Source organism: Solibacillus sp. FSL R5-0449 (assembly GCF_037975215.1).
Classification (GTDB): domain Bacteria; phylum Bacillota; class Bacilli; order Bacillales_A; family Planococcaceae; genus Solibacillus.
In genome coordinates this window covers 410,001-525,343 of the sequence record NZ_CP150239.1, presented here as the reverse complement: position 1 = coordinate 525,343, position 115,343 = coordinate 410,001, and the positions used below count along the sequence as shown (strand labels likewise).

Below are 115,343 nucleotides of genomic sequence, written 5' to 3'. Positions count from 1 at the left end.
CCATTGAACCGACCCAGAATAAATATTCCATTTCTTCGCCAGATTTTTTCAATTCTTTTACTGTTGGAACGTGAACTGTTTCATCAAGCTCTCTCCAGTTTTCTTTTTCTTTACGGTTTAAGCCCCATGGATTCCCTTGTCGTTCAATGTTTGTCATTGCACGTTGAGCATCCGGATTTACTTTACCTTCTGTCATCGTTAAATAACGACGTAAATCGATAATTTTATCAACATGTTCGTTCATTACCGGACATTGATCTTCACAGTTACGGCATGTTGTACAAGCCCAAATTTCTTCTTCTGTGATCACATCGCCGATTAATGACGGGCTGTAAATATCTTCAATTACTGCACCTTCAGCACCAGCAGCCATTGCCAGTTGGTTACCTTGTGTATTATTGAAGAATGAAAATGGCACCCAAGGCTTTTTCTTGAGCTCAACAGCACCAGTAAATGTTAGATGATCACGCAGTTTTACGATCAGGTCCATCGGTGACAGCATTTTCCCTGTACCTGTTGCCGGACACATATTCGTACAACGCCCACACTCTACGCAAGCATACAGATCAAGCATTTGCTTTTGCGTGAAATCATGGATTTTCCCGACTCCAAGCGGTGGCATACTTTCCTCATCTTCCGCTTCTTCCAATGCGGCAAAATCGATTGGGCGTAATGTACCAATACGATCTTGACGGTTGTAATAAACGTTGAAAATCGATGTAATTAAGTGGAAGTGCTTACCTTGCGGGATATAAACAAGGAATGCTAATAACGCCAGCAAGTGTGCCCACCACATAACGAAGAACATAACAGCAGCAATCGTCGGATTCATCCATTGGAATACCCAGGCAACTGCAGAAGCTACCGGCTCTGATCCTGTTAAACCGTGGTCGTGCCAAATTAAGTAAAAGCCATTTCCGAATAATGTAGCAAACATTAAAATAGCTAAGAACATATAAACTAAACCATTTTTAAAACCTTGCTTTAAACGTGCAAGTTTCTCCATATAACGACGGTAAAATGCAACCGCTACCGCGATTAAAATCGTTAATACTACAAGCTCCTGTGTAAAAGTAAATACCGGGTACAGACCACCTAACGGAAGATGTGATCCCGGTGCGAGCCCTTTCCAGATTAAATCGATAGCCCCAAACTGAACCATTAAAAATCCGTAGAAAAACAGAACGTGGACAAGTCCCATCTTCTTATCTTTTAATAGTTTTGACTGACCAAATACTTTCTCAACGATATCTTCTATACGTTCAGAAAACTTATGATTGAACTCTTCTTTACGACCCAATTGAATATAGTCATAACGTGTTTTTAATAAATATGCGAATAACCCCAGCGCATAAAGTAACACGGCGATGAATGCAATCCAGTTAATAATTAAAAATGTATTCATTGTTTTCCCCCCTGGAATACGAAGTTTTTACCCCTTTGTTTATCCAATTCACCCCGATAAACTATATGAATCTATAAACCCATTGTAGTTATGAATGAGCATTCAGTCAACAGATTTCGTCACTAATTCTGAAAATTAAATCAAAATAAAAAAATGCTAGTTAGACAATTTTATCGTCTTAACTAGCATTTTTCGTTTATTTGAACACGTCACCACTGCGAATGTATTCGACATCCTGGATCGATAATCGGTAGTTTACAACACGTGCTGCAGCAAATAAATAATCTGATAATCGGTTTAAATATTTCTGAACAACCGGTGAAACATCTTCAATTTCTTTCATTAAAGAAACTGTTTCACGTTCCGCGCGACGGGCAACCGTGCGGGCGATATGCAAAGTCGCAGCTGCCGGCGATCCGCCTGGTAAAATGAAACGTTTTAATGGCGGTGCCTCTTCGGAAAGTGCATCGATACGCTTTTCCAAAACAGCGATCGGTTCTTCCGTAAGTTTGTAATGACGTTCTTTCATGACATTTGCCAAGTCCCCGCCGCCATCAAACAATTCATGTTGAATCGCAGTTAAATCTTCAATCAGATCCTTGAACTTTTCCTGGTCCAATTCACTGACAGCTTTCCCGATAAATGAATTCAGCTCATCAATTGTCCCATATGCTTCAACGCGCAGATGGTCTTTATCAACACGTCCTCCAATAATACTTGTCTTCCCTGTATCGCCTGATTTTGTATATAATTTCATCAATCATCAACCTTTCGATTTAATATAATTTCTAGGCTTTTTGAAAATTCCCTTTAGACTTATTTCTTCAGCCAATTTTACTTATTATAATGCTGCTTATATTTTTTTATTGCTTCGATCGTTACTTCGAACACAGCCCGGCCGATCAGTTTGCCGATTTCGGTAATAGGTCCGGCATACGGCATTTCATCCCCTTGCTGGGTAGCGGCAATCAGTAGACTGTCGGTTGCGGTACTTGTTGCAATTGTATTTGTCACGGAATCTTTAATTTGCTGATCTGCCATTGCTTTCGTTTTGGCTTCAGTAGCCGTAATCATCGCCTGAATAAACGCTTCATCTGTCAGTTTACCATTAATGATGACCCATGTATTAATCGTACCGATATGCGGCTCATCTTCCCGTAAATATGTTTTCGTAACATCAACACTGTTACCTACCCCTGCCGTTACCATGACTAGAATTTCTACATTATTTTTCGAGAAATGCCGAATAACTGCGCAGCTTGTTTCCACTGCAGTCAGCATAACGACCGTGTTTGTTGGAGAAAATTTACGCTCTTTTAAAAATTGCTCCGTTTCCTCTTTCACATTATAAATATCGTATTCTGGATCAATGGAACGATTGAGTATTGTGTCATACCAGCCTATGCCGGCATTATGCACAGCAGAAGAGATTACTTTCAGCGGTGCCTGTGCCTGATATTCGATATAGTCTTCCGTTATTTGAAACTGGTCCATTTGGATTGTCGCTGCTTTTCGTTCCATTTCATTCGTTGGCAGCATCGTAATTTGCGGTTTCGGCAGCTCGGGGTGAGGATATGTTGCAATCCGTGCCTGATACACATCGGCAATCTGTTCTTGCAACACTACTTCATGCGGCTCGCCAAATGCCCGTACTTCACCATTTTCCAACAGCAGGAGTTCATCACAATAAAGCGAGGCCAGGTTAATATCATGGAAAATCGAGACAACCGTCAGCCCTTGCATCTCAACTTGCATACGAATCATATCAAGTATCTGCTTTTGATGGGCAATATCCAAATGGTTTGTCGGTTCATCCAGTAGAAGCAGCTCCGAATTTTGTGCAAGTGCCTGGGCGATAAATACCCGTTGCTGCTCGCCTCCCGATAAAAATTCCAAGTACTGATTTTTATACTGCGACACACCTGTACTTTCCATTGCCCGCTGGACTGTCTTTTCGTCCTCTTCGGTCCAGGAAGAAAAGAAACCGCTTTGGTGGGGGTAACGGCCTAATGAAACCGCATCATATACACTGTTTGTAAATGCACTTGCATTTAATTGAGGCAGAACGGCCATCTTTTTCGCCAATTGCTTGTTATCATAGCTTTTAAGCGGTTTTTCTTCGATGAAAATTTCACCTGTTTGAGGCTTCATTACACCGCTGATCATTTTTAGTAATGTCGATTTACCGCTGCCGTTCGGACCAAGAATCCCGAGAATTCTCCCTTTTTCCACGTGAAACGTCACATTTTTTATAATCGTTTTGCCGTCGTAACCACCAGATAAATTATTTACTTTTAACATTATGCAACAACCTTTCTACGTTGTTTGAAGAAAATATAAGCGAAGACAGGCGCGCCAATAAAGGAAGTAATAACACCAATCGGCAGTTCGATCGGAGCAATAATTGTACGCGATACTAGGTCACAAATGACGAGCAGGCTTGCACCGTTCAAAAACGACAATGTCAATAAATGTCGATGGTCTGCTCCAATCAGCAGTCGAATCATATGCGGTACGACTAACCCGACAAACCCGATTGTTCCGGATGCTGCAACTGCTGCTCCTGTTAAAATGGAACCGCCCGCCAAAATCATATATTTGCTGCGCTTCACATTTACACCTAAATACTGGGCACGCTCTTCTCCGTAAATCATCGCATTCAGTTCACGGCGAGTCAGCCAAATTAGCGCCGTACCGATCAACATAAACGGCAGCACCATCTGGACATATGGCCATCCCCGCATCGAAACACTGCCTAAAAGCCAGCCGATGATTTCCCGAAGCTGTTCACCAGTAAGTGCGACCATTAAGGAAATGCAGGAACCTAAAAATGAGCTGAAAATAATCCCCGTTAAAATCAGTGTTTCCATTTTCATCGAACGGTCAACTAATCTTGCAAACGTCAGGACAATGATCATCGTACACGCGGCTCCAGCCATACTGAATACAGGCAATGTAAAAACACCGAGCACTGGTATGGAAATCCCTAAAAAGATGGTCATAACCGCACCTACCGAGGCACCAGAGGAAATCCCCAATGTATACGGATCTGCCAAAGGGTTTTTAAGTAACCCTTGAAATGCGGCTCCGGCTATTGCTAATGATGCTCCGATTAATGCGGCTAAAATGACACGGGGCATTCGGATTTTCCACAAAATACTGTATGCAACCGGATCAGTCGTTTTATCCCAAAGTGTTGAAAACGGGATATTTACCGATCCGAATGAAATGCCGATCCATATACTGCTTAAAAGCAATCCAATCGATAGTACATAGGCGATTGAATATTTTTTATTCATTAAATACCTCTGGATAAATCGCCGCACCTATCGATTCAATGCCTTCAACAATACGAGGACCTTGTCGGCTTGTCGTATCGCCATCGACTAACTTCACATTGCCGTTTTTCACTGCATCCATTTCGGCATACGCATCATTTTTCTCGATTGCCGCCATATCGCTTTCATACGTAACTAAAATGACATCCGGATTGCTGTTTACAAATTGTTCAGAGCTGTACATCGGCCATCCTAGTTCCGGGACAGCATTTTCTACGTTTAACACGTCCAGCATTTCACTGATGAATGTCTCTTCACCTGCTGCATAAAGATCAGGGTCTGTTCCAACTACGATGAACACAGATTTTTCTTCCAGCTGTGCTACTTTCACTTCAATTTCTTCGATTCCTTCTTTAATGGAGGCAATCATTTCTTTTGCTTCTTGTTCTTTATTTGTCAGCTGCCCGATTTGTTCAATCGTTTCGTACGTTTCTTCAAATGTTTTTGCATCTTTTACAACATATACAGGAATACCTACTGATTCAAGCTGCGCAATTGCCTGTTCATTGAAGCTGTACATTCCGGATTCATGTGCTAAGACTAAATCCGGTTGCAGACCGATTATTTGTTCTAAATTGAACTCCATGCCGCCAACCGATTCTTTTGTCAATGCTTCTTCAGGATATGTATCATTGTCATTTACAGCGATAATTTCATCATTTAATCCTAAGCCGAATAAAATTTCTGTATTCGATGGTGTTAATGTAATGATGCGTTCCGGTGCTTTTTCAAGTGTAATTTCTTTGTCCAAAGCATCTGTTAACGTTACCGGGAATTGTGCTTTTTCTGTTACTTCCGCCATATCGTTTGCCGGTTGTTCATCTGTTGCTTTTTCCGAATTACATGCAGTCAATGTTAATGTCAGTAATGCTGCGGAAGAAAGCAGTTGCCATTTTTTCAAAATAAAAACCTCCTGAGATCTCGTTTTATAATTTTCTACAAAAATAAAAAGCTCCCTACTAGAAACGAAGGAAGCTTTACGCATGCAAATAAAATTCAACAAAAAGAATTTATCCGCCACATCCTATCCTCGTAGGTTTAATCTAGGGCATTATAAAGGCAGGTCTCCTGGCTTATGCATAAACGTTGAAGAGCGCCTTCCCGAAAGTTTTTCAGTGGCATATTGCTCTCAACTAGCAATTACAGTGGCGGGACCGCATCGGATTTGAACCGATTTCCCTTTTACTCCTTACTCAATTCATTATCGAGTAAGAACCTTTATCGTCCATATATAATTAATAGCTCTATTATAGCGGATATTCGAAAAAAAGTATGCTCATTCGCTAAAATTTCAGATAATTTATCTAAATTTGTAGAAATCACGAATAAAAGAACTGTTTATTTTCTCTCTTTCAAGTTTCTTTCAATTGCCGTTTCAGCTAAGCGTTTAATTGTAATATCATCCATTGGCGGATTGTGCAAACCTGCACGTACATCACGGTAATAGCGTTGAAGCGGGTTGGATCTTTGCAGGCTTTTCGCCCCAACTAGACGCATCGCCTTATCAACCACTTCGGTTGCTGTATTTGTCACTACATGTTTCGCAATATTGATTTCATTCACTAATGTCGCCTTTTTAATCGGATCATTATAAAGCCTTGCGACACCGTAAATTGTAAAGCGTGCTTTCGTCAACGCCAAATCCATTTCCCCAATCAGTGATTGCACATTTGGCAGCTGCGCAATTGTTCCTTGAATACTGTTCGGAGAGTGACTGTTCGCAAAGTCTACCGCGTAATCGCGTGCTGCCTGCGCAATCCCTAAATAAGTCGCCGGGATAAGCAGCAGCCAGCCGTTCAGCTTAAAGCCGGTTGAATAGTTCGGGATTTCCACCAAGTTTGTTTGATCAACACGTACATTATCGAGCACTAAATCATCGCTTCCCGTACCGCGCATTGATGCTACATCCCATGTATTTTCGACCGATACCCCTTCAGCCGTTTTCGGAACAAGGAAAAATCCTAACTGGCCTTCATCTTCAATCCATGCCGATACTAAAAAATAATCGAGATCTGGTGCACCGCTCGTATAGTTTTTACGTCCATTAATTACATAGGAATCACCATCTCGTTTTGCGGAAGTCCCCGGACGTCCTCCTCGCACAGGGCTTCCCATCGCAAACTCACTTACCGCACGATTAACTGTCGCGCCATTTGCGATCTGTTCGCCAAACCAGTCGAGCTTTTGTTTATCCCAGTAACGATTTTCAAAAATCTCGCCCACATTTTGAATTGTCCATGAAACAGCCAGCCCCGTGCTTCCGCAATAGCTCGCCAAAGTTTCCTGCAGTAGCAGCGCATCATACACTGTGAAGCCATCTCCGCCATATTCCTGTGGCAATGTTATTTTTGTATAGCCGATTTCTCTCAGCTTCCGGAAATTTTCAAATGGAAATGTCGCTTGTTCATCTGTTTGCCGAGCATGTTCTTTCACGCTCTCTGATATAGTTTCAAGCTTTTTCAGCCATTGTTGCTGCTTGTCGGTTTGTATAAATAGTTCCTTGCTCATGAAAAGCACCACCTCATATTTATTGTCCTGTATTGTAGAAGTTAAATTTAATAGTACGTTTCGTAAAATTACAAGTCAATAGATATCCCCAGTTCCTTTATAGGGATTAGATACAATTTACTGTTTTAGAAAATGAATGATTGGCGTTGGGAAAGTGGAAGGTTTGCGGTAGAAAGAAGAACATTTTTACAGCAATGTAGAATGTTACGATATTAAAGGAGAACTTTCACCCCCGCAAGTAGAACAAATTGCTCGTAAAGTGGAAATATCCCATTCAAAAAAGCACCCTATACGAAATAGAGTGCTTGAAATAGTATATTACATTTTTTCTGGTGCGCTTACGCCGATTAGTTTCAGTGCATTCGCTAATGTTGTTTTTACTGCTGTGATTAATGCTAAACGAGCTTCTGTCAGTTCTTTGTTATCCGGGTTCAATACTTTTTCTGCATTGTAGAAACTATGGAATGCAGCTGCCAAGTCTTGAATATAGTTTGCGATACGGTGTGGTGTGCGGTGTTTCGCTGCATCTGCCACGATTTGCGGGAATGCGCCTACTTTTTTAAGCACATCTTCTTCTTTTTCTGCTACTAACAAGTTCAGGTTTTCCAATGATGCTTCGAACCCTTGCTCGTTTGCAGCACGTAAAATTGATGAAATACGTGCATGTGCATACTGTGCGTAATAAACCGGGTTTTCGTTCGATTGTGATACCGCTAAGTCTAAATCGAAGTCCATATGTGAATCCCCTGCTGTTTTAACGAAGAAATAACGTACAGCATCCAAGCCTACTTCTTCCACTAATTCACGCATCGTTACAGCATTACCTGTACGTTTACTCATCTTAAATTTCTCGCCGTTTTTATAAAGCTGAACCATTTGGATAATATCTACTTCCAATGTACCGCGGTCATAGCCAAGTGCTTCGATCGCCGCTTTCATACGTGGAATATAGCCGTGGTGGTCAGCACCCCAAATATTGATCAGCTTATCAAAGCCACGACGTAGTTTATCTTCATGGTAAGCAATATCCGGAGTTAAATATGTGTAAGAACCATCGTTTTTAATTAATACGCGGTCTTTATCATCACCGAATGTTGTTGAACGGAACCAAGTCGCGCCTTCTTCATCGAATACATGACCATTTGCTTTTAATTTGTCTAACGCTACATCAATTTTGCCGTTTTCATATAAAGATGTTTCTGAATACCAAACATCAAATTCAACACGGAAGTTTTTAAGGTCATTTTGCAGTTTTGCCAATTCCAGTTTCAAGCCGTGCTCACGGAAAAATTTAAAGCGTTCTTCATCAGACTTATCCAAAATTGTAGCACCGAATTCTTCAGCCAGCTTACTTGCGATACCGATAATATCAGGACCGTGGTATCCGTCTTCCGGCATTTCCGCATCCATTCCTAATGCTTGCTTATAGCGTGCTTCCAAAGAATACGCCAAGTTATTGATTTGGTTACCGGCATCATTAATATAGTATTCACGTGATACGTCAAAACCAGCAAAATCCAATACATTACATAATGAATCACCTACAGATGCACCGCGCGCATGGCCTAAATGCAAGTCGCCAGTCGGGTTAGCTGAAACGAACTCGACCTGTACTTTTTCTCCTGCACCTGCAGTTGAACGACCATAGTTTTCACCTTGTTCAAAAGTCGCTGTAACAACACTTGCCAGGAAGTCTTTACGAACTGTAATATTCATGAAACCTGGTCCGGCAATTTCGATTTTTTCGATGTCTGTGCCTTCAGTCGTTAAATGCTCTAAAATCGATTCTGCAATTGCACGTGGCGGTTTCTTTGCCAGTTTAGTTAATTGCATCGCGATATTTGTTGCGAAGTCACCGTTTGCTTTATCTTTTGGTGTTTCTAAATGAATGTTGATTTCTGTGCCCGCTTCTACTAGGCCTGCTTGATCGATTGCCGCTTTTAACGCCGTTTTAATCGACTGCTGTAATTGTTCTACTGCGTTCATAGTTATACCTCCGTAAATTCAATGTCTAATTTGTAATGGCCAACAGAATTGCCACTTATGATAAGGTCATATTGCGTTTTAAATTGCCCTGACACTTTTTCGCTTTGTACTACTTCAATGGCTAACTGGTGTGTATCTGTAACAAGAGGTAATGAGCCGAATTGACTTTCATAATGTCCATTCTCGCGTAAATCCGGATTTAAAGGCAAACGCATATTCACTCCGCCTTTTCGCATAATAAACGAATTTGATTTATTAAGCTTGATCGTCGTTTGAATTTGCATATCCTCTTGAACTTCCTCATAGCGCAAATAATGACTGTTCCCTTTTTCTATACAACTGCCTTCAAGCCACATTTCATATTGTTCAAGCTCGCCCTCGGTTGGAATGATGGAGGAAACTAGTTTGATTTTGACTGTTTTCCCGCTCTCGTTCGCCATAGCAGTCAGCTCCTATACATATATTTCTATAACCTTTTTATTATAGGATAAGTAACTATCTTTAAGCAACAATGAACTTAACTTTGCGCTTACTCGTTCAATCAACTTGATTTGAACGATTTTTATTTGATTCCCCTATTTTTATAGTAATTTTCGTTCAAAACTGTAATGATTAGTGGATAAAGGAGCTTATTATGTTAATCGAAATATTATCTTACTTCTCTATATTATTTACGTTTACACTTTTAATTTATTGGCCATTTATCAACCATTTTAAACAAACGCCGTTCATCCATCGTACACGTCCTTATGTGATTGGAATAAAATTTGGTATAACCGGCCTTATATTGACATTCTCGGCTGTTCAGCTTACGAATGATTTCATGATGTACATTCAATATATTCCGGTGTTATACAGTGGCTTATTGGGCGGGGCATTTGCTATTTTAATCAGTGGTCTAATTATAGGAATCGGACTTTTTTTCCTTCCATATTTGGCGTTGGTACCGATGATTCTGAATATTAATTTCCTTGTTGTTGTTGTGACGTTATTCTTCGTCACAAGAAAATATGAAATGACGAATAAGAATATATTTTTATTTTTCTGGGCATGTTTTATCGAAACATTTGTCGCATTATTTCTTGGGCTTTGCTTCCAGACAAAAAGCTTTGAATACTTATTGCTCTACGGTATATTTACGATTTTTTCATTTTATTTCATCTATATTGTCATTCGCCAAATAAAGCGTGCCAATGATACGGTAAAACAGACGACTCATTTGAAAAGGATCGATTTTTTGACGCAGTTGCCGAACAATAATGAAAATGAAAAACATATACAATACTTGATAAAAAAGAAATCCCTTTTCAATTTATTGCTCGTGGACATTCGTGATTTTAAAACGCTTAATTTACAGTATGGTTTTTCTACAGGTGATCTTGTCATTAAACAACTTGCCCAACACTTGATGGAATATGCGAAAAAAATGAGGCTTATGTCGGCCGAATCGGCGGTGAGGAATTTCTTATCGTTTTAAAGGATGTACCTCCTGCTGTTGCAATTGTAGAGGCGAATAATTTAATTACTATGATTGCCCAACAGCCGTTCGAAGTATCCGCAGATTTATCCATACATATTTCCGTCACGGTAGGAATAAGTTCCTATCCACATAACGGACAAACATCTTCGGAGCTTCTTGAAAATTTAGTGATAGCAAAACAACAGGCAAAAACAAAACTATCTTCTTATTTCCATATAAATAATCTAAAATAATGGGTAATAATAATTACGAAGGTGGGTGATGCCATGTTTTTTTGAGCTGACAATCAACTTTTCGATTTTATTTTGCTTCACAATTCTAATTTTCTGGCCTTTCATTCAATATGAAGATAATCCTTTTATCCATAAATATAAGTCGATCATTGTTGGTGTGACTTTCGGGTTCGCTGCCTTTATCTTGACTGCATTGGCTACTCCGTATGCTCACGGCATGTTAATAAACAACCGGATTATTTTTGTGCTTTTCAGTGGTTTGCTTGGGGGACCTGTTGCCATTGTCATTACAGGCTTTTTCATTGCAATGAGTCGGTTTGTTTTATTGTACACAACAATATTATCATTCGTAATAATGCTGAATACTTTACTCGTGACATTAATTGCGTCCTTTATAGCGTTTAAACGTCCGATAACGTATCAAAATATCCCTATCTATTTTTTTATCATAACGATCGAACACCTCATCATTCTTATTATTTTTGACCGTTTTGCAGTAAATGGACTGTCTTATTTAATTCTTTATTTCATCGTTTCGGTTCTCACTTTTTATGCTGTCCGAAAAATCTTAATGCAGCTTGAAGATAAAAATAAACAAATTAAACAAATCTATGCATTAAGAAAAACGGATTTGCTCACACAGCTGCCGAATAATATAGCGATTGAGCAAAAATTATTTTCCTATGTAAACGCAAAAATACCTTTTGAGCTGCTTCATATTGATATTCGTCAGTTTCGTGAATTGAATTATATGTATCACTATAAAGCCGGCGATGAAGTGCTCGTACAAATTTCAAAAATGCTGAAAGACCAGCTGTCGGAAAATGCGCATATTGGGCGTATTGATAGTGATGAGTTTTACGTAGTACTGCCAGAAATGGCTCCTGCAGAAGCAATTACTTTAGCCTATTCAATTAATAAATCTGTACAGCAGCTCACTTTTGAAGACTACCCTTCCAATCAACTGACTCTTGCGATTGGCATTTGCTCCTATCCGCAAAATGGACAGACCGTCAAAGAACTTTACCGCTTATCAAATGAAGCTTTATTGAATGCAAAACAGCAGACAAATATTCAAATTTGCCATTATAACCAAATTAAGCATCGAAAATGAAATGGTGTGTTAAAAGTCAAAAGCTTATAACACACTGTTTTCTCCATTCAAAAACCTAATATTTCCTCTTTATAAAATGATTTGCATTTCTTCTATGATTTCAGAAACCACATGAACCCTTAATATCCGTGATTTACCTTTTATTTAACAATTACATATCTTTACTGTTACATTCCACTACTTACATGAAAGAAGGGTATATAATAACAGCATATTTTTTTTAGAGGTGTTTATTGATGAAAAAACGGATAACGTGGGTGGATATTACGAAAGGATTCTTAATGATCCTTGTCGTTATCGGACATTATCCAGGAGAGCTTGAATTTCCACTTGCGAAATATATTTACTGGTTCCATATGCCAGCATTTTTCATATTAAGCGGTTTATTCTTTAAGCCGGTTTTAGAAAAAAAGGATATAAAGCTGACGGTTTACAAACGGTTCATGCAATTAATTTTCCCTTACCTATTTTTCCTTACGAGTATTACACTGGTCCGTTATGGAATGGAGATTTCTTCAGGCAATTTAGATATACAATGGTATCTTAATGACTTATGGACAATTGCCGTGGGGGGGCGTTTTATTCGTGGAGCATATGGTGTTTTCTGGTTTGTAACGACATTGTTCTTCACATATTTATTATTCATGTGGTTGACGACCTACTTCAGCCGGATGAAACAGTTTATTGTTTTAGGACTCTTTTATGTTCTAGCACATTTTGAGAGTATCATCGCAATGGACGTTATTAGCGGCAAGCCATCCGAAGCGGCGCAATCGATTCCAATGATTTGGAACATCGATGTGGCACTGATGGCAATCGTCTATTTTGCAATCGGGTATTATTTTAAAGAATTGTGGATGGATGTTTCCAAAAGATTGTTGGGTACTGCCATGTTCGTGAGTGCGACAGCGGTATTACTCGAAAACTTCAATATTATCGAGTATCGACTGAGCATGAAGTTCTTACGTTATGACCATTTGATATTGGATTTAATCATTCCTATATCTTTTACAATTGTCTTAATAGGATGCTTCCAGTTGCTCGCGGAAAGACTGTCGCTCAACTGGCTGCAGAAAATAGAGACCCACTCGCTTACCATTATGTATCTGCATATTTTTGCGGATATTATTTTAAATGATTATTTCACTTACGGGCTGATCGGATACACATTGATTGGGATATTCATTCCTATCATGGTTTCAATTTTAATAAAAAAATGGATTCCGTACGGGACAATTTTGCTTGGCGGGTTTTCAATCAAGAAAAAAAGGAATCCAATATCGACGTAAAAAGAGGTTGGGACATAACCCAAAAATGCTATTTTTCTCTGAGAGAAAAATAGCATTTTTTTGCTGAGCGTTAAAATTGATTTCCATTCCGGGACGCTTTCCGCGGGCGTGGCCTGAGCCTGTAGTCTCAGGCGTCACGCTATTCCCCGCAGGAGTCGCCCTCCATTCCAATCAATTTTGCAATATATCCATTTCTTAATAAAGGCTTTCCTTTTATTTAGCAATAATTATACTTATGTCCCAGCCTCTTTTATTACCCCTTTTATTTCGAGCGAAGCTGATTGACCCAAACTTTATACCCTTTCCCATTTACATGGAGCCCGTCTTCTGTATATTGCTTATCCAGTTGTCCGTTTTTATCAACGAAACTTGAGTGCAGATCGATATACTCAATTCCTTTATCTTCTGCGATCCGTTGTAGAATAACATTAAACCGCTTCACTTGATCATTTGTCACTTCATTTCCGAACAACCCGTTATTCACAGGCAGAATTGATTGTATCGCGAGTTTTGTATCTTTTCCTTTAAACGAATCCACAATTTTCTCGACATTACGTTTATATACATCGTCTTCTGTTTTGTAGCGGAGATCATTGACACCGATCATTAAATAAGCCTCTTTTGGGTTGCGGTCCACCACTTCCTGAATCCGGTTTAATACCCCTCCTGTCCAATCATTCCGGATTCCTCGATTGAGTACAACTTCATTGGGAAAGTATTCCTGGAATTCTCCGTAATCGGTAATACTGTCACCAATAAACACTTTATCTGCATTACTAATGGATGAATTTTCAAAGACGCTTTTTTTCGTAAAGTAATAAGCAGAATCCGTTTTAGGAGAAGGCGTTGACTGCATTTTTGCTTTTACAAACTCAATTCCTCCGATATTTTTCAATACATAACCTCCTGTTCCTAATAGCACTACATTGAATAACAATGAAATAATTAATAAAATATTACCCTTTCCCAACATAAACACTCCTATTTCTAACTTGCCCCTTGATTCAAATCTATGTAATAGTCTCCGTTTATTTAAAGCGATGATGCTTCCTTATTAGGGCATGCTTCGAAATCCACAAATCGACCAATTCATTTGTCACAGCAGCATATTTTTCTTTACCCCATTAAATTTAAGCTGTAACATGGTGTATTTTCGAACTTATGTATTTATTTACCTCTACTACATCAAATAAAAAAGGCACTCAGTCGAGTACCTTTTCTTAAACATTAACGGATATCCCCTAATGTCTTACTATATTTAATCCTGCTACTTCACCCAGCCTAAAATCATTTCGCGAATTAATTTTGCAGCAGTATTTACTGTTATTTCTGAGTGATCATAAATTGGTGCAACTTCAACCAGGTCAAAGCCGACAACATTTACTTCAGAGCGTGCGATTTCATGAATTGATGCCAATAGTTCCTTCGGTGTAATACCGCCAGCATCGACAGTGCCTGTCCCAGGTGCATGTGCAGGATCCAATACATCAATGTCGATTGTTACATAGACATTGCGTCCTTTTAATTTAGGCAGCACTTGCTTTAACGGCTCGAATACTTCAAACAATGAAATATGCATACCGTTTTCTTTTGCCCATTGCAGCTCTTCTTTTAAGCCTGAACGAATTCCGAATGAATAAACATTTTCCGGTCCGATTGTATCCGCAATTTTACGAATTGGTGTGGCATGTGAGTACTGCTCTCCTTCGTAATCCGTACGTAAATCTGTATGTGCATCAAAGTGGATGATTGCTAAATCTTCGTACTTTTCATAGACTGCTTCCATTACCGGCAGTGATACTAAGTGCTCTCCGCCCATTCCTACAGGTACTTTATCGTCAGCCAGTACTTGTTGGACAAACGTCTTAATTTCTGCTAATGATTTTTCCGGATTACCGAATGGCAACGGAATATCCCCTGCATCAAAAAACGGTACATCTGCCAGCTCACGGTCCAAGTAAAAACTGTATTCCTCCAGACCAACTGATACTTCACGGATTCGGGCCGGACCAAAACGTTGACCAGGACGGTAGCTTACTGTCCAGTCCATTGGCATGCCATATAAAACAGCTTTACTTTCTTCATAGTTTTGGTGGCTTTTAATAAACATATTACCTGCGTAAGTTTCATCAAATCTCATTTACAGTCACCTATACCTTTCTCTATTTTAAATTAAATATTATAAATCGATTTCTTAATTTAGAATGCATAGCGATAGAAGAAGTTGCTCATACTAAATCTAACATATGAAACTTTTGTTTCGCTATTTTCGTATAATTAAGTGCAACTGACATAATTCGACATTATTGATTGCTTTAGTAATAGCTGCATATACGACTAAATTCGTAATACGCGCTACGAAAAAGTATAGTTGTTTTCATTAAAAGTGCAATAGAATTTTCATTACTTTTTGTAATTGTTCCGATTTATTTTGCGCTCTATTAAATAAGAAATGAGGTGGAAAAACTTGAAAAGACAGCAATATAAAAAACGAAAAAAACGGAAAAATTTCGTCAAAAAAATCGGACTCTTTATGATTGCCCTTTTATGTTTTTTCGCTGTTATGTTCCTTTCATTGCGTATATATGCACAAGTTGCCGGAGCACCGCCACTTACCGTTCCGAAAGCTTCCATTTTTTTAGATAGCAACCATAATCAGATTGGTGACTATTTTACAAAGGAGCGTCGTTATTGGACAGACCTTGATGAAATTTCACCTTACTTACTCGATGCTACTGTTGCGGTAGAGGATAAAGATTTCTTCGAGCATAGCGGTTTTGACTTTTCCCGGATTGCAGGTGCCGTATTGGCGGATATAAAAGCCGGAAGTAAAGTGCAAGGTGCCAGTACGCTGACACAGCAATATGCACGAAACCTTTATTTAACCCATGAGAAAACATGGAGCCGGAAATTAAACGAAGCCCTTTTTGCATATCGGTTGGAGTTATTTTACTCAAAAGAGGAAATTTTAGAAGGCTATTTAAATACAGTTTATTACGGACATGGCATGTACGGTGCCGAAGCAGCAAGCCGTTACTTCTACGGTAAATCCGCGAAGGACCTGACATTGGCTGAAGCTTCGATGCTTGCGGGCGTCCCAAAAGGACCGACGTATTATTCGCCGCTTAATAACTTGGAAAAGGCAACAAATCGCCAGCAAGTAATTTTACGGTTAATGAAAGATCAAGGGAAAATTACAGAGGATGAAAAAACTCGTGCCACTTCAGAACAGGTTGCCCTAAAAAGTGATGAATGGATTGCGACAAAATCAATTGCTCCCTATTTCCTGGATGTTGTCTGGGAAGAAGCAAGCGATATTTTAGAAGAGAAAAACCTGAGTATTAGCGAAGGTGGCTGGACGATTCAAACAACACTCAACCAGGCACATCAACGCGCAGCAGAAAATGCAATCAAGACGAATATGCCGAACAATGATTTACAAGTTGGTTTTGTTAGCATGGAAGCTGATACTGGCTTTGTAACAGCACTTGTCGGCGGGCGTGATTACGGTGTAAGTTCATTTAACCGTGTTGCATTAGGTAACCGTCAGCCGGGTTCTGCCATTAAGCCGATACTGTATGCGGCTGCACTGGAAAAGGACTTTAATCCAATGTCCTTCCTGGATGTGAGTGAAACAACCTTTACGTATGATAATGGACGAGCAACTTATACACCGCAAAACGTCAATAAAAAATATGCTGATCATGAGCTTTCGATGGCGCAGGCATTGGCGATTTCCGACAACATTTATGCGGTAAAAGCACTCGAAAACATCGGCTACCGGTCTTTCCGCGATGTTCAGAAACGTTTCGGGCTCAACTATTCCGAAAAAGATGTACCGTCCATTGCACTCGGAACTGCAGAAAACTCGCTGTATGATTTAACAAACGCCTACAATATCATTGCTGCAGGCGGAGAAAAACGACAGCCGACAACTGTATTATCCATTACCGATGCCAAAGGAAAAGTCGTTTACAAATATAAGCCACCTGAAAAAGAACAAGTCATTTCCAAACAGGATGCATTCATTCTAACGCAAATGATGACAGGTATGTTCGACCCTGTATTCAGTGATTATTCTCCGGCAACCGGATTATCATTGCGTGCACGTATGAGTCACACATATGCAGCCAAATCAGGAACGACAAACAGTGACCAATGGATGATTGGCTTCACACCAAGCTTAACAGCAGGTGTATGGAATGGCTATGACCAAGGTAAAACACTATCTGTCCAGGCAGATATGGCCGCATCCAAGCAAGTATGGATTGATTTCATGGAAACAGCACTTGATGGTAAGGCGAATGAAACATTCACAATGCCAAGTGGTGTAGAACCAGTAACTGTCGACATCCGTACAGGTAAACTGGCTCACGAGTCATGTTCTACCCAGCGCGTTGTTTATATGAAAACCGAAGATGTACCAAAAGAATCTTGTGCATCATTTGATCTGTTCAATCAGGATTCATGGGGCAATTTCTTTGAATCATTACCGTTTGAAGCATTACGTAACTTCTGGGAATAAATTTAATTAAAAAAGCTCTTTCGTATCCGGTTCAAGTCCGTGACACGAAAGAGCTTTTTTATTGTGGTCATGAAAGGTTGAGAACCATGGGGCATTCGGCTTGGGAAAGTTCAAATGCCGCATACTGCTCAACCTGTTTCATATCCCACATGTCCTAGCCTACTATTTCGCAAGCTTTAAATTCAGTTTACTTTCTTTTAGAACCAGTTTCAACCACGGATTTTTGTAGTTTTTGAAATGTCACATATTGTTCACTGAATTGTGTAATATTTCTTATAAAATATAGATTCCGTTAAAGAACCCAGTATTATGCTAAATCCTGTCTTAATTTTTCTTCACTGTTGTTCCACATTTCTTCATTGTGGCTTTTCAGGAAGTCGGCCAATATTTTCTTTGAAGCTTCATCCATATGGTCGACAATAATGTGGCGCTTCATCGATTTATCCATTTTGTTCACATGGTCTGCCAAAATTTTATAGCCACGGCGTTTCTCACGGTTTACGACCATTTCACATGCCGTTACACCGGCAAAATAGGCACCGGATTCTTTATGGTCAATTGTTACCCAAACAAGCCAGTAATCTTTTCCGCCTGCTGAGTCTTCACGGTTCATCGTAAACTTAATGCCGCGCTCTACTTCACTTTTCGCATGCATTGCTCCGATATCGACAACTGCTGTTCCTTCCGCGACATCGACAATGACCGGCGAAACGTTTTCCAATGAAAGTGAACCAATACCGAATCCTTTATGCCCATCGGTAGGATCATTTTTTATTATCGTAAAACCTATTTTTGGTTTCGATTTTTCTTCATTTGCCATTGTAAATCCCTCCAAATACGCTAATATAAATACTATACACTATATTTTAACTAGGAGGCGACTATATGCCAATCGTTACAATTAAAATGGTTGAAGGCCGTACAGATGAACAAAAACGTGCACTCGTTGAAGAAGTGACACAAGCTGTTTCTAAAACAGTAGACGCACCAGTAGAAAATGTATCAATCATTATTGAAGAAATGTCTAAAAACCACTTTGCAAAAGGTGGCGTACGCTACAGCGACCAGTAATGGTTGGGCAGCGCTGAATTTCAGTTACTAAATAAATACGAAACACCTCACTTTTCTCCAGGGATAAGTGAGGTGTTTTTTTGAAGTTGATGCTGTAATTAATCGGAGTTTTCCCGCCTATTTCCCCAAGGGGTCTCCTGCTCATATTAAATTTCATCAATCAGCTGCTTAATTTCGTTGCGCAATTCGACTGGAATCCGCTCGTCTGTAAATAGCTCTTCGGGATAATACACTTTATGGTCCACTTTGATGCGACCGGCAATTGCTTCAACGATTTGGCTTTCCTCCGATAGTTCACGCTGCTTTCCGTCCTGCATTAGCAGATAAATCGGCTTTTTCGTCCCTTCAATGCCCGGACGGTAAAAGTCATACGGTAAATCTGATGTGGAATCATGCACCAAATAATATTCCGGATTGATGCCCGCCTGTAAAAATAAACGTTGCAGCTCTGCATATACTTCCGGCTGCTTGTAAGGATTCAAATTCGTATATTGGAACAGTTTCCGGTTGACGAATCTCTTACATAAATCCCGTAAAATCTCATCGTCCTCTTCCATCCAAAACTGGAAATAAGCCATCATGATATTTTCATCAAGTGCAATATAGTCTTCCAATGTGATATTCCCTTTGAAAAAAGATATAAAAGGTGTCGGCTCGATTTTAAATGGATAATCATTTTTGCACAGCACTTTCACACGTTTTAAAATATGGTTCAGCACGACTTCCGCGCTTCTCGATACCGGGTGGAAATATATTTGCAAATACATTTGGTAGCGACTCATGATGTAGTGCTCGACTGCATGCATTCCGCTTTCTTTTATTACGACGCCATTATCGCGCGGACGCATAACACGCATGATGCGTTCCATATCAAAATGACCGTAGCTGACACCTGTATAATACGCATCGCGCTGCAGATAATCCATACGGTCAGCATCGATCTGACTGGAAATCAGGCTAACAACCAATTCATTTGGATACGTTTTTTCAATTACTTGCGCCACTTTTTCAGGAAAGTCATCTGCCACTCGGCGGAGTACGGTATTTACCTCTGTATTCCCAAGCAGAATCTGGCGTGTAAAATATTCATGATCTGTTTCAAATACATTTTCAAACGCATGCGAGAACGGTCCATGCCCCAAATCATGCAGTAATGCGGCACATAATACGAGTAACCGCTCGGAATCATCCCATTCTTTTCTTCCTTTAAAAACATCATCCACAATACGACGGACAATTTCATAAACTCCTAATGAGTGATTGAATCGGCTATGTTCAGCTCCGTGGAACACTAAATACGTCGTACCAAGCTGCTTGATACGGCGCAGTCTTTGAAATTCTCTTGTTTTGACCAAATCCCAAATGACTTGATCCCGAACGTGAATATAGCGATGGACAGGGTCTTTAAAAACTTTTTCCTCTTGCAGTTTTGTTTTTGCATATGTCATCACATAGCCCACCTCCTTATCTCTTAACATCATTATAAGTGAGATACCATTGAAATAGAAATGAATCCGCCGAAAACGCAAAAAGGACGTGTTCTGAAATATTTCAGAACGCGTCCTTTTTACGCTGTTACTTTTTCAATTTGTCGAGTACCTTTACCATTAACTCCTCTTCAGTTAATGCGGCAACTGGACGATTATTTACAAATGTAAATGTTTTTTTGCGGCCCGGGCCACAGTATGAATGACAGCCAATTTCAATCGTTGCTTCTGAATCAATTTCCTTTAATTTTGGAATTAACGTCTTTAAATTAACGGCCTGACATTCATCGCAAACGTGGAATAAGTTTGCCATAGTGTCAACACCTCTCTATGAGCTATTTTCGCTGTTTTAACCTATTTGCTATTGTATCTCATTTTACTTATTTCATTCAAGCATTATCCTAGCAATTCCGGCCAAAGTTCTGCTAGGAACATATTTCTCATTATTCTAGCAACATTTTACGATATATTGAATAAATGTTTTCCCCTTTGGACATGATAGATTTACAACAACAAAACTATTATTAATTCAGGGGGAGTTTTTGATGACAAAAACAAGACAAGATGCATGGGTGAAAGAGAATGATGAGCTGTTAGCAGAGGCTGTTTTACGCCATGTAAAAGAAGGAAGTACTCAATTAAATGCTTTTGAAGAAGCCGGAGATTTACTGAACCGAACTGCAGCAGCATGCGGTTTTCGCTGGAATGCCGTAGTACGACGCATTTATGAAGAAGAGTTGGCACAAGCGAAAAAGGAACGTAAAGAACGTATGCGCATGATGAACACAGCTACAAAACGCAGAACAACACCCGTATACTTACTGCCGTCAAATGAAAATCAGCCAACATCGATTCCATTATCGGCCTTATCACTCGATATCGTCATTGCATACTTAGTACAACTGCAGCATACGAATTCAAATGAACAGGACTTACTGAAATGGCGCAAATTAACATCACTGTTAACAGAACAGAAAAACCAACTTGAACAACAACTGGCAGCACTGCAAAAAGAGAATAAAGCGATTAAAGAAGATTACGAGCAGTTTGTTTCGATTATGAACCGCGCAAGACGACTAGTAGCATTAGAAACAGATACTGAAGCCACGCCAACATTCAAAATGGAGCGTAATGGCAACTTGATTTCCCAAACATCGTTAAATGATTCAGGCGAAGCGCTATATTAGCACCTCGCCTTCTTTTTATTTATTTACTTAGCATTGATTCATTGCGCTTGAACACACGGTCCAAATAGTAATTGTACAATTCCATTTCCTCTTGCTGTAATGGCAGTTCGAACAGCTGGCCATTCTTTTCGCTCAATAGATTGCGCAGTCTTTCATTCACTTCGAATACTGTCACGTTTTGTCCAGTAAGTTCTTGAAGTGACGCCATGACTCCCGGCTTGATGACCGGATACTCGAATTTCGTCTGCTCACCTTGCAGACCCTTTTCATAAAAACGTTTGATCAGTTCCGCACGCTCACTGCCACTGCCTTCTACGCATAAATAAATTTGGACAGCAATACCGTTTTTCATGCGGCGCTGCGAAATACCAGCAAACTTTTGCCCGCCAATACTTAAATCATATGAACCTGGACAATAAGAACCAACAATTTCATATGCTTCTATTTTCGTTGCAATTTCAGGAAATAATTGCCGTATTAATGTGACCATCATTTCAAACGCATTATTAATACTTAGTGGCTTTTCCTCATTTACTACAATTGAAATATTTAAAACTCCCGCATCCAATACGACAGCCAGTCCTCCTGAATTACGGACAATCGGTTCATAACCACTGTTCTTCAATGTTTCCATCCCTTGCTCGATATAAGGCAACCGGTGATCTTGGATTCCGAGTACGACTGCGTCATGATGAACCCATGTACGTATTGTCGAATTGGTCATTTTCTGACCGACAAGATGACATAGTGTATCATCCATTGCAAAGGACTCTAATGGCGAGCGTTTATTCGCGCTGATTGACTGATCGATAAAACGCCATATTGTTTGCTGCAAAAAATCATTCATATTTTATACTCCTAGCCTAATTTTTCCTCACTTTAGCATACCGTATTTTAAAGTCATGTCAAATTGGTGAATTGACAGTTTTTACAGTTGTGAAATGATATTTTTTCCTGAAACTATGCTACACTAATCGTGAATCATTTTCATTTACAAGGAGTGTTTGAACAGATGAATGAAGCAGCAATTACATTAGACGGCTGGTACGCACTACATGATTTCCGCTCAATGGACTGGGCATCATGGAAATTGGTTTCGGCTGAAGAACGCGAAGCCGCTACAAAAGAATTTATCGCATTTTTAGAAGACTTAAATAAAGATACAGGTTCGAATGCTTTTTACTCAATTATTGGCCAAAAAGCAGATTTCATGATTATGACTTTACGTGAAACACCTGAAGAACTAAATGAAATCGAAACAAAATTCGCGAAATTGGCGATTGCCGATTTTACAATTCCAACGTATTCTTACGTATCTGTAGTCGAATTATCGAACTATTTAGCAGGTAAATCAGATGAAGATCCATATCAAAACCCGCATGTTCGTGCGCGTTTATATCCTGAACTGCCTAAATCAAAATACGTATGCTTCTATCCAATGGATAAAAAACGTGAAGGCAATGACAACTGGTACATGCTTTCAATGGAAGACCGTAAAAAATTGATGTATGACCACGGTTTAATCGGCCGCAGCTATGCAGGTAAAATCAAACAAATCATTACAGGTTCTGTTGGTTTAGATGATCATGAGTGGGGCGTTACATTATTCTCTGATGATATGCTTCAATTCAAGAAAATCGTTTATGAAATGCGTTTTGATGAAGTTTCAGCACGCTACGGCGAATTCGGCGAGTTCCTGGTCGGAAACTTGCTGGACAATGAAAAACTGGAAAAACTGTTAGCGATTTAATGACTTATAAACCCGTTCTGCCTTGTATCTTCAAGGTTGAACGGGTTTATTTTTTCCCGGAAACGTAAAAAGATGAGTCGATTGATTACTACTCATCTTTTACCGTATGATCATCCTGCATTTTTAAAATTATTATGATTGTATTAATGAATAAACCGATGACGATTAGAAGAACGAATAAATACCAATGTATCGGCTGTTCGTAAAAAATTGCGACCGCAAAGGACAATAATGCGCTAATGATTATGCCTAACCAAATCCCTATTTTCATGATGTTCCACTCCCGCGCTTTTCGTCAACACCGGCAACAATCTCTCATTTATTTACTTATCTTTACCCATTCCATTGAAACTTATTACATATAACCGAACTAATTATCCTATTGTATGTTGGTTGGGCAAAAAACAACACTGTTTTGGTGTTCATTTTTTTTATTGATGCATATACTAAATCGAAAAAGGAGGTCACATCGAACGCCTAAACTTCGAATAAAAGGTTTACATGCCGCCCTTCTTTCTCGGATACGGTGCGGCAAAAGGTGATGCAAGTGCCCTGCTTAGTGTGAAAACAAAGAAACAGCAGCTATATCTTCGTTTACTGTTTCTTGCACCGACGACTGCAGTCTATTAAATTTCTTTATGAAAGGATGCAAAATTGACTTATTATTGGACGTCTCCAATGCAACAGATGAATCCTGCGACGGTTCCGATGCCTACAACGATGCAAGGTATGCAAGGAGTAGGCATGCCACGTGAGGAATCCTATATCGAGAATATTTTACGGTTAAACAGAGGGAAACCAGGTACGTTTTATTTTTCATTTGATAATGCGGTAGCTGGCAGTAATACGCGGGCGGTTCGTGGAGTTGTGGAAGCAGCCGGTCGTGACCATGTAATTTTACGCGATTTGAAAAATAACCATCGCTTCCTGTTCCCGATGATTTACTTCGATTATGCGGAGTTCGATGAAGAATTAAGTTACTTTACACAGCAACCATAAAAAGTAAGGCGCCCTAATCAAGCGCCTTTTTTTGTTGCCTAATAACGCTTATAAGATGAATTGAGGGGCCGTGAAATGATTTTATTAGAACAATTGAGGGGTTTATTAGAACATTCGAGCGTGATATTAGAAGAAGTTAGCGGGTTATTAGAAGAACGGGAACGGATATTAGAAGTTCGCAGAAATAACAGTGTACTGGAGCAAGAGTTGACTGAGATTGATGTACCAAAAAGCCTTGCCTTGATTTTATTAGAACAAATGAACAGCTTATTAGAACAAAATGGTGCGATATTAGAAGATTGAGCCCCGATATTTGAACATTTTAAATTGATATTAGAACAACTGCACGATATATTAGAAAATCGCAATTTTATTAGAACAAATCAATTTATATTAGAAGAAAAAATTTTTTATTAGAAGAAGCACCCTTTCACTATAATGTAATCCCCTTCACCTTATACGGAATGTTGCCCAAGAACAGCAAAAACGGCACCTTTATCAGGTACCGTTTTGAAGATCATACTTTAAACTGCTGAATTTCCTGTTGGAGTGTTTGTGCATTGTCGCTTAGCGATACGGCTACTGCATTTACTTGTTGCATTGTAGCGGTCTGTTCCTCTACCGCTGCCGCAATCATCTCCAAGTTACCGCTTGATTCATTTGAGCTGTGGGCAATTTCATTAACCGATGCCGTTACCTGTTCCGCACTTGCAGAAAGCTCTTCGGAAGTAGCTGAAATTTCCTGGATTTGCATCGACATTTGCGTTACTGCATCTACGATTGTTGTAAACGATTCGCCGGCATGTGAAATAATCTTTACGCCATCTTCCACAGAAACTAATGAATCCGATACGGCACGTTCAACGTTTTCTGTATCTGCTTTAATTTCAAGCGTTAAGTTAACGATTGAATTGGCGGATGATTTCGATTGCTCAGCCAGTTTCCTTACTTCATCTGCTACAACAGCGAAGCCTTTGCCATGTTCCCCGGCGCGCGCTGCTTCAATCGCTGCATTCAATGCCAGTAAATTCGTTTGATCCGTAATCGATGTAATTAATCGCGAAATATTATTAATTTCTTCTGTTTGTTGTGCCAGCTTTTGCACTAAAGCATTCACAGAGTTTGTCGATGAGCTGATAATGCTCATTTGTTGTTGGGCATCATAAATAATCTGCCCACCATCTTTAGCAGTCTGTGTTGCATCAACCGAATTCCCAAGCAATTTTTGAGTTGATTCTGCAATTCGTTGGACACCTGCAGCTGTTTCTTCCATTGCACGGGCACTTTCATTTGATGCATGTGCAGATATTTGTGCTCTTTCAGCTGTATCATTTATGCGCACCGTTACATCTTCCGTCGTCGCTGATATTTCTTCGGTACTTGCCGAAAGTTCCTGTGCTGCCGCATTTACTTGCTCTGAGTTAACCTGAATGTTTTTAATCAGGTTGGATAAGTTATTTTTCATTGAATTGAACGCATTGCCTAACTGGCCAATTTCGTCCTTTGATTTCACTATAATATCTTGCTGCGATAAATCTCCTGCTGCAATAACATTCGCTTCATTCACAATACCATTTAATGGCGAAATAATTGTTTTACGTATGTATACCATAACAAGTATGCCAATAAGAACACTGATAGCTAAAGCGATACCGGCAACTAAAACAGAAAAGGCGATTGAATCATCTGCTTTCTTGTTGATCTCATCGAGCATTTTTTCCTGGTATTCGACCATCTGAGCTGTTGCATCGAACATTCCGTCATTCGCCGCGCGCAGCTTTGTATTAATAAAACCGTTTGCGAGTCTTTGTTCTCCCCGTTCGAAAGCATCCATCATATCAAGATAACCGTAATTGAAGTCATCCCGGTTTTTAACGACTTGTTCCATCAGCTCTTTCATCGTACCGCTTGATACGAGTTTATTTAAATTATCAATCTCCTGATCCAATAATTCATTGTATTGTTTAAAGCTATCGACAGATTCTTCTTTGCCGTCAAAAACAATTGCACGCACATACATTCCTTGCATTGCGACATTAAAACGGATTTTATCCACGGAACGAATTTGCTCTACCCGGTAATCGATTGCTTCATCCATATTTCCCTGTATATTTTTTAAACTTATAAAGTTAAGCACTACTGTAATGAAAATTAATATGATCATTATAATTAGTGCAGCATTTAACTTTTTCCCTACACTCATGCTGATTCCTCTTCTCGTTGTTCATTTAGTAAAAATTGCAATGTTGCCTGTCCTAAAACTTTCGCAGCGATAAGCATTGCCCGTTCATCAAAATCAAAGCGCGCATGATGATGCGGGTATACCGCTTCCCACTCCGGATTCTTTGCCCCTGTAAAGAAGAAAGTCCCTGGAACATGCTGCATATAGTAGCCGTAATCTTCCCCTATCATAAATGGAGGACAAACCGTAACTTTTTCAACACCTGGTGTTTCGTTTGCTATTTGTGCAACAAATTGTGTTTCAGCTGCATGGTTGATTACAGGCGGATACCCATCGAAATACTCGAAACGATAGTCAGCATGCATCCCTAAACATGTTGCCTTCAATAATAATTCGATTTCCTCTTTCATTTGTTTTCGCACTTGTTCATCAAAGGCACGTACAGTCCCTTGAATTTTTACTGTATCCGCGATGACATTAAACGGATTGACCGCTTCAAATTGCCCGACCGTCACTACACCCGACTCAAGTGGTGCAACACGTCGCGAAACGATGGTCTGCAACTGCGTGACAAAGTGTGCACCGACGACGATTGCGTCAACCGAGTGCTGTGGTTCTGCACCATGTCCGCCCTTGCCTTGGATTACAATTTCAAATCGGTCTGCCGCAGCCATAATGGCGCCTTCTCGTACAAGCACTTCTCCTAAAGGGGTCGGTGCCCATAAATGTGTTCCAAAAATTACGTCCACACCGTCTAAACAGCCATCCTCAATCATTGCTTTTGCCCCGCCTGGAGCGAGCTCTTCAGCATGCTGATGGATGAACACAATATTGCCGGACAGTTGATCCCGCATTTCTGTCAAAACTTTAGCCAAAACGAGTAATGTTGCGGTATGACCATCGTGTCCGCATGCATGCATTACTCCATCATTTTTTGATTTATATGGAAAATCATTTAGCTCTTGAATTGCCAATGCATCAAAATCCGCACGTAAAGCAACGGTCTTTCCTTGTTTTGCCCCTTTTAATGTGGCTACAACTCCGCGCCCTCCAACAAATTCTCGTACTTCCAAACCTAGTTCACGGTGGAAATTGGCAATGTATGCAGGTGTATGTACTTCGTGATGGGATGGTTCCGGATGCTCATGTAAATAGCGTCGGATTATTACCATCTCTTCAAAATTCTCTTCTAACTTTAATAATAATTGGTCCATTTTCCTTACCCCTTTACTCTCTTACTTTATAACTATACAATAAATTCAAATAATTTAGATAAAAGATTTGATTTTCCTAACAAAATAATAAAAAAAGCATATACTTCCATTTCAAGAAGTATATGCTACGAGTTTTATTGAGTCTTTTTTACTACTGCTGTAATAACCATAATCCAGCCCACTAAAAAGAATACCCCACCGATAGGAGTAATGGCACCAAGTATACCGATTCCTGTTAAGGCTAATACCATTAAGCTTCCCGCGAAGATTATAATACCTGCATTAAAGCAGAACATCGCAATTTTCAACTGCTTCACTTCACCGAAAACCGCTTTTGACATTAAAATACCGACTAAAATAAGTGCTGTTGCATGAAACATTTGATACTGGATTGCTGTATCCCAAATCCCGGCACTGTAATCATCGAGTATATCTTCCAGTGCATGTGCTGCAAAGGCACCTAATGCTACTGCCAAAAATCCGTGGATTGCGCCAGATATAATTGAACCTTTCATTTCTTTTACCTCTTTCTTTATCTAATACTGATTTCTTTGTTAAAAATCAAACAAGGAGTCGCCGTTTGCATCGTCTTCTTCAAGCTTTTGTGCTGGAATTGCGACCGGTTGCGAGTATACAGGTGACGAGATTGTTGTACTCATGCTATTTATGGAAGCAGGTTTTGGCGAACTGATTTTTTCGTCTAAAACGACATCACATAGCGCACGAATTGCTGCAAGCTTTTCACGGGTTTGTTGTTCTGTTGCCGCCTGTGCTGCTTCTGATGTCAATTTTTCAATTTGCTTAACAATCGATTCATACGTAATCATCGCTTTTGCCCACCTTCTCTATTTTTCGGTACAAATTTTAAGCAGTCCATTCCCGAAGACTGTTTAACAACGAGAGATGGCAGCTGCTTCGTTTTAAAGCCATATGCTGTGCAACCGCGCGGATTAGACTGGTCCCATGTTACACGGAAGTGCTGGCATTTAAAGCAATCTACTTTCATGTGCCGTTCCCTCTCTTTCTATCAATACTTTACCATTCTTTTGTGCAAAAGTTTAGCTTGTTTCCATATTTCTTCGATAGGCACCAGTCAATCGGCTGTTGTCCTAATGACAGGAGTGCTTCGTTTGCTTTTGAATACGGTTTGCTTCCGAAAAAACCGCGATGTGCGCTTAACGGACTTGGATGTGGCGATTGGAAAATAATATGGTTGCTTGAAATTCGTTCAATTAAATTTCGTTTACTTTGGGCCGGTTTTCCCCATAATAAAAATACAATCGGCTGCTCACGTTTTGCGAGGTTTTCAATTATCGTATCCGTAAACCGTTCCCAGCCTTGCCCTTTATGTGAATTGGCTTTTCCTGCTTGTACAGTTAAAACGGTGTTCAGTAATAATACGCCCTGCTTTGCCCACGATGTTAAGTCTCCATGCTCCGGGATTTCGCAGCCAATATCCTGCTGCAGTTCCTTCATCATATTTTTTAGACTAGGAGGCAACTTTTGCCCTTTTTCAACTGAAAAGCTCAATCCATGGGCCTGATTCGGACCATGATACGGATCTTGTCCTAATATGACTACTTTTACTTGATTGTAGTCCGTTAACTGGAGGGCACTGAAAATATTCTCCTTCTTCGGATACACTGTTTCTTCCATATATTGCTGCTCTAAAAATGTTACAAGCTGTTTATAATATGGCCGCTCCACTTCTTGAGCCAATAAATCTTTCCATCTATTCGTCAACTGTTTCATCATAATTTCCACCTCATTTTAAACGCTATTGAATATGACGTAAAAGTGCAAGCATCTTTTCTGGCATTATAGATTTTTCGTTTTCTGGCTATTTTTATATAGTCAGCTAAACGTTATACTTAAATTAATTATAATTCGAATATTCACTTTAAGGAGATATGCTTTATGACACTAAAAAAAACTTTAACGATTGCCGGTTCTGATACTTCTGCAGGCGCAGGAATGCAGGCCGATTTAAAAGCCTTCCAGGAACATGGCACATATGGAATGGTCGCATTGACAGTTGTTGTGACAATGGATCCTAAAACTTGGAGCCACTCAGTTACACCACTGCCGACAGAATTATTGCAAAAACAAATCGATACAGCCCTTTCAACAGGTGTCGATGCCATTAAGACAGGCATGCTTTCAACTGAAGAAATTATTCAAATGGCATCAAAAGCAATTCAGGCTTCCGGTACAGATAAAATTGTCATCGATCCTGTAATGGTTTGCAAAGGCGAAGATGAAGTATTGAACCCTGGCAATACGACAGCCATGATTAAATATTTATTACCCTATGCAACAGTTGTCACACCTAACCTATTCGAAGCAGGACAGCTGGCAGGTACAACAACGCCGAAAACTATCGAGCAAATGCAAGCTGCAGCAGTGAAAATTCATGAGCTGGGCGCAAAAAATGTTGTAATTAAAGGTGGAAAAGCCTTAGTACATGATAAAGCCGTTGATTTGTTCTATAATGGAGTAGAATTTAAATTATTAGAAACTGAAAAAGTTTCTTCTACTTATAATCATGGGGCAGGCTGTACTTTTGCAGCGAGTATTTGTGCAAACTTAGCAAACGGTCTTTCTGTTGAGGAATCGGTTATTGAAGCGAAAGAATTCGTTTCAGCGGCGATTAAACACGGATGGGCTTTAAATGAACATGTTGGACCAGTAATGCACGGAGCAAAACCACGTTTCGGTGCACCTGAAGTTACTGTTACAACAATTCCAAATTATGTTAAAGCGTAATGCATAAAGTCAACTGCGTCACACAGGAACTCATTTCTTGTGTGACTTTTTCGTTTCCCAGTCGAATATATTTTGACTATACTATTAATAGAAAGATTCGAAAGGAGTTAATAAGAGTGATGAAGGAAGTAAATACTAACGAGCTCCAGGAGTTAATTAATTCTTTTGCGAACAAAGACGTTTTTATTCATCTAGAAACTACAAACGGCTCTTATGCAACACATTACAATGAAGGCTTTTTCAATGCAGGCGCATTTATCCGCAATGTACAAATACGCTATGAATTAGGAAAAGTGGTAGGAGATGCCCCGCACCGTGTTGGACTTAAAATGCCGCATGGCTGGGTCTACGCGCAAGGAATTACACATTTCGAACTGGACGATGAGGGCCGTTTACTAATGGCTGGTTTAGATAATACTGGAAAGCTGGCGGTTGCATTAGAAATCAGCGAAACGCCATTTGCTTATTAAGGAGGTCGCTAATATGACATTACAAGAAGAACGTCACGTTTTAGTCGTTTATCCGCACCCGGATGATGAAGCCTTTTCAGTTGCAGGTACATTACGCTTATTCCACAACATGGGAGTTCCTGTTACATATGCTTGTTTAACATTGGGCGAAATGGGACGAAACTTAGGAAATCCTCCATTTGCAACACGCGAATCATTGCCGGAAATTCGCCGGAAAGAGCTGATGAAAGCATGTGAAGCAATGGGTATCAGTGATTTGCGTATGATGGGTTTACGTGATAAAACAGTCGAATTTGAAGATGATGAAAAAATGGTCAAGCTCGTGAATGATTTGATTGTCGAGCTGAATCCATCATTAATCTTCACATTTTTACCTGGTTTTGCTGTCCATCCCGATCATGAAGCAACTGGACGCGCGGTTGTCGAAGCGGTACGTCGTATCGATAAACAGTACCGACCTCGAATTTTAGCTTGTGCATTTGCGAATGACACAGTTGAGAAAAACGGTGAGCCGGATGTTACAATCGATATCGAGTCCGTCAAAGCAGATAAGTTAAAAGCTTTAAAGGCACATGCTTCTCAAACAGCCTGGATGATTCAAGACGCGGAAAAACGGGTAGATACTGGTGACGTCTCACTGGATAACTGGTTAACTAATGAAAGATTTTATACTGTCACTTTTAATGAGTAATGTATATTTATAATTTTAAGGACGTTTGCATATTTTTCGATTTGCAGACGTCTTTTTTTCCCTTATTCATCTTTTGCATTTTTATTCGGATCGTTTTTAGCTTATTTCTTCAAAAATATGATGTTTATTGCATATAAACTTTTCGTTGGCCTAATTATATTCATTTTTTAATCAGTATAGTTTTCAGAAATATTAATCTTTATGTAAAACAGTAGACAAATGAATAATCACGTTTTATAGTGTATAAATATTCAAACTAACAATCAAAGAGGTTATCATATATGAAAACAAAATTTTCTACGTATACTTGGTTTCTGTTTATTGCCCTTTCTGCTCTTGGTGTATTTCTGTTTATCACACCGATTAATACAGAAGACGGCATAAAAGTACCGATTGCGATCCTGGCAAACTTTTTGGCAGGTAAAGTAGAGCCATTCATTCACTGGTTCGCATTCATTGTATTTATTGTTGCGGCGGCAGGATCTGTCGTAATGCAATTTATTCCGAAAAAAACAGAACAGCGTACACTCGTTGATTCATTATTCCGTGTGAACTGGTTCTGGACAATCATGCGTGTGCTTGCAGTTATATTTGCAAGTATGTATGTTTTCCAAATCGGGCCTGAAAGTTTAACAAGTGATGTGACAACAGGCGTGTTACTTGATCCGGCGGCAGGTCTTGTAACTTTCATGTTTGTACTGTTTTTATTTGCCGGTTTATTGTTGCCTTTATTAACAGACTTCGGTTTACTTGAATTTTTCGGGTCGATGATGGTAAAAATTATGCGTCCCCTATTCAAAATTCCAGGACGCTCTGCTATTGACTGCCTTGCTTCTTGGGTGGGCGATGGAACGATCGGCGTATTGCTTACAAGCAAGCAATATGAAGAAAAAAATTATACAGCTCGTGAAGCCGCAACAATCGCGACTACATTCTCAGTTGTATCGATCACTTTCTGTTTAGTTGTCGTTGAAACTATCGGTATCGGTGATTACTTCATCGAGTTTTATGCTTCTGTTATTATTTGCGGGTTAATTTTAGCATTCATTATGCCTCGTATCTATCCGTTAAAACAAAAAGCAGATACATTAATTGATGGCTCACAAGTACCTGCAAACCGTGAAGATGTACAAGATGGGTATAATGTATTTTCTTTTGGTTTGCACAATGCTTTATCGAAAGCCGATTCTAACCGTAACTTAGGAAAAATGATCAAAAACGGATTTATTAATGTTCTGGAAATGTGGTTTGCGGTTACACCAATTATTATGGCATTCGCAACAATCGCATTAGTGTTAGCCGAGTTTACAAGTTTCTTCCGTATTTTAGGGATGCCTTTTGAGCCGATTTTAGCGCTTCTGCAAATTCCTGAAGCCGGTGAAGCTGCACAAACGATGATTGTCGGTTTTGCGGACATGCTATTACCTTCTGTTTTAGGTGCAGGCATTGAATCTGAAATGACACGCTTCTTCATTGCGACAGTATCGGTTACACAATTAATTTACATGTCGGAAGTCGGCGGACTGATTTTAGGTACGAAGCTTCCATTAAAGCTTTGGGATCTATTCATGATTTTCTTAATCCGTACAATTATTTCGATTCCGATTATCGCAGCAATTGCGCATTTATTATTTTAATTAGACAATAAAGGGCTGCCGGAAAGTCAGATTTTCTACTGACTTTCCGGGCAGCCCTTTTACTATTTACTTCGTGCTCGTGAAGCCGCCGTCAATACGGATAACTTCCCCATTAATATACTCTGCTTTTGAAGTCAGCAGGAACGTTACAAGCTCTGCCACTTCTTCTGGTGTACCTAAACGTTTTTGCGGGATTCCCCCTGTAGCATTTTCCTTCATTTGCGGGTTTGCTTCATAAAAGGCTTTTACCATTGGTGTTTCAGTAGGACCTGGAGCGATTGCATTTACGCGCAGCCCGTCTTTCGCGTATTCCGCTACCATACTTCTTGTTAACCCGACAATCCCGTGTTTCGTTGCCGAATAGGTAACAACGGAATCCTGTCCAATTACACCGGCACTTGATGCCGTATTCACGATGGAACCGCCACCGTTTTTCAGCATTACATCCGCTACATAGCGCACACCATAAAGTGCCCCAAGCAAGTTGATGCCGACAATTTGTTCGATTTCTTCAATCGTAGTTTCTAAATAGTATTTCCCGCTGCCGGAAATCCCTGCATTGTTAAAAAAGTAATCAATTGAACCGAAATGCTTCATTGTTTCATCAACATAGTTTTTTACTTCTTCCGCTTTTGATACATCCGCTTTAATGAAAATAGCGTCTACACCATGTGCTTTTACTTGTTCAACCGTTTCATTTCCGCCTTTTTCACTGACATCCACTACCGCAATATTAATACCTTCCTGAGCCATACGGATAGCTGTTGCCTGTCCTAATCCGCTGCCTCCACCTGTAATAATCGCTGTTTTAGTCATCGTGTTACCTCCTGAAATAAGTTTTTGGATGTTGCCGATAATTTTTCTTTATACGAAAAATTGCCTTGCCGCAATAATTCATTTTTCCCCTTTGTTTTTCAAATAAACATTGGCAGGTGATTTAAGACTTGTTTCATACATAAGCTTTTCCTGTTCCGATCATGGATATGCACTTCAACGAGATTTAGAGCCGCGTTTCAAATTAAAGGAAATCTTGTCTGAATCAATGCTCAATTTCTCTATTAAACCGCTTTCATTATGGCATATTGATGAATTTTCATAATTTACAGAATTTTTACGCCATTACGACATAAATTTATGATAGAATAATATAATCTTTAATCAGATGACGGAGGTTACATGGAAATGGGAGTTACTCAACCGAATACGATTGCAGTCGAAAACGTATTAATCGCACATCATTTTTTAAAAGATGTTGTTGTACATACACCCCTGCAATTAAACGACTATTTATCAGAAAAGTATGGGGCAAAAATTTACTTTAAGCGTGAAGATTTGCAGCATGTTCGTTCATTTAAATTACGTGGTGCCTATTATAAAATCAAAAAAATCGAAACAGAGGCCCGTGCATCAGGTGTCGTCTGTGCAAGTGCCGGTAACCATGCACAAGGTGTTGCCTATGCGTGCGCAAAGCTGGAAATTAAAGCGACAATCTTTATGCCGAAAACAACACCGAAACAAAAGATCGATCAAGTGCGGATGTTCGGCAGAAGCTTTGTGGAAATTGTGCTGGCAGGAGATACTTTTGATGACTCTGCGGAAAGCGCACTTGCCTATTGTGAACAGGAGAACCGCATTTTTATCCATCCGTTCGATGATGCAGATGTGATGGCTGGCCAAGGTACAGTGGCGGTCGAAATTATGAATGATATCGAAGAACCGATCGATTATGTATTTGGCAGTATCGGCGGTGGCGGCTTAATGTCAGGTGTCTCTTCATACATTAAAAACTTATCACCTTCGAGTAAAGTTATCGGTGTTGAGCCTGCAGGTGCAGCCAGCATGAAATCTGCTTTCCAACATGGCGAAGTAGTTTCACTGGATACGATCGATAAATTTGTTGATGGGGCTGCTGTTAAATGTGTTGGGCATGATACGTATGAAGTATGCCGTCACTATTTGGATGATATTATCGCTGTTCCGGAAGGTAAAGTATGTACGACTATTTTAGATCTTTATAATAAGCATGCGATTATCGCCGAGCCTGCTGGAGCATTGTCGGTTGCTGCACTCGATTTTTACGCTGAGCAGATTCGCGGGAAATCGGTTGTCATCATTATTTCGGGAGGAAACAACGATATCGGACGCATGCAGGAAATTAAAGAGCGTTCGCTGATTTATGAAGGGCTGCTGCACTACTTCATCGTAAGTTTCCCGCAGCGTTCAGGAGCATTACGTCAATTTTTAACGGAAGTGCTTGGTCCGAATGATGATATTACAACATTTGAATATACGAAGAAGAACAATAAGGAAAGTGGTCCGGCACTGGTCGGCATTGAGCTTGCACATCGCGAAGACCACGCTGGATTAATTGAACGTATGTGCGCAAACGGTTTTGAGTATAAAGAAGTGAATAACGACAGTACACTGTTTGCATTACTTGTATAAATAATATTGTTAAAAAATTTAAAGACTCAATTTTCTTCAAGAGAAAATTGAGTCTTTTGCTTCTAAAATTGATTTCTGTTACGGGGGCGTAGCCGGCAGCTCGTGTTTTAGCAGTGCGAAAGATGAAACCGTCAGCACGAACACTCGCCCCTTCACTCCAATCAATTAATTAAGTTTTAATTCAAGCTATTGCTTACTCGTTAAAAGAAGCTCGAAATCTGTCTGGAACTTCTCATTTAGCCTAATAACGCGCGGTCTGAATTCATTTTTTCGCCGCGGATTTGTTCGAACTCGTGCATTAAATCCGGAATCGTCAAGTCCTGTTTACGGTCTTCACCGACTTCCAAAATGATTTGCCCTTTATCCATCATAATGAGGCGGTTCCCCAAATCGAGCGCCTGCTGCATATTATGCGTGACCATCAATGTCGTCAGCCGGCTTTCCTCGACAAGCTCTTTTGTCAGCTTTGTAATAAGTTCAGCCCGTGACGGATCAAGTGCTGCTGTATGTTCATCAAGCAGTAAAATCGCAGGCTTCGTAAATGTCGCCATTAATAAACTTAATGCCTGGCGTTCCCCTCCTGATAATAATCCGACTTTTGCCGATAAACGGTTTTCCAAATTTAAATGCAGTTTTTCCAATGACGTTTTGAAAAACTCACGACGCTTTTTATCAACACCGAAGCGCAATGAACGCTTCGTGTTACGAGAATAGGCAATCGCCAAGTTCTCTTCGATTGTCATTGTTGGTGCTGTACCTGCCATCGGATCTTGGAAAACACGGCCGATATGGACAGCACGCTTATATTCCGGCAGGCGGGTTAAATCATTGCCGTTAATTTCGACAGAGCCGAAATCTGGTGTTAATGCACCTGAAATCATATTCATCATTGTCGATTTCCCGGCACCATTACTGCCGATAATTGTAACGAAATCACCTGGTGCCAAATGCAAGTTAATATTGTCCAGCGCAATTTTCTCATCGGGTGTTCCTTCGTTAAATACTTTATTAATGCCATCTAATTTAAGCAAGGCTCTTCCCTCCCTGCTCAATATCTACTTTTGCCTGCTGTAACGCGAGACGCTCTTCCAAACGTTTTGCTTTTCTCTTTTTCTCTTTATATTTCCCTACGATTTGCGGGATTACCAGCGCTAAAATAACGATAACCGCCGTAATTAATTTCATATCCCCTGAGTCCAGCCATTTTACGCGTAACGCCAATGCGTAAATCATTCGGTAAATTATTGCCCCGGCAATAACCGCAAATGTGACACGAACAATCGACTTCGTTCCGAAAATGGCTTCACCGATAATTACAGATGCCAGACCGACAACAATCATACCAATACCTAATCCGACATCGGCAAACTTTGTATACTGGGCAATTAATGCACCTGATAATGCCACCATCCCGTTTGAAATTCCGAGTCCTAAAATGACTAATGAATCGGTATTTGCGGAAAAGCTGCGAATCATTCGTTTATTGTCGCCTGTTGCGCGGATTGCAAGACCGATTTCTGTTTTTAAGAACCAGTCTACTACTAGTTTAATAATTGTCGTCACAACAAGCATTAATATTAAAACACCCCAAGTTGTTGGAACAGAAGCTAAGCCCATTGATTTCAATACGTTTGTAATCGCGGAATCAATGCCTAAATTCGACCAGAAAGAACCGAACGTCGAAAAAACTGTTTCTGAATTTAATAGTGGAATATTTGGTCGTGTTACACCGGTATCTGAGCTTAATCCCATAATTCGAAGATTAATCGAATAGAGAGCGATCATCATTAAAATCCCTGCAAGCAGCGGATTGATTTTCCCTTTCGTGTGTAAAATTCCTGTCATACATCCAGCAATAAATCCAGCAACTGTTGCGACCAATGTGGCAAGAATCGGGTTATAGCCAAGCACGATCATCATCGCTGCCGTACCTGCTCCCGTTACAAAGCTTCCATCAACCGTTAAATCCGGAAAATCCAGCACGCGGAATGTTAAGTAAACCCCAAGTGCCATAATTGCATAGATGATCCCTTGCTCCACTGACCCAAACATAGCTGTAAACATCTCGAATCATCTCCTGACTTTTTAAAAGTTTTAAGCAAGTCAGCCTAAACATTTTATACCTGTTTAGGCTGACTTGCTTTTTTGTATAAATGTGAATTATTGTACTTCTGCTTCCCATTCAGGCTTAATTTCCAACCCTAAGTTTTCTGCAGTAGCTTTATTGATTACTAGTTTTAAGTTAGCCGGATATGCAGCCGGAACTTCTGAAGGTGCTTTGCCTTCCAATAAAATTTGTGCTGCCATTTGCCCTGCTTCATAGCCGATATCATAGTATTCGAAACCGTATGCAGCTAAACCGCCGCGCTCTACTGAATCAAGCTCACCGACAATAAGCGGTAATTTGTTTGCATCTGCTACTTCGATTACAGATTCTAGTGCCGAAACGACCGTATTATCAGTAATAATATAGAATGCATCTACTTTTCCTACTAAAGATTCTGCTGCCTGACGAACTTCAGATGAAGCAGATACTGCCGCTTCAACAATTGTTACGCCTTCTTTTGCTGCAATTTCTTTTACTGCCGCGATTTGTGCCACTGAGTTTTGCTCACCCGCGTTATATACCATCCCTACATTTGTTGCCCCTAATTCTTTAAGGAAGGCAACTGTTTTCGGCATTGTTTCCGGATGTAAATCAATCGTACCTGTTACGTTAGCACCAGGTGTTGCCATTGACTCGATCAATTCCGCCCCTACTGCATCCGTTACCGATGTAAAGATAACCGGAATATCAGAAGTTGCACTTTTTGCCGCCTGTGCTGAAGGTGTTGAGTTCGCGAAAATCAGATCTACATTTTCCCCGACTAACTGCTGGGCGATCGTCATGTTCGCACTGTTATCGTTGTTTGCAGATTTGTCTACGTATTCTGCTTTAATCCCTGCATCTTCAATTGCTTTTTTAAATCCTTCTTTTGCTGCATCTAATGATGGATGCTCAACAATTTGTGTTGTTCCGATTTTAAACGTTTTATCGCTATCAGCTTTAGCTGTATCCACTGCTTCGCCATTGGACGTCTCATTCGAAGATGTCTCGCTCTCTTCCCCGCCACAAGCAGCTAATAATAAAAGAAGCCCGAATAACAAAAAGGACAGCTTCATTAAATTTTTTCTCATCTTATTTCCCCCTAATTACTTTATCGATTTAAAGCACCGAACTTCATTTGGATGAAGTGTTGAAATAATATTACCGCGTCATTTTTAGATAGTCAATAACATTTAGAATGTTCTGAATTTATTCTAGGTAATGTGCCTCATTTCGGAATTTTGACAATACTCTTTAAACCGCTAAGCGACGCGGTTTGTTGAACTTTCTACTCTGTAAAATTTTTTGAAAAAAAAGTCCTATAAATCTTTACTTTTATTTTCAATATTGCTATGATTGCAGTTGCTTTGCGTGGTTCGTAACCATCCCACGTTAAAAAACTAGGAGGAATTTCATATGAAGGTAAAGTTTATTGCAGCGAGTGCCATTATTGCAGCATTATATATTGCTGTTACAATGCTTGTTGCGCCAATTAGCTTTGGGCAAGTACAGTTCCGTATTGCCGAAATTTTTAACCATTTAGTCGCATTTAACCCGCGCTATATGTTGGGTGTAGTTTTAGGTGTATTTATTTCCAATTTCCTGATGTCTTCAATCGGTCCCATCGATTTAGTATTTGGTGTCGGACATACGATTATTACACTGGGAATTTTCATATTCATTTGTAAGTTTGTGAAAAATATTTGGGCTCGTCTGATTATTAATACAACGTTATTTACGTTTACAATGTTTATCATTGCAGCACAGCTGAATATCGTGCTTGACTTCCCGTTCTGGGAAACTTGGCTGTTTGTAGCATTTGGCGAATTTGTTGTATTGGCGGTTGGAGCACCGATTATGTACACTTTAAATAAACGATTGGATTTCAAAAAATTAATCTAATTTCGATTGTTTCACCAGCTGATTTTTTTATGTCGGCTGGTTTTTTATTTAGAAAACTTATTTTAGAATTGTTTGACATTTCATTTTTCAGTGTTAGAATAAAGCATAATTCAAATTGTTATTTACGGTAGCAGGTTGCGGGAGCGTGACCACCGTTTTCGTTTAGTTGAGCTTAGTTGAGTAAATTGTTGAATAAGAAGAGTAGCATTTATCGTTTTGTCCAGAGAGCGTATGGCTGGTGAAAATACGCCAAAAGGTAAATGTGAATGGGCCTTATGAAAGCTGCCGGCGTTAGTCGGCGGACGGTACCCTGCCGTTATCAGGTTTAAGTGGAAGCAAGTTTTTTTGATTTGCTTCAAACGAGGTGGCAACGCGGTGAAAATCGTCCTTTCGCAAAAGTTAATTCTTTTGCTGAGGGCGATTTTTTTTTATTCAGCAAAGCTTTAAATTAATTACAGGATTGCTAAATAATCTGAATCGTAAAGGCGTAGTTTATTTCAAAAAAGGAGTGTTTCAAATGGTAGTTCAGCAACATTTTCGTACATCAATGAAAAAAGTAAATGGGGATTTACTGACACCGATTTCTATTTTCCAGCGACTGCAAGGTGAACGGAAGTTTTTATTGGAAAGTTCCTCAAAATATGATGGTAATGGACGCTATTCGTTCATTGGTGTCAACCCGCGTAAAACATATATCGGGACTGAAGATCAGCTTTTGGATCATACACATCATTCCAATAAAGCCTACACATATGAAGGCGAGCTGATCCAGTTGTTGAAGCAAGTGATGCCGCGCATTTCATCACATACAGAATATCCGTTTACAGGTGGCGGCATTGGCTATATTCACGCATTGCAGAAGCCGTTGCCTGAACTGCAGTTCCATGTTTACGATACACTCGTTATTTTTGATCATTTAACAGATGAAATTGCTGTTTTCCATACAAATATTGAAGCAGAGCAAGTGGCACCAAATATTGATCAACTGATTGAACAGCTGTTTACAACACAGACACCTGAACAGTCATCCTATACATTACAACATGTCGAAAAAGAGGAAAATGGAAGTTATCGTGCACAATTTACTGGCGAGGCCCTTTCCCTTTACCGGAAAATGCGCGTTGAACACGCTGCACCGTATATGTACTATGTCGAATTTGATGATTGCACAGTAATCGGCACATCAAAATCAAACTATATGCAAGTAAGGGACGGGAATATTTCCGTTACAAATGATGCCCCGTCAATCGAACGCTTTAGTACAGAAAACTCGGTGCAGCAGCTTGCCAATGTTACAACAGGTACGTTAAGCCCTACCCTTCATGCCATCGACGTCGTGAAAGGGCTATTGCCAGCACAAGGCTTGATCGGCTATATCGGCTTTAATGGCCAGGTCGATTTCACAACACCGGAACAAACGATAATAATTCAAGGTAATGTCGCACAGCTTCACTCGGAAACAGATGAAGAAGCGCCATTCCACTCTTTACTGAAAGGATGATGAACATGTCTTTACTTCCATATATTGAACAGATCGAGCGAAAAGAGCATTTAGTTTTTGAGGAAATGAAACAGGCGGCACAGCTTATTTTTAATGAGCAAACACCGAAAGATCAGATTGCCTCATTTTTAACAGCGATGAGTGCAAAAGGAGAAACGGCACATGAAGTTGCGGGCTTGGCTTCTGTCATGAAATCACATGCAGTTGCTGTCGAAGTACCCGAAGGCATCTATATCGATAACTGCGGCACAGGCGGGGATGGACTACAAAGCTTCAATATAAGTACGACTTCCGCATTTGTATTGGCAGGTGGCGGTATTTCAGTAGCAAAGCACGGCAACCGGAAAGTATCGAGCGCTTCAGGAAGCTCGGATGTGTTGGAAGCACTTGGCATTACACTGCTGCCGAATATCGAGCAAACATCTGAATTGCTCAAACAGCATGGTATCGCCTTTTTACATGCTCCGAACATGCACCCGAAGTTAAAACGGATTGGTGAAGTTCGACAGGCAATCGGCAAGCCGACGATTTTCAATTTAGTCGGCCCCCTAACAAACCCTATTCCGTTAAAAACGCAGTTTGTCGGCATTAACCGACCTAACTTCACGACCGATTATGCGGAAGTGCTCCATATGCTGGGACGAGAACGTGCAATCGTCGTATCTGGCGCCCAAGGAATGGATGAAGCTTCGCTGGATGGTGAAAACACTTTTGTACTGCTAGACCGCGGGGACATGATTCCATTTAAACTGCGTGCTGAAGATGTCGGTTTAGCCGCACAGCCCCTTTCTGCAATTCGCGGCGGTTCTCCTGCAGAAAATGCAGTTATCATGCGTGACTTACTAAAAGGAAAACAAAGCGTGTATTTCGATACGGTTCTTTTAAATGCCGGCATTGGCTTCTTTGCATACGGGCTTGCCGAGACGATGAAAGAAGGAATCGAGATGGCGAAGGACAGCATAATGTCAGGACGCGCTTATGAAAAATTAGAAAATATCGTTGCTTATAGCCAAAAAAAGACGCAGGAGGAACCCGTAAAATGACGATTTTAGACCGTATTATTGACCAAAAAAAGACTGAGCTGCCACAATTGCTTTCGACAAAGCCTGTGTTTTTAACAATTGATAAGGTCCGCCCTTCCCTATACGAAACACTGATATCAGCCAATTCATTGCAAGTAATTTCGGAAATGAAACGTGCTTCCCCTTCTAAAGGTGATATTGCGACAGAAGTCGACCCTGTTGAGCAAGCGTTACAATACGAAGAAGCAGGTGCTGCCTGTATTTCCGTCTTGACAGAGCGCGCATTTTTCAAAGGTAGCTATGCAGATTTAAATGCCGTTGCCAATGCTGTGGACATACCGGTTTTATGTAAAGATTTCATCATTCATGAAGTGCAGATCGACTATGCGAAAGCGGCCGGCGCATCGGTTATCCTGTTGATTGTCGCAGCATTAACGGATGACCAGCTGAAATCCCTTTACGCCTATGCGACAGAACAACAGCTGGAAGTGCTCGTTGAAGTACATGATGCCGATGAATTAAAGCGTGCCCTTGCTATTGGGGCAAATATTATCGGAGTGAATAACCGGAATTTGAAAACATTCGATGTTTCGTTGTCAGCAACACTTGAAATTGCGCAGCTTCTTCCCCCTTCACCGATAGCATTTATTAGTGAAAGCGGCATTTTAGGTCCGGAAGATGCACAGTTTGTGGCGAATGCTGGCGCAAAAGGAGTATTAGTCGGCGAAGCATTAATGCGCAGCGGAGACGTCAAAAATTCACTTAAAGCACTACAAATCGACATAACAGCAAAGGTTGGCGAAAATCGATGACAAAAGTAAAAATTTGCGGATTAAAAGAAATTGAACATGTGGAAACAGCGGTCAAAGCAGGTGCCGATTTTATCGGATTTATGTTTGCGCCCAGTAAACGACGCATTACGGTAGAGGAAGCAGTGGAACTGGCAAAGGCAATTCCGAGTACGGTCAAAAAAGTCGGGGTTTTTGTCAATGAGGAACCAGCCACTATTCGTCAAATTGCAAAAGAAGTCGGACTCGATTATATCCAGTATCACGGAGATGAAACGCCTGATCAGATTCAGGAAATCGGGTTGCCGGCAATTAAAGCATTTTCGATTCGTAGCGAAGACGATGTGACACGTGCGGCAACATATGATGTGGACTATTATTTGTTCGATGCGCCTGGAACTGACTTCCGTGGAGGAAGCGGAAAGTCTTTTGACTGGATGCTGCTTGATAAAGTGAAAATCCCGCTTGAAAAGGTCATTTTGGCAGGTGGACTAAATGAAGAAAATGTTGGATTGGCGATTATGCTTGTCGAGCCATTTGCGGTAGATGTTTCAAGTGGTGTAGAAGTGGATGGTCGAAAAAGTTCAGCAGCGATTACGAATTTTATTGAAACAGCAAAAGGAGAGTTGATTTTATGACGACAGTAAAAGGACGTTTTGGGCGATTCGGCGGGCAATTTGTACCCGAGACATTGATGACTTCACTTGAAGAATTGGAGCTTGCATATGAGGAAGCAAAAAAGGACCCCTCTTTCCAGGAAGAACTTGACTATTATTTAAAGCAATATGTCGGACGTGAAACTCCCCTCTATTTTGCGGAGCGTTTAACGAAAAAAGTCGGCGGTGCGAAAATCTATTTAAAACGAGAAGATTTAAACCATACTGGTGCACATAAAATAAATAACGCGATTGGCCAGGCACTTTTAGCAAAACGTATGGGGAAGAAAAAAATTGTTGCTGAAACAGGTGCAGGTCAGCACGGTGTCGCAACGGCAACTGCGTGTGCATTGCTTGATATGGAATGTATCGTTTATATGGGGGCAGAAGATGTACGCCGCCAGCAACTGAACGTTTTCCGTATGGAGCTGCTCGGGACAAAAGTTGTTGCAGTAGAAAAAGGCTCCGCTACATTAAAGGATGCAGTTAATGAAGCGTTGCGTCACTGGGTTACGCATATAGAAGATACGCATTACATTTTAGGATCGGCACTTGGACCACACCCCTTCCCTACAATTGTCCGTGATTTCCAGCGTGTCATCGGGGATGAAACACGTGCCCAAATTTTACAGCAGGAAGGACGTCTTCCGGATACAGTTATTGCTTGTATCGGTGGCGGCAGTAATGCAATCGGAATGTTCTACCCATTTGTGGAAGATCAAGATGTAGCATTATACGGAGTGGAGGCTGCAGGTTCAGGTGTCAATACCGACAAACACGCGGCAGCAATTCATGTCGGGAAAACCGGTGTCCTTCACGGTGCATTCATGTATTTATTGCAGGATGACAATGGCTTTGTTCAAGAAGCGCATTCAATTTCTGCGGGGCTTGATTATCCGGGAGTTGGACCGGAACACTGCCATTTACATGAAACAGGTCGTGCAGCCTACCCTTCTGTTACAGATGAAGAGGCACTTGAAGGTGTGAAGCTGTTATGTGAAACGGAAGGAATTTTACCGGCATTGGAAAGCGCACATGCAGTTTACTATGCAAGTCAATTTGCCAAGGACCGACCTGCCGATGAAATTGTTGTTGTTTGCTTATCAGGACGCGGGGACAAAGATGTTCACACATTAATGGATAAACTTGGAGGTGGCGTGAAATGACATTGCAAAAACAGCTAGAAAACGTATTAGCAGCAGGGGATAAAGCATTTGTTCCTTATATTATGGCAGGCGATGGCGGGCTTGAAACATTAAAACCTACTATATTAAAGCTTCAGCAAATCGGGGTTTCCGCAATTGAAGTCGGCATTCCATTTACAGATCCTGTAGCTGATGGACCAACTATTGAACAAGCCGGTGAACGGGCACTTGCCAAAGGTGTGACATTGAAAAAGGTACTGGATGAACTCCAAAGCTTTGCACAGGAAATCCATATTCCGCTCGTTGTCATGACGTACTTAAACCCGATTCTGGCTTATGGAATTGAAGTATTTGCAGAGGATGCAAAACGTGGTGGTGTCGAAGGACTGATTGTACCGGATATGCCTTTTGAAGAAAGTGCCTTATTGCATGATGCGTTAAAGGAAAACGGCATTGCACTCGTCCAGCTCGTATCATTGATGAGCCCTCCTGAACGAATTAAAAAATTAGCCGCTGCAAGTGAAGGCTTCGTTTATGCGGTTACGGTAAACGGTATTACCGGTGAACGCGCAAGCTTTGCCACAGAACTTGCCGGTCACTTTACAAACTTGAAAGCAGCAAGCAATATTCCGGTATTGGCAGGTTTCGGTATTTCTACGACTGAACATGTAAAAAGCTTTGGTGACATTGCGGATGGCGTAATTGTCGGCAGTAAAATTGTTACAGCACTCGTTGAGCAAGACTGGGCAACAATCGAAGCGCTTGTACAGGCAACGAAGAAGACGGCTGTAATTTAGTCGTTGCTTATAAAGAGGATGCAAAGACTAGTGAATAAGTGGGTTCCCCCATTTCAATCAGTACCTTTGCATCCTACTTTCTTCTATATATATATTCTGTTTCCTTTATATGGTATCCTTTGATTAAATCTATTTAGTGGGGGTTCAAGATGAATGTAAAGGACTTTTTTGCGGGTTTGTTTTTTGTCGCGATTGCCGGTTATTTTACTTATGTGCTAGTCGATAGCATGCCAAAGCTGTTCATTGACAGCACAACGACTTGGCAATACTTTGTCGCATTCTTTCGTGTTGCACTCATTATTTTCCTTTTCAACTTAGGACTCTCCCTTATGAAACGCTTTTTCGTAGGCGGGACGACAAAAAACGGGAACGCTCGGTAATTCGATGCTTTCCCGTTTTTTATTTCATTCCACACTATAGTTGGAGCTGTGGATAAATTTCATTCACATTTTCGCGTAACTTTGCCTTTAAGAATTTCCCGACAGAAGTTTTCGGAATTTCCGTTAAGAAGACGATATCATCCGGCAACCACCACTTAGCAAATTGACCTTCCAAAAATAACGTTAGCTCTTCTCTAGTTGCATTTGCTCCCTCTTTCAGGACAACACATGCCAGCGGACGCTCCTGCCATTTCGCATGTGGAATGGCGATGACCGCCGCTTCAAATACCGCTTCATGCGACATGAGCGCATTTTCCAAATCAACGGACGAGATCCACTCACCACCGGATTTGATCAAATCTTTCGTTCGATCTGTTATTTTAATGAATCCCTCTTTTGAACGAACCGCGATATCACCTGTATATAGCCAACCATTAGAAAATGCTTCCGCTGTACGTTCATCTTTATAATATTCTGCCGCAATCCATGGACCACGCAGACGCAGCTCGCCCATTGTTTCGCCATCCCAAGGTACTTCACCGTTTTCATTGACGATGCTTGACTCTATCCCCGGAACCGTTAAACCTTGCATCGCGCGTGTTTCGATTTTTTCATCCAATGACCAGTCATCCATATGTGACATATCACGTGACATTGAAACAATCGGTGAAGTTTCCGTCATGCCGTATGCCACAATATAATTGACGCCCATTTCTTCATATTTTTTAATAAGCCCTTTTGGTGAAGCAGACCCTCCACAGAAAATAGCTTGTAATGTCGATAAATTACGTGCTCTTTTTTCCTGCTCCTGCAATGCGCCAAGCCAGATTGTCGGGACACCCGCGGTTTTCGTTACATTGTATTGCTCAATGAAATCCAATATTAATGACGGTGTAAACTGAGAGCCGATCAATACTTGCGTCGCCCCTACATTCACTGCTGCAAACGGCATCCCCCAAGCGTTGACATGGAACATCGGAACAATCGGTAAAATTGTGTCACGTTCTGAAATTGCCATCGTATCCACCATTGAAATCGACATGGAATGCAGTACGAGCGAACGATGTGTATACACGACCCCTTTTGGATTTCCTGTTGTTGCGCTTGTATAGCACATGCTTGCCGGCGCATTTTCATCCAAATCTTCCGGGAACGCAAAGTTTTCATCTGCTTCTTCCAGCAATGCCTCGTATGACAGTACATTCGGCAAAGTCGTTTCCGGCAGCTCCCCATCCGCCATAATGATGTAATGTTCAATTGTTTTCAGCTCCGACTGCACTTCTTCAATGAGCGGCACTAAATCTTCATCTATTAAAATTATTTTATCTTCCGCATGATTAATAATGTACGCAATATGTTCCGGTGACAGGCGGATATTAACCATATGCAAAATTGCACCTGTACATGGAACCGCAAAATATGCTTCTAAATGGCGGTGCTGATTCCAGGCAAACGACGCAATCTTGTCGCCGCGCTCCATGCCCAGCTTGGTTAATGCGTGCGCCAGCTTTCTTGTGCGTTTCACCCATTGCCCGTATGTAAGGCGATGAACCTTTTCCTCACTTGTACGTGAAATAATTTCTTTGTGTGCATAATACGTTTCTGCACGCTTAATCATATCTGTTAGAACGAGTGGTGTTTGCATCATCATTATATATTTCCCCCTTTTATGAGACGTTATCTTTTACCGGCAATCCCCATTACTGATAAAACGCCTCCTAATTTCTCCCACAACATCATTCTAATATAATATACTGAAAAATGAAAATATTTTGTCAATAATGCAGCAATTTCTTTTTTCTGCGGAAAATGGAAATTACTGAATTTCGCTTTTCATAAAGGCTATCCGCAGGCAGCCCTATAAAATAAAAAAGCGAGTGAACTGCTTGCCAACAGTTTCACTCGCTTCTATAAGTTAAATTGCGTTTTGCGCTAATCGTACTTTTAGTTTTTCCAGCATATCGACCGTCATTTTTTCCAGATCGTAGCTTGCTTTAAAGCCCCATTCCTTAATCGCTGCTGATGAGTCGATTGCATTTGGCCAGCTGTCGGCAATTGCCTGACGAATTGGGTCCACATCATAATCCATTGTGAAGCCAGGAATATGCTTTTTAATTTCGGCTGCGATTTGAGACGGCTCAAAGCTCATCGCCGAAATATTAAATGCATTGCGATGCATAAGCTTTGCCGGGTCTGCTTCCATTAAATCAACAATGGCCTGCAGTGCATCCGGCATATACATCATATCCATATACGTACCTTCTGCAATATACGATGTGTAGCGTCCTTCCGCAATTGCTTTATAATAAATATCTACCGCATAGTCCGTCGTTCCTCCACCAGGTGGCGTCACATAAGAAATCAACCCCGGGAAACGGACACCGCGTGTATCCAGTCCGTAACGTGTGTAGTAGTAGTCGCATAATAATTCGCCTGCTACTTTATTGACACCGTACATCGTTGTTGGGCGCTGCAGTGTATCTTGTGGTGTATTGTCCTTTGGCGTAGAAGGACCGAACGCGCCGATTGAACTTGGCGTGAAAAACTGCATATCCAGTTCACGTGCCACTTCAAGTGCATTCATTAAACCGCCCATATTTAAATTCCAGGCGAATACCGGATTTTTTTCTGCTGTTGCCGAGAGTAATGCAGCCATGTGTATCATCGTGTCTGCACCAAAATCATGGGCAAGTGTGTGCATGCGTTTCCCATCTGTTACATCCAATACTTCAAATGGACCTTCATGCTGATCAATTTTTCGAATATCTGTTGCCAATACATTATCTGTGCCATACGTATGGCGTAATTTCTCTACTAATTCCGAACCAATTTGACCTAAAGCACCGGTCACCATAATTTTCTTCAAGCTGAAGCCTCCCTATCCTTTAAAAGACAGTTTTTCAGCCTGTTACCGCTGAATATACCGTCTATTATTTCTCATCTATTAAAACAAATGTCCTTGTGGAAAATACATAGAGCCATCCACAAAACTTGATGTTCAAACATTTTCATGAAATTTATTATAGGGTGTTCTTTTGTAAAAAACAATACGTTAAAAATATTCTTTTTGAGCAATACATTTGTACGTGTGAAATATTCGAATAGAAAAATTGCTTCTATTAGGGTGGTTCTCGTTATAAGATTGAGAGAAATTAATTTCTCTTTCTAAAATGGGGTTGATTTCCATTCCGGGTCGGACGCTTTCCGCGGGCACGGCTCGAGCCTGTAGTCTCTCGCTCGCGCTATTCCCGCTGGAGTCGCCTCCCCTCCATTCCAATCAACTTGCTTAATATCTGGTTTTATCGTTTCTATTTTTTATTGGACAATTGGAAAGTCTACTCATCCAATAGCGCTTCATAAATATGGTGGAACTGAATTTTTTCGCTGTTTGTCAGTTTTACGTATTGTTCGTGGATGTTGATTTTTTGAATTGCCCCGGAAACTGTATAGTGGCCTGTTTGCTCCCATACTTTTAGTTGGATCGGGCAATGCTCTGTGTAGGCTCTCTGCAGATTGATGTTAATTTGTTCTAACTGGGCTTCGTCGAGTTGGGGTTGGGTAACAAGTGCGTCCTCTTCTTGCCATTCACGCAATAGTTTGACATGCTCCGGCAGCATCATTGCGTTCCATTTAATTGTTCCTCTATCCTTGTTCATCGCCTTCACTCCTTATTGTTTATGCCCGCCTACTAATTTAGCCCGTGTCAGTGCAGTACCTGCTTCCGTATAGGAAACAGCACGCAATATCGCTGTTGTACCGTATTTCGTACGTAAACGGTCCATCGTTTCTCCGAGCTTGCGGTTGCGCCAACGCATTTCATCGAACAGGCTGAGCTGCATCGAATATTCGCTTTCAATATTGCTTAATGTAATCGTAATTTTGCGTGCCGGTCGTTCGGCATAAAATTCGTCAAGCAGCTGCTTGCACACTTCGAAAATTTTCAATGTATCGTTTGTCGGCTCATCGATTGTGCGTGAACGATGAAATCCACCCCCGAAGGCATCTTTACTGTAGCTAAGCCCTAATGAAATCGTCCGTCCGATTTTTTTCGCTTCCCGCGCCCGCCTCGCCACGTCTTCACACATTTCCAGCAATACGACTAAAATTTCCTTTCGACTGCGATAATCGCGCATCAGCATCTGCCCCTTGCCGAAGCTGATTTGTCCTTGCATAATCGGCGCACCGACTGTCGAGTGATCGATTCCCCACGCATGGTAATACAGCTGATTGCCGAGAACGCCGAAGCGCTTTTCTAGTAACGCTAAATCGGCATGCGCCAAATCATAGACCGAGTAAATGCCCATATGATTCAGCGTTCTTTCCGTACGGCTGCCGATTCCCCACATCGTGGATAGCGGCATAATCGGCCACAGTTTTTCCGGTACATCATTATATGTCCATTTTGCAAATCCCGTCTTTTTTGCTTCGATATCGAGCGCCAATTTTGCCATCAGCATATTTGGGCCGAAACCGACTGCACATGGAATTTCAAATTGGTTGTAAACGAGCTGCTGAATGTATTTTGCCGTTTCTTCAGGCGGTCCCCATAATTTTTCGGTTCCGGTTAAATCGATAAAACTTTCGTCGACGCTATATACATGAATGGCCTCTTTTGGAACGAATTCGTTGAACAGACGTGTAATTTCCATTGATATGCGTATAAAAAATGACATCCGCGGCTCAAAAAGACGAATATCCGGATGTGGCGGGATTTCGTACAATCGCGAACCTGTGCGAATATTAAAGCGCTTTTTCATCGGAGGGGATGCTGCAAGTACAACACTTCCCTTTTGCTGAAAATTTCCGACAATCGCAATCGGGACTTCCATTACATTTAAATTTTCAACCGACGCAATACAGCTTGCATAAAAACTGCGCATATCAATACAAATAATCGAACGTTCCGGCGCATTTTCATACATAAAGCTCATCTCCTTGTATCGAACATTTGTTCTTATATTAAAATGAGACGTGTGAGATGGCAAGTGGAAAGTAGTGGTTGTTTTGGTTCTGGAGAGATTTTTTTATGTATCAGTGAGTTAATTTGCTGCTAAATGCAAAAAAAGCGCACCGGCATTCATCCAGTACGCTTTAAAATTTATTCTTTTATTACTTTTTCATAGAGACCCGGACGGCGATCTTCATATACAGGGATGCGGCCGCGCACTTCATCAACTGTTGAAAAATCAACGTCAATAATCGCCAGCTCCTCATCTTCTGCGCCTGTCCAAAGCACTTCACCCCATGGCCCGATAATCATTGACTGACCATTGAAATTTTCCACTTTACGGGCAATACGATTTACCGCAACGACGAAGCACTGGTTTTCAATTGCTCGCGCCTGCAGTAATATTTTCCAGTGGTCAATACGTGGTGTTGGCCATTGTGCAGGTACGAACAGTACCTTAGCGCCATCCAACGCGTGGGAACGCAGCCATTCCGGGAAGCGAATATCATAGCAAATCGCTCCGCCTGCTTCAAGTTCGCCTAATGCGAAACGGTTCATGTCACTGCCGGATTCCAAATACAAATGCTCATTCATTAAGCGGAATAAATGCACTTTACTGTACTCGCCAACTAACTCCCCATCACGACTGTACGTGTACATCGTATTGTAAAACTTATCATCACGCTTCACCGATACCGATCCACCTACAATATGTACCGCCAATTCTTTTGAAAGCCTGCTTAAAAATGCTTTCGTACGTTCCCCATTTTCGTCCGCCAGCTCTTCCAGTTTTTCAAGCGCATAGCCTGTATTCCACATTTCCGGTAATACAACGATTTCCGCGCCGCCTGCTACCGCTTCTCGAATAAACTTCTCCGCGCGTTCATAGTTTTCATCAACCTTGCCAAAACCAACATTCAATTGAATACAACCAATTTTCATAACTGCCACCGCCTTAAATATTCCGTGCGAATCTATTTTCGCATATTCGTACTCATTGTAACATCTCATTATAAGTTGTCAAAATCTTCACTTTACTTAAGTGAAGTTTTAGACTAACATTAACCTTACTATTTTTCAGAGGTGATAAAGAATGATTGAATTCTCGAAAAAGCTGCAGCAGTTACCTCAACAGTTTTTCGCAGCACTTGTAAACAAAGTAAATGAAGCGCTAGCCCAAGGGCGCGATGTGATTAATTTAGGTCAAGGGAATCCCGATCAGCCAACACCGGCACATATTGTGGAGGCACTGCAAAATGCGGCAAACGATCCGCAAACGCACAAATATTCTCCGTTCCGTGGTATTGCAGAGCTCAAGCAGGCAGCTGCAGACTTTTATAAACGTGAGTATGATATCGACATTGATCCCACTACAGAAGTGGCCATCCTTGGCGGAACGAAAATCGGTTTAGTCGAACTTCCGCTTGGTCTCCTGAATCCGGGTGATTATATGCTCCTTCCTGATCCGGGTTATCCGGATTACTTATCCGGTGTCGCACTTGCGGATGTGAAGTTTGATACGATGCCGCTTCAAGAGGAAAATCACTTTTTGCCGGAATACAAGGCATTGTCCGCAGAAATTAAAAGCCGGGCAAAAATGATGTATTTAAACTATCCGAACAACCCGACTGGCGGTGTCGCAACGCCCGAATTTTTTAAACAGACCGTACAGTTCGCTAAAGAAAATAACATTGCGGTTGCCCATGACTTCGCTTACGGGGCACTCGGCTTTGATGGAGAACGCCCGCCAAGCTTCCTGCAGGCACCCGGTGCAAAAGAAGTCGGCATTGAGCTTTATACATTGTCCAAATCATACAATATGGCAGGCTGGCGCATCGGCTTTGCTGTTGGTAACGCAAAAATGATTGAAGCGATCAATATTATTCAGGACCATCTGTTTTGCAGCCAGTTCCCGGCGATTCAGCATGCTGCAGCAGTAGCACTGAATGAAGAACAATCTTGTGTTGAGGAATTGCGTGCATTATATGAGCGCCGCCGCAATGTGCTCGTTGAAGAAGCTCATAAAATCGGCTGGGAAGTGACCGCTCCGAAAGGTTCATTCTTTGCATGGCTTCCTGTACCTGCACCATATACGAGTGAACTGTTCGCGGACTTTTTACTGGAAAGAGCGGATATTGCCGTTGCAGCCGGCAATGGGTTTGGCGAGTACGGCGAAGGCTATATTCGCGTCGGGCTGCTCGTCGATGAAGAACGTTTGCGCGAAGCAATGCACCGTGTTGCGAAGCTTGGTCTGTTTGCGCAGACGGTTGTGAAATAATAAGGTTTAACAATTTGAATGATGGTCAAAATGAAGACATGCTTCAACTTTGTATAAGAGAATGGCAAATTTATATTCGCCATTCTCCTTACTTTAATAGCCAAATATCTAAGCTTATTCGCCAATTCATTGTAAAAAGCAGTTTGAGAATTGGCTGTGTAAGTATATTCGCCATTTTATTAACGATAATCGCCATTTATTAAATATATTCGCCACTTTCATCCGCATAATCGCCACTTCCCCCAGTTAATAGACACTTCTGTACAGATAATCGCCATTTTGAAATTTATTAAACCATAGAAGGCTCTAAAGTTGAACTTTCACAACAAAACAAAAAAACTCAGCACCATCTAAACAGTGCTGAGCTTAATATCGTTTATTTAATTACTTCTAACTCACGGCCTACTTTTTCGTAAATTGCTAATGCTTCATCAAGCATTTCTTTCGTATGGGCCGCTGTTGGCATATTGCGCACGCGACCTGTTCCTTTTGGTACTGTCGGGAACACGATTGCTTTTGCATACACGCCTTCTTCAAGCAAGCGTTTCGAGAATTGTTGTGTTAGCTTTTCTTCGCCGATAATGCATGGTGTAATCGGTGTTTCCGATTCCCCAATATTAAAGCCAAGTTTTGCTAGGCCGTCTTTTAAATACTGACCGTTTTCCCAAAGCTTGTCATGCAGCTCTGTCGATTCCATAATCATCTCTACCGCGCGTGTAATCGCCGCTACATCCCCTGGTGGTAATGCTGTTGAGAATAAAAACGGACGAGAACGAACTTTTAGCCAGTCGATCAGGTTTTTCTTCCCTGCCACATAACCGCCGACAACACCGATTGCTTTTGACAATGTACCGATTTGGAAGTCGATATCATGTTGCAGACCGAAATGCTTCACTGTTCCGGCACCTTTACCAGTAACGCCTGAACCATGTGCATCATCTACATAAGTGATTAGGTCAAACTCTTTTGCGATTTCAACGATTTCCGGAAGCTTGGCAATATCGCCATCCATCGAGAAAACACCGTCTGTAATGACCATTACTTTATTGTATAGGCCTGATTCTGTTGCATCTTTTGCTTTTGCGCGTAAATCATCCATATCTGCATGGGCAAATGGAATAATTTTCGCTTTAGATAAACGACAGCCGTCGATAATTGAAGCATGGTTTAGTGCATCCGATAAAATCGCATCATTTTTGTCCATAACAGCAGAAATTGCCGCCATATTACAATTGAAGCCTGATTGATAGCTGATTGCTGCTTCTGTCCCTTTAAATTTTGCTAATGTTTCTTCCAGTTTTACGTGTAGATCGAGCGTACCGTTAATTGTACGAACAGCACCTGCACCAACACCGTATGTGGCAATTGTGTCCTGAGCAATCTTTTTCAGCTCATCGTTCGTCGCCAAGCCTAAGTAGTTGTTTGATGACAGGTTTACAAGCTGTTTGCCTCCAACTTTAATAATCGGGCCGTTTGCTCCTTCTACCGGATCGATTTCGTTGTATAAACCTTGTGCTTGTAGTGCCAGTAAGTTTTCATCTAAAAAGGTATTTAATACGTTTGACATGCGCGTTCATCCTTTCGATATCTATTTCCACTATATTTTAGCACAGAGAATGAAAATTTTATGTAAGCGGCTCTCCGATTATTTCCTCAAGCTTTCGTTTAAAGAAAAATAATGACGGCTGAATGACATAACCTGTACCGAGCGCTAAAACAACCGTCCCGAAACCAACAGGACCGCCAAGCAGCCATCCGGCACCTGTCGCAAATACTTCCATTACGAGCCTGCCTGTTTTCACTGAATAGCCTTTACTCGCAATTATCATCATAATTGTATCACGCGGACCTTCACCAAGACTTGCCGCAATATAAAGTGCACAGCCAATGCTCATTACAAAAAAGCCGCCCGTAAAATACGCAAGTTCCAGTGCAAAAATATTGGTCTCTGGCAGGAGCCAGTTGAACAAATCAATAAATGAACCGATGAACAGCATATTTAAAAATGTCGCAAGTTTCGGTATGCGTTTCAAATAAATCGATGTTCCGATAATAATCGTCAGCCCCGTTAAAATAGACCAAGAACCGATCGTCAATCCGATCTGCTTATAAAGACCAATATGGAAAACATCCCATGGAGCTGTTCCGACAACATTTCCTTTAATCGTCATCGTAATTCCAAGCGCCATGATCATCATTCCTACAAAAAAACTTCCCCATTGCCATTTAAATTTCTTCGACACAACAATCCTTCTTTCTATGATGAGACAATCGATGCAAATTGACCGTTCGTTGCCTTTTGTAAATCTTCCGGTGCAAGCTTAATCTGCATCCCGATTTTGCCTGCACTGACAATAATATAATCCAATGCAGTCGCCGCTTCCTCAATAATAGTCGGAAAAAGCTTTTTCATCCCGATCGGTGAGCAGCCCCCGCGAATATAACCCGTTAAGCCAAGAAGCTCCTTAACCGGAAGCATCTCAATTTTCTTTTGCCCTACCACTTTTGCTGCGGCCTTTAAATTCAATTCCGCATCTACGGGAATGACGAAAACAAAATAATTGCCCTTTCCTGCAGTTGCAACCAATGTTTTATAGACATGAAGGGCAGGCTGGCCGATTTTGCCGGCAACGGTCAATCCATCCACTGCTTCCCCATCGTTGATCGTATACTCAAAGATTTCATGTGCAATTTTTTTCTGCTCAATTAAACGAACTGCATTTGTTTTTGCTTGCTTCTTCGCCAAAAAGACCACTCCATAATTTCAACTTTGGAAATAGTATACCATTGAATGATCTGGTGCGTGAATGATGGGAAAGTTGGAACTAATTATAAAAAACCACCTAAAACGTAGCTTTGACTCCGTTCTAAGTGGTAAAAAATAATCGGTATTTTAATTGCTCAAAGATGGTCTTTTTAAAATCAAAGCGGAAATAATATATCCTGCTACTATAGCTACCCCGAAAGTTACAAGTGACCCGAGCATTTCTAGTTTTACCGTCATTAAAAATACAATGGCAACCGCCAGTGCTGTCATTGTAATGACAGAAATCCACAGTAAACGGTCCTGCACAGTTTTAACTAATGTAGCAGATGGAGTACTAGCCGTTTCTGCATCGGCAGCTTTTAAAATATTTTTTAAACGGCGCAGGTTAATAGCTGGTCCCATGAACGTCATTACAATCAGTGCCGCTAATGAAAGATTGATCCAAGCCGCGTGCCAGCCCCAAGTAGTAATCACCAAATATAATGCCGGCAGGAAAATAATGATGACACTAAATGGCAATAGTCCATCAACTTTAACGGCCAATGCTGCCCAAACACGCAGCGTTTCTGTTTTCTTTGAGTATAGCATCGCAATCATTGCAGTAATCGTTAACCCGACTGCTATAAACATCATAACTGTACCTATAATATGTAGAAAAAGCATAATACTATAAAGCATTTTTTATCTCCTTTAGTCTGATATAAGTTTAACGTACATATTATACAATGATATGTTATATTATGGTAAAATAATATATACTTTTACTCTAAAAATAGTTAAAATAAAAAACCCACTCGTTTTGAGTGGGTTTTTAGTCATGCAATTTGAGAGAAAAACGATTCATTTACTGAACGGTAACCGTTATTCACCATTGCAATATGCGCACTGTATTTTTGTGCAGCTATATTGAATGAACGCTGGAATAACCGCTTTTCCAACTCTTGACCAAACACTGTTTGCTCGTCTGGATTACGTGTAAAGTCTTGTTGGAATTTTTCCGGTATTGTAAATGAAAGATTTTCATTAAATAACGAGCTTGCTTCCTCGGATTGTACTTGCTCATTATGTTCATCTTGAGTGTTTGCCGGCATTTGCGGGATTGAGGTTGATATATTCGCTGCTGTAAGTAAATCTTGAGATGAAGGGACAGCTGATGCTACACGCACATTGTCCAATATTGGTGTTTGTTTATACGTGATGTCATTTACCACTGCAAGATTTTCAGCCTGATCGGCATTGTCCTGTGTCAGTAAATCTTTTTCTGTTTTACCGGAAAGGAGGTTTTCCAGCACTTTTAGCAGTGGATTTTTACTTGGATCCGTGTATTGCGCATGCTTTTTATATGCGTCACCCGCCTCTTTGCGAAGCTGGGAACGTTTTCTTTCATCTAACTCTGAACTAACGCCTCGTACCAAGCTATTTATCTTCATCTTCTTCACCCCTTTTGTAAAAGTTACATTAATTTTTTATTAATATACCAACATATATCGTATTTATATAGAAAATATTCACTAATTATTCATAATCAGAACTTTCCTACCAACCTTATCTGCCCTAACAGCCTATAAAATGGACTATCTGTTACTTTTTAATTCAAGTACCCAATACCTATAATAAAAAAACCAATATTCATTGCCGTTATAATACGAAAATTTGTGATACCTCTCCCTTGTAATTTATTTCAAATTAAAACATCTTTATTCCGAGATATATTTATCATATAATGATTTTAGTTGTCAATAACTCTTGCTCAACTGTAGAAACCGCTTTGTCTGTCTGTTTCTACTATATATGTTAAGATAATATCGTTATTTTCAAGCACTATCGGAGGTTTATAGAAATGAAGATAAATAAAGGAGTATTCTTTGTACTGCTCGGTGCAGGATGCTTTGGATTTACACCGGTATTTGCCAAAATGGGATTCGGTCATGGCTATACTCTTGGTCAAATCAATCTTGTTCAAATGGTCATTTCCTTTCTGCTATTATGGTCGATCACTTTCCTAAAAGGGTTCGGTATGAAGGGTCTGACTAAAAAGAACATCCTTCCCATTATGATTACCGGCTGTTTTATCGGTTTAACAAGTATTTTTTACTATGGTTCGATGCAGTATTTACCTGCTTCACTGGCCATCATTTTAATGTTTCAGTTTGTTTGGATCGGTATTGTGTTCGAATGGGTTTTCAATAAAATTAAACCGGCCCCAATTACTGTATTGGCGATTGTTCTTATTTTAATCGGTGTATTTTTCGCATCGAATATATTAACCGGTGATATCCAAGGTCTTCCGATTAAGGGATTTGTAATGGGGATATTATCTGCCTTTACTTATGCTGCCTTTATCTTTTTCAGCGGTAAAGTTGCTGTAGATGTCCATCCATTAACCCGTACTTCTTTAATGGTGACAGGTTCCACAATTTTAGTATTTTTGATTTTTATGAAGGACATCCCTGCTGTATTTCCTCTTGAAGGAAGCTTAGTATCGAGTGCTGCCGGGGTTTCAATATTTGGAGCCGTGTTGCCGCCACTGTTTTATGCAGTCGGAGCACCACTCATTTCAGGAGGTTTGGCGAATATATTAACTTCTGTTGAATTGCCTGTCGCGATTTTGTCGGCGAGCATTATTCTGGCTGAAACGGTCACAGCTTTGCAATGGATTGGGATTGTGCTGATTCTCGTTGCGATTGTATTAAATGAAATCGGTCCAAATATTAATCGGATGAGAAAGCGTACAAAAAGATCCATACTACATCCGCATAATAAAAATTAATATAGATGCTAATCAACCTCTGTGCAAACAGCTGTTGGTTAGCATTTTTTTATGTACAAAAACAAAAAAGCTTATCAATAATTTTCTATTGATAGGCTAAATTGATCTTTCTGCTTATTTATATGTTATTTGAAGAGATTCAGCATAGCGCCTACTTGTCTCATTGTATTAATTCCATTTGTTATTGTTCCCACATGGCCCATCACTGTATTTAAGTTATCAGATAGTCCGCTAAAGCGGGAACCTTGCTGCTGTTGTGGCTGTGGCGGATAAAAATTGGCCTGCTGTTGCCCCTGTCTTGCATTCACCGGAGATGGTGGATAAAAGGCTTCCCTCGGTCTTGCGAATTCATTGGGACGAGGCATTCCCATTTGCTGTCGACCTATTTGCGGTTGGGGACCAAATTGTTGTCCATTTGGCGGGAACATCCCCGGTCTGAAATTTTGCCCATAAAATGGCATATCATTCACCTCCTACTAAGTTTGACCTCTAACCTAGTATATGTTCTTCATTTTTCACAATATAGACATTTGAAATATGCCCGTAATACGTTAATTGTTCATTATACCGCTCCTCACCCTCAACAAATAAATGCATATGAATAAAGAAAACGATTGGAGCGAATAGATGAGCAATTTCAATCCCGAAAGACTATCCGTTGAATACAGGGATGGTGTTACTGCAACGGAACCTATTATTTCAAGACATCACACGCTGACCCATTCTGATGATACTGGAGATTTATTTTTAACAATTGGGACGCAGTTTGCCTGGGACAAAGTAAATCCCGAACTGCGTGATGAAGTACTCGGTGAATGGAAAACAAATGGACACTATTGGTATTACAATGCCTATGTAATTGTTAATACACAAAATCAGGATTTCGATACAGCGATTCGGCGGTATGAAGTTTTCCGGCGCGAATTGCCGCTTGCATTGACAGCCATCCGTTACGGTGACCGCTTATTATTCGACCGCTATCCGACTTTGGACAACGGATTAATCATTATGAACTTCATGTCCACTTATCCGCAGTTATATAAACAAGAGATGTATGGGACTTTCAGCAGTTATTCTACATTATTTTAACTGGATAAAATTCGATAATATGCAACATTTTATTCCAATTCCTTTTATGGTATTAATTGTTAGTGCGTAGTGCACGACAAGTCATTTTACATGAGAGAGGGATAACAGAAATGCTGCATTTAAAAACGATTACAAAAGATAATTGGATAAAAGCAATCTCGCTAAAAGTACGGGAGGATCAAGTAAATTTTGTCGCCTCGAATGTAGTGTCATTGGCACAGTTGAACTTTCTGGAAAACTTCCATGCGAAAGGAATTTACTTTGGGGAGGCAATGGTCGGGTTCACGCTTTATGGTCTCGATGAGGATGACCATGAATATTGGATTTACCGGATGATGATCGATGAAAAACATCAAGGGAAAGGTTATGGCAAAGAGGCGGTTCGGCTTGTTATAGAGGATATTCAAACAATGAAAGAGCCTCACCATCAAACGATTTCCCTTTCCTATGAACCTGATAATGAGCATGCAAAGCGCCTCTATGAAAAAATGGGCTTCAAGGAAATTGACGGCCTTGTAATTGAAGGTGAGCAAGTAGCACGCTATACGTATTAGGAGAATCCGCGATGCGAATAATAAAGATTGTGTTACTGGCGATACTTGCAATTCCAGCGTTCTTTATTTTAATACTTACGATTGCTTCTTTTGATTATTTTTACTATCCGATTATAGGCTACAAAGCGGAAAATGCCGCCGAAGCTTCACTTGAAGACAAATATAACGAAGACTTTGTGATTGATGAATCAACCTACTCTAAACCATTGGGCGATGATTACGGAGATTATCATATTATCGCTCATCCAAAAAAGAATCCTGATTTGGAAGTTACCGTTTCGGTTAGTGAAAAGATGGAGCCGCTTTCTGATACGTATTTGCAAATGCATTGGCGAGATCAGCTGAATACGCAATTTGGGTTGCTGTATGAAGAACTTTATGGAACGGTTGAAAATTATTCCTATATGGTCAATGTGACGTTTTCGGATGAAATCGAAGCACAATATGACCATACCGACACCTATGAGGGTATTTTACAAAAGGAAGCGAAAGGTATCGGAAATATTGTCTTTGCCAATGTAATTCTGAAATCATCCAACAATATGAACGATCAGCTGGAGAAAGCTTATAAGATGATCCAGCATTTTAAAGAACAGAATTTAAATTACTTCAACATTGAAATTGTATACTTTAATGAAAAGTTGCAAAAACAGCTGACGAAAAAGGACCGCCAACTTCCCTATAATGAATTTAATTTCAAACATTTGGATGATAGAACTGCAAGATTTTATTTCTCTTATGAATCAGAGGATGCAGCGTCTGTAAAAGAACTGAATCAGCTAAAATCCCCCGCAGATTTGGAGCAGTATGTTAAAGATATGAATTGAATGTACTAAAAAATGAAAACGGAGTCCGGTACACTCCCCGACTCCGTTTTCTTATGGTTTAATGAGGTTTATCTAATACTTTCTGAGTTCAACTCAAGTTGTATAAGATTCTTTTCTAAAGCCTTTTGCATAAAAGGACTCGGTTTCCCTACACTGTAAAGTTGCAGCACGTGCATTGCTCTCGTGCACGCTGTATAAAAGATTCTGCGTAAACTTTCATCTCCATACACACTTTCGGATGCGTCATAAATAATGACTGCTTCAAATTCAATCCCCTTCGCTAAGTAAGAAGGAATGACTACAACTCCTTGCTCGAACTCTGCTGTACCGCTTTTTATCAGCTTAATTCCGTCAATTTTATTTAACGTTTCAAATGCTGTCTTACTTTCTTCTGCAGATTTGCAAATAACCGCGATACTGTTATAGCCTTCACTTTGCAATTTTGAAATGTCTGACATAATGTGCTGATGCAATTGTGCATGATTATCTACTTGGTTCAACACCGGCAGTTCGCCAGCACGTTCAAACGGAATAATTTCTTCTCCATTTGCAATAAGACTCCGTGTAAATTCTATAATCGGCTTCGTCGAACGATAACTTCGGGTCATATTGATAACTTCCGTTTCTTCTTCTCCATAAAGCTGGTGAAGGATTTGAAAATCTCCTACGCCACTTGCATGCGCAAAAATAGCCTGATTAAAATCTCCTAGCACGGTCATTTTGGCAGAAGGGAATAAGCGCTTCAGAAATTCAAATTGAAACGGCGAATAATCCTGTGCTTCATCAATGAGAATGTGCTTGATCGACCGGTTTGTTTGAAAACCTTGAATCAATTCCTGCAAAAATAGAAATGGTGTCGCATCTTCATAATACAGCGTCCCCGCTTCCATCGTTTGAAGTGTATCTTCACATATCGCTTCCCATTCATCCGGTACTTCTACTTTTAGTTGCTGTTGCATCAATAATGGGTCCGCAAAAAGCTGTTTATAAATGCCAGCTAAATCTATAAAATCCAGTGTTTGAATTTGTTTTCTCACTGCCTTCAATTTCAGACGGACAATTATTTGAATAAGCGCGTCGTGATCCATTTCATAATCTGCCTGCTCTTCTCGTTCAAAGCCCTTTTTCTTTGCTAAATACTTATGAATTTTATGATACGTCTCATCGCTCAGTAGCTCAATTTCCTCTTCTACCCATGGCTGAGAGCGTTCTATTTTTTCGGTTTCTTTAATTTCATTCATTAGCCAGTCTTTCAGTTTTTCAAGTCTGCTTTGGAAGCTCAGTGAAATATGATCCCCATAAAACTTCTCCGATAATTGCTGCGCCGAAATAATCGTTTTCCCTCTGAACTTTACATCTTTAAATAGCAGGTCCGATTTTTCCAACGTTTCTCGATACAGTTTAATCGCCTCAACAAATTTAACGGATGCTTTAAATTGAATGCCTTTAATCCTTGCACTGTACGTAGGACTGGTTGCAGCAGTCAGCACATATTCCAGCTGATGAAATGGATTTTCTAAGTGAAAATCTTTACTTAAACGGTGATCCAAATACTCCTGAAATGTTACTTGCTGCATATTTTCTTCTCCAAGCTCCGGCAGTACGTTGGAAACATAGCTGTTAAACATAGCATTTGGTGAAAATAATATAATTTGATCGGCTTTTATACGGTCCCGGTATTTATATAATAAAAATGCGATTCTTTGTAATGCTGCAGAAGTTTTACCACTGCCGGCTGCACCATGCACGATAAGCATACGCCCTTGATCATGGCGAATAATACGGTTTTGATCTTTTTGAATCGTTGCGACGATACTTTGCATATACTTATCCGCGCCTTTTCCAAGCACCTGCTGTAAAATTTCATCCCCAATTGTAAGACTTGTGTCAAACATTGATTGCAGTTTTCCGTTACGAATAACGTATTGCCACTTTTTCTCGAGATCGCCGTAAACCATGCCCCCAGGCTTTGTATACTGTGCTGGACCAGGCTCATAATCATAATAGACGCTTGAAATCGGTGCTCTCCAGTCATAGATAAGGAAGTCCTCACCATTTGCATCCATCAAAGATGAAATGCCAATATAAATTTTCTCCTGCTCTGAAAAACCTTCTTCAAGAAAATCAATTCGTCCAAAATAAGGAACTGCCTTCATCCGATGCAAGACCGCTAATCTTTTGGCTGCGTGATGATGCGTACTCTCGCCAACAGCTAATGCCTGCGCTTCTTGTCTTAAGTTAATAACGGTTTCCAAAAAGTCATCAAACGAATCCGTATTCACTTTAATTTCATCCCAAAAATGCTTACGCGTATTTACTACTTCATTTCGGAGCTTTAACGTTTCTGATTCCAGTTGTTGTGTTTGATCATTAATGACGTTCACAACACTATTTAACCGCTTTTGTTCGTTCAGAAAATAGGACTATAGTTTAAATATCCAAAATCAAAATAGGATACCTATTACATAGTTAGGAATAGCTGGCTTAAGTTCTTTCCACTCACAAAAAACCACCTAATTCGTTGTATATCAACAATTAGGTGGTTTTTCATTATTGTGCTTGTCACCAATAAATGGGGAACACTATTTTAAATTAATGTTTTCTTGCTGCTTCCTCATCTTCTCCCCAGCATTCCACTTCACCTATATTAGGTACGTTTTTCTTATAGAACACTGGATCTTTGCCTTGCTTGCGCTGATGTAAATAATCATTAACAACCGGTTTGGCTACTTTCCAAAGTTGAAGAACAGCAAGTAAGTTGATGATTGCCATAAAGGCCATAAATAAATCGGCTAAATCCCATACAATTTGTACTTTTGCAATTGAACCAAACATAACGAAAAGTACGACAAATACACGGAATACTAATAAGCCCATTTTGGACTCTTTTATAAAACTAATATTCGATTCACCATAGTAGTAATTGCCGATAACTGTACTAAAAGCAAACATAAATACGATGACCGCTAAGAAACTTCCTGCCCAATCCCCTAAACTATCTACTAAAGAGGCTTGCGTTAAATTAACGGAAGTTGCATCAGATTGAAGATATGAATCGCCTAATAATACGATTGCTGCAGTTGCAGTACAAACTACTAATGTATCAATAAATACACCAAGAGATTGAATCAAACCTTGTTTAACCGGATGGGAAACATCTGCTGTTGCTGCTGCATTAGGTGCAGACCCGATCCCTGCTTCATTTGAGAATAATCCGCGTTTAATCCCATTCATAATTGCTGCACCAATCATTCCTGCAAAAGCTTCTTCCAATCCAAAGGCAGACTTTATGATAAGGAGAAACACACCCGGAATTTCGGATATATTGAGGAATACCACAATAAGTGCGATTACAATATACAAAATTGCCATAACAGGAACAACTATTTGAGTAAAGCTTACAATTCTCTTCAGCCCTCCAAAAACAATAACCCCTGTTAGGGCAGCCAATATTAAACCTACAACAACACGATTGGCACCAAAGCTCTCTTCAAACGCAATGGAAATCGTATTTGCCTGAACGGAATTAAAAATAAAACCATAAGTAATCGTAATGACAATAGCAAAAAGAATGCCCATCCATCTTTTATTTAAACCTTTTTCCATATAGTAAGCAGGGCCACCGCGAAACAACCCAGTACTTTTATCTTTAACTTTATATACTTGTGCTAACGTACTTTCGATTAGCGCAGATGCCGCACCGATCAGCGCAATCATCCACATCCAAAAAATTGCACCGGGACCGCCAAGAGCGATTGCCGTCGCTACACCTGCTATATTCCCTGTACCGATACGGGAAGCCGCAGATATTGTAAATGCCTGAAATGAAGAGATCCCTTTTTTCCCTGACTTATCTGTTGGTGCCGCTTCTGTTATAAGTTTGAACATTTCTTTAATTAGTCTAAATTGAATAAACTTTGTTTTGAACGTTAAAAATATACCCGTTCCTACTAATAAAACTATTAATACATATGAATATAATAGTGTATTTACTTCTCCCAATATATTGCCAAACCAATCCATTGTTTCACATCCTCTATTTTTTCAACTTATTCAGTTAGTATGTAGATTGTCCTACCCCATCAAATAAAAATTCTCTATCTTCCCGAATATATAGTCACTTCCCTACACTAACCGTTAGCCAACATTGTTTTTTTAATATAACATTACCCCAAAATGCTGACTTGTACTATTTTATACTCACTTGAATTTTTAGTATACATTTTTATTATGGTGTATGAATTTACCAGTAATACAGTTCTCTTCCCTTGCTCCGCTACATTTTCTCTCGTTTTTCTGCAGGTGATAAATAATTTTCCTTTAAATAGCATGCTAACTGTATTTTCAAAGCTTCCTCCTGTAGCTGCAAAGAGACATTTAACATCTGTTCAATCCGGTTTAAGCGCTGGTACAGTGTGTTCGTATGGATGTGTAAATGCTGGGCTGTTTGCTGAATGGAACGGTTAAACTTAAAATAGGCCAGCAATGTTTCATAGAGGTGGCTTTTGTTCGACTGCACTATTAACTCCCCGATTTGTTCATGAATGAAGTTCGCCAAATCCTGTGGCGGGATTTGTAAAACTAGCTGATTGAGCCCGATTTTATCGTAGCTTGTAATTGTCCATTCATCACGAACATGTAAAAAACGCAATGTTTGCAGTGCTTCCTCGAAAAGAGCAGAAACCGTCTGAAGTGTTTGATATTGTTTACTAATTGCACAGCGAAACAGCGGCTTATGCTGTAACTGCCACTTTTTTTGAAGCTTCGAAAATGTTTCGTGTAAAGATGTAAGCATAATTGGCGACGGCACACCAATTAACAGCGTAATTTTGTTTTTTTCATAAAACAGCAGTTTCCGCTCACCTGAAAATTGTTCTTTTAGCAGCGTGATGAATTGATGCAAATGCTGATCAATCGATAGCATGTCCGCCGTTTGTTTGAACTCGATAATACATAACCGGTAGTAATCCTGTACGTCCAAATCCAAGTGGTATGCCATAGAGGCAATTGATTTTTGATTCGGTGCATCGATAATTTGATGGAATGTTTCCTGGATTCGTTTGTTATGGAGTTCTTGAACATTTTTATTGCGTAAAATTTGCAGCGTTAATATATTGGCCCCCTGTTCCAGTGTTTGCTGATCTTTGTAGGAAATGTTGGCTTTCTGTTCGATAATCATGCTCCCTAAACAAATATCCAAATTATAGAGCGGATAAACAATAAAGCTGCGGTCATTTTTAAGCCGGTATTCAAATGGATTCATTTTAAAGAGTAATTGTTTTTTTATTTTTGTTTTTGTGTGATGGGGAATTGACAGATCGTCTTCAAAAAACACATCATCATATGCGTCGTAAAAACCAATTGGTAATTGTGTTAAGATTTGCAGTTCATTTAAAATGACGGATATGGATTCATTTTGCAAAAGCAATTGATTTAATCGAGCATGTACGTCATAGCGTTGTTTAAGAAGGGTATGTTTTGTCTCTAATGCCAGAGACAGTTCGTGCGCTTCTTTTACTTTTTCAAGCATCTGTTCATAATACTGTGCTTTTTGAATTGCCACCCCTACCTGATCGGCAAAGGCTTGAAAAAATAATAGATCTTCTTGTGTGAGGTCTCTTTTCTTTTGGAGTTGGTGAAGGATCATGATGCCAATCGGTTTAGTATCAACAGTTATCGGTACACAAAGTGCTGCCTGCGGGACATGTGCACTCTTTAAAATTGTCCGTAAGTTATGGGGGCTTACATTTTGATGGTACATAGCAGCCATAATTTCATCGTAACTGTTAAAGAACTCACCGATTCCTGTCGCAAATACACGACCAGTGATGGCCTCATTTGGCTTCGTTTGAAATTGCTCAATTAGTGGAGGAAAATGAATATAGGTTTTAGGGATAAGGCATTGTTTTTGCTCATCGAAAAGCATTAAATAACCTGCGTCTGCTTCAGGAATAACGTCCAGAGCATGACGCATGATCGTATGTAATACTTCATCAATATGGAGTTTGGAGGTAATTGTCCGGATACTTTCCACGAGGATAGATAACTGTTTATTCGATAGTGTTAATTGACGTAGAATTGCTTCTTGTCCATCTGACATAGACATTCCCCTCTCTCTTAAATATGTAGGATATTCCATAATTTTATTTATAAATATAGAGGATTACCCATTGTTTCGCAATAAGAAAACAAAGTATAGTGTAAAAAAACTGAATTGTTCGTCAATTCAAAGGAGGGGTCTCTTTGAAGTTAGCATCAGAAATTATGGATCATCCGGTATTATGGGTATTAGCGTTTGTCATTGTGCTCATCGTGATTTTCCAAGCGATTGTCTTTATACGTATTTCGAAAAAAGTTGCACCAGAAGTGGGTTTAACGAACAAAGAAGTCACTTCAATTATCCGCACAGGTGCAATTAGTTCACTCGGACCGTCATTCGCCATTATCATCGTTGCCATTTCTTTAATCACGTTAATTGGGGAACCAACAACAATGATGCGAATCGGTATTGTCGGATCCGCACCAATCGAAACAGTAGGAGCAAGTCTTGGGGCCGAAGCGGCTGGTGAACAGTTGAGTGACAAAAACTTCTCGGCACAAGCATTTACAGCAGCAGCGTGGACAATGTGCTTAGGTGGCATGGGCTGGTTGCTTGTAACAGCTTTATTCACGAAATCACTCGGCCGTCTTCAAACTAAGTTAACAAGTGGTGGCGGTAGTCGCGCAAAGTGGTTGAGTGTCGTTTCGACTGCAGCAATGATTGGTGCTTTCGGCTATTTTGGTGGAGGCCAGATCGCAAAAGGCATGAATGAAACGATTATTTTTTTAGTCGCTTTACTGGTCATGCCGGCTATTATGTGGGCAGCACAACGCTTCAACCAAAATTGGCTCCGTGAGTGGTCGCTAGGATTAGTTATTTTAGTCGGTATGAGCGTCGGATATTTCTTAATTTAATAGAAGGAGGAAGAATAATATGGTCGTTTTAGAGCGTCACACAACAGTTGCTTCACCTGCAAAAAGCGAGGAAAACTTTGCAGCATTTCATAGTCAAGCGCATTTCTGGGGACGTCTTACTATTTGGGGTGTCATCATTTGTACGATTGCCTTTCCCCTCTATTTATCGTTTGGTCTAGGGTATCATCCAGGCTGGTCTGTTATCTTAACAGGTTTTTTAAGTTACGGGGCCGTTGTATCAATCATCTGGTTTGTCGAACCAATTAGCTATTATCCTATTTTAGGTGTATCGGGTACGTATTTGGCCTTTCTTACAGGGAATATCGGGAATATGTGCTTACCTAGCGCATCTATTGCGCAATCCATCGTGAAAGCAGAGCCAGGAACACGCAAAGGTGAAGTGACAGCGACATTAGCGATTTCTGCTGCTTCGATTGTGAATACGACAATGCTAATAGTTGTAATTTTAGGTGGTTCGTATTTAATTAATGCATTGCCGGAGTCAATCCGCGCGAGCTTCAGTTTTGTATTGCCGGCTATTTTTGGAGGCGTACTCGCACAGTTTGCCCTTAAAAAGCCTGTTTGGGGGATAGGCGCAATCGCATTAGGTATATTCGCGGCACTTGGTCCTGTTCCGCCGTCGTTCCAAACATTTATTTGTATTGCAGGAACAGTTATCTTTGCGGTAATTCTTGAAAAAATGAAAGCGAGTGAACAAGCATCATGACAATTAAACAACAGTTAATGGACAAGTTAGCAGCTCGAAACGATGAGATGATCGCAATTCGCCGTCATCTGCATGAAAATCCGGAACTCTCTTTTGAAGAAGTGCAAACAGCCCAGTATATTGCGGATTTCTATGAAAATAAAGACGTAACAATCCATAGTAACGTCGGAAATGGCTATGGAATCATTGTAGAAATACAAGGCAGCCATCCGGGCCCCGTCATTGGAATACGTGCAGATTTTGATGCCTTACCGATCGAAGAGGAAACAGATGTCCCGTTCAAATCGAAGAATCCCGGTGTCATGCATGCTTGCGGCCATGACGGTCATACGGCGTATTTGCTTGTTTTGGCGGACAGCCTTATTCAATTAAAGGATGAACTGCACGGTACAGTAAAAATTATTCATCAGCATGCAGAGGAAAAACCTCCTGGTGGTGCAAAAAGTATGATGGACTCCGGCTTGCTCGATGATTGCGAAATTATTGTTGGAGCACATTTATTCCCAACATTTAAAGTTGGACATATCGGCTATCGTGCTGGCGCTGCTATGGCCGGTCGCTCATTTTTCAAACTGATTGTCCATGGTACAGGAGGACATGGTTCGTCCCCTCACCTGGCAAACGATGCAATTGTTGCAGCCTCTAATTTTGTCACGACCGTACAAACCGTTATTAGCAGACGGTTAAACCCGTATGATATGGGAGTCGTTACAATCGGCTCCTTTGACGGGAAAGGCACGTTTAACGTTATTAAAGATGCGGTAACACTTGAAGGTGATGTCCGATATATGAACGATGCAGTTCACGCTACGATTGAACAGGAAATCAAACGGTTAGTACACGGTTTGGAAGTCCAGTTTGGTGTGACTTGTACGCTCACTTATGAAAAGGATTACCCGCCATTAGTAAACGATGAAGACTTAACAAACTTTGTTGTCGAAACACTGGAAGCCTCGGAACAGGAAGAAATCATCGCCATTGAAGAAGCGCCTTTATTTTCCGGCTCCGAGGACTTTGCTTATTATGCACTCGCAAAGCCTTCCACTTTTTACTATATCGGCTGCCAACCGACGTATATAGATGTCCCTTATATGAATCATCATCCAAAGTTTGATATTGATGAACGAGCATTATTAGTTGCAGCAAAAGCTGGTGCTGAAGTCGTTGCTAAATATTGCTTAAAATAAATCGTAGAAATGCCGTTTTTCTCTTTAGGAGGAAAATGGCTTTTTTTAATTAAAGTAAATTTCTAACTAGTTAGTTCTACATAGCTATAAATAAGACGAAAGCCTATTCCAACTAGAAAGCAATGCCATAACATATTAAAACAATCCGATTTCAAGGAAATAACATATCCCCCCATTCAATACGCATTTGAATGGGTTTACTTATAAGGAGGAGTTACTAATGATGCACCCGGATACTGAAATTCAATTTGTCAGTGAGCAGGTAGGCGTTGGCGTCTTTGCAACAAAATTAATCCCAAAAGGGTCGATTGTCTGGATTAAAGATGACCTTGACCTCATGCTGACAGAGGAGTTTATCGAAAGCCTCGGTAATCTACAAAAAGCGGATATCTACAAATATGCCTATGTAGAATCTGACGGCATCTATGTCCTTCATTGGGATCATGCCAAATATATGAATCACAGCTTCAATCCTAATTGTGTCGATACAGCTTATAATTTTCAATTGGCTGCCAAAGACATCCTGCCTGGCGAGCAATTGACTTGTGATTACGGAGCTTTGGGTCTTATTGAAGAATTTGAGTGCATCCCCGAGGAAGGCACAACAAGAACAAAAGTAACGGCAAATGACTATTTAATCTACTATAAAGATTGGGATGAGATTGCAAGGGAAACATTCAAATATTTTCATGCAGTAGAGCAGCCGTTAAAATATTTAGTCGCCAACGAATATGTTGATAAAGTGAATGCTGTTGCGAATGGAGAGGCCCCAATGGATTCCATTCTTACGCTTTTTATTGATAAAATCGAAAGAACTTAAGCTCCTTTAAACACGAAAACCGCACTTGTATAAAGTACGGTTTTCGTAAAATAAGTAGCCTACTTCTCCTATTCACTAAGCGGAATTTCCTTTTTCTTCTGGTTGTTTGAATCGCTGCGTTTTATACCATTTTACCTCCTGTTTTAGTAATATCCGTTTGGTTTCAAGTAATACGGCTTGAACAACAAGTAATATCCATAATTGGGAGTATGTGAAATACATTAGTAATACAATAAGGAAATTTTTGGTGGTATATTGTTTCTTCTCCATGCTCAACGCCAAGCAAACTTCTGTTACAAATAGTAGAAAGCCCGTTATTAATAATGCATATGAAACTATCCCAATGGACAGCTTCAAATCATATATAAGATTTACGACAAAAATAATGTGAGAAATCATAGCCCCGCTGAAAAACAAAAAATAAGTAAACAAGAAATAAAAGATATCAATAACAACTTTTTTATTCTTTAATTTATGAATTTGAAAAAGATACTTTAAAATAACATATAAATTTCCCCTCGCCCATCTTGTCCGTTGTCGCCACCATACACGGATTTTTTCCGGTTCTTGTTCCCAAGTAACGGCTTCTGGAAAGAAACGAATATAATAACCGAGGTTATAAACTCTAATACTCAGTTCTGTGTCTTCTGATAAGGCATTTTCATCCCACCCTCCCAGCTCCTCCAATATGGATCGGCGTATCGCAAAATTCGTGCCGGGAATAGTTGTCATTTTGAACCAAAACCATCTGCCTGCTTGAGCTAACCATTGAAATGTTAAAGTTTCTATATTTATTAGTCTTGTTAAAAGATTTTTATTTGCATTTATTACGCGGAACTTTCCTACTATAGCACCTGCTTTTTCATCTTTTAACAACCCTAATGCCAAATTAAGTATAGCATCCGGTTCAGGTGTATTATCGGCATCATATACAACAATAATGTCTCCAGTCGAGTATTTAAATCCTTGATTTAATGCACCAGATTTACCTTTACCGGCATATGGAGGAATTGTATGGACAGCTCGGATATAAGAAAATTCCTTTTCATACCGGTCAATAATGGCACCAGTTTGGTCAGTAGAATTATCGTTAATAATAATTACTTCTAGTTTTTCTTTTGGATAGTTAATCTTCAGCATCGATTGAATAGTATCTTCTATAACGATTTCTTCATTGTGAGCGGGAATGAGAATACTAACCTTAGGATAAGCTTTTTTAGAAACCTTAAGCGTCCTTTTAAACTCCCTATATTTTAATGAGTGTAAATATCCTCCTAACATCAAGAAAGCATGATAAATCAGCATAATCCAAATCAAAAAAATAGAAATATAAAGAAAGAAATCCGCTATTTTGGTCACCCTTCTATTTGTTTATTTTTCTTTATAAAGTGGAAAGTAAACATAATAAACATACACACTGCAATACTGCCGATACCGACTAAAATCCATGCTACCAAACTAACTATTTGACCAATATAATAAATAAGTGCATCCCATGAAGAATAGATAATTTTATAACGATTAACATCTGTAATTATTTCACCATTTTCTGTATGAATCGAAACGTTTTTTCCATTTACCCATACATTTGTTTTCTTCAAATCAATCCAAGAAACATTTGTTAATTGATCTAACTCATTCAGTAATTCCTTAAACTTCTCTGAACCTAAATAAGGATGATAGAAAGCCGATAATATCCCATCACGAGCCACTCTAATTCTTTCTCTTTTACCCATCAAATTCTGTATAGCATTCTCATCATCAGGATCGATATAACCCATCGTTTCCGGAAGTAAATTCATCCCATGCAAAAATGATGGAGAGGTAATGTAGGGGGCATCACTCATTATTTCCCAATCTTTATCACTTATTTGTACCTGACCCACATACGTGGAAAAATACCCCGATAATATTTCGTAACCATATTGGGACATAGTGTAATGCGGAGCTTCAAATGCCAAAGGGTATAATCCGTATTTCGCAAGTTCATCAATCCCCTTGTTTATTTTTGTTTCTGTATATTCTCTTTCATATACTTTTAATTCATTTATATAAGCTATATATTCATCTCGTGTAGAGAAATCCTCTAATTCTTTTAGCTTAAATTTCTCATGTTCGGGGAAATAAATCGGTGAGTTATTCTCGACATCCCAAAATTCAAACCCTTCACCGGTCTCAGATGCCCTATACTGATGAGTATATCCATGTAATATAATACTGCCGCCATCTTTTTGGATTTGCTTTAAAACTTTTAACAGTTCTGGAGAATCTGCAAAAGTAGTTCTCTTTCCAGTAATCGGATTTATATAAATCGGTATTACTGCAACCATATAAGGTATATTTTTTTCTTTAAGCATAAGGGCGATTTCTTTCAGCGGCTTGGGATCCGTTAATGGATGAACATCTTCCAATCTGATATATCCAGGATAAATCTCGTCATGTTCAATGTTAAAAACGTCATGGAGCGATTCAGCAAAAAGCGTAGCGCGACTCGAATCAATATTATCAAATCCATAATAATAGCTTTCTCTTTTTCCCACCATTATGGGGTAACTTCTTTCTTCGCCTCTCATGCTTCCATTAATAAGAACTTCTGTCCCATCACTTACCTCTATCTCGACGGCATTTATTTCTGGAATATCTAAGGTTTTATCAGTAGTTTTCTTTTGAAGTTGGTTGATAGTAACTTTATTTAATGGTTTAACAAATGCAAATCTACTTCCTAATTGCTCAGAGTTATAACCAATCGCCAAGATTGTCCCTTCATATTCTTCCATCATCTTTGTCAATTCAGCAGGCAAAAGTTTTGCAGTTTGGCCAAAATAGACTAAATGGGTTGTTGTTGTTAAATCACTTTTTTTTACATTATCGCTATTCATAAATTGGATATCTGATGTAAAATGACTAATTAATAAATCTAGATACCGTTGCTCATGGTTCAATTCACCATCTTTTGTTGTATATATAACCAATACTTTAGGCTCTTCAATTTCTTTAGCAGCCAATACTGAAGGATTTTGCAATATTGTGAAGAAACATATCAAAATAATATAAACCCATATTTCATTCCTCTTTAATTTTTTTTTCATAATTTAAGCATATTCCCCTTTTTTGCTTTGCTAATGGAATTCATTTAAATTCCTAGTTACCAGTTGTTAAAGTAGAAAAGTCTCAAATGAATTCGTTAGCAATACATTAGTCTTGCATTAAAAGTACTATATGAAATCCAAAAAATAAAAACGCTCAAAATTGAATTTTAAAAACAGGCTTAAACCTATTCAGTATCGGTTTTAGCCTGTTTTATTAATTTGTAAAAAGGATTTCCTTCTGCATTTTGTTTACTACTAAAAAACAAACTCTTTATAATAAACTATCAATAAGGGGTTTGAAGTAAGTGCTTTTTAAGAACCTCTTCCGCAGGTAATTCCAAGGGTGAGTAGGTTATATCATTGGAACGGTCGCCAAGTATAACTGCCCACCAATAGATACCTTCAGTTTTGGGTTTCCATATGTTAAAAGTTGCTTCGTAATAATTTGATTGAGCTTGAGAATCAAACGTACCATCAGGAAAACTCCAAGCGTAAGGTGTTCGATATGCACCGGCAATAGGTAGTATTCCTGCTTCCGTTACAATAAGTGAGTATTGCCATAACGCAGATTCTAACTGCATCATTTGATTCCTCCACTCTTCCTCCAGCATCTTTACTGTTGCACCATTTGGTAAATCTAACGGAAAATAAGCATCAATACCAACGTAATCGAGTAACTTAACGAATTCAATAGAAGGAATTTCCGAAACAGTATCATAGTTAAAGGAATACAATAACCTTCCTTTATAAACTTGACGTACACTCTCTATAAGTTCTTTCCATTTATCCTGAAAATTGCTTTGCATTGAATTCAACTCAGTACCAATATTTAATAATTTAGCATTGGTGGATTCAGCTAATTTTGCGTATGTTAGGATAAATGCATGGTAACTTTCAAACCAAGAATCCGGGTCTGTAGGTTTTATCTGCCCTCTCCACATATTGGAGGATGAAAACACCTGTTCATCCATAATAGGTTTAATCATAACGCTTAGTTCAGTAGAATGAGCAATTTCTATAATTTTTTGAAGCTCTGTAATTGTCGGTGTATCTTCTGGACTAGTACTCACTTCATTGGCCTGCCAGTTAGATTGATAAAAAGGAAAATTTAATGCCACACTGTTAATTCCTATATTTCTTAGATGATTAAACACATTCCTAACTTCTTCCATATCAGGGTGACCATAAATCTGTATATTCATACCCCCTTGAAAATCATCACTCCTGTATTTTAATAGAGGCCGTTTATTAGTTTCAGTAGAATCTATAAAGGGGGGGTAACTTTCCATTTTTAATTGCTCCTCTACTTTTGTTTGCTCATCTATAAATTGCTTTGAACCTTCATCCTCTTTCACTACTTTTTCCTTTCCTAAGAAAAACACCAGTATCAAAAGTAATGGAGTAATTACCGTTCCAACAATTAACTTCTTTTTTAATATCACATAACACCTCATACATATTAGATAGAACTTAGCTAACTTCTTCCCAGTTTATACAGATTTACCTAAAATTATTACAATAATTATAAGTTACATAAAATATTATTAGTTTTACTCTATGCTTACCTAATATGGGATCAACCAGCTTTATTTTCAAAGTTACTATACACATCCTCTCCATAAATTAAATAAAAATAAGTGTTACACATAACTTAAAAAAGCCATTTTTCTCTTGGAGAAAAATGGCTTTTTTGAATTCAATATTTGTTTATTAAAATAATTTTACTTCTTAATCAATAGTAATTCACTTAATGTCTTAAACACTTTCAACTTTAGATTTAATCTGTGAATTGATTAATCATCAAACTTCATGCCTTTTAATAAATCCGCAAATGCGTTATTAATTGGCTCGGCTTCTTTTTCTTGCTGCTTCAAATATTTTTGAACACTGCGTTTATCGACTTTACCGCCGCCTTCTTTTTTACGGCGCGCTTCAAATGCGGACAGTTTTTCGCGGTAACCGCATTTACATACGAAAATCTGGCCATCACCTTGTCCGTGCAGTTCCAGCTTTTTCTTACATTGCGGGCAGCGTGCATTCGTTACGCGTGATACGTTTTTGCGGTGGCCACATTCACGGTCCTGACATACGAGCATTTTACCTTTTTTCCCGTTTACTTCAAGCATCGGCTTTCCGCAATCAGGACAGGTCTTCGTTGAAATATTATCGTGCTTGAACTTTTTATCGCTGTTTTTAATATCGGCAACGATTGCTTTCGTATGCTGTTTCATTTCATTAATGAAAACATCTTTTTTCAGCTTGCCTTTAGCAATTTGCTCGAGCTTTTGTTCCCACTGCGCTGTCGTTTCCGGTGATTTCAGTTCATTCGGCACTAAATCCAATAGTTGACGCCCTTTTGACGTAATATGAATGTCTTTTCCGCGCTTTTCGATAAGGAATGAATTGAACAGTTTATCGATAATATCTGCACGTGTCGCAACCGTTCCTAACCCGCCAGTCGATTTCAATGTATCAGCAAGTGCTTTATTTTGCGTGTTCATATATTTCGCCGGATTTTCCATCGCTGTCAGTATCGTCGCCTCTGTAAAGCGTGCTGGCGGTTTTGTTTGCCCTGAAGTTTGGGCCAGTAATGACACGTTCAGCACTTGTCCTTTTTCAAGGCGCGGCAACAGCTGTTCTTTTACATCCTCTGAAATTTCCTCGTCATCGAAACGATTTGAGTACACTTCTTTCCATCCTGCAGTAATGACCGTTTTACCACGTGCGATGAATTTCTCTTTCCCGATTTCAGCCTGAACCGTTAACTGCTCATACTCATGTGCAGGGAAAAGTACCGCAAGGAAACGCTTTACGACTAAATCGTAAATTTTGCGCTCTTTATCATTGAAGTTTGCAAAGTTTACATATTCTTCAGTCGGGATTATGGCATGGTGATCCGATACTTTACTGTCATCAACAAACGATTTATTTGCTTTGATCGGCTTTGTTAGTACTTTGTTTGCTAAAGTACGATATTCCCCAACAGCACATGCTTTGAGACGTTCAGGTAATGTGCTGACAATATCAGATGATAAATAACGTGAATCTGTACGAGGGTATGTGAGCACTTTATGTGATTCATAAAGCTTCTGCATAATATTCAGCGTTTCTTTTGCCGAATAGCCAAATAGCTTGTTGGCATCACGCTGTAATTCAGTTAAATCATAAAGCCCTGGTGAAAACGACTTTTTCGGTTTACGTTCAATATCGACGACTTTCGCATTTTGCTTATCCAATGTATTGACGATTTTATCGATCTTGTCTTTATCGAAACTGCGCGAATTACCGTTCTGGTCTTGCCAAGTTAATTTCAGCTCTTTCGTTTGGGCTTCAATGCCATAATACGTTTGAGGTTTAAAGTGCTTAATTTCATCTTCGCGGGCCGCGACCATTGCGACAACCGGCGTCTGTACTCGGCCAGTATTAAGCTGTGCATTGAACTTCGTCGATAATGCGCGACTTGCGTTCAGCCCGATATACCAGTCGGCTTCACTTCGGGCAACCGCTGCATAATACAGGTTTTCATATGCTTTACCTGGTTTCAAATTTGCAAAGCCTTCTTTAATTGCTTTATCGGTAACAGATGATATCCATAAACGCTTAACCGGTTTATTTACTTTTGCACGTTCAATAATCCAGCGTGCAACCAATTCCCCTTCACGCCCTGCATCTGTTGCAATGATGATTTCTTTGACATCATTACGTGTAAGCTGTGATTTTACCGCATTATACTGTTTGCTCGTCTGCTTAATTGTTGTTAACTTCAGACGCTCCGGCAGCATTGGTAAATCAGCTAAATCCCACTTTTTATATTTCTCGTCATAGCTCTCCGGATCTGCCAGCGTTACTAAATGCCCTAGCGCCCATGTGACGATATATTTGTCTCCTTCTAAAAATCCATTACCTTTTTTATGACACTTCAGCACATTTGCAATATCGCGTGCTACTGAAGGTTTCTCTGCTAATACTAAGCTTTTAACCATTGTAAACAATCCTTTCGTAACTCTTTGAACCAACTATACCATACATCAATCGTGCCTAGATGTATTTGAATTACGACCGTATTTCATAATTCATAATAAGATGTCACAAAAATTTTTTATAAGAATACAATATGATGTTTAACTTTTGAAAGCTCGGGTATATTAGTATTAGACAACAAAATTATTCAAATAAAACATAAAAATTGTTTGCGGTTAGTTGGTTGTGAATATGTTTTTGAAAATAAGGTTAAAAAATTATCCCTATACATAAATTTTTACTTATTCTTCCGTTAATTCACTAATAAAGTACTATTAACTCGATGTATTCACCTCATACTTTCCCTTCATTTGTACGAAAAATCAAAATTTTCCTCTTCATTTCGAATATTTTTAGTAGACATTTGGATAATGTTGTTATACAATAAACTTAATTAAATTGCTTAAGCTGTTTACGATCAATTCACATATTAAAAAAGTGAACGTGTACGCTCCCTTTTTTAATGTGTGAATTTTTTATACATTTAGCAATTCAATTAATTAATTTTTTGGAGGTTTTCTCTCATGCAACAAGGTACAGTAAAATGGTTTAACTCAGAAAAAGGTTTCGGTTTCATCGAAGTTGAAGGCGGTAACGATGTATTCGTACACTTCTCAGCTATCCAAGGCGAAGGTTTCAAAACTTTAGACGAAGGTCAAAAAGTTGAATTCGACGTTGAAGAAGGCAACCGTGGCCCACAAGCTACTAACGTTACAAAACTTTAATTCTTAGGAATTAAGTTCACATAGTTAGTTGCAAGAAGCATACTCTATTGGGTATGCTTCTTTTTATAGTTTCATATTGGTTAAAAAAACAGCTGTGCCAAAGTTTCACCTTGGTACAGCTGTTTCTATTTACAAGTCTACTCATCTTTCGTACGTTTCTTAAATAATATAATCGATGTGATGACAGCTGCCACTGTCCACATTGTGATGATGCTAAATGCACCGATTAACTCTGAGAGGCCTTTCCCCGCCTGTGATAGTTCTGCTATTCGCAGCAACTGTGTGCTCGGCAACCACTCTACCACTTTTACGAGTATATTGCTTTCTACTAAATGAATTGCTAATGGGCCAAATGTAAAGATTACCATAACCGGTAACACCGCTAATGAAGCTTCCATAATCGATTTTGTGAATAAACCGCAAATTGTTCCTAATGCTAAATAAAAAACGGCTGAAATCATTAATGCAATAGAAATTGTAATCATATCATTCGGTGTGTATCCAACTAAATAAGAAGAGACGGCCAAAATAACTGCTGTCGTTAAAAATACGAGCAAGCTTTTTCCTAAAAGTATATCAACTGTTGATGCTGGAGACATCATAAGACCGCGCAAAGTATTCCGCTCTTTTTCTTCAGCAATCAGGCACGCCTGGATATAGGCCGTTACCATTGAAAATGTCATATTGATCGGAAAGAAGTACATATCCATTGAGGCTGTATCGATACGTCCATAAAATAACGCCAAAACCATCGGCATAAAGACAACGGATGATACCGCATAATTACGTGAAAACTCTTTATAATCTTTCACAAAAATGGCTTGAATTCGTTTCATTGACATGTTCATTTTAAATCACTCCCTGTTAGTTGTACGAAAATATCCCCTAATGTCGGTTCGTTGGAATACATACGCGATACGCGTGCGGCTTTCATCCACTCCATTACTTGCAGTGCCCCCTGCTCCCCATTACGGACAACATGCTCTTCCCCATTCTCTAGTTCCACTGTAAAGGACTGGTCACTATATTTTTTCTTCAGTGCAGCCGGTGAATCTATTTCCCGGATTTCCCCTTTGTGCAAAAATGCTATCCGGTCACATAGCTGCTCAGCCTCCGCCATATTGTGCGTTGTTAAAAAAATCGTCGTTCCTAATTCATTTAGCTGGCGCAACCCGTTATAAATATGTTGGGCATTTACCGGATCCAAGGCGGAAGTAGGTTCATCCAAAAAGAGCAGCGGCGGCTTGTGCATAATCGTACGTGCTAAAATAACACGCTGCATCATCCCTTTTGAAAGCTGATTAACCTTCTTTTTGCGGTCCTTCTGTAAGTTAACGAACATGAGCGCTTCTTCTATCGCACGTTCAGGCAAATTATATAAACGACAGTAAAGCAATAGGTTTTCTTCTATAGAAAGACGTTGATATAGTCCGCTGTTGTCCGTTAAAATACCAAACTTCTTTTTCTGTTGGACATTATTCATTTCACTTGCCGGTTTATCAAAAACAAGTGCTTGCCCTGTTGTCTGTGTTAATTGAGCTGTTAAAATTTTTATTGTTGTCGTTTTTCCGGAACCGCTTGGACCAAGGAATCCGAAAATCTCTCCTTTTTTAATGGAAAAGGAAACATTCTTTAATGCTTCTTCTTTCCCAAACTTCATTTGCAAATTTTGAACTTCAATAATGTTTACCATCATTTGTTCCTCCCTCGTTTGTTGTTACCTTTAATTTAAAGAAAAACAGGAAGGACGGCATTATTTCGACGGTGAATTGTCGCAAATTGATGGTGTTTGGTGTTATAGCTCGATGAATTGTACGCACTATTTCCCAGGAAATCTATATTCCGACAATTTCTTTTAACTCCGTAAGTTTTGTGCGTGATAATGGCACTTCCGATTTGTTTGTACCTTGAAGAGATAAGCTGTAACTATTGCGAGTCCACGTAATTATTTCCCTTACTTTTTGCAAATTGACGATATAGGAGCGGTGACAGCGGAAAAATCCGAAATGATGTAACCGCTTTTCAAGTTCACTCAAAGTTAGTGTGCACGGGTATCTTTCTCCGGCAACATAAACAAATACTTCCCCCTCGACACTTTCGATATAATCGATTTCCGGCGGATTAAATAAGATGATTTTTTCATTTTTCTTTGTAGGGATCTTTTCGATTTTAAGCTGAACAGGTTCTGTAGCTGCTTGTTCTATTTGCTCTTCTTTCACATCAAGCGGATGTAGCCCTTCTTGATCCAGTCTGAAGATTTCCCCTTCTAAATGGATTAAGTGCTCTAAGTTATTCGAAAGTAATATCGTTTTCTTTCCCGAATGCTGTAATTTTGAAATTAAATGCAAAATGACTTTACGTTCGTCTTGCTGTAAATTTTGGAACGGTTCGATCAAAGCTATTACATCATGTTGCTGTATGTATACTCTTAAAAATCCTAATAAACGGCGTTCGCTTAATGTTAACTTTTCCACACGTACTTTTTTCAGTTGTTCTAAACCGAATTCCCGGATGAGTGACTCCACTGAATCTCCTCGATTATGTAAATTCAAATAAAATCGAAACGTTTCTTCTACAGTTAAGCGCTCATAATGTCCAGTCTCCTGCTGATGTACATAAATTTCTGATGTTGATGATAATTGTTTGATGATGTAATTAATTTTTGTCACATCTGTATATAGATTGATTGACGGTGATTGTACTTCTACTTCAAATGCAGGTAAAAGTATATCGCCAAATTCGGTAATCGATTCAAACATAATTTTCAAATTATTGCACCCCTTCATATCGCGTTTTGACAATTAATATTATTATACTATTATTTTCCATTTGTACTTCTGTGAATTTTTAAATAAAAGAAAGCTATCACTCGGATTCCTCCAAGCAATAGCTTCCCTAAATATACATTATAAAATTTCCGCTAAACGTTTAATACCCTCTTCGATAATTTCAGGTGTTGCATTTGTATAGTTCAGGCGTAGTGTATTTACCGATTCTCTGTCGGTATAAAATGGATTTCCCGGTACGAATGCTACTTTTTTCTCCATTGCTTCCGCAAATTTTTCAAGTGCATTTACGCCTTCCGGAAGTGTAACCCATACAAACATACCGCCTTCAGGTTTCGTGTAGTTCACATATGGCGGGAAGTACTTTTCCATAGCAGCAAGCATTGTGTCCGCTTGTGTTTTGTAGAGCGCTATAATTTTTTCAACATGTGCTTCATACTCATTAGTCGTTAAATACTGATGCAGAATGTATTGTCCGAAAATGTTTGTATGCAAATCCGTCGCCTGCTTCGCTGTTTCGACATGATCCAGTAGTTCTTTGTTTTTCGTCAAAATATAGCCTAGGCGCATCCCCGGTGTAACCGTTTTTGAAAACGAACCTAATACGACACTGTTTGTCATTTTTCCTGCTGCGATATACGGCAAGTGCTCCCCAGTGAAACGAAGCTCGCCGTACGGATCATCCTCGATAAAAATGACATCGTGATCTTTTACCGCTTCAAAAACTTCTTCGCGGCGCTCTTTCGTATATGTTAACCCGGTAGGATTTTGGAAGTTCGGAACGGTATAAACCATTTTCACATTTGGCTGTTTTAGCGCATCCTTCAACTGTTCTACATTCATACCTTCTGTTTCAAGTGTTACACCGTAGAAACTTGGTTCACGTAATGTAAATGCTTGGATGGCTCCTAAATAGCCGGGTTCCTCAATGACAACCCCGTCCCCTTTGTTTAGCAAAACTTTGGAAATAAGCTCCAACGCCTGCTGGGATCCAGTCGTTATAAGTACATCATCTGCTGTATAGTTTAAATTCGATTGTTTGTTATTATATTTGTCTGCAATATACTGACGTAGCGGCAAATAGCCTTGTGTCGTAGAATATTGAAATACCTTTGCACCATTTGTATCAATTGCATCATTTACCGACTGCTTTAACTCATCAATTGGAAATGAGATTGGATTTGGCAAGCCTCCCGCAAATGAAATGACATCGTGTGCATCCGTTACCTTTAAAATATTTCGGATGAATGATGACGGTGTTTTTAAAATACTATCAGAATATTGCATAGTGAACTCTCTTCCTTTTTGTAATTTTCAAAATTTTATCACTTTCTTTCTGAATAAACAATAAGCATGTACCTTTTAAGAAGATACATGCTTATTGTTAGTAAGTTTCTGACATGAAGCTGTCAATTTGACTAATTACCTTGACAGAACCTATGCAATTTTCCGTTTTCTCGCTACTAATATATAGTAAAGCGGAATACAGATAAGAATGAGCGGAATCATCGATACGAATATTGTGCGGTATGTTGTATAAGGTTCAATCATACCTAAAATAAATGGCCCGACACCTAACCCTAAATCATATAAAATGAAGTATGTTGATGTTGCTAAGCCGAACCGATGCGGCTCCGTCACTTTAACAGCAATCGTTTGCGCAATGGAATTAAAGTTCCCGTAACCAAAGCCAATCAGGACAGCTGCAAGTAACAGCATCCAGCCTGCTGATGCCTGACTGAACAGCAGCATACCAATTGCAAAAACGATAAGACATGGATAAACAATAATATTTGGACCGCGCACATCCATCATTTTCCCGGTAATCGGACGGGAAATAACGACAATCCCCGCATAAGCTAAGAAAAAGTAGCTTGCCGCTTCCACTAAATTGATTTCTCGTGCATAAAACGTAATGAATGTCATAACTCCCGAGTATGCAAAGCCGATTAATAAGGCAATAAATGAAATAGGAAGCGCTTTTGGTTCGATGAATTTTTCAAGGAATGAAAGCTTCTCAGGCTCACTTCCGTTTTGTTTATTTGGTTGTGGTAAAGAAATTTTAACAAAGAAATAAGCGACCAGTAAAATAAGTGAAAGGGCCGTGTTCATATAGAAAATGACATCAAAGCCGTTTTCAAGCTTCAGCATGAACATGCCGACAAACGGACCGATTGCTGTTGCCAAAATGGCACTTAAACTAAAGTATCCAATTCCTTCCCCTTTACGTGATGCCGGTAATATCATAGCAACAATCGTACCTGTCGCTGTTCCGACTGTTCCGACCGCAACCCCTTGCAATAAGCGGACGATCAATAAATAAACAACGCCCCATTCCATTAAATAAAGTGTTGTAGATACGAAAAATACGATAAGACCAATTAAAAGCATCTTCTGTGGACCAATATTACTGATGAGACGCCCTGCTCCTAATCGGCCGATCAATGACCCGATAATAAAAATACTTGAAACAAGTCCTGCAATACTTGTTGAAACTTGATACGTTTCTACCGCATAACTTGAAATGGTCACCATTAGCAGGAAGAATATTAAGATCGCTATAAAGTTAATGATTGATACAATGATAAAATCCTTCGTCCAGATTGGTTCTTTTACTTCACTCATTCTAGCCCTTCTTTCAATATTTTCTCCATATCAGACAAGGCTTTTTCGAAAAGCTCCTGTTGTTCGTCTGACAGGTTGTTTAATAGCTGATTTTGTAGAAATTTAATTTCCGGGGAAATATTTTCATACAATCTTTCTCCTTTTTCCGTCAAACTTATATATTTTTCCCTTCTGTCATTGCCTTGTTTCATTTGAATAATCTCCAGTTTCGTCAATGTCTTAACATTTGCAGAAACAGTCGGCTTCTCAACATCCCAATATTTCGCGATCTGACTCATTGTTGCCAGATCTTCATTCGCCAAATATTGCATTAGAGACCAGTTGGCATTGGACAGTTCATGCACTGCCAGTATATTAGTCAGACGCTGCATATAGCGTTTATGAAAACGGTGCAATTGTAAAAAGAAAGTCATAATTAAATTACCTCCCTATTTCATCCAAAATGGTTAGTTAACCTAACTAATTAAATAGAAATTTGCTCTATTTGTCAATATTTTTTTACAATCTAATTTGAATTTTAAAGGAAACAGGAGTGCTTAATCGCTTGAGAACGCTTATAAATCAGGTTATGCACCGACTCGAAAAAACAAAACAAAAAAACACGCTTCATAGTCTTCAAGACTACAAGCGTGCTTAATCTGTTCTAATAGAATATTAATAATAAAATACCAACTAAAAAGCAGTAATACGTGAAGTAATGCAGCTTTCCGTTTTTCATAATACCCATGAACCATCGCATGGCGAAATATGTCATAAATAATGTCGCAAGGAATGTGACTGTATACGGAATGGCTAAATCCGCTTTGTTTGGCTCATCCAGGAAGTCTGTAAACCCTAATACAACACCGCCTAGACTAACCGGAATATACAGCATGAATGAGAAACGCAGTGCCGTTTCCTGTTTCATTCCGACAGCGATAGATGAAATAATTGTTGCACCTGATCGGCTAATTCCCGGTGTTAATGCAGCTGCCTGCCCAAAACCTACTAATAGGGCATCTTTTGCCGATAAATCGCCATCACGTTTTGTTCCGCGCAGATTACGGATTAACCATAGTGCAATCCCTGTCACAAACAGCATAATCGCGATTGTCGTCATGCTTACATTATCCGCAATAACATCACTCAGCAGTACACCTAAAACCCCTGCCGGAATCGAGCCGATAATGATGTAAAGTGCAAAATTAAAGTCCGTACGGTAACGACGATTGCGTGTTTTAATAAACATTAAAAATCCTGTAATTAACCGTATAATATCTTCTCGGTAAATAAACATAATCGCAATCAGTGAAGCTGTATTTGTCAAAATCGCGAATGTGAAGCCCTGTTCTCCCATTCCTAGAAGTTCACTGACAATCATGACATGCCCACTTGACGACACCGGAATCGGTTCCGTTAATCCTTGAACAATACCGATAATAAAATGCTTTAAAACTAAAATTAAATCAAAATTTTCCATTTGTATCTCCTAAAAAAGTAGTCCTTTTCTGTTAGACGTAAAAAACCGCCTAAATGTTCACTTCTTTACGATAATACTGTTCACCGATGTGTGCAAGCGCTTTTGGCAATGTTCCGTCCGTTACTAAAAATAATTGACGTGTCGCACGTGAAGCAATTGTATACAGTAAATACGCATCCATCTCTTCCCTGTATACATTGGCATTCGCATCTGCTACTAGAACTGTTGTAAACTCAAAACCTTTCGCCATATAGCCTGGCATGATGAGCAGCCCCTTCATATATACCTTCTGCTCTTCAGTAACGAGCTGGAGCTGGGGAAGAAGCGGTTTTAATTCCTTGTACAATTGTTCGGATGCCAGCTTATTTTTGCATAAAATGACGAAGCTTTCCTCTTCTTTATAATGCGTATTAACAAGCTGGATAAGGGTTTCGCGCACTGCATTTGTTTCAATAATTTGCGGCTTATCCCCTGATACACCAAGCGATTCTGTTGTTGTATTATTTAAAATTGCGCTCATAAAATCGGTAATTTCATTTGTCGAACGATACGATTTGTTTAGTTCGACTGCTTTGAAGTGCTTGGACAATGGACCTGCAAGCGAGTCCTTCATTTGCGGATGCACGACCTGGTTTTTATCCCCGAGCAATGTGTAATGCGCTTTCGGGTGCATCGCTTTAATCACCAACAGCTGCAAATACGAATAGTCCTGGATTTCATCAATGACAATATGTTTGATCGTATTATCCGTATATAAGCCTTTTACAACAGCTTGCATATACATGATGGGTGCCAAATCTTCGTAATATAATATGCGTTGTTTCAGTGTTTCAGTCGTTGCTGCCTGAATCATTTGCGTTTTTAAATTATCGTTTTGATAAGTTAACGAATGCACATACATTTTGTTTAAATTGACAAACCCTAGTTGATGAATCGCACTTTCAAGTTTGCCGTACCTTTTTTGCAGCTTCTCATTTGCCTGCTGCTCGATTTCCTTATCTGTCCCGATATACGTATTGATCGACCTTAATTCCTTCATCAATACTTTGCGGTCTTTTGCTTTTTCCTGCTCTATCTTTTCCAGCAGTACTGTACGAATTTTTTTCAGACGAAAATCAATATCCAGTGCGCCGAACTTATCATAAAACAGATCCGTCAATTTTTTGGCGGAAACGAACAGCTTTCCTTCGACCTTTAAATTATAAAACGGCATGCCGCTCTTCTTGAGACTTTCAATATATTTAAGCAATTGCTTTACGTAGGCATGTGAACCTTTAAATGCATAGTGCTCACGTTCTTCCTTACTCGCCTTTTGAAGTCGTTCAATATTTTCGTAGCTCGTTTCTGCTTTATAATAAGACAATTTTAAATCGCGCAGTAAACGGTAGTACGTCGTATGCTGTACATTATCCTCACCAAGTTCCGGCAATACGTTCGAAATGTAGTCATTGAACAAGTCAGACGGTGAAATGAGCAGAATACTACGTGCATTCATTGTTTGGCGGTACTCATACAGCAAATACGCAATTCGCTGCATCGCAACAGAGGTTTTCCCGCTTCCAGGCGGTCCGAGTACGATTAAATTATCTTTATTTGAAGAACGGATGACGATGTTCTGGTCGCTCTGGATTGTTGCGACAATCGATTTCATCTTTTCTTTTGCGGTATCCGACAGCAGGCTTTGGAGCACTTCATCACCAACATAAATATCGGCATCCAGTACTTGCAACAGCTCGTCATACTTTACTTTATACTGGCGGCGGCCTTGAATCGTAACCGGAATATATTCTCCGTCCGGAATTTGATAGCGTGATTTCCCGACTTTATTTTCATAAAAGAGGCTTGAAATCGGTGCGCGCCAGTCGTAAATCAGCACATCATCCGTTTTTGGTTCGCGGAATGTCGATAAACCAATATATAAATGTTCCCGTTCGCCTTCTTCATTTTCAATTGAAATACGCCCGAAATACGGACTTTTATATAAAATTTGCATTTTGCTTAATTGTTCGCTGGCATTCAGATACTCACGTTCGCGCAATTGCATTGTTTGCAGCATTTGCGAAAACTGGATGGCACTTTCCCCTGAAACATCGTTAAATTCCGAAGAAGCTTGTGAGCGTTCCTCAACAATGTCGCCTTTTTGCTTTTTTAAATGATTGGACTGTATCTTTATTTGTTGTTTGAGAAGAGCGCTGATTTCTTTTAAATGTGTCTCTTCCTGTTGCCATATCGTTTGTTCCATCTATCGGTTCGCCTCCAAATGCTCCGGAAGTAAAATCTTCACTTTGACATAAGTATTCATGGTACTCCAAAATGTCGGTGGATTCAAATGAAATTATTTGTGATTCCTCATCATTACAAATTTTTACAGTACCATTATAGCATCTTCCTAACTTTAAATTATGATGAATAAAGAAATATATTATACGCGAGTAAATATTCATGAACTTTTTGAGGAGAAATATGAAGGGTCTGCTGAAGAAAAAAAGAAGCTTCCATCGATTAATGGAGGCTCCTCATAGCTATTGCATATCAACTGCTTGTTTTGATAATGTTTTTGTCATTTCACAATATTGAACGAATACGCGTGCAAGTTCACGCAGTCGGTTGTGTACATCTTCATCGATAATTTTATTTTCCTTATCAAAGTGATCTGCGTGTGTGTATACATAGTTTGGTGTAACTAGGCATCGGAAGTAATCAAGAATCGGACGTAATTGGGTTTCCAGTACTAAATGATGCTGGTATGTTCCGCCATTACCGATCATAGCAGCCGGCTTGTAACGTAACGCTTTTGGTGGAATCATATCAAAGGCATTTTTCAGTACGCCTGGGATCGATGCCTGGAAAATTGGTGATGCGAAAATGTAAGCATCCGCTTCTTCAAATTTTTGAATCATGTTTTTCATATCATCATTTAACGGGCTGCCGTCTAGTATTTGATGCTGTAATTTGGAGAAGTATAAAATCTCTAATTCTAGCGAAGGGTTGAAAGCTTGAATATATTGTTGAACCTGTTCCAAAAGAACTCCGGTTTTACGACCAAAGATGGTTCCATCGACAAGTAATATTTTCATAAATGTTCCTCCATGTAAATCATTGTACTCATATTGTATCAGAATAACATTGCTTTTTAATAGGTAGTTGCTTAGTAAAGTTCAATTTCAGTCTTTCGTCTTACATCGTGATTTCAGTGGAAATTAGCGTGATTTCAAAATACAACATGAGGATGGTTTCAACCTTATTCCCCCCGCTCATCATTTATCCGTCGTCCCTCTTTATCCTCACGATTTACTGGCGGCAATGGATCATCATTATATTTATCCCAGTTAAAGGTCACTTCTTCATCTGATAAAGCTTCTTCCTTTTCGATTGTAGGCATCTGCATTTCCAGCAGCTCATCGGATAAGTAAACTGCCACTTTTTGCTCTTTCCCGTACAGTGCAATAACTTTCATTGCCAAAGCTATTTGCGTTGCAGGTATGGAATGCAGTTTTTTCAGCGGTCCTACTAAAACCGGGTTAAGTACCTTTAAAACTTTATCGCCTATTGTTTCTCCTAGACGGAATTCTGGGCGATCCCCTGTAATGAGTGATGGACGAACGATTGATAGACGAGGAAAATCCATTTTAATGAGCTCTGCCTCCAATTTACCCTTTACCTTACTATAATAAGCAAGTGCCTTTTCATTTGCTCCCATTGCGGAAATGACAATGAAATGACCGACTCCCCGATTTTTTGCGATTGCTGCAATCGTCAGCGGATACTCAAAATCAACCTTTTCAAACTGCTGCTTTGATCCTGCTTTTTTCATTGTCGTACCTAAACAACAAAAGACCTCATGAGCAAATTCAATATCCTTGTCGGCAATCTGATCGAATTCACACAGCTTTACAACTAGTTTCGGGTGCTTAAAATCAAGCGGCCTTCTCGAAATGACATTGACTGCAGCATACTCCTCACTCTCGCATAATAACTTCACAAGCGAAGAACCGACCAATCCTGTTGCACCTACGACCAACGCTGAGCGCATCGTTTTCATATGTTTCCTCTTTTCTTTATTTTGATGTATGTATATGTAGAAAACTCTCTCATTCATAATTTCGGCAATCCCACCATATTTTATAGAGATAGTGGAAAGGATGGGATTTACGTGCAAAAAAGAAAAATTATATGGATTATCGAGCATTGTGAGATTAAAGGAACATATCCTTTTGAGCGTGCAGTAACTTTGGCAAATCTGTTGCAGGATGAAGAGGTCGTTCTCTTTGTGAAAACTGCAAACGAACAGCTTCTTGATAAATTGGCCCAAACTGGCTTAAATATTGTAAAGTTTGAACGTTTTTCCGAGCTTCAAAAGAAAATCCGTGAATTAGAGCCTCATTTAATCATCCATGAAGGTAAAGATACCCAAGTCGAACAAATTGAAACGATTAAACCTTTTTGCCCGACGATTGTTCATTTCGATGATTTTGGCAATGGTGTACAGCTTAGTGACTGTCATATCGTTGCGTTGTTCGGAGAATCCCATGAAGAACCGCATACACACGAACTTGCCGGCAGCTATGCATTTGCCGTACCGCCAAATTTAGAAAAAGTCGCATACCAAATCCTTGAAAAACCCGATAGCTCGATTAAAGATTCACTTCCGCATATTGTTGTCGCATTTGAAGATGGGGATAGCAACAATCTGACTTACCGCACTTTACGCCACTTAACCCAGCTACAAATCCCGTTAAAAGTTTCAGTTGCGATTGACGATGACTATCATCATGACATCGATAGTCTAAAAATGATGGCATTAAGCCGAAAAAATACCGTCATCGTCCAAAAATCCGATGCCCTGCTCGAGCTGATGCCGCAAGCAGATTTGATTATTTGCAATGCCAACTATACACCGTATAAAGTGGCAGCTGCCGGTATTCCTTGTATTACAACGGCACAGCAGGATAATGAACTGAACTATGCATTCACGCGCGAAATGAACGGATTTATCCATATCGGATTAGGCCGAAAAATGAAGCAGTCCATTATTCAAAATGCCGTAATGGAGCTCTTGCTTCATGAACAGCGCCGCGAACGAGCTGTCCGCAAGCAGCGCGGCCTTGAAATTCTGACAAACAATGAAATTCTGAAAAACCTGCTGCTCGATTTAGCTTATGCGCGTCACAATATGGCCCATATTTAACTTAAAAAATTAGGCTTTCCCCATCACATAAATGTATGCATTATGTTACAATATGAAAAGATTAATTTCCGAAACTAAAGGAGTAATTAATGATGCAAACAAAAGACCAGCTTCAGCAGGAAATCGCCGAATTAAAGAATGATTACATCAATCTTCAAGGCGATATGGAAAAGCTTGAATCACTTGGCCATGCAGACTCAGTAAAACAAGCGCTCGCACGCCTTGAAAATATGGAAGCACGGCTAGCAGAACTAAACAAACAGCTCGCAGCACTTTAATGTTGCGGGTTTTTTAATGGATAAATTTTTTTATAAAGAAGAATCTAGTTGATTGTGTAGGTGGCGACGCCTGAGACTACAGGGGAACAAAAGCTAAGTACGCCACGTCCTGTGGCAACGCTTTTGTGACCGACTTCATGTCGGCCTCACGCCCCCAGAAAGCGTCCGCCTAAACGGAAATCAACGTTATTAGCAGGAAACACTAAAACACTCGGAGGATTATATATGGCAATATTAACTGTTGAAAATTTAGGGCATTCATTTGGTGACCGTACGTTATTTAAAGAAGTTTCATTCCGTCTTGTTGAAGGCGATCATATCGGACTTGTAGGTGCAAACGGTGTTGGGAAATCGACATTGATGAGCATTATTACAGGACAGGCAATTCACGATGAAGGAAAAGTGGAATGGCTGCCTGGTACACATTACGGTTATTTAGACCAGCATACGGTTTTAACTGCCGGCCGTTCTATGCGTGATGCATTACGTGATGCGTTTGCCCCTTTATATAAGAAGGAAGAGCGTTTAAATGAAATTTCAGTGGAATTGGGCGAGCCTGATGCAGATTACGACAGCCTACTGGAAGAAATGTCTGAAATCCAGGATGCACTTGATGCTGGTGATTTCTATAGTCTGGACATGAAAATCGATGAGATTGCCCGTGGTTTAGGGTTGGATGCGATTGGTCTGGAACGCGATGTTGCCGCATTATCCGGTGGTCAGCGTACAAAAGTTTTACTGGCTAAGCTTTTACTTGAAAAGCCGAAAGTATTATTGCTGGACGAGCCTACCAACTATCTAGATGAAGAACATGTTACTTGGCTGAAAAACTATTTGAAAAACTACCCGTATGCATTCCTTTTAATTTCGCATGATACGGAATTTATGAACAATGTTGTTGATGTAATTTTACATTTAGAATTTGCTAAAATGACGCGTTACACTGCGACATATGAGAAGTTTATCGAGCTTGCGGAAATCAATAAGCGCCAGCATATCGATGCATATGAAAAACAGCAGGAATTTATTAAGCAGCAGGAAGATTTCATTGCCCGCAACAAAGCACGCTACTCAACAAGCGGTCGTGCCAAATCACGTGCGAAGCAGCTGGATCGTATGGAGCGTATTGACCGCCCGGAAACAGCTGTAAAACCGGAGTTCAGCTTTAAAGAAGCACGTACACCTGGTCGTTACGTAGTGGAAGCGGAAAACTTGGTGATTGGCTATGATAAAGAAAAACCATTATTGCCGCCACTTACATTCCAAATCGAACGCGGTGAGAAAATTGCGTTAGTCGGCATGAATGGTGTCGGGAAATCGACTTTACTGAAAACAATGTTAGGCAAAGTTCAGCCATTGGACGGTAAAGTAATTTTAGGCGACTATTTGGAGCCATCTTACTTCGAACAGGAAGTAAAAGCAGGTAAAATCACACCGATTGATGATGTATGGAATGCGTTCCCTTCTATGGAACAAGCGCAAGTCCGTGCAGCATTGGCACGTGCCGGCCTGAAAACGGATCATATTACTCGTCCACTGAATTCACTTTCTGGTGGTGAGCAGGCAAAAGTACGTCTTTGCAAGCTGATGATGGATCAAACAAACTGGCTGATCTTTGACGAACCGACAAACCACTTGGACGTTGATGCAAAAGAAGAGCTGAAGCGTGCCATGAAAGAATTCAAAGGGACAATCGTTCTTGTATCACATGAGCCAGAATTCTATGAAGGTTTAGCGACGAAAGTATGGAACGTGCAAGACTGGTTTACGACTCGCGAAACGAAAGAATTAAACGAATTTAAATAGTTTTTAATCATGCAGTGTACTCTTTATTATAGAGTGCACTGTTTTTTTCATTAAGAAAAGACTTTAACTGGATAATTGTGTCAAATATTAGAAAAATAAGAATGTTAGTCAGAATTATTCGTCAATAAACAATCGCTTGGCAAGGACTTTTCATTATAGCTGACGAATATAGTAAAGGTTCGAGCGTTTAACCAGTCCAATATTCCCTGGATTCTTGAAAAACATTTTTAGAGTAGTAAGTTCTATTTAGAATATTTCTAGAATATATTAAAAAGTCGCGGTCTTTTAAAGCACTCCCACTACATATTAGAATCATTCCCTGTTCAAAACTAACCGCGCCCAGCAGTCCCCTTCTCTCTTCTAGTTTCTACTTTACAAAACTGTAATATTAAATTAGAAACTTTTTATAGTTTTATACGTATAATTTATTAGAAGAATGGGTAAACAGTAAAAGGGAAACATATAATAAACTTATTGCATTATAAATAGCTTACTGGTAAGATATTATTATAAGTAAATGTCTTACAACTAAGCTATCACCAAATTATTGATTATGGGAAAGCGAGGAAATTAATTATGACAGTAACAATCTATACACAATCGAGCTGTTCCTCATCACGAAAAGCATTGAAATGGCTAAACGAAAATAATATTACTTATACTGAAAAAAGAACAACTTCTCAATCTTTGACTTTAGCAGAGTTTAAACATATTTTAAGTATGACAGAAGATGGTACGGATGAAATTATTGCGACAAACTCGAATGATTTCAAAAACCTGGACATTGATATTGACCAGTTATCCATTCAAGAGTTGTACAACTTAATCCAGCAGCATCCTCGTATGTTGCGCAGCCCTATTTTACTTGATGAAAAACGCATTCAGATCGGCTATAACGAAATGGACATTCGTCGTTTCATCCCTCGTAAAGTGCGTGCATTTGAATTGAATGCCCTTCAGAAATTAGCCGTAGAATAGTGATAACATTTGGAGTTGACACTGATGAATGAGCATAAACGCGAGCAGTTAACCGAACTTTTTGAAAAGATGACATCGTTGGAACGCAAAATTGCTAATCAATGGAACAGTCAAAATCAGTTAGGCTTCTCGAAATCACATATTTTAATTTTGGCTTACTTGCATACAGATGGACCAAAGCGCCCTTCTGCCATTGCAGAAAAGCTGAAGGTGACGACAGGTGGCGTAACGGTTTTGACGACGAAGCTCATTAAAGCGGGACTCATTGAAAAAACCCAAAATGAAACGGATCGCCGCGCTTCGCAAATTCATATTACCGAAGCAGGAATCGAAGTGCTCGAAAGCTCTCGTCAGCAAGTAGACAATCTTTTTGAAAACCTGTTCGGTATGTTAACAGAAGATGAAATTAAAACTTTAACGGCAATATTTGATAAGTGTACGAAATTATAAGCACATGAGCATACGGCTGCTCATGTGTTTTTTATTTGGCTCGTGTTTAATTTTATTAGTCACTTTTCTACGGATATTAGTCAAACGCTCTTGGTTATTAGTCAAACTCTCTTAGTTTTTAGCCATTCCTTCCCTGATATTAGTCAATCCCAATAAGATATCAGCCACTTTCCATTCAAACACAAAAAAAGCTACGGCAACTTTCTGCCATAGCTTTCGTCCTAACTATTACTAAGCCAATACTGCTTCTGCGACACCATTGTCGGAAAGTAAAATTTCTTTTAAGCGTGCTTTTGCGCGGAACAGACGAGATTTCACTGTACCGATTGATACTTTCATCAGTTCGGAAATTTCGGCTAATGAGAATTGGTCCACATAGAAATACCATAGTGTTTTTTGGTAAATGCTATCAAGCTGACCCATTTTCTCTTGCACGATTTTTGTGATTTCTGTTTTTTCCACAAGTTCTTCCGTCGTAAAATCATTGTTGGGAACCAAATCTAAAATCGGTACGTCTAATTGTTCAGGTTGATTCATCATGTATTTACTGCGACGAACATTTTTGCGATAGCGGTCGCGGAATGTATTCATCGTAATTGTTGTAAGCCATGCTTTTACATGGTCTACTTTTGATACTGATTCTTCATAGCGTACAACCTTTACCCAAACTTCCTGCATTAAATCTTCTGCTTCGTTTTGATTGCGTGTAAGCTTTAAGCAAAGGTGGTAAATGTAGCGGTTGTATTCATCATAAATAGTCGTTAATAATTCATTCATTTGAAAGTCCTCCGATAGATTTTATATGAAGTGCGCCGTGGCATAATGACATCGTATGTGTATGTTAAATTCCCTTATGACCTTATTGTGCCAAATTAAACTATTACACTCTATCGGATTGGCTTTCAATTACCTTACAATGCTGTAAGATTGATCGTAATCATTTGAACGAAATAAATGTTTCTGCATTCCCCGCCTTCTCCTTATCCCCCCTACAATGTTTCCATTACATAAGTGAGCAATTCTTGTAATCTTTTAAAATCCTTATCGAAACTCGGCTGGATTGTGCTGATTTGAGCGATATTGCGTTCCTTTAAATACGCGCTGTCACCATGCAGTAAAAAGCCGTTTAATGCACATGTTGTTAGAATTTCAGCCATTTTCGGGTGTTCCCATGTTGCAATCATCGGATAAGTTGCTGTTACACCAAGCGCCGAATTTTTAATTGTTTCCATCCGCTTTTCCAATACTTCAAAGCGCTCCGGATACAACTTGAGTGCATCTCTGACAGCTTCCACAAAATAATGCGGCAATGTGAATGGAATTTGCTTCTCCATATAATACGGCAAATTCAAATACAGCGGCGCATCACTCGAAACCGGCTTTTCCTTACAAAAGATGAAAGCAAGCCCCGCCACCGTACCGAGCGACTTCCCGCTAACCGCTGTTGCATAATGAAGCCCCTGCATCGAAAACGGCACCGAACCAAACGAACTAATACAGTCCGCACATAGCTTTATATCGTATTTTTCCGCCAGCTCCACTAACGCGGCGAGCGGATTCAATGTACTGTTTGACGTTTCACCATGGACAAATACAATGTACCGATAACTATCCTTTTGTAAATGAGCTTCAATTTGCGCAATATCGAATGGATTCCCCCATCCAATATCAATCTTTTCAATATGTAGTCCCCACTGTTTCGCCTGTTTATGGAGGCGATGGCCGAATTCCCCGTTCACCAATACTAGTCCGGCTTCATGGGGAAATTCACTTTTCAGCTGGCCAAGCATCGCATCATTGGCAAGTGTCCCTGTACCGACAAGCGGTATGACGCAATTCGCCTTTGCAAGCTTACATAACTCGTTTTTCATCTCATCAAGCTCTTGCTGGAATTTTACGGAGCGGTGGGAAATCGTTGATGGTATAAGCGGCTTTTCCAATGCAACCGGTCCCGGGAAAAACACCATATTCTGTTCACGCAGACGCTCCCGGAAAACTGCACTGTCCTGCCGTGTTAAAACCATCGGCAAATAACGAGCTTCCTCTGTCCCGACAGCTGAAGCAAATTGTCTGAACCCCATTTGTGCATACATTTTTTCTTCACGAACTGTACCGGAAATGACACATGCCGTATATCCCGCATCATAAAAATAGCGGTAGATCGCTGTTGCAAGCTTCGTAAAAACACGCCCGTTGCGGTGAGCCTTTTTTACCGCGAGCAGACGGATTTCACATAAATATTCGCAAACTTCTGCGTCCAAATAGTTTTCTACATTCCCGATTTTACGGTCGATTGAAAATGGTCGTGTATCGCGGAATGCGACCATACCGACCATTTCCGTATTTTTATAAACGATTACATATACATTTTCATCATGAAATTTATCGATGAGACGACGCGACGGATTGTGTTCATGCTGGGGTATTTCCTCCACAAATGTTTCATAGTTTAATGCTGCAATTGCATCGAATTCTTCATCTGTTGCTGCAATTTTACTCCAGTACATTTGGTTTCACCCTTTCTGCAATGCTATGACGCTGTTTCCAAATAACGAGAACAAGTGCAATCGTTATGATAAATCCGGCTTCTATATATACACTCAGGACGAATCCGTACACGATGAATCCGCCTGTCATACTAAGTGTGGCACTTTTTGTGATGAGCAGACTCAATAAAAAGCCGGCTAAAAATACTAGCAGAAGCAGCGGAGAAAAAGCGACCATTGCTCCGATTACCGTTGCGACGCCTTTTCCGCCTTTTCCGCGATTCCAAAACGGGTACAGATGGCCAAGCACTACAGCGATGATCGCAAGTGCAATCGTCAGTTCAGGAAGCTCAAGCATACGCCCTGCTATTACTACAATTAGCCCTTTCAAGCCGTCCCCCACCGCCACGAGGATAAAAGCCCACTTTCCCAATGTACGTCCGGCATTGCGCGCCCCAAGATTGCCGCTATTCGCCTGTTGCAGGTCAATCCCTTTTATTTTTCCGATAACGACCGCAAAAAGGATCGTACCGAATAAATAACTTAGCAATAGATAGAACATCCTGATCACCCTTTTGGATTTATTATTTTTATCGTAGCGTATTTGAGCAGAAGTTGCACCGATTGCTTTCCATATTTATGTAAAAACACATTACATCTTTGCTTGACTTTAAGGTTAGTTACTCGTATTTACGAGAGCGCGCTTCCCTCTTTTTTCCGGAAATCATTTATACTAACTATGATCTATTCAAAATTGTTAGGAGTCTATATGAAAAATTTCGTAGCTTTTATCGGCTTTATTTTTATCGGTTTATTATTTTTAGCGATTATCGGTGTCGCGATTTCCGTGGAAGTAGGCATTTTACTGCTTTTCGGAATTGAATTTGAAGGTTGGGGCAACTTAATTGGGTTCATCCTAATCTATGGGATCATTGAATTTGCGCTTGTTATGTTATCCGATGTTCTGATTGAATCAAAAACAACTCAAAATCACCGGTTCCATAAATATTTTGCGCATTTACTCATCTCCTTCACCCTTTTAATGACCATTTCCCTTATGATGGAATCCATTTACCTGCCTATATATGGCGGCATTGTCTTTGCGATAGCAACGGCGACAATGTATTGGGTGTTTGATGCAGGCTCAAAAAAAGGAAAGACGGGAAGCTGATTTCCATTTGTTCTATGCTATAATTATTTCCATAACCGAAATATCGAAATAAAGGGAGGCACTCAACCATATGAGTCATTTAGAAAAATTAGATGCTTACTTCACAGAAAACCGTGAACGTCATTTAGCAGAGTTAAACGAATTTTTACGTATTCCTAGTATTTCCGCTTTATCTGAACATAAGGCAGATATGCTGTCAGCGGCAAACTGGCTTGCAGACCATTTAAAATCATTAAACATTGAAAACGTATCAGTAGATGAAACTGACGGTCATCCGGTTGTTTACGGAGAATGGCTTCATGCTGAAGGCAAACCGACAATTCTATTCTACGGTCATTATGATGTACAACCAGTGGATCCTCTAAACTTATGGGAAACACCTCCTTTCGAACCGGCCATCCGTGACAACAAACTGTTCGCACGTGGTTCTTCGGATGATAAAGGACAAGTGTTCATGCATTTAAAAATGATCGAAGCGTTATTCGCAACAGAAGGTACATTACCGGTTAACGTGAAATTCATTTATGAAGGTGAAGAGGAAATCGGCAGTCCGTCTCTTCCAAAGTATACAGAAGACAATAAAGATAAATTAGCGGCAGACTTGATCGTCATTTCCGATACAGGCCTTTACGCAAAAGGAAAACCGGCGGTATGCTACGGCTTACGTGGATTAACAGGTGTGCAAATTGATGTGCGCGGTGCAAAAGGTGACCTGCACTCCGGTCTTTATGGCGGCGGTGTTCAAAACGCGATCCATGCACTTGCAGAAATTTTAGCATCTTTCCGCGATGAGCACGGGACAATTCAAGTGGAAGGCTTCTATGATTCAGTACGTCCCCTATCTGAAGAAGAGCGTCAAGCTTACCGCGATTTAAATTTTGATGAAGATGCCTTAAAAGAAGAAGTCGGTGTCAAAGAATTATTCGGTGAAGCTGGCTATTCTTATTTGGAACAAACATGGGCACGTCCAACATTGGAAGTGAACGGCGTATTCGGCGGCTTCTCTGGTGAAGGCATTAAAACAGTATTACCTGCCGAAGCGGGTGCAAAAATTACATGTCGTTTAGTACCTGACCAAGACCCTGAGGAAATTGTTGCTTTATTGAAAGCACATATTGAAAAGCATAAACCAGCAGGTGTCGAAGTAAATATTTCTGAATTCGATAAAGGAAAACCTTATTTAACACCGTTTGACCACCCGGCAATTCAGGCGGCAGGTCGTTCATATGAAAAAGTGTATGAAGTACCGACTGCTTATACACGCGGTGGCGGGTCAATCCCGATTGTTGCAGCATTCGATGAAATTTTAGGCTTACCTGTTGTATTAATGGGCTTCGGTCTTTCAAGCGAAAACTTCCATGCTCCAAACGAACATTTCCACCTGGAAAACTTCGACCAAGGCCTACGCGTTCTTGGCGATTACATGCATGAAGTAGCATCAATTAAATTTTAATAATAAAGCTAAACAAAAAAACTCCAATGCCCACTACAGCATTGGAGTTTTTTGTAATCCGTACGTGACCATATAAAAAACAGGGGGGATTTATATGTTGTCGAAGTCCTGTACGAGATTTATGAGTAACATAGCATATCAATGAGTGAGCAAGTCTGCCTACCAAGCAACCCGCTCCACTTGATAAATCAATGATAGCACGTCTCCTTGCTTCAAAAAATACGAGGGATTCCATTGTCATATTATGCTCACATTTTATGTTCACAATTTCTCAACAAGCAGACATGTAATGATATTTTTTTGATATAGATTAGTTGATTTTTGATGATGTTTTTTATTTTATAAGAGAAAAATATTTTATATATGCGTTTTTTACTAAATAAAATGAGCAACCAATGCATGTATAAACTCTACATAAAAAAACTCATCCATTTCCTTTATAGAAAATGAATGAGTTTTAGTTGATACAGCCTTAAAGCACATTTAAAATCATGCCAACTGTTGCATAAATAAAGACTGTCCCAAATACAGCCATCATATGGAAAAGCGAGTAGCCGAACATAATATTCGCCCATTTCTTCTCTCCCTGCTTTTTGGATGCTGCAATACTCATGGAGAGCCAAATGACACCAAGGACAAGAGAAACAATTGTTAACCCTAAGCTAAGCGGTAAAAATAAAAAGCTCGATAAAATTAGCAGCACGAGATAAATATTCGACTGAATATATGTGCGCTGCTCCCCTTTTGCTACTGGTAGCATCGGGATATTAGCCGCGGCGTAATCTTCTTTTTTACGGATGGCAATGGCATAAAAATGCGGCATTTGCCAAATAACCATAATTAGAAACAGTGCCCACGCGGCCGGATGCCAAAGATCCGGAGCGACGGCTGCCCACCCAATAAGTGGTGGCATAGCACCTGAAATACTGCCAACTTCTGTATTCCAGATCGTACGGCGTTTTGTCCACATTGTGTAAGGGACAACATAGAAAAATACACCTAAAAACCCTAACAAAGCAGCTAACGGTGATGCTAAATAAAGCGCCGTACATCCTAGTATTAATAAAATCGTCGCAACAATTAGCACTAACTTCGCAGATAGTTCTCCAGTAACGGTTGGACGTGATTTAGTACGGGGCATAATTTGATCGATATCCCGGTCATATACGTTGTTATATGCACCTGCAGCAGCGATGACGGCCGCAGAACCAATAATTGCAAAAATAATAGCGGGAATATGTTCAACAAAATTTAATTCATACGTATACAGGGCGAGCATTAATGCCGCGATCATCGGAATTAAGTTTGATTTAATAATGCCGGTCTTCACAGCTTGCGCCCACAACTGACGATTCGATTGCGTTTGCATGTTCTTAATCCTACTTCCTCAATTAATCACTTTCTCTAGTATACCCTATTAGGGACACAAAGGGTTAGCATCCAGGCTTTTTTTCTCATCTTTCCACTTATAATGTCGTGATAATGCTGTCACAATTAATCGATTGAATACACGGCATATATTTAATGCAGCTGCATATTAATTTTGTTGAACAGTCTCTCCCCGATCCCGGTAAACCCATTTAATAATAGGCAGTATACATAGGAAAATAAATAATAGACGAAACAGCTGGAATACTGTCACAACGGAAATATCTGCTTTTACCGCAGCAGCCAACAGACCCATTTGATCAAGCCCACCTGGTGCTGTACTTAAAAAGCTTGTCGCAAAACTTAAATCTAAAAACCGGGCGATAAGCAAACTTGTGCCGTATGTGAGAATAATCATCGCAACAGTACTGGTCACTCCGCCGATTAAAACTTTCAATGGCAAACGCAATGTTTCCGGTTTTAATAATAGCCCGATATAGGCACCGATTAGTATTTGCGCAATATGAAGCACATCACTCGGCATTGTCGGCGCTTCAATTCCAAAGAATTTTAAACCGATGACAATGATGATTGGCGTTAAAAAGTGTGCAACAGGCAGCTTTAATTTTCTGCCAAGTGGCACGGCAATAGCGGCAAGCAAAATGACCAGAACGACTTGCCAAACATCCCATGTCAACGGAATACTCGCTCCCCCAACAACATGACCGGAAACTAAAAACGGAATAAGCAGAACGACACCCAATACTCGGACGATATGAAAATACGTGACCGCTGTTAAATGGACATCCCCTTCTTCTTCTGCAAACAATACAAGCTGAGACAATCCGCCCGGTACATTGGCAGCAACGGCCGTTTTAAATGTAAGTCCCGTTGACTTGGCAATGATCCATGCAATCCCTAAACAAAACGCAAATAATAGAATATTGACGATGACCATAAAGAACAGCAGTGATTTGAAATCGGAAAATAGTGCGAAATCAAATTGTTGACCAATCGCAACACCGACGATGACAAGCCCGGTATTTCGCAAAACTGCTGGCCATCTGAGCCGGTCTTTGATGAAAAATTGTGCGATTAATACCGAAAAGATAGGACCGATCAGCCATGGAATCGGCAATGAAAGTGCGGAGAATAGAAGTGCTCCAATAAGTGCAATTACGAATACAAGAAGCATAACTCCTCCCCTTTTCTTTTGATGAATACGTCCATTTTAACTTAAATTATTTCGTAATGCGAATAACTAAAAATACCTTTAAGTTAACAATAAACAGTAAAAACTAGAAAATATGAGGCAGTTAATTCATTTAAAACACTAAAATGACTCCAGATTTGCTAGATTTCATAAAAAATATTTATTAATTTTTATGTATTTTTATTCACATATTTTCATTAGTTACTTTTGTTATATAATAACCACTTACTATAATAATATAAGGATTAACCCACTACTTTTTCCATCCCTTCATACTCCAATCATTTCTGTATCAGTACATAAATATCACACTCAAAATGTTATTTACATGCAATTTCCTTTTACAAAAATAGCAACACAAGTAAGTATGAAAGCATTTTCATTTGCGATTTTTCATACATGAGTGCATAATAGGTTCATAAAGTTGTCACAACTTTAATAACATAATAGAGGTGTTAATAGATGATCTATGCAAACCCTAATACTGCTGGTGCAGTAATCGACTTTAAAGAAAAATATGATAACTTTATCGGTGGCGAATGGGTTGCTCCTGTTAAAGGGCAATACCTGGATGTAAAATCACCTGTAACTGGTAAAGTATTTACTACAGTTGCTCGCTCAACTGAAGAAGATATTGAATTAGCATTAGACGCAGCACATGCAGCTAAAGGTGCCTGGGCACAAACTTCTGTTGCATACCGCGCGAATATTTTAAATAAAATTGCAGACCGCATTGAAGAAAACTTAGAAAAAATCGCTGTTGCTGAAACTTGGGACAACGGTAAAGCAGTACGTGAAACATTAAACGCTGATATTCCATTAGCTATCGACCACTTCCGTTACTTCGCTGGAGCAATCCGTGCACAAGAAGGCGGTATTTCTCAAATCGATAATGATACAGTAGCATACCACTTCCATGAGCCAATCGGTGTTGTAGGTCAAATTATTCCTTGGAATTTCCCATTACTTATGGCTACTTGGAAAATCGCACCTGCATTAGCAGCTGGTAACGTAATCGTAATGAAGCCTGCTGAACAAACACCAGCTTCAATCATGGTATTAATCGAATTAATCCAAGATTTACTTCCAAAAGGTGTATTCAATGTTGTGAACGGTTTAGGTGTTGAAGTAGGTAAACCACTTGCTACAAACCCACGCATTCAAAAAGTAGCATTTACTGGCTCTACTGGTGTTGGCCGTTTAATTATGCAATATGCGACAGAGAACATTATCCCTGTAACATTAGAGCTTGGTGGTAAATCACCGAACATCTTCTTCCCAGACGTAATGGATCAAGACGATGAGTATTTAGATAAAGCAATCGAAGGTTTAGTAATGTTCGCATTAAACTCAGGCGAAATTTGTACTTGTCCTTCACGTGCATTAATTCATGAATCTATTTACGACAAATTCATGGAACGTGTATTAGAGCGCGTTAAAGCAATCAAAATCGGTAACCCGTTAGATACAGAAGTAATGATGGGTGCTCAAGCTTCAAATGAGCAATTACAAAAAATCTTATCTTACATCGAAATCGGTAAAGAAGAAGGCGCTGAGCTACTTATCGGCGGCTACCAAAACCAATTAGATGCTGACCAAGAAGGCGGCTACTATGTAGCACCAACAGTTTTCAAAGGTAACAACAAAATGCGTATTTTCCAAGAAGAGATCTTTGGTCCAGTTCTTTCTGTAACAACATTCTCTACTTTTGAAGAAGCAATGGAAATCGCAAACGATACAGAATTCGGTCTAGGTGCTGGTGTATGGTCTCGTAACATGGATACAGCTTACCGCGCTGTTCGTGGTATCCAAGCTGGTCGTGTTTGGACAAACACTTACCACCAATACCCTGCACACGCAGCATTCGGCGGATTCAAAAAATCAGGTATCGGCCGCGAAAACCACTTAATGATGCTAGAGCACTACCAACAAACAAAATGTATGTTAGTAAGCTACAACAAAAACGCTCAAGGTTTCTTCTAAGCCGAAGCAATATGAGGGATGTGCTAATGTAGCACATCCCTTTTTTAATATTTTAATTGGGGTTGCTGTGGGCTTTATGAAAATTGAATGATGACTTGTCGAATCTGGTCCGCTCTGCTGCGTTGCGGGGCATGCTTTTCTGGGGGCGTGGCTCCAAAGCTTTGATAAAAGCTTTGCGACGAGTAACCGCAGGAGCAACAGGGATTTTCCGCGCACGCTGATCCCCTAGAAGTCAGCCCCTCCACTCCGCGCCGCTCTGTTTTGACACTTATTTGAATTCTCGAACGTCCGCAGCCTTTTCAAACTGAATTTGTTAGGAGGTCTTTTTTATATGGAAAAGCTAGTGGCAACCGAAAAAGCGGTTGAGGTTATTAAGCTATTGAAGGCAAAGCATGGGAACTTAGTTTTTGAACAGTCTTCAGGATGCTGTGATGGTACGGTGCCGATGTGTTTCCAGGCAGACGGTCACTATATTAGCAGCCAGCTTGTCTGCATCGGGGACATTGCGGGTGTTCCGTATTATATTGATAAGCATCAAGCCGAGTATTTAAAGCATATGCAAGTCGTTGTAGATATAATGGAAGGTCGCGGTGGTTCATTTTCACTGGAGAGCGCTGAAGGCTTTGCTTTTTTAATGAAGTCAAAGGTAATGAAATAATTGCAAAACGCCATCCAGCCGCTTGAGTAAGCTTCTGAATGGCGTTTTTATATTATGATAAAACTGGGGGATAAATTGGGATAGACAATGTCACCAATGCCACACTTAATAATAATAGCGATAACTTAACGTTTTTCTTCATATTCCTCGTCTCCTTTATAATTAAATGAATTGGATTGCTTTTTCAAACTTCTTTTCTTGCCGGTAGTACTCACCCAATAAATAAGAAAACTGCTGGTGCATTTCTTTAAATTCTTCACTGTTTGCCGTGAACGGAATTAACCTCCCCTCCAAAAATTCCATCGCTTTCTTTTCTTGTCCACCTAGCAAATATAAATAAAAAGAAGCAAATAGATTAAAACTTACTTTTCTCTTACTTTTTGCTTCTTCCTTTAAAATAGTAAAAGTTTTGAGGCTTTCTTGCTTTTGATTAAGACGGAATTGCGTCATGCCCAAATTATATAAACAAAATAGATAGTTATCGCTGTCATTTTCCATTAACGAAGCACTTTTCTCAAAGTAAACGAGGGCACTTTCATATTCGCCTCTCATTTGATGTAAATCCCCAAGATTATGGTAGATTGCAGGCAGTAACTGCTGCTGTTGCATCAGTTCAACATTTCTCAGGAGATGATCATAAATTTCGATTGCTTCATGAAACACTTTACCCTGCGCGTAATAAAGAGCGAGTGACATCGACGTATAAATAATACGCTTAAAATTAAACTGATCTTTATAAAAATGCAGTGCTTTTCTCCCATAAATAATTGCCTGGCTTGGTTCATCAAGCCGTCCTTTTATTAATGAAAAGTGATAGTAAAACTCCCCTTCCAGTGACCCCAGTTCCGGATTTGTCTGAAGTATAGTAGTGAGTTGTACAGCGGCTTCCGCATATTTTCCTCTTGTTAATAAAACTAACGCATAACAGTAGGAATGTAAATATCTCTCATGTTGGGAAAAATTTTGACGATGGGCACTTAGCCATTTCAACTGTTGTTCCGCCAATTTATATTCGTTAATAAAAACATAGTAACGTAATTTATAAAGTTCATATAAATAGACCGATTCCGTAAAGCCAATAATTTCTTCATACTCTTTTAATCGGTCCATTGTCTCATTAGCTTTTTCATTTTCTAGATAATTGATCTGTTTTTGTAAGTCTTTCAATAACTTTGTGATATGCTGTTCGCTATTTTCGACGTCTTGGCTATTAATATTCAAGCGTTCCAAGATCAGGCGAATTGTCTCACAGTTTGCCTCTTTATTGTTGTTTTCTATTTTACTTAAATGTGGAATTGAGCAAATCCCCGCTGCTACCTCATTTTGAGTCATTCCCAGCTTCGTACGATAGTACTTTATTAAAGAACCTATTTTCATTCAAATACCACACCCCTTCAAAAGTTAGATAGTTTATCTAGTATACTCAATATTTTCCCAATAATCAAAAAACTAGTAATGTGATAAATTCAATATGTAATCCAAATACATTTTGAAAAGGGGTCAGGAAAAATGAAAAAGGTAAAGAGTACATTATTTAGTCTTTTAATTGCAGGATCATTAATGAGTCCGGCACAAGCGGCTACTTTAGGTAGTGAAGACAATTCGGCAAACAATGTCGGACAGGAAAAGTTCCGTGTGTACGTTGAAGCAAACAATCAGTCTGCTAAACAATCAGCAAAAGCACAATATTCAGCTCGTTGGGAATTAACAGAGAACGGATTTTCAACGGAAATGAATGAAAAGCAATTCCAAGCACTACAAAAGAATAAAAATTTCACTGTGACAAAAGTTCCTGTCGTTTCATTAGATCCGACCAATTTTGAATTGGGACAGGATTATACAGTGGAAGAAAGAACACCGGATGCATCAGCTTTCGCAAGAGCTTCCCAGCAAGTACCATGGGGAATTAAAGCGATTTATAACAATAGTTCATTAACATCTACATCTGGAGGAAGCGGCGTAAATATCGCTGTACTTGATACAGGAGTAAACACTTCCCACCCTGACCTAGCCAATAATGTGGAACAATGTAAAGACTTCACAACAGCGACAACTGTCGTAAACAATAGCTGTACTGACAGAAACGGCCACGGTACGCATGTTGCCGGTTCAGCATTGGCTGATGGCGGTAGCGACCGAGGCGGCGTTTACGGTGTTGCTCCAGATGCAGATCTTTGGGCATACAAAGTGTTAACAGACAGCGGTTCTGGTTACTCAGATGACATTGCTGCTGCAATCCGTCATGCGGCTGACCAAGCAACATCGACTAGAACGAAAACAGTCATCAACATGTCATTAGGTTCTTCAGCGAACAACAGCCTAATTTCAAGTGCTGTTAACTATGCATACAGCAAAGGCGTACTTGTTGTTGCGGCTGCTGGTAACTCAGGTTATTCTCAAGGATCAATCGGTTATCCAGGTGCATTACCGAATGCCATTGCGGTTGCTGCACTGGAAAATGTACAGCAAAACGGAACTTACCGTGTAGCTGACTACTCTTCACGCGGATACGCTTCTACTGCTGGCGACTATGTCATCCAGCAAGGTGATATCGAAATTTCAGCCCCTGGTTCAGCTATTTACTCTACATGGTATAACGGTGGCTATAACACAATTAGCGGTACATCGATGGCTACACCTCACGTATCAGGTTTAGCTGCAAAAATTTGGGCTCAAAACCCGTCTTGGTCTCACACGCAACTGCGCTCGAACTTACAAACACGTGCAAAAGCTGTAGACATTAAAGGCGGTTACGGTGCAGGTACAGGCGATGACTACGCTTCAGGATTCGGGTTTGCCCGCGTTCAGTAATAGTTAATCTAAAAAAACGAAACACTGGACATGCTGCTGGTGTTTCGTTTTTCATTTATTTTCTTCTACACGGTAGCGTAGCAATGTTTTCAATCGATCACCGGTTACTTTACGCGGATCCGATAAATAAATCTCACGGTGCACCAATGTTTTAACGCGAAAGATTGCCCTCACCCTCGATACAGATGTACTTCTGTTGGGGCACGTCCAGTAATACCGGCTTTGCTTTTGTGCCATACAGCTCTTTTTCTGCTTTTTATATTCGTGCTTCATTTCATCCACCCCTTTACCTTAAAGATACACACATTATAAGATTGGCCGCAAATGTTCTAATAAGTTCGGAAAAGTTCTAATATAATTTTATTTGTTCTAATAAAGTTGCGATTTTCTAATATAATTCGGAGTTGTTCTAATAAGTAGTCGCTTTGTTCTAATATCCCCTACCGATCAGCTAATATCTCCTGGACTTCTTCTAATATCCGGTCCAATTGTTCTAATAAATTTTGATCGCAAGTCAAGTTCAGCGTATTCAGGCGAAAATGAAGCTTCAAATCAGCTGAAACCGGCGGAACTTCTAATATCACCCAAGTTTCTTCTAATATCCCCTCCAACTTTTCTAATATTCCATACCATTGTTCTAATAAAAACGCCCAACAAAAAAACAGCTTAAGCAAAAATTCACTTAAGCTGCTTCACGTATATTATAATTCACAAGCCCAGCCATCTTTATCGCCGTCTCTTGCTGTTGCATAAGCGGGATGCGATGAGCTGACACCTTTCGGATAATAAACTCGCATTTCTGTACAGTTTTTAAATGCAGTCGGTGCGCCAGGAATAACATACGTCCCCGAATTCACATCACCTTTTGGTTGTTCAGGTGCCGTATTGGGTACGATAAACTCTTTTGCACTAATTGAGTAAGATTGACCGTTCGTTGTCACAACAATTGTACCATCCTGTGCAGTTGAGTAAGCTTTTGTACCAACCGTTTTAATATTTGTAATCACTTCTTTATGCGGATGGCCATAGCTGTTGCCCTCTCCATAACTTAAAATAACCGCTTTCGGATTTACCTTCTGCAAAAATGCAAGCGAGCTACTTGAGCTTGAACCGTGATGACCCGCTTTTAAAATCGTTGCGGAAACATCATATTTCTTCGCAATTTGATCCTCGATTCCTGCATCCGCATCGCCCATCAATAAGAAAGAAATGTTTTGATAGGTCAGTTTTAATACGATCGAAGCATCATTCATATCACTTGCCTGCGCATTGACAGCTAAAACTTGAGTTTTCACATTTGAATCCAATGAAATCAAGTCGCCTACTTTCGGCTCTGTATACGGAATTTTTTTCTCGACTACCATCTTCAGTAAGTTTTCATACGTTGCTGTTGTATGGACTTTTCCGCTGTTAATAAATTCTCCAACCGTAAAGCTTTCCAGTACTGCTGCTAATCCACCGATATGATCGGCATCCGGATGTGTTGCTACTACATAATCAAGCTTCTTCACATTTTTAGATTTCAAATAAGCAACAACCGTGCTGCCGTATTCTTTCGTCCCTGCATCAATAAGCATTGTTTTGCCATTTGGTGCTTGAACAAAAATCGAGTCACCTTGTCCAACATCTAAAAAGTGGACATTCAATTTAGAAGATGTTGACCCTAAGCTTTCCTGATACTTCACCGCGCGTGCTAAAAACGCGGAAATATGAGCACGTGTTAAATTATTCGCAGGCTTGAATGTACCGTCTTCATAACCAGTAGTAATTTTTGCGGCAGCTAGTTGGCTCACTGCTTCATATGCTGTATGCCCTTTTTTTACATCTTTAAATGTTTTCGTGCCAGTAGGTAAATCAAATGCGCGTGCAATAAATGCTGCCATATGACCACGCGTCACTTTTGTCGTCGGCTTGAATGTGCCGTCCGTATAGCCGTTAATGATGCCGGCTTCTACAGCTGATTGAATATATCCGCTGTTTTTATGTGACTTCGGAACATCTTTAAATTTTGTCGCTCGCTGTGTCCCATCAAGACCGACAGCTTTTGCCACCATGACCGCTACTTCTTCACGCGTCACAATATCTTTTACACCGTACGTCTTTTTGTCGGCACTAATAATCCCTTTATTCAATAAATAAGCTATATCCTGATAGTTACTATGCTTTGGCGGTACATCAGTAAACACTTGTTCCGCACTTGTTGGTGAAGCATATAACATCGTGGATACAGCTAGAATAAACACTAATAATAAACTAAAAACTTTTTTCATTTTCTAACCTCCCTTATTTATTATAGATTTTTTAATAAAGAAAGGAAGTTATTTTTGAATAGTATCTAATATATCTTTTTGGTAGTAATGGTTTGATCATCCTTTTCTAGATCAACCAAAATTATAGAGTGGGATTTGTCCCTTTTTCGTTTTTTGAATGACATATAGTGCTTAAAAGAAGAAGGGAGCTTTTTAGATGAAACCACTTGTAAATGATGCACCGTTATTAATATATCCGCAATTAGCAATGGCTATCGGTCTAGAAGAAGCCGTATTGTTACAGCAATTGCATTTCAGGTTACATCACCAAGGTGTGACACGGGACGGTGAAGTCTGGTATTGCCAGTCTTATGAACGCTGGCAGAAGCAATTTCCTTTTTGGGGCGTTCAAAAGATTAAAAAGAAATTTTTGCGCTTAGAGAAATTAGGTTTGGTCATTTCCAATAGTCGTTTTAATCGTTATTTAGGAGACCGTACTAAATGGTATCGCATTGACTATAAAATGGTGGATGCATATTTTTTTGCTCACAGTGGCCAAAATCATCCATCCAATGGTACAGCGGAAACGACGCCAGTGTTACAGGAGGAACCATCGCAACAGGTTCATACGGAACGCTCTTATTTAAGAGAAGTTAAAGACATTCAAAAAAACATTACAAATAAAACAGATGCCATCTATATGGTCATTGAATACTTAAATGAAAAAGCATTAACGAACTTCAATAAAAAATTAAAAGCAAACCAGCGACATATCGCTTCACGCTTAAATGATGGCTTTACAATCGAAGACTGCTTTATGGTCATTGATGAACAAGTTAGAAGTTGGATGGATGATTTACTTATGCAAAAATATTTACGGCCATCGACATTGTTTAAAGAAGAAAACTTTGAATCCTACTATAACAATGCCATTGCACGTAAACGTTATGATATGCCATCTCCCCCATTTGAACTTGATTTTTCAGAAGGAGAAACCGGACCTAGCGAATGGGATTAAATGATATATTTTAAAAACTTTTAACTGAATGTCCCCTTTTTATGTATCAATCAGTTATATAAAATGTGAAATCAATTATTAGGAGGATGGAAAATGAGTATATTCTTAGTAGATGGGGAACAAATGAGTTTATCACAAGATTTAGCAACAGTAGTTGGTATAAACGGTGCATTATTACTTCAACAGCTTCATGAAAAACTTGAAGAGCAAGGGGTTTTAAGGAACGGAGAAATCTGGTATTGCCAGTCATATGAGGATTGGTCAAAGCAATTGCTTTTCTGGAATGTCCCTAAAATTATGCGAATCATTCAAAAGCTAGAAAAGTTAGGTGTTATCGTTTCAACAAATACACTTAATAAGTTTTGCACAGATCGAACGAAATGGTATCGGATTGATTATAACCGGGTGAAGCAATTGTTAGAGGAACAGTTTGAAGCAGTAGATATGAAACAGATATTTATTCACCCTGTTACTCCAAGTGTGAGAAGGTAATGCAGTTTAGCTTTGGCCTCCTTAGAAATGCTATCGCAACACTTTTAGAAAACATTTATAAGGACACTCTTAAAGAATAAGGGGCGTACAAGTTGGTAGACATGCAGCCTATGTATATTTCTACAAAGCTAGATCCAGCAGTAGATTGAACATATTTTGGCGGTGGCTGCATTCATCACAATATTGTATAGAAATATGTATACTTTTGGTGGATACTCCGTACAGATATCACTCCTTTTAATCAGGTAACCCATCGCCCGAACAACTTTTATTTCATAAAAAAATCAGCCCCGATCAAATAATTTGATCAGGGCTGCCATATCTTTTTTCAGAATGGAACGATTCTATAGTTTCACACGGTAGTCCGGATTGGATTGAATCCAGCCTTCATTTGTATTGATAGATGTATCACCATCACCATCCACCCAAATCTGCTCGCCACTCGGCAAGGTGCGCCAGTGCGGCTCAACATGATGGTTGTTCGGATTTTCCGCTAATGCAGTATCCGATGCCCCGTCCGCCAATGGCAAGGAAGCTGTCTGATTGGAAATAGGCGAAGCTTCTCCTTCAGATCCATCGACCAGATCAATGATACCGAATGACAAAGCCCCAACAGCACCGACTTTCACAAGCTCTTTGACGCCGCCCTGCAGCCGTTCTGTATCCCCTACTGCCAGACTGTCCACTACTTCGACACCATTTTTAGCCACATGGACTACTGTATTTCCGATCGCCTTCAACGTATCGCCTGTAGCCTGTCCAAGATCGCTAAACCCTTCTTTCCGCTGATATTCGTCCTGCGTGATTATCCCTGCAGCCACATCCCACGTTCCGCTCGCCGCCTCACCTAATTTGTCCCCGGCAAAAGCAGAGGCTTTTTTAATTCCGTCCCCGACTTCCTCAATGAACTCGCTGCCTGTTACCTCGCCTATTAAGTTAACAGTACCGCCTACAATCTCTCCCGTTACTTCACCTATTAAAGATCCTAATCCTTTTAAAAAACTCATTCCATTACCCCTCCTAAAGTCTTGTGTAATTATACCCCCTTTTATATCGACCAACTTTTGGAAAATATTAATTCTGAATGTGTTTACGCCAAAAAACCTTTATTATTCTGGCGGTAATCTAAGAAAAACTCATAAGACCTGTTGAATATTATTTATAAGGAATAAGGAGCAAAAGCAAAGAGAGATTAAAAGCATAAAAAAAGCATGTAGCCTCTGCTACATGCTTAAAAATGACCCGTACGGGATTCGAACCCGTGTTACCGCCGTGAAAGGGCGGTGTCTTAACCACTTGACCAACGGGCCATGGCTCCGAAGGCAGGACTCGAACCTGCGACCTGCCGGTTAACAGCCGGATGCTCTACCAACTGAGCTACTTCGGAATAATTGTATATGGTGGGCCTAAATGGACTCGAACCATCGACCTCACGCTTATCAGGCGTGCGCTCTAACCAGCTGAGCTATAGGCCCATTTAAAAACTGGAGCGGGTGATCGGAATCGAACCGACAACATCAGCTTGGAAGGCTGAGGTTTTACCACTAAACTACACCCGCATATGGTGGGTTTGGACGGAATCGAACCGCCGACACTTAGAGCTTCAATCTAATGCTCTACCAACTGAGCTACAAACCCACAAATGGCGGTCCCGACCGGGATCGAACCGGCGATCTCCTGCGTGACAGGCAGGCATGTTAACCGCTACACCACGGGACCATTTGGTTGCGGGGGCAGGACTTGAACCTGCGACCTTCGGGTTATGAGCCCGACGAGCTACCACTGCTCCACCCCGCGAAAATATTATGTTTATACTTTTTTCATTACCCAGTTTGTAAAAAATGGAGGAGGTAGAGGGATTCGAACCCCCGCGCGGTGTTACCCGCCTGTCGGTTTTCAAGACCGATCCCTTCAGCCAGACTTGGGTATACCTCCAAAAGTATAAAATGGCTACCGAGGGAGTCGAACCCACGACCTTTCGGGTATGAACCGAATGCTCTAGCCAGCTGAGCTAGGTAGCCATGATAATAAGTTTATCTCTACTTGATAAGCATTTAAGCTTTTTCCAGTTGAGTTATATGGCGCGCCCGGCAGGAGTCGAACCCACAACCTTCTGATCCGTAGTCAGACGCTCTATCCAATTGAGCTACGGGCGCATATTGTTTATTGTAAAGATGGTGCCGAGGGCCGGAATCGAACCGGCACGGTGATCACTCACCGCAGGATTTTAAGTCCTGTGCGTCTGCCAGTTCCGCCACCCCGGCATTTTTGGAGCGGAAGACGAGGTTCGAACTCGCGACCCCCACCTTGGCAAGGTGGTGTTCTACCACTGAACTACTTCCGCAAAATGCATCAAGAATTTTTATATCTGACAGTATGTATAATTTTATAAAACTGGTGAGCCATGAAGGACTCGAACCTTCGACCCTCTGATTAAAAGTCAGATGCTCTACCAACTGAGCTAATGGCTCTTGATTAAAATGGTGGAGGATGACGGGCTCGAACCGCCGACCCCCTGCTTGTAAGGCAGGTGCTCTCCCAGCTGAGCTAATCCTCCCAAAAAAAATAAGCGAAGCGACGTCCTACTCTCGCAGGGGGAAGCCCCCAACTACCATCGGCGCTAAAGAGCTTAACTTCCGTGTTCGGTATGGGAACGGGTGTGACCTCTTTGCCATCATCACTTCACTTAATTATTTAGTTAAAAGAAATTTCATTCTTTCAAAACTGGATAAACGTTTCATTGAATTTGTGCAATAAAATGTGGTTAAGTCCTCGACCGATTAGTATTCGTCAGCTGCATACGTCGCCGCACTTCCACCTCGAACCTATCTACCTGATCGTCTTTCAGGGGTCTTACTTACTTGCGTAATGGGAAATCTCATCTTGAGGGGGGCTTCATGCTTAGATGCTTTCAGCACTTATCCCGTCCATACATAGCTACCCAGCGATGCCTTTGGCAAGACAACTGGTACACCAGCGGTATGTCCATCCCGGTCCTCTCGTACTAAGGACAGCTCCTCTCAAATTTCCTACGCCCACGACGGATAGGGACCGAACTGTCTCACGACGTTCTGAACCCAGCTCGCGTACCGCTTTAATGGGCGAACAGCCCAACCCTTGGGACCGACTACAGCCCCAGGATGCGATGAGCCGACATCGAGGTGCCAAACCTCCCCGTCGATGTGGACTCTTGGGGGAGATAAGCCTGTTATCCCCGGGGTAGCTTTTATCCGTTGAGCGATGGCCCTTCCATGCGGAACCACCGGATCACTAAGCCCGTCTTTCGACCCTGCTCGACTTGTAGGTCTCGCAGTCAAGCTCCCTTATGCCTTTACACTCTACGAATGATTTCCAACCATTCTGAGGGAACCTTTGGGCGCCTCCGTTACTCTTTAGGAGGCGACCGCCCCAGTCAAACTGTCCGCCTGACACTGTCTCCTACCCCGCTAAGGGGCATGGGTTAGAAGTTCAATACAACCAGGGTAGTATCCCACCGACGCCTCCTTCGAAGCTGGCGCTCCGAGATCTCTGGCTCCTACCTATCCTGTACAAGTTGTACCAAAATTCAATATCAGGCTACAGTAAAGCTCCACGGGGTCTTTCCGTCCTGTCGCGGGTAACCTGCATCTTCACAGGTACTATAATTTCACCGAGTCTCTCGTTGAGACAGTGCCCAGATCGTTACGCCTTTCGTGCGGGTCGGAACTTACCCGACAAGGAATTTCGCTACCTTAGGACCGTTATAGTTACGGCCGCCGTTTACTGGGGCTTCAATTCACAGCTTCGCTTGCGCTAACCGCTCCTCTTAACCTTCCAGCACCGGGCAGGCGTCAGCCCCTATACGTCACCTTACGGTTTTGCAGAGACCTGTGTTTTTGCTAAACAGTCGCCTGGGCCTATTCACTGCGGCTTCTCTAGGCTATGCACCCAAAGAAGCACCCCTTCTCCCGAAGTTACGGGGTCATTTTGCCGAGTTCCTTAACGAGAGTTCTCTCGCACACCTTAGGATTCTCTCCTCGACTACCTGTGTCGGTTTGCGGTACGGGCACCTCTCACCTCGAT

General features: G+C 40.0%; 107 protein-coding genes, 14 tRNA genes, 2 rRNA genes, 2 riboswitches and 1 other annotated feature (2 of these 126 cut by a window edge). Of the genes, 45 read left to right on the top strand and 78 right to left on the bottom strand.

All coding sequences use genetic code 11. The annotated features are described in order from the left end of the window. The 8 genes from MKY27_RS02630 to MKY27_RS02595 all read right to left on the bottom strand — a co-directional run. Window positions 1–1,405, bottom strand: partial view of a (Fe-S)-binding protein gene (locus MKY27_RS02630; protein WP_339197487.1) — the 5' portion only. 884 nt of this gene lie to the left of the window's left edge; only the first 1,405 of its 2,289 coding nucleotides appear in the window; the start codon lies at window positions 1,403–1,405; its stop codon lies beyond the left edge, outside the window. 196 nt (window positions 1,406–1,601) lie between these two features. Beyond that, window positions 1,602–2,162 carry a cob(I)yrinic acid a,c-diamide adenosyltransferase gene (locus tag MKY27_RS02625; protein ID WP_339197485.1) on the bottom strand — a complete coding sequence of 187 codons (561 nt, stop codon included), beginning with the start codon at window positions 2,160–2,162 and terminating at the stop codon, window positions 1,602–1,604. 77 nt (window positions 2,163–2,239) lie between these two features. Beyond that, on the bottom strand, window positions 2,240–3,706 hold the full coding sequence (locus tag MKY27_RS02620) for an adenosylcobinamide amidohydrolase (protein ID WP_339197484.1): 1,467 nt from the start codon (window positions 3,704–3,706) through the stop codon (window positions 2,240–2,242). After that, window positions 3,706–4,704 carry an iron ABC transporter permease gene (locus MKY27_RS02615; RefSeq protein WP_339197482.1) on the bottom strand — a complete coding sequence of 333 codons (999 nt, stop codon included), beginning with the start codon at window positions 4,702–4,704 and terminating at the stop codon, window positions 3,706–3,708. Before MKY27_RS02615 ends, MKY27_RS02620 begins: the two co-directional genes overlap by 1 nt. Further along, window positions 4,697–5,644: an ABC transporter substrate-binding protein gene (locus MKY27_RS02610; RefSeq protein WP_339197480.1), complete on the bottom strand. Its 948-nt coding sequence runs from the start codon at window positions 5,642–5,644 to the stop codon at window positions 4,697–4,699. The genes MKY27_RS02615 and MKY27_RS02610 overlap by 8 nt, the downstream gene beginning before the upstream one ends. Window positions 5,645–5,783: 139 nt before the next feature. Then, a riboswitch (cobalamin riboswitch) is annotated at window positions 5,784–5,978 on the bottom strand. A 103-nt stretch (window positions 5,979–6,081) separates the two neighbouring features. After that, window positions 6,082–7,251, bottom strand: coding sequence for an acyl-CoA dehydrogenase family protein (locus MKY27_RS02605; RefSeq protein WP_339197477.1), 1,170 nt, complete (start codon window positions 7,249–7,251; stop codon window positions 6,082–6,084). A 318-nt stretch (window positions 7,252–7,569) separates the two neighbouring features. Then, window positions 7,570–9,237 carry an arginine--tRNA ligase gene (gene argS / locus MKY27_RS02600; RefSeq protein ID WP_339175099.1) on the bottom strand — a complete coding sequence of 556 codons (1,668 nt, stop codon included), beginning with the start codon at window positions 9,235–9,237 and terminating at the stop codon, window positions 7,570–7,572. Window positions 9,238–9,239: 2 nt separating this feature from the next. Further along, window positions 9,240–9,677 carry a DUF1934 domain-containing protein gene (locus tag MKY27_RS02595; protein WP_339175097.1) on the bottom strand — a complete coding sequence of 146 codons (438 nt, stop codon included), beginning with the start codon at window positions 9,675–9,677 and terminating at the stop codon, window positions 9,240–9,242. 194 nt (window positions 9,678–9,871) lie between these two features. Here MKY27_RS02595 and MKY27_RS02590 point away from each other — a divergent pair, with 194 nt between their 5' ends. The 4 genes from MKY27_RS02590 (at window position 9,872) to MKY27_RS02575 (ending at window position 13,353) form a co-directional block, all read left to right on the top strand. After that, window positions 9,872–10,714 (top strand): diguanylate cyclase, encoded by an 843-nt coding sequence (locus MKY27_RS02590; protein ID WP_339197475.1) that lies wholly within the window; start codon window positions 9,872–9,874, stop codon window positions 10,712–10,714. Then, window positions 10,651–10,950, top strand: a complete 300-nt coding sequence (locus MKY27_RS02585) for a diguanylate cyclase (RefSeq protein ID WP_339199611.1) — start codon at window positions 10,651–10,653, stop codon at window positions 10,948–10,950. The genes MKY27_RS02590 and MKY27_RS02585 overlap by 64 nt, the downstream gene beginning before the upstream one ends. A 28-nt stretch (window positions 10,951–10,978) precedes the next feature. After that, window positions 10,979–12,064, top strand: a complete 1,086-nt coding sequence (locus MKY27_RS02580) for a diguanylate cyclase (protein ID WP_339197473.1) — start codon at window positions 10,979–10,981, stop codon at window positions 12,062–12,064. A gap of 236 nt (window positions 12,065–12,300) precedes the next feature. Continuing rightward, on the top strand, window positions 12,301–13,353 hold the full coding sequence (locus MKY27_RS02575) for an acyltransferase family protein (RefSeq protein ID WP_339197471.1): 1,053 nt from the start codon (window positions 12,301–12,303) through the stop codon (window positions 13,351–13,353). Between the two features lie 262 nt (window positions 13,354–13,615). Here MKY27_RS02575 and MKY27_RS02570 read toward each other — a convergent pair whose 3' ends face one another. Further along, entirely contained in the window at window positions 13,616–14,248 is a 633-nt protein-coding gene (locus MKY27_RS02570) for a GDSL-type esterase/lipase family protein (RefSeq protein WP_339197469.1), read from the bottom strand. A 372-nt stretch (window positions 14,249–14,620) separates the two neighbouring features. After that, window positions 14,621–15,493 carry an agmatinase gene (gene speB, locus MKY27_RS02565; RefSeq protein ID WP_339197467.1) on the bottom strand — a complete coding sequence of 291 codons (873 nt, stop codon included), beginning with the start codon at window positions 15,491–15,493 and terminating at the stop codon, window positions 14,621–14,623. Between the two features lie 327 nt (window positions 15,494–15,820). Between speB and MKY27_RS02560 the strand changes: the two genes are divergently transcribed. Beyond that, window positions 15,821–17,878, top strand: coding sequence for a PBP1A family penicillin-binding protein (locus MKY27_RS02560; RefSeq protein WP_339197464.1), 2,058 nt, complete (start codon window positions 15,821–15,823; stop codon window positions 17,876–17,878). Between the two features lie 307 nt (window positions 17,879–18,185). Here the strand turns inward: MKY27_RS02560 and MKY27_RS02555 are convergent, their stop codons facing one another. Beyond that, window positions 18,186–18,698, bottom strand: a complete 513-nt coding sequence (locus MKY27_RS02555; RefSeq protein ID WP_339197461.1) for a YwhD family protein — start codon at window positions 18,696–18,698, stop codon at window positions 18,186–18,188. Between the two features lie 65 nt (window positions 18,699–18,763). On the opposite strand from MKY27_RS02555, the gene MKY27_RS02550 reads away from it, so the two are divergent. After that, complete coding sequence (locus MKY27_RS02550) at window positions 18,764–18,949, top strand: 2-hydroxymuconate tautomerase (protein ID WP_079524602.1); 186 nt, start codon at window positions 18,764–18,766, stop codon at window positions 18,947–18,949. 146 nt (window positions 18,950–19,095) lie between these two features. Here MKY27_RS02550 and MKY27_RS02545 read toward each other — a convergent pair whose 3' ends face one another. Together MKY27_RS02545 and MKY27_RS02540 are read right to left on the bottom strand one after the other, a co-directional pair. Further along, the gene (locus MKY27_RS02545) at window positions 19,096–20,397 is read right to left on the bottom strand and encodes an HD domain-containing protein (RefSeq protein ID WP_339199609.1); all 1,302 of its coding nucleotides are present in this window, start codon (window positions 20,395–20,397) and stop codon (window positions 19,096–19,098) included. A 127-nt stretch (window positions 20,398–20,524) separates the two neighbouring features. Further along, entirely contained in the window at window positions 20,525–20,749 is a 225-nt protein-coding gene (locus MKY27_RS02540) for a DUF1450 domain-containing protein (protein WP_339197458.1), read from the bottom strand. 232 nt (window positions 20,750–20,981) lie between these two features. Between MKY27_RS02540 and MKY27_RS02535 the strand changes: the two genes are divergently transcribed. Then, window positions 20,982–21,623, top strand: a complete 642-nt coding sequence (locus MKY27_RS02535) for an RsfA family transcriptional regulator (RefSeq protein ID WP_339175085.1) — start codon at window positions 20,982–20,984, stop codon at window positions 21,621–21,623. Window positions 21,624–21,642: 19 nt separating this feature from the next. Here MKY27_RS02535 and MKY27_RS02530 read toward each other — a convergent pair whose 3' ends face one another. Continuing rightward, entirely contained in the window at window positions 21,643–22,470 is an 828-nt protein-coding gene (locus MKY27_RS02530) for a biotin/lipoate A/B protein ligase family protein (RefSeq protein ID WP_339197456.1), read from the bottom strand. 165 nt (window positions 22,471–22,635) lie between these two features. Between MKY27_RS02530 and hemQ the strand changes: the two genes are divergently transcribed. Then, the gene (hemQ, locus tag MKY27_RS02525) at window positions 22,636–23,373 is read left to right on the top strand and encodes a hydrogen peroxide-dependent heme synthase (RefSeq protein WP_079524598.1); all 738 of its coding nucleotides are present in this window, start codon (window positions 22,636–22,638) and stop codon (window positions 23,371–23,373) included. Window positions 23,374–23,461: 88 nt separating this feature from the next. Here hemQ and MKY27_RS02520 read toward each other — a convergent pair whose 3' ends face one another. Then, window positions 23,462–23,644: a hypothetical protein gene (locus MKY27_RS02520; protein WP_339175083.1), complete on the bottom strand. Its 183-nt coding sequence runs from the start codon at window positions 23,642–23,644 to the stop codon at window positions 23,462–23,464. 407 nt (window positions 23,645–24,051) lie between these two features. On the opposite strand from MKY27_RS02520, the gene gerQ reads away from it, so the two are divergent. Both gerQ and MKY27_RS02510 read left to right on the top strand, forming a co-directional pair. Next, window positions 24,052–24,372: a spore coat protein GerQ gene (gene gerQ, locus MKY27_RS02515; protein ID WP_339175082.1), complete on the top strand. Its 321-nt coding sequence runs from the start codon at window positions 24,052–24,054 to the stop codon at window positions 24,370–24,372. A 75-nt stretch (window positions 24,373–24,447) separates the two neighbouring features. Beyond that, the gene (locus tag MKY27_RS02510) at window positions 24,448–24,675 is read left to right on the top strand and encodes a hypothetical protein (RefSeq protein ID WP_339197454.1); all 228 of its coding nucleotides are present in this window, start codon (window positions 24,448–24,450) and stop codon (window positions 24,673–24,675) included. Window positions 24,676–24,889: 214 nt separating this feature from the next. On the opposite strand, the gene MKY27_RS02505 is transcribed toward MKY27_RS02510, so the two are convergent. From MKY27_RS02505 to MKY27_RS02480, 6 genes are all read right to left on the bottom strand, one after another. Next, window positions 24,890–26,575 carry a methyl-accepting chemotaxis protein gene (locus MKY27_RS02505; protein WP_339197453.1) on the bottom strand — a complete coding sequence of 562 codons (1,686 nt, stop codon included), beginning with the start codon at window positions 26,573–26,575 and terminating at the stop codon, window positions 24,890–24,892. Next, the gene (locus tag MKY27_RS02500) at window positions 26,572–27,768 is read right to left on the bottom strand and encodes a M20 family metallopeptidase (RefSeq protein ID WP_339197452.1); all 1,197 of its coding nucleotides are present in this window, start codon (window positions 27,766–27,768) and stop codon (window positions 26,572–26,574) included. The genes MKY27_RS02505 and MKY27_RS02500 overlap by 4 nt, the downstream gene beginning before the upstream one ends. A 134-nt stretch (window positions 27,769–27,902) precedes the next feature. Further along, window positions 27,903–28,283, bottom strand: a complete 381-nt coding sequence (locus MKY27_RS02495; protein ID WP_339197450.1) for a DUF423 domain-containing protein — start codon at window positions 28,281–28,283, stop codon at window positions 27,903–27,905. A 39-nt stretch (window positions 28,284–28,322) separates the two neighbouring features. Continuing rightward, complete coding sequence (locus MKY27_RS02490) at window positions 28,323–28,595, bottom strand: YwdI family protein (RefSeq protein WP_339197448.1); 273 nt, start codon at window positions 28,593–28,595, stop codon at window positions 28,323–28,325. Next, window positions 28,592–28,774, bottom strand: coding sequence for a uracil-DNA glycosylase (locus MKY27_RS02485; RefSeq protein ID WP_339175074.1), 183 nt, complete (start codon window positions 28,772–28,774; stop codon window positions 28,592–28,594). The genes MKY27_RS02490 and MKY27_RS02485 overlap by 4 nt, the downstream gene beginning before the upstream one ends. Before the next feature lie 29 nt (window positions 28,775–28,803). Then, the gene (locus MKY27_RS02480; RefSeq protein WP_339199606.1) at window positions 28,804–29,520 is read right to left on the bottom strand and encodes a uracil-DNA glycosylase; all 717 of its coding nucleotides are present in this window, start codon (window positions 29,518–29,520) and stop codon (window positions 28,804–28,806) included. Window positions 29,521–29,685: 165 nt separating this feature from the next. Between MKY27_RS02480 and thiD the strand changes: the two genes are divergently transcribed. From thiD to MKY27_RS02460, 4 genes are all read left to right on the top strand, one after another. Then, a complete protein-coding gene (gene thiD, locus MKY27_RS02475) occupies window positions 29,686–30,534 on the top strand; it encodes a bifunctional hydroxymethylpyrimidine kinase/phosphomethylpyrimidine kinase (RefSeq protein ID WP_339175072.1) in 849 nt (282 codons plus the stop codon). 119 nt (window positions 30,535–30,653) lie between these two features. After that, entirely contained in the window at window positions 30,654–31,004 is a 351-nt protein-coding gene (locus tag MKY27_RS02470) for a YojF family protein (protein ID WP_339199604.1), read from the top strand. A 13-nt stretch (window positions 31,005–31,017) separates the two neighbouring features. Then, on the top strand, window positions 31,018–31,695 hold the full coding sequence (gene bshB2 / locus MKY27_RS02465) for a bacillithiol biosynthesis deacetylase BshB2 (RefSeq protein ID WP_339197446.1): 678 nt from the start codon (window positions 31,018–31,020) through the stop codon (window positions 31,693–31,695). A gap of 281 nt (window positions 31,696–31,976) precedes the next feature. After that, window positions 31,977–33,332, top strand: coding sequence for a YjiH family protein (locus MKY27_RS02460; RefSeq protein WP_339197445.1), 1,356 nt, complete (start codon window positions 31,977–31,979; stop codon window positions 33,330–33,332). Between the two features lie 66 nt (window positions 33,333–33,398). On the opposite strand, the gene MKY27_RS02455 is transcribed toward MKY27_RS02460, so the two are convergent. Beyond that, entirely contained in the window at window positions 33,399–34,148 is a 750-nt protein-coding gene (locus MKY27_RS02455; RefSeq protein ID WP_339197444.1) for an SDR family oxidoreductase, read from the bottom strand. 360 nt (window positions 34,149–34,508) lie between these two features. On the opposite strand from MKY27_RS02455, the gene ilvA reads away from it, so the two are divergent. Further along, the gene (gene ilvA, locus MKY27_RS02450; protein WP_339197443.1) at window positions 34,509–35,777 is read left to right on the top strand and encodes a threonine ammonia-lyase IlvA; all 1,269 of its coding nucleotides are present in this window, start codon (window positions 34,509–34,511) and stop codon (window positions 35,775–35,777) included. A gap of 236 nt (window positions 35,778–36,013) precedes the next feature. Here the strand turns inward: ilvA and MKY27_RS02445 are convergent, their stop codons facing one another. The 3 genes from MKY27_RS02445 to MKY27_RS02435 form a co-directional block, all read right to left on the bottom strand. Then, on the bottom strand, window positions 36,014–36,808 hold the full coding sequence (locus MKY27_RS02445) for an ABC transporter ATP-binding protein (protein ID WP_339175067.1): 795 nt from the start codon (window positions 36,806–36,808) through the stop codon (window positions 36,014–36,016). Then, window positions 36,801–37,841 (bottom strand): ABC transporter permease, encoded by a 1,041-nt coding sequence (locus MKY27_RS02440; protein WP_339197442.1) that lies wholly within the window; start codon window positions 37,839–37,841, stop codon window positions 36,801–36,803. The genes MKY27_RS02445 and MKY27_RS02440 overlap by 8 nt, the downstream gene beginning before the upstream one ends. Window positions 37,842–37,937: 96 nt before the next feature. Beyond that, the gene (locus MKY27_RS02435; RefSeq protein ID WP_339175065.1) at window positions 37,938–38,954 is read right to left on the bottom strand and encodes an ABC transporter substrate-binding protein; all 1,017 of its coding nucleotides are present in this window, start codon (window positions 38,952–38,954) and stop codon (window positions 37,938–37,940) included. A gap of 274 nt (window positions 38,955–39,228) precedes the next feature. Beyond that, a riboswitch (PreQ1 riboswitch) is annotated at window positions 39,229–39,273 on the top strand. A gap of 6 nt (window positions 39,274–39,279) precedes the next feature. Between MKY27_RS02435 and MKY27_RS02430 the strand changes: the two genes are divergently transcribed. The 8 genes from MKY27_RS02430 (at window position 39,280) to MKY27_RS02395 (ending at window position 46,054) form a co-directional block, all read left to right on the top strand. Next, entirely contained in the window at window positions 39,280–39,765 is a 486-nt protein-coding gene (locus MKY27_RS02430) for a QueT transporter family protein (protein ID WP_339197441.1), read from the top strand. A gap of 179 nt (window positions 39,766–39,944) precedes the next feature. Further along, window positions 39,945–40,158 (top strand) — a binding site (T-box leader). A 124-nt stretch (window positions 40,159–40,282) separates the two neighbouring features. Beyond that, window positions 40,283–41,266: a metal ABC transporter ATP-binding protein gene (locus tag MKY27_RS02425; protein WP_339197440.1), complete on the top strand. Its 984-nt coding sequence runs from the start codon at window positions 40,283–40,285 to the stop codon at window positions 41,264–41,266. A 5-nt stretch (window positions 41,267–41,271) separates the two neighbouring features. After that, window positions 41,272–42,309: an anthranilate phosphoribosyltransferase gene (trpD, locus tag MKY27_RS02420; RefSeq protein WP_339197438.1), complete on the top strand. Its 1,038-nt coding sequence runs from the start codon at window positions 41,272–41,274 to the stop codon at window positions 42,307–42,309. Further along, window positions 42,306–43,100 (top strand): indole-3-glycerol phosphate synthase TrpC, encoded by a 795-nt coding sequence (trpC, locus tag MKY27_RS02415; protein ID WP_339175060.1) that lies wholly within the window; start codon window positions 42,306–42,308, stop codon window positions 43,098–43,100. Before trpD ends, trpC begins: the two co-directional genes overlap by 4 nt. Next, window positions 43,097–43,714, top strand: coding sequence for a phosphoribosylanthranilate isomerase (locus tag MKY27_RS02410; RefSeq protein WP_339175059.1), 618 nt, complete (start codon window positions 43,097–43,099; stop codon window positions 43,712–43,714). Before trpC ends, MKY27_RS02410 begins: the two co-directional genes overlap by 4 nt. Continuing rightward, window positions 43,711–44,898: a tryptophan synthase subunit beta gene (trpB, locus tag MKY27_RS02405; protein ID WP_339197436.1), complete on the top strand. Its 1,188-nt coding sequence runs from the start codon at window positions 43,711–43,713 to the stop codon at window positions 44,896–44,898. The genes MKY27_RS02410 and trpB overlap by 4 nt, the downstream gene beginning before the upstream one ends. Next, complete coding sequence (gene trpA, locus MKY27_RS02400) at window positions 44,895–45,674, top strand: tryptophan synthase subunit alpha (protein ID WP_339197433.1); 780 nt, start codon at window positions 44,895–44,897, stop codon at window positions 45,672–45,674. Before trpB ends, trpA begins: the two co-directional genes overlap by 4 nt. A 149-nt stretch (window positions 45,675–45,823) precedes the next feature. Further along, window positions 45,824–46,054, top strand: a complete 231-nt coding sequence (locus MKY27_RS02395; protein WP_339175056.1) for a sulfate permease — start codon at window positions 45,824–45,826, stop codon at window positions 46,052–46,054. 34 nt (window positions 46,055–46,088) lie between these two features. On the opposite strand, the gene MKY27_RS02390 is transcribed toward MKY27_RS02395, so the two are convergent. From MKY27_RS02390 to MKY27_RS02370, 5 genes are all read right to left on the bottom strand, one after another. Then, on the bottom strand, window positions 46,089–47,702 hold the full coding sequence (locus tag MKY27_RS02390) for a long-chain fatty acid--CoA ligase (protein WP_339199601.1): 1,614 nt from the start codon (window positions 47,700–47,702) through the stop codon (window positions 46,089–46,091). A 267-nt stretch (window positions 47,703–47,969) separates the two neighbouring features. Continuing rightward, window positions 47,970–48,920 (bottom strand): L-threonine 3-dehydrogenase, encoded by a 951-nt coding sequence (locus MKY27_RS02385; RefSeq protein ID WP_339197432.1) that lies wholly within the window; start codon window positions 48,918–48,920, stop codon window positions 47,970–47,972. Between the two features lie 469 nt (window positions 48,921–49,389). Then, entirely contained in the window at window positions 49,390–49,710 is a 321-nt protein-coding gene (locus MKY27_RS02380) for a YolD-like family protein (RefSeq protein WP_339197431.1), read from the bottom strand. Window positions 49,711–49,722: 12 nt separating this feature from the next. Continuing rightward, on the bottom strand, window positions 49,723–50,976 hold the full coding sequence (locus MKY27_RS02375; RefSeq protein ID WP_339197430.1) for a UV damage repair protein UvrX: 1,254 nt from the start codon (window positions 50,974–50,976) through the stop codon (window positions 49,723–49,725). A 176-nt stretch (window positions 50,977–51,152) separates the two neighbouring features. After that, the gene (locus MKY27_RS02370) at window positions 51,153–51,944 is read right to left on the bottom strand and encodes a carbon-nitrogen family hydrolase (protein WP_339197428.1); all 792 of its coding nucleotides are present in this window, start codon (window positions 51,942–51,944) and stop codon (window positions 51,153–51,155) included. Between the two features lie 154 nt (window positions 51,945–52,098). Between MKY27_RS02370 and MKY27_RS02365 the strand changes: the two genes are divergently transcribed. Next, complete coding sequence (locus tag MKY27_RS02365; RefSeq protein WP_339199598.1) at window positions 52,099–53,280, top strand: pyridoxal phosphate-dependent aminotransferase; 1,182 nt, start codon at window positions 52,099–52,101, stop codon at window positions 53,278–53,280. Window positions 53,281–53,656: 376 nt separating this feature from the next. On the opposite strand, the gene MKY27_RS02360 is transcribed toward MKY27_RS02365, so the two are convergent. The 5 genes from MKY27_RS02360 to MKY27_RS02340 form a co-directional block, all read right to left on the bottom strand. Beyond that, window positions 53,657–54,847, bottom strand: a complete 1,191-nt coding sequence (locus MKY27_RS02360; protein WP_339175049.1) for a glycine C-acetyltransferase — start codon at window positions 54,845–54,847, stop codon at window positions 53,657–53,659. A gap of 58 nt (window positions 54,848–54,905) precedes the next feature. Continuing rightward, window positions 54,906–55,523: a YitT family protein gene (locus MKY27_RS02355; RefSeq protein WP_339175048.1), complete on the bottom strand. Its 618-nt coding sequence runs from the start codon at window positions 55,521–55,523 to the stop codon at window positions 54,906–54,908. Window positions 55,524–55,537: 14 nt separating this feature from the next. Then, entirely contained in the window at window positions 55,538–56,026 is a 489-nt protein-coding gene (gene ybaK / locus MKY27_RS02350; RefSeq protein ID WP_339197426.1) for a Cys-tRNA(Pro) deacylase, read from the bottom strand. Window positions 56,027–56,173: 147 nt separating this feature from the next. After that, window positions 56,174–56,725, bottom strand: a complete 552-nt coding sequence (locus tag MKY27_RS02345) for a hypothetical protein (protein ID WP_339197424.1) — start codon at window positions 56,723–56,725, stop codon at window positions 56,174–56,176. Window positions 56,726–56,862: 137 nt separating this feature from the next. Beyond that, window positions 56,863–57,477 (bottom strand): hypothetical protein, encoded by a 615-nt coding sequence (locus MKY27_RS02340; protein WP_339197422.1) that lies wholly within the window; start codon window positions 57,475–57,477, stop codon window positions 56,863–56,865. Between the two features lie 410 nt (window positions 57,478–57,887). On the opposite strand from MKY27_RS02340, the gene MKY27_RS02335 reads away from it, so the two are divergent. Continuing rightward, window positions 57,888–58,817 (top strand): DMT family transporter, encoded by a 930-nt coding sequence (locus MKY27_RS02335; protein WP_339197419.1) that lies wholly within the window; start codon window positions 57,888–57,890, stop codon window positions 58,815–58,817. 125 nt (window positions 58,818–58,942) lie between these two features. On the opposite strand, the gene MKY27_RS02330 is transcribed toward MKY27_RS02335, so the two are convergent. Next, a complete protein-coding gene (locus tag MKY27_RS02330) occupies window positions 58,943–59,278 on the bottom strand; it encodes a hypothetical protein (protein WP_339175043.1) in 336 nt (111 codons plus the stop codon). 166 nt (window positions 59,279–59,444) lie between these two features. Here MKY27_RS02330 and MKY27_RS02325 point away from each other — a divergent pair, with 166 nt between their 5' ends. From MKY27_RS02325 to MKY27_RS02315, 3 genes are all read left to right on the top strand, one after another. Continuing rightward, entirely contained in the window at window positions 59,445–59,906 is a 462-nt protein-coding gene (locus tag MKY27_RS02325) for a staygreen family protein (RefSeq protein ID WP_339175042.1), read from the top strand. Between the two features lie 110 nt (window positions 59,907–60,016). Next, window positions 60,017–60,460, top strand: a complete 444-nt coding sequence (locus MKY27_RS02320) for a GNAT family N-acetyltransferase (RefSeq protein WP_339175041.1) — start codon at window positions 60,017–60,019, stop codon at window positions 60,458–60,460. 11 nt (window positions 60,461–60,471) lie between these two features. Then, complete coding sequence (locus tag MKY27_RS02315) at window positions 60,472–61,287, top strand: murein transglycosylase (protein ID WP_339197417.1); 816 nt, start codon at window positions 60,472–60,474, stop codon at window positions 61,285–61,287. Between the two features lie 68 nt (window positions 61,288–61,355). Here the strand turns inward: MKY27_RS02315 and helD are convergent, their stop codons facing one another. From helD to MKY27_RS02300, 3 genes are all read right to left on the bottom strand, one after another. After that, entirely contained in the window at window positions 61,356–63,701 is a 2,346-nt protein-coding gene (gene helD / locus MKY27_RS02310; RefSeq protein WP_339199595.1) for an RNA polymerase recycling motor HelD, read from the bottom strand. A gap of 178 nt (window positions 63,702–63,879) precedes the next feature. Beyond that, the gene (locus MKY27_RS02305) at window positions 63,880–65,310 is read right to left on the bottom strand and encodes an alanine/glycine:cation symporter family protein (RefSeq protein WP_339197415.1); all 1,431 of its coding nucleotides are present in this window, start codon (window positions 65,308–65,310) and stop codon (window positions 63,880–63,882) included. A 253-nt stretch (window positions 65,311–65,563) separates the two neighbouring features. Beyond that, window positions 65,564–67,387, bottom strand: a complete 1,824-nt coding sequence (locus tag MKY27_RS02300; RefSeq protein WP_339197412.1) for a helix-turn-helix domain-containing protein — start codon at window positions 67,385–67,387, stop codon at window positions 65,564–65,566. 143 nt (window positions 67,388–67,530) lie between these two features. Here MKY27_RS02300 and MKY27_RS02295 point away from each other — a divergent pair, with 143 nt between their 5' ends. The 4 genes from MKY27_RS02295 (at window position 67,531) to MKY27_RS02280 (ending at window position 70,975) form a co-directional block, all read left to right on the top strand. Further along, entirely contained in the window at window positions 67,531–68,241 is a 711-nt protein-coding gene (locus MKY27_RS02295) for a DUF5058 family protein (RefSeq protein WP_339197409.1), read from the top strand. 19 nt (window positions 68,242–68,260) lie between these two features. Further along, window positions 68,261–68,968, top strand: coding sequence for a small-conductance mechanosensitive channel (locus tag MKY27_RS02290; protein WP_339197406.1), 708 nt, complete (start codon window positions 68,261–68,263; stop codon window positions 68,966–68,968). Further along, a complete protein-coding gene (locus MKY27_RS02285) occupies window positions 68,965–70,155 on the top strand; it encodes an amidohydrolase (RefSeq protein WP_339197404.1) in 1,191 nt (396 codons plus the stop codon). The genes MKY27_RS02290 and MKY27_RS02285 overlap by 4 nt, the downstream gene beginning before the upstream one ends. Before the next feature lie 220 nt (window positions 70,156–70,375). Beyond that, window positions 70,376–70,975, top strand: coding sequence for an SET domain-containing protein (locus tag MKY27_RS02280; protein ID WP_339197402.1), 600 nt, complete (start codon window positions 70,376–70,378; stop codon window positions 70,973–70,975). Window positions 70,976–71,050: 75 nt separating this feature from the next. Here the strand turns inward: MKY27_RS02280 and MKY27_RS02275 are convergent, their stop codons facing one another. The 4 genes from MKY27_RS02275 to MKY27_RS02260 all read right to left on the bottom strand — a co-directional run bounded on the left by MKY27_RS02275 (window position 71,051) and on the right by MKY27_RS02260 (window position 78,047). Next, entirely contained in the window at window positions 71,051–72,325 is a 1,275-nt protein-coding gene (locus MKY27_RS02275; RefSeq protein WP_339199593.1) for a glycosyltransferase, read from the bottom strand. Between the two features lie 5 nt (window positions 72,326–72,330). Beyond that, window positions 72,331–74,064 (bottom strand): DUF2334 domain-containing protein, encoded by a 1,734-nt coding sequence (locus tag MKY27_RS02270; protein ID WP_339197400.1) that lies wholly within the window; start codon window positions 74,062–74,064, stop codon window positions 72,331–72,333. 284 nt (window positions 74,065–74,348) lie between these two features. Then, on the bottom strand, window positions 74,349–75,506 hold the full coding sequence (locus tag MKY27_RS02265; protein ID WP_339197398.1) for a hypothetical protein: 1,158 nt from the start codon (window positions 75,504–75,506) through the stop codon (window positions 74,349–74,351). 351 nt (window positions 75,507–75,857) lie between these two features. Further along, on the bottom strand, window positions 75,858–78,047 hold the full coding sequence (locus tag MKY27_RS02260; RefSeq protein WP_339175025.1) for a DNA topoisomerase III: 2,190 nt from the start codon (window positions 78,045–78,047) through the stop codon (window positions 75,858–75,860). 561 nt (window positions 78,048–78,608) lie between these two features. Between MKY27_RS02260 and MKY27_RS02255 the strand changes: the two genes are divergently transcribed. Further along, a complete protein-coding gene (locus MKY27_RS02255; protein WP_008404655.1) occupies window positions 78,609–78,809 on the top strand; it encodes a cold-shock protein in 201 nt (66 codons plus the stop codon). A 137-nt stretch (window positions 78,810–78,946) separates the two neighbouring features. Here the strand turns inward: MKY27_RS02255 and MKY27_RS02250 are convergent, their stop codons facing one another. From MKY27_RS02250 to MKY27_RS02205, 10 genes are all read right to left on the bottom strand, one after another. Further along, window positions 78,947–79,657, bottom strand: coding sequence for an ABC transporter permease (locus tag MKY27_RS02250; RefSeq protein ID WP_339197395.1), 711 nt, complete (start codon window positions 79,655–79,657; stop codon window positions 78,947–78,949). Further along, window positions 79,654–80,502, bottom strand: coding sequence for an ABC transporter ATP-binding protein (locus tag MKY27_RS02245; protein ID WP_339175020.1), 849 nt, complete (start codon window positions 80,500–80,502; stop codon window positions 79,654–79,656). Before MKY27_RS02245 ends, MKY27_RS02250 begins: the two co-directional genes overlap by 4 nt. Before the next feature lie 142 nt (window positions 80,503–80,644). Then, a complete protein-coding gene (locus tag MKY27_RS02240; RefSeq protein WP_339199590.1) occupies window positions 80,645–81,568 on the bottom strand; it encodes a LytTR family transcriptional regulator DNA-binding domain-containing protein in 924 nt (307 codons plus the stop codon). Window positions 81,569–81,715: 147 nt separating this feature from the next. Further along, window positions 81,716–82,882 carry a PLP-dependent aminotransferase family protein gene (locus MKY27_RS02235; protein WP_339175018.1) on the bottom strand — a complete coding sequence of 389 codons (1,167 nt, stop codon included), beginning with the start codon at window positions 82,880–82,882 and terminating at the stop codon, window positions 81,716–81,718. A 150-nt stretch (window positions 82,883–83,032) separates the two neighbouring features. Beyond that, window positions 83,033–84,220, bottom strand: a complete 1,188-nt coding sequence (locus MKY27_RS02230; RefSeq protein ID WP_339175017.1) for an MFS transporter — start codon at window positions 84,218–84,220, stop codon at window positions 83,033–83,035. Further along, window positions 84,217–84,633, bottom strand: coding sequence for a winged helix DNA-binding protein (locus MKY27_RS02225; protein WP_339175016.1), 417 nt, complete (start codon window positions 84,631–84,633; stop codon window positions 84,217–84,219). The genes MKY27_RS02230 and MKY27_RS02225 overlap by 4 nt, the downstream gene beginning before the upstream one ends. Window positions 84,634–84,863: 230 nt before the next feature. Next, window positions 84,864–85,679: an undecaprenyl-diphosphate phosphatase gene (locus MKY27_RS02220; protein WP_339175015.1), complete on the bottom strand. Its 816-nt coding sequence runs from the start codon at window positions 85,677–85,679 to the stop codon at window positions 84,864–84,866. A gap of 49 nt (window positions 85,680–85,728) precedes the next feature. Continuing rightward, window positions 85,729–87,921, bottom strand: coding sequence for a UvrD-helicase domain-containing protein (locus tag MKY27_RS02215; RefSeq protein WP_339197392.1), 2,193 nt, complete (start codon window positions 87,919–87,921; stop codon window positions 85,729–85,731). 280 nt (window positions 87,922–88,201) lie between these two features. Further along, window positions 88,202–88,756: an NADPH-dependent FMN reductase gene (locus MKY27_RS02210; protein ID WP_339175013.1), complete on the bottom strand. Its 555-nt coding sequence runs from the start codon at window positions 88,754–88,756 to the stop codon at window positions 88,202–88,204. 164 nt (window positions 88,757–88,920) lie between these two features. Continuing rightward, window positions 88,921–89,721: an NAD(P)H-binding protein gene (locus MKY27_RS02205; protein ID WP_339197390.1), complete on the bottom strand. Its 801-nt coding sequence runs from the start codon at window positions 89,719–89,721 to the stop codon at window positions 88,921–88,923. A 111-nt stretch (window positions 89,722–89,832) separates the two neighbouring features. On the opposite strand from MKY27_RS02205, the gene MKY27_RS02200 reads away from it, so the two are divergent. The 5 genes from MKY27_RS02200 to MKY27_RS02180 all read left to right on the top strand — a co-directional run bounded on the left by MKY27_RS02200 (window position 89,833) and on the right by MKY27_RS02180 (window position 94,379). Further along, entirely contained in the window at window positions 89,833–90,867 is a 1,035-nt protein-coding gene (locus MKY27_RS02200; protein ID WP_339197387.1) for a CMP-N-acetylneuraminic acid synthetase, read from the top strand. Window positions 90,868–90,959: 92 nt separating this feature from the next. Further along, complete coding sequence (locus tag MKY27_RS02195; RefSeq protein ID WP_251689967.1) at window positions 90,960–91,145, top strand: SE1832 family protein; 186 nt, start codon at window positions 90,960–90,962, stop codon at window positions 91,143–91,145. Window positions 91,146–91,370: 225 nt separating this feature from the next. After that, a complete protein-coding gene (locus MKY27_RS02190; protein WP_339175008.1) occupies window positions 91,371–92,951 on the top strand; it encodes an ABC-F family ATP-binding cassette domain-containing protein in 1,581 nt (526 codons plus the stop codon). Between the two features lie 576 nt (window positions 92,952–93,527). Beyond that, a complete protein-coding gene (gene spxA / locus MKY27_RS02185; RefSeq protein WP_008404676.1) occupies window positions 93,528–93,929 on the top strand; it encodes a transcriptional regulator SpxA in 402 nt (133 codons plus the stop codon). A 24-nt stretch (window positions 93,930–93,953) separates the two neighbouring features. Beyond that, entirely contained in the window at window positions 93,954–94,379 is a 426-nt protein-coding gene (locus tag MKY27_RS02180) for a MarR family transcriptional regulator (RefSeq protein ID WP_339197384.1), read from the top strand. A 231-nt stretch (window positions 94,380–94,610) separates the two neighbouring features. On the opposite strand, the gene MKY27_RS02175 is transcribed toward MKY27_RS02180, so the two are convergent. From MKY27_RS02175 to MKY27_RS02165, 3 genes are all read right to left on the bottom strand, one after another. Beyond that, entirely contained in the window at window positions 94,611–95,156 is a 546-nt protein-coding gene (locus tag MKY27_RS02175; RefSeq protein WP_251689971.1) for an RNA polymerase sigma factor, read from the bottom strand. 212 nt (window positions 95,157–95,368) lie between these two features. Next, window positions 95,369–96,886 (bottom strand): aminotransferase class V-fold PLP-dependent enzyme, encoded by a 1,518-nt coding sequence (locus tag MKY27_RS02170; protein WP_339197382.1) that lies wholly within the window; start codon window positions 96,884–96,886, stop codon window positions 95,369–95,371. Beyond that, window positions 96,873–97,427, bottom strand: a complete 555-nt coding sequence (locus tag MKY27_RS02165; RefSeq protein WP_339197379.1) for a glycerol-3-phosphate acyltransferase — start codon at window positions 97,425–97,427, stop codon at window positions 96,873–96,875. Before MKY27_RS02165 ends, MKY27_RS02170 begins: the two co-directional genes overlap by 14 nt. A 207-nt stretch (window positions 97,428–97,634) precedes the next feature. On the opposite strand from MKY27_RS02165, the gene MKY27_RS02160 reads away from it, so the two are divergent. Next, window positions 97,635–98,036 carry a histidine kinase gene (locus MKY27_RS02160; RefSeq protein WP_339197377.1) on the top strand — a complete coding sequence of 134 codons (402 nt, stop codon included), beginning with the start codon at window positions 97,635–97,637 and terminating at the stop codon, window positions 98,034–98,036. 70 nt (window positions 98,037–98,106) lie between these two features. After that, the gene (locus MKY27_RS02155; RefSeq protein WP_339197375.1) at window positions 98,107–99,489 is read left to right on the top strand and encodes a dipeptidase; all 1,383 of its coding nucleotides are present in this window, start codon (window positions 98,107–98,109) and stop codon (window positions 99,487–99,489) included. A 472-nt stretch (window positions 99,490–99,961) separates the two neighbouring features. On the opposite strand, the gene cyoE is transcribed toward MKY27_RS02155, so the two are convergent. Next, the gene (gene cyoE / locus MKY27_RS02150; RefSeq protein ID WP_339174998.1) at window positions 99,962–100,858 is read right to left on the bottom strand and encodes a heme o synthase; all 897 of its coding nucleotides are present in this window, start codon (window positions 100,856–100,858) and stop codon (window positions 99,962–99,964) included. A 168-nt stretch (window positions 100,859–101,026) separates the two neighbouring features. Continuing rightward, complete coding sequence (locus tag MKY27_RS02145) at window positions 101,027–102,052, bottom strand: AbrB family transcriptional regulator (protein WP_339197372.1); 1,026 nt, start codon at window positions 102,050–102,052, stop codon at window positions 101,027–101,029. A 480-nt stretch (window positions 102,053–102,532) separates the two neighbouring features. On the opposite strand from MKY27_RS02145, the gene MKY27_RS02140 reads away from it, so the two are divergent. After that, window positions 102,533–104,053, top strand: a complete 1,521-nt coding sequence (locus MKY27_RS02140) for an aldehyde dehydrogenase family protein (protein ID WP_339197369.1) — start codon at window positions 102,533–102,535, stop codon at window positions 104,051–104,053. A 331-nt stretch (window positions 104,054–104,384) separates the two neighbouring features. After that, entirely contained in the window at window positions 104,385–104,711 is a 327-nt protein-coding gene (locus tag MKY27_RS02135; protein WP_339197366.1) for a DUF779 domain-containing protein, read from the top strand. 162 nt (window positions 104,712–104,873) lie between these two features. On the opposite strand, the gene MKY27_RS02130 is transcribed toward MKY27_RS02135, so the two are convergent. Next, complete coding sequence (locus MKY27_RS02130; RefSeq protein ID WP_339197364.1) at window positions 104,874–106,088, bottom strand: tetratricopeptide repeat protein; 1,215 nt, start codon at window positions 106,086–106,088, stop codon at window positions 104,874–104,876. 132 nt (window positions 106,089–106,220) lie between these two features. On the opposite strand from MKY27_RS02130, the gene MKY27_RS02125 reads away from it, so the two are divergent. Then, complete coding sequence (locus MKY27_RS02125) at window positions 106,221–107,522, top strand: S8 family peptidase (protein WP_339197361.1); 1,302 nt, start codon at window positions 106,221–106,223, stop codon at window positions 107,520–107,522. A 51-nt stretch (window positions 107,523–107,573) separates the two neighbouring features. Here MKY27_RS02125 and MKY27_RS02120 read toward each other — a convergent pair whose 3' ends face one another. Next, window positions 107,574–107,795, bottom strand: a complete 222-nt coding sequence (locus MKY27_RS02120) for a hypothetical protein (protein ID WP_339197358.1) — start codon at window positions 107,793–107,795, stop codon at window positions 107,574–107,576. A 428-nt stretch (window positions 107,796–108,223) separates the two neighbouring features. Beyond that, a complete protein-coding gene (locus tag MKY27_RS02115) occupies window positions 108,224–109,792 on the bottom strand; it encodes an S-layer homology domain-containing protein (protein WP_339197355.1) in 1,569 nt (522 codons plus the stop codon). Window positions 109,793–109,988: 196 nt separating this feature from the next. On the opposite strand from MKY27_RS02115, the gene MKY27_RS02110 reads away from it, so the two are divergent. Both MKY27_RS02110 and MKY27_RS02105 read left to right on the top strand, forming a co-directional pair. Continuing rightward, the gene (locus MKY27_RS02110; protein ID WP_339197353.1) at window positions 109,989–110,789 is read left to right on the top strand and encodes a conserved phage C-terminal domain-containing protein; all 801 of its coding nucleotides are present in this window, start codon (window positions 109,989–109,991) and stop codon (window positions 110,787–110,789) included. A 93-nt stretch (window positions 110,790–110,882) separates the two neighbouring features. Continuing rightward, on the top strand, window positions 110,883–111,281 hold the full coding sequence (locus tag MKY27_RS02105) for a hypothetical protein (protein ID WP_339197351.1): 399 nt from the start codon (window positions 110,883–110,885) through the stop codon (window positions 111,279–111,281). 344 nt (window positions 111,282–111,625) lie between these two features. Here MKY27_RS02105 and MKY27_RS02100 read toward each other — a convergent pair whose 3' ends face one another. The 17 genes from MKY27_RS02100 to MKY27_RS02020 all read right to left on the bottom strand — a co-directional run. Continuing rightward, a complete protein-coding gene (locus MKY27_RS02100; protein WP_339197347.1) occupies window positions 111,626–112,288 on the bottom strand; it encodes a hypothetical protein in 663 nt (220 codons plus the stop codon). A 231-nt stretch (window positions 112,289–112,519) separates the two neighbouring features. Then, window positions 112,520–112,591: transfer RNA gene (locus MKY27_RS02095), tRNA-Glu, on the bottom strand. A 1-nt stretch (window position 112,592) separates the two neighbouring features. After that, window positions 112,593–112,668, bottom strand: a tRNA-Asn gene (locus tag MKY27_RS02090). 11 nt (window positions 112,669–112,679) lie between these two features. Beyond that, window positions 112,680–112,756: transfer RNA gene (locus MKY27_RS02085), tRNA-Ile, on the bottom strand. A 10-nt stretch (window positions 112,757–112,766) separates the two neighbouring features. After that, window positions 112,767–112,840, bottom strand: a tRNA-Gly gene (locus MKY27_RS02080). Between the two features lie 3 nt (window positions 112,841–112,843). Beyond that, window positions 112,844–112,919: transfer RNA gene (locus tag MKY27_RS02075), tRNA-Phe, on the bottom strand. A gap of 5 nt (window positions 112,920–112,924) precedes the next feature. Further along, window positions 112,925–113,000 (bottom strand) — tRNA-Asp (locus tag MKY27_RS02070). A 3-nt stretch (window positions 113,001–113,003) separates the two neighbouring features. Continuing rightward, window positions 113,004–113,078: transfer RNA gene (locus MKY27_RS02065), tRNA-Met, on the bottom strand. 45 nt (window positions 113,079–113,123) lie between these two features. Continuing rightward, a tRNA-Ser gene (locus tag MKY27_RS02060) sits at window positions 113,124–113,216 on the bottom strand. A gap of 12 nt (window positions 113,217–113,228) precedes the next feature. Then, a tRNA-Met gene (locus tag MKY27_RS02055) sits at window positions 113,229–113,302 on the bottom strand. 58 nt (window positions 113,303–113,360) lie between these two features. Further along, window positions 113,361–113,437: transfer RNA gene (locus MKY27_RS02050), tRNA-Arg, on the bottom strand. A 19-nt stretch (window positions 113,438–113,456) separates the two neighbouring features. Continuing rightward, a tRNA-Leu gene (locus MKY27_RS02045) sits at window positions 113,457–113,545 on the bottom strand. 5 nt (window positions 113,546–113,550) lie between these two features. Further along, window positions 113,551–113,625 (bottom strand) — tRNA-Gly (locus tag MKY27_RS02040). 51 nt (window positions 113,626–113,676) lie between these two features. Beyond that, window positions 113,677–113,752: transfer RNA gene (locus tag MKY27_RS02035), tRNA-Lys, on the bottom strand. A gap of 10 nt (window positions 113,753–113,762) precedes the next feature. Next, window positions 113,763–113,838, bottom strand: a tRNA-Val gene (locus MKY27_RS02030). 12 nt (window positions 113,839–113,850) lie between these two features. Next, window positions 113,851–113,966, bottom strand: a 5S ribosomal RNA gene (rrf, locus tag MKY27_RS02025). A gap of 75 nt (window positions 113,967–114,041) precedes the next feature. Next, window positions 114,042–115,343 (bottom strand): 23S ribosomal RNA (locus tag MKY27_RS02020); it runs 1,627 nt beyond the window's last position.

Coding starts and splice junctions, on each gene's coding strand:
- MKY27_RS02625 (WP_339197485.1), bottom strand. CDS start 2,162: ATGAAATTATATACAAAATCAGGCGATACAGGGAAGACAAGTATTATT.
- MKY27_RS02620 (WP_339197484.1), bottom strand. CDS start 3,706: ATGTTAAAAGTAAATAATTTATCTGGTGGTTACGACGGCAAAACGATT.
- MKY27_RS02615 (WP_339197482.1), bottom strand. CDS start 4,704: ATGAATAAAAAATATTCAATCGCCTATGTACTATCGATTGGATTGCTT.
- MKY27_RS02605 (WP_339197477.1), bottom strand. CDS start 7,251: ATGAGCAAGGAACTATTTATACAAACCGACAAGCAGCAACAATGGCTG.
- argS (WP_339175099.1), bottom strand. CDS start 9,237: ATGAACGCAGTAGAACAATTACAGCAGTCGATTAAAACGGCGTTAAAA.
- MKY27_RS02595 (WP_339175097.1), bottom strand. CDS start 9,677: ATGGCGAACGAGAGCGGGAAAACAGTCAAAATCAAACTAGTTTCCTCC.
- MKY27_RS02590 (WP_339197475.1), top strand. CDS start 9,872: ATGTTAATCGAAATATTATCTTACTTCTCTATATTATTTACGTTTACA.
- MKY27_RS02580 (WP_339197473.1), top strand. CDS start 10,979: ATGCCATGTTTTTTTGAGCTGACAATCAACTTTTCGATTTTATTTTGC.
- MKY27_RS02575 (WP_339197471.1), top strand. CDS start 12,301: ATGAAAAAACGGATAACGTGGGTGGATATTACGAAAGGATTCTTAATG.
- speB (WP_339197467.1), bottom strand. CDS start 15,493: ATGAGATTTGATGAAACTTACGCAGGTAATATGTTTATTAAAAGCCAC.
- MKY27_RS02555 (WP_339197461.1), bottom strand. CDS start 18,698: ATGGCAAATGAAGAAAAATCGAAACCAAAAATAGGTTTTACGATAATA.
- MKY27_RS02550 (WP_079524602.1), top strand. CDS start 18,764: ATGCCAATCGTTACAATTAAAATGGTTGAAGGCCGTACAGATGAACAA.
- MKY27_RS02545 (WP_339199609.1), bottom strand. CDS start 20,397: ATGACATATGCAAAAACAAAACTGCAAGAGGAAAAAGTTTTTAAAGAC.
- MKY27_RS02540 (WP_339197458.1), bottom strand. CDS start 20,749: ATGGCAAACTTATTCCACGTTTGCGATGAATGTCAGGCCGTTAATTTA.
- MKY27_RS02535 (WP_339175085.1), top strand. CDS start 20,982: ATGACAAAAACAAGACAAGATGCATGGGTGAAAGAGAATGATGAGCTG.
- MKY27_RS02530 (WP_339197456.1), bottom strand. CDS start 22,470: ATGAATGATTTTTTGCAGCAAACAATATGGCGTTTTATCGATCAGTCA.
- hemQ (WP_079524598.1), top strand. CDS start 22,636: ATGAATGAAGCAGCAATTACATTAGACGGCTGGTACGCACTACATGAT.
- MKY27_RS02520 (WP_339175083.1), bottom strand. CDS start 23,644: ATGAAAATAGGGATTTGGTTAGGCATAATCATTAGCGCATTATTGTCC.
- gerQ (WP_339175082.1), top strand. CDS start 24,052: ATGCAACAGATGAATCCTGCGACGGTTCCGATGCCTACAACGATGCAA.
- MKY27_RS02510 (WP_339197454.1), top strand. CDS start 24,448: ATGATTTTATTAGAACAATTGAGGGGTTTATTAGAACATTCGAGCGTG.
- MKY27_RS02505 (WP_339197453.1), bottom strand. CDS start 26,575: ATGAGTGTAGGGAAAAAGTTAAATGCTGCACTAATTATAATGATCATA.
- MKY27_RS02500 (WP_339197452.1), bottom strand. CDS start 27,768: ATGGACCAATTATTATTAAAGTTAGAAGAGAATTTTGAAGAGATGGTA.
- MKY27_RS02495 (WP_339197450.1), bottom strand. CDS start 28,283: ATGAAAGGTTCAATTATATCTGGCGCAATCCACGGATTTTTGGCAGTA.
- MKY27_RS02490 (WP_339197448.1), bottom strand. CDS start 28,595: ATGATTACGTATGAATCGATTGTTAAGCAAATTGAAAAATTGACATCA.
- MKY27_RS02485 (WP_339175074.1), bottom strand. CDS start 28,774: ATGAAAGTAGATTGCTTTAAATGCCAGCACTTCCGTGTAACATGGGAC.
- MKY27_RS02480 (WP_339199606.1), bottom strand. CDS start 29,520: ATGAAACAGTTGACGAATAGATGGAAAGATTTATTGGCTCAAGAAGTG.
- thiD (WP_339175072.1), top strand. CDS start 29,686: ATGACACTAAAAAAAACTTTAACGATTGCCGGTTCTGATACTTCTGCA.
- MKY27_RS02470 (WP_339199604.1), top strand. CDS start 30,654: ATGAAGGAAGTAAATACTAACGAGCTCCAGGAGTTAATTAATTCTTTT.
- bshB2 (WP_339197446.1), top strand. CDS start 31,018: ATGACATTACAAGAAGAACGTCACGTTTTAGTCGTTTATCCGCACCCG.
- MKY27_RS02460 (WP_339197445.1), top strand. CDS start 31,977: ATGAAAACAAAATTTTCTACGTATACTTGGTTTCTGTTTATTGCCCTT.
- MKY27_RS02455 (WP_339197444.1), bottom strand. CDS start 34,148: ATGACTAAAACAGCGATTATTACAGGTGGAGGCAGCGGATTAGGACAG.
- ilvA (WP_339197443.1), top strand. CDS start 34,509: ATGGAAATGGGAGTTACTCAACCGAATACGATTGCAGTCGAAAACGTA.
- MKY27_RS02440 (WP_339197442.1), bottom strand. CDS start 37,841: ATGTTTACAGCTATGTTTGGGTCAGTGGAGCAAGGGATCATCTATGCA.
- MKY27_RS02435 (WP_339175065.1), bottom strand. CDS start 38,954: ATGAGAAAAAATTTAATGAAGCTGTCCTTTTTGTTATTCGGGCTTCTT.
- MKY27_RS02430 (WP_339197441.1), top strand. CDS start 39,280: ATGAAGGTAAAGTTTATTGCAGCGAGTGCCATTATTGCAGCATTATAT.
- MKY27_RS02425 (WP_339197440.1), top strand. CDS start 40,283: ATGGTAGTTCAGCAACATTTTCGTACATCAATGAAAAAAGTAAATGGG.
- trpD (WP_339197438.1), top strand. CDS start 41,272: ATGTCTTTACTTCCATATATTGAACAGATCGAGCGAAAAGAGCATTTA.
- trpC (WP_339175060.1), top strand. CDS start 42,306: ATGACGATTTTAGACCGTATTATTGACCAAAAAAAGACTGAGCTGCCA.
- MKY27_RS02410 (WP_339175059.1), top strand. CDS start 43,097: ATGACAAAAGTAAAAATTTGCGGATTAAAAGAAATTGAACATGTGGAA.
- trpB (WP_339197436.1), top strand. CDS start 43,711: ATGACGACAGTAAAAGGACGTTTTGGGCGATTCGGCGGGCAATTTGTA.
- trpA (WP_339197433.1), top strand. CDS start 44,895: ATGACATTGCAAAAACAGCTAGAAAACGTATTAGCAGCAGGGGATAAA.
- MKY27_RS02395 (WP_339175056.1), top strand. CDS start 45,824: ATGAATGTAAAGGACTTTTTTGCGGGTTTGTTTTTTGTCGCGATTGCC.
- MKY27_RS02390 (WP_339199601.1), bottom strand. CDS start 47,702: ATGATGCAAACACCACTCGTTCTAACAGATATGATTAAGCGTGCAGAA.
- MKY27_RS02380 (WP_339197431.1), bottom strand. CDS start 49,710: ATGAACAAGGATAGAGGAACAATTAAATGGAACGCAATGATGCTGCCG.
- MKY27_RS02375 (WP_339197430.1), bottom strand. CDS start 50,976: ATGTATGAAAATGCGCCGGAACGTTCGATTATTTGTATTGATATGCGC.
- MKY27_RS02370 (WP_339197428.1), bottom strand. CDS start 51,944: ATGAAAATTGGTTGTATTCAATTGAATGTTGGTTTTGGCAAGGTTGAT.
- MKY27_RS02360 (WP_339175049.1), bottom strand. CDS start 54,847: ATGTCAAACGTATTAAATACCTTTTTAGATGAAAACTTACTGGCACTA.
- MKY27_RS02345 (WP_339197424.1), bottom strand. CDS start 56,725: ATGCTTTATAGTATTATGCTTTTTCTACATATTATAGGTACAGTTATG.
- MKY27_RS02340 (WP_339197422.1), bottom strand. CDS start 57,477: ATGAAGATAAATAGCTTGGTACGAGGCGTTAGTTCAGAGTTAGATGAA.
- MKY27_RS02335 (WP_339197419.1), top strand. CDS start 57,888: ATGAAGATAAATAAAGGAGTATTCTTTGTACTGCTCGGTGCAGGATGC.
- MKY27_RS02330 (WP_339175043.1), bottom strand. CDS start 59,278: ATGCCATTTTATGGGCAAAATTTCAGACCGGGGATGTTCCCGCCAAAT.
- MKY27_RS02325 (WP_339175042.1), top strand. CDS start 59,445: ATGAGCAATTTCAATCCCGAAAGACTATCCGTTGAATACAGGGATGGT.
- MKY27_RS02320 (WP_339175041.1), top strand. CDS start 60,017: ATGCTGCATTTAAAAACGATTACAAAAGATAATTGGATAAAAGCAATC.
- MKY27_RS02315 (WP_339197417.1), top strand. CDS start 60,472: ATGCGAATAATAAAGATTGTGTTACTGGCGATACTTGCAATTCCAGCG.
- MKY27_RS02305 (WP_339197415.1), bottom strand. CDS start 65,310: ATGGATTGGTTTGGCAATATATTGGGAGAAGTAAATACACTATTATAT.
- MKY27_RS02300 (WP_339197412.1), bottom strand. CDS start 67,387: ATGTCAGATGGACAAGAAGCAATTCTACGTCAATTAACACTATCGAAT.
- MKY27_RS02290 (WP_339197406.1), top strand. CDS start 68,261: ATGGTCGTTTTAGAGCGTCACACAACAGTTGCTTCACCTGCAAAAAGC.
- MKY27_RS02285 (WP_339197404.1), top strand. CDS start 68,965: ATGACAATTAAACAACAGTTAATGGACAAGTTAGCAGCTCGAAACGAT.
- MKY27_RS02280 (WP_339197402.1), top strand. CDS start 70,376: ATGATGCACCCGGATACTGAAATTCAATTTGTCAGTGAGCAGGTAGGC.
- MKY27_RS02270 (WP_339197400.1), bottom strand. CDS start 74,064: ATGAAAAAAAAATTAAAGAGGAATGAAATATGGGTTTATATTATTTTG.
- MKY27_RS02260 (WP_339175025.1), bottom strand. CDS start 78,047: ATGGTTAAAAGCTTAGTATTAGCAGAGAAACCTTCAGTAGCACGCGAT.
- MKY27_RS02255 (WP_008404655.1), top strand. CDS start 78,609: ATGCAACAAGGTACAGTAAAATGGTTTAACTCAGAAAAAGGTTTCGGT.
- MKY27_RS02250 (WP_339197395.1), bottom strand. CDS start 79,657: ATGAACATGTCAATGAAACGAATTCAAGCCATTTTTGTGAAAGATTAT.
- MKY27_RS02245 (WP_339175020.1), bottom strand. CDS start 80,502: ATGGTAAACATTATTGAAGTTCAAAATTTGCAAATGAAGTTTGGGAAA.
- MKY27_RS02240 (WP_339199590.1), bottom strand. CDS start 81,568: ATGTTTGAATCGATTACCGAATTTGGCGATATACTTTTACCTGCATTT.
- MKY27_RS02235 (WP_339175018.1), bottom strand. CDS start 82,882: ATGCAATATTCTGATAGTATTTTAAAAACACCGTCATCATTCATCCGA.
- MKY27_RS02230 (WP_339175017.1), bottom strand. CDS start 84,220: ATGAGTGAAGTAAAAGAACCAATCTGGACGAAGGATTTTATCATTGTA.
- MKY27_RS02225 (WP_339175016.1), bottom strand. CDS start 84,633: ATGACTTTCTTTTTACAATTGCACCGTTTTCATAAACGCTATATGCAG.
- MKY27_RS02220 (WP_339175015.1), bottom strand. CDS start 85,679: ATGGAAAATTTTGATTTAATTTTAGTTTTAAAGCATTTTATTATCGGT.
- MKY27_RS02215 (WP_339197392.1), bottom strand. CDS start 87,921: ATGGAACAAACGATATGGCAACAGGAAGAGACACATTTAAAAGAAATC.
- MKY27_RS02210 (WP_339175013.1), bottom strand. CDS start 88,756: ATGAAAATATTACTTGTCGATGGAACCATCTTTGGTCGTAAAACCGGA.
- MKY27_RS02205 (WP_339197390.1), bottom strand. CDS start 89,721: ATGAAAACGATGCGCTCAGCGTTGGTCGTAGGTGCAACAGGATTGGTC.
- MKY27_RS02195 (WP_251689967.1), top strand. CDS start 90,960: ATGCAAACAAAAGACCAGCTTCAGCAGGAAATCGCCGAATTAAAGAAT.
- MKY27_RS02190 (WP_339175008.1), top strand. CDS start 91,371: ATGGCAATATTAACTGTTGAAAATTTAGGGCATTCATTTGGTGACCGT.
- spxA (WP_008404676.1), top strand. CDS start 93,528: ATGACAGTAACAATCTATACACAATCGAGCTGTTCCTCATCACGAAAA.
- MKY27_RS02180 (WP_339197384.1), top strand. CDS start 93,954: ATGAATGAGCATAAACGCGAGCAGTTAACCGAACTTTTTGAAAAGATG.
- MKY27_RS02175 (WP_251689971.1), bottom strand. CDS start 95,156: ATGAATGAATTATTAACGACTATTTATGATGAATACAACCGCTACATT.
- MKY27_RS02170 (WP_339197382.1), bottom strand. CDS start 96,886: ATGTACTGGAGTAAAATTGCAGCAACAGATGAAGAATTCGATGCAATT.
- MKY27_RS02165 (WP_339197379.1), bottom strand. CDS start 97,427: ATGTTCTATCTATTGCTAAGTTATTTATTCGGTACGATCCTTTTTGCG.
- MKY27_RS02160 (WP_339197377.1), top strand. CDS start 97,635: ATGAAAAATTTCGTAGCTTTTATCGGCTTTATTTTTATCGGTTTATTA.
- MKY27_RS02155 (WP_339197375.1), top strand. CDS start 98,107: ATGAGTCATTTAGAAAAATTAGATGCTTACTTCACAGAAAACCGTGAA.
- cyoE (WP_339174998.1), bottom strand. CDS start 100,858: ATGCAAACGCAATCGAATCGTCAGTTGTGGGCGCAAGCTGTGAAGACC.
- MKY27_RS02145 (WP_339197372.1), bottom strand. CDS start 102,052: ATGCTTCTTGTATTCGTAATTGCACTTATTGGAGCACTTCTATTCTCC.
- MKY27_RS02140 (WP_339197369.1), top strand. CDS start 102,533: ATGATCTATGCAAACCCTAATACTGCTGGTGCAGTAATCGACTTTAAA.
- MKY27_RS02135 (WP_339197366.1), top strand. CDS start 104,385: ATGGAAAAGCTAGTGGCAACCGAAAAAGCGGTTGAGGTTATTAAGCTA.
- MKY27_RS02130 (WP_339197364.1), bottom strand. CDS start 106,088: ATGAAAATAGGTTCTTTAATAAAGTACTATCGTACGAAGCTGGGAATG.
- MKY27_RS02125 (WP_339197361.1), top strand. CDS start 106,221: ATGAAAAAGGTAAAGAGTACATTATTTAGTCTTTTAATTGCAGGATCA.
- MKY27_RS02120 (WP_339197358.1), bottom strand. CDS start 107,795: ATGAAGCACGAATATAAAAAGCAGAAAAAGAGCTGTATGGCACAAAAG.
- MKY27_RS02115 (WP_339197355.1), bottom strand. CDS start 109,792: ATGAAAAAAGTTTTTAGTTTATTATTAGTGTTTATTCTAGCTGTATCC.
- MKY27_RS02110 (WP_339197353.1), top strand. CDS start 109,989: ATGAAACCACTTGTAAATGATGCACCGTTATTAATATATCCGCAATTA.
- MKY27_RS02105 (WP_339197351.1), top strand. CDS start 110,883: ATGAGTATATTCTTAGTAGATGGGGAACAAATGAGTTTATCACAAGAT.
- MKY27_RS02100 (WP_339197347.1), bottom strand. CDS start 112,288: ATGAGTTTTTTAAAAGGATTAGGATCTTTAATAGGTGAAGTAACGGGA.